General features: G+C 50.8%; 106 protein-coding genes and 1 tRNA gene (1 of these 107 cut by a window edge). 52 read left to right on the top strand and 55 right to left on the bottom strand.

Annotated elements, in window-relative coordinates; all coding sequences use genetic code 11:
• The 5 genes in view from F454_RS0106275 to F454_RS0106255 are tightly spaced (at most 33 nt apart) and all read right to left on the bottom strand, a layout consistent with a single transcriptional unit that may run on beyond the window.
• A protein-coding gene (locus tag F454_RS0106275; RefSeq protein ID WP_018969786.1) for an amidohydrolase family protein crosses the window boundary here: on the bottom strand, window positions 1-808 show its 5' portion. It extends 44 nt beyond the left edge of the window; the window shows 808 of its 852 coding nt (coding positions 1-808); its start codon is at window positions 806-808; its stop codon lies off the left edge, out of view.
• A gap of 17 nt (window positions 809-825) precedes the next feature.
• A complete protein-coding gene (locus F454_RS0106270; protein ID WP_018969785.1) occupies window positions 826-1,986 on the bottom strand; it encodes a CaiB/BaiF CoA transferase family protein in 1,161 nt (386 codons plus the stop codon).
• An 18-nt stretch (window positions 1,987-2,004) separates the two neighbouring features.
• The gene (locus F454_RS0106265) at window positions 2,005-3,144 is read right to left on the bottom strand and encodes an ABC transporter substrate-binding protein (protein ID WP_018969784.1); all 1,140 of its coding nucleotides are present in this window, start codon (window positions 3,142-3,144) and stop codon (window positions 2,005-2,007) included.
• A gap of 33 nt (window positions 3,145-3,177) precedes the next feature.
• Window positions 3,178-4,269 (bottom strand): L-rhamnose/proton symporter RhaT, encoded by a 1,092-nt coding sequence (locus tag F454_RS14405; protein WP_018969783.1) that lies wholly within the window; start codon window positions 4,267-4,269, stop codon window positions 3,178-3,180.
• Window positions 4,270-4,276: 7 nt separating this feature from the next.
• Entirely contained in the window at window positions 4,277-5,365 is a 1,089-nt protein-coding gene (locus F454_RS0106255; RefSeq protein WP_018969782.1) for a Gfo/Idh/MocA family protein, read from the bottom strand.
• Window positions 5,366-5,477: 112 nt separating this feature from the next.
• On the opposite strand from F454_RS0106255, the gene F454_RS0106250 reads away from it, so the two are divergent.
• A complete protein-coding gene (locus F454_RS0106250; RefSeq protein ID WP_169334335.1) occupies window positions 5,478-6,362 on the top strand; it encodes a helix-turn-helix domain-containing protein in 885 nt (294 codons plus the stop codon).
• A gap of 3 nt (window positions 6,363-6,365) precedes the next feature.
• Here F454_RS0106250 and mfd read toward each other — a convergent pair whose 3' ends face one another.
• Entirely contained in the window at window positions 6,366-9,548 is a 3,183-nt protein-coding gene (gene mfd, locus F454_RS0106245; RefSeq protein ID WP_156817164.1) for a transcription-repair coupling factor, read from the bottom strand.
• Between the two features lie 193 nt (window positions 9,549-9,741).
• Between mfd and F454_RS0106240 the strand changes: the two genes are divergently transcribed.
• Window positions 9,742-9,954 carry a DUF1653 domain-containing protein gene (locus F454_RS0106240; RefSeq protein ID WP_018969779.1) on the top strand — a complete coding sequence of 71 codons (213 nt, stop codon included), beginning with the start codon at window positions 9,742-9,744 and terminating at the stop codon, window positions 9,952-9,954.
• Here the strand turns inward: F454_RS0106240 and F454_RS15660 are convergent.
• From F454_RS15660 to queA, 21 genes are all read right to left on the bottom strand, one after another.
• Window positions 9,943-10,638 carry a 4'-phosphopantetheinyl transferase family protein gene (locus F454_RS15660; protein ID WP_018969778.1) on the bottom strand — a complete coding sequence of 232 codons (696 nt, stop codon included), beginning with the start codon at window positions 10,636-10,638 and terminating at the stop codon, window positions 9,943-9,945. The two genes, F454_RS0106240 and F454_RS15660, sit on opposite strands and share 12 nt — an antisense overlap.
• Before the next feature lie 37 nt (window positions 10,639-10,675).
• Window positions 10,676-11,086 carry a nuclear transport factor 2 family protein gene (locus tag F454_RS0106230; RefSeq protein WP_018969777.1) on the bottom strand — a complete coding sequence of 137 codons (411 nt, stop codon included), beginning with the start codon at window positions 11,084-11,086 and terminating at the stop codon, window positions 10,676-10,678.
• 49 nt (window positions 11,087-11,135) lie between these two features.
• On the bottom strand, window positions 11,136-12,152 hold the full coding sequence (locus F454_RS15655; RefSeq protein ID WP_018969776.1) for a hypothetical protein: 1,017 nt from the start codon (window positions 12,150-12,152) through the stop codon (window positions 11,136-11,138).
• 8 nt (window positions 12,153-12,160) lie between these two features.
• Window positions 12,161-15,733 carry a thioester reductase domain-containing protein gene (locus tag F454_RS15360; RefSeq protein WP_018969775.1) on the bottom strand — a complete coding sequence of 1,191 codons (3,573 nt, stop codon included), beginning with the start codon at window positions 15,731-15,733 and terminating at the stop codon, window positions 12,161-12,163.
• Between the two features lie 12 nt (window positions 15,734-15,745).
• Entirely contained in the window at window positions 15,746-18,919 is a 3,174-nt protein-coding gene (locus tag F454_RS15650) for a thioester reductase domain-containing protein (RefSeq protein WP_018969774.1), read from the bottom strand.
• A gap of 42 nt (window positions 18,920-18,961) precedes the next feature.
• Window positions 18,962-20,743, bottom strand: a complete 1,782-nt coding sequence (locus F454_RS0106220; protein WP_018969773.1) for a fatty acyl-AMP ligase — start codon at window positions 20,741-20,743, stop codon at window positions 18,962-18,964.
• A gap of 710 nt (window positions 20,744-21,453) precedes the next feature.
• Complete coding sequence (locus F454_RS0106215; RefSeq protein ID WP_018969772.1) at window positions 21,454-22,491, bottom strand: AraC family transcriptional regulator; 1,038 nt, start codon at window positions 22,489-22,491, stop codon at window positions 21,454-21,456.
• Between the two features lie 460 nt (window positions 22,492-22,951).
• Window positions 22,952-23,968, bottom strand: coding sequence for a glutamine synthetase beta-grasp domain-containing protein (locus F454_RS0106210; protein ID WP_018969771.1), 1,017 nt, complete (start codon window positions 23,966-23,968; stop codon window positions 22,952-22,954).
• Window positions 23,969-24,086: 118 nt separating this feature from the next.
• Entirely contained in the window at window positions 24,087-24,902 is an 816-nt protein-coding gene (locus F454_RS14390) for a PP2C family protein-serine/threonine phosphatase (protein WP_018969770.1), read from the bottom strand.
• 5 nt (window positions 24,903-24,907) lie between these two features.
• Entirely contained in the window at window positions 24,908-25,309 is a 402-nt protein-coding gene (locus F454_RS0106200; RefSeq protein WP_018969769.1) for a protein kinase family protein, read from the bottom strand.
• A 15-nt stretch (window positions 25,310-25,324) separates the two neighbouring features.
• A complete protein-coding gene (crcB, locus tag F454_RS0106195; protein ID WP_018969768.1) occupies window positions 25,325-25,699 on the bottom strand; it encodes a fluoride efflux transporter CrcB in 375 nt (124 codons plus the stop codon).
• Between the two features lie 20 nt (window positions 25,700-25,719).
• Window positions 25,720-26,556 carry a metal ABC transporter permease gene (locus F454_RS0106190; protein ID WP_018969767.1) on the bottom strand — a complete coding sequence of 279 codons (837 nt, stop codon included), beginning with the start codon at window positions 26,554-26,556 and terminating at the stop codon, window positions 25,720-25,722.
• Window positions 26,553-27,365 (bottom strand): metal ABC transporter ATP-binding protein, encoded by an 813-nt coding sequence (locus tag F454_RS0106185; protein WP_018969766.1) that lies wholly within the window; start codon window positions 27,363-27,365, stop codon window positions 26,553-26,555. The genes F454_RS0106190 and F454_RS0106185 overlap by 4 nt, the downstream gene beginning before the upstream one ends.
• Entirely contained in the window at window positions 27,359-27,853 is a 495-nt protein-coding gene (locus F454_RS0106180) for a hypothetical protein (protein ID WP_018969765.1), read from the bottom strand. Before F454_RS0106180 ends, F454_RS0106185 begins: the two co-directional genes overlap by 7 nt.
• A gap of 112 nt (window positions 27,854-27,965) precedes the next feature.
• Window positions 27,966-28,631, bottom strand: coding sequence for a phosphoribosylanthranilate isomerase (locus F454_RS0106175; protein WP_018969764.1), 666 nt, complete (start codon window positions 28,629-28,631; stop codon window positions 27,966-27,968).
• A 17-nt stretch (window positions 28,632-28,648) separates the two neighbouring features.
• On the bottom strand, window positions 28,649-29,704 hold the full coding sequence (locus F454_RS0106170; protein ID WP_018969763.1) for an ABC transporter permease: 1,056 nt from the start codon (window positions 29,702-29,704) through the stop codon (window positions 28,649-28,651).
• A 28-nt stretch (window positions 29,705-29,732) separates the two neighbouring features.
• Window positions 29,733-30,383, bottom strand: coding sequence for an ATP-binding cassette domain-containing protein (locus F454_RS0106165; protein WP_018969762.1), 651 nt, complete (start codon window positions 30,381-30,383; stop codon window positions 29,733-29,735).
• Window positions 30,383-31,423: a hypothetical protein gene (locus tag F454_RS0106160; RefSeq protein WP_018969761.1), complete on the bottom strand. Its 1,041-nt coding sequence runs from the start codon at window positions 31,421-31,423 to the stop codon at window positions 30,383-30,385. The genes F454_RS0106165 and F454_RS0106160 overlap by 1 nt, the downstream gene beginning before the upstream one ends.
• 104 nt (window positions 31,424-31,527) lie before the next feature.
• On the bottom strand, window positions 31,528-32,748 hold the full coding sequence (locus F454_RS0106155; RefSeq protein ID WP_018969760.1) for a hypothetical protein: 1,221 nt from the start codon (window positions 32,746-32,748) through the stop codon (window positions 31,528-31,530).
• 173 nt (window positions 32,749-32,921) lie between these two features.
• A complete protein-coding gene (locus F454_RS0106150; RefSeq protein WP_018969759.1) occupies window positions 32,922-33,995 on the bottom strand; it encodes a hypothetical protein in 1,074 nt (357 codons plus the stop codon).
• A 145-nt stretch (window positions 33,996-34,140) separates the two neighbouring features.
• Window positions 34,141-35,115 carry a tRNA preQ1(34) S-adenosylmethionine ribosyltransferase-isomerase QueA gene (queA, locus tag F454_RS0106145; protein WP_026292747.1) on the bottom strand — a complete coding sequence of 325 codons (975 nt, stop codon included), beginning with the start codon at window positions 35,113-35,115 and terminating at the stop codon, window positions 34,141-34,143.
• Between queA and F454_RS0106140 the strand changes: the two genes are divergently transcribed.
• From F454_RS0106140 to F454_RS0106130, 3 genes are all read left to right on the top strand, one after another.
• Window positions 35,089-35,811, top strand: coding sequence for a trimeric intracellular cation channel family protein (locus F454_RS0106140; RefSeq protein WP_083912908.1), 723 nt, complete (start codon window positions 35,089-35,091; stop codon window positions 35,809-35,811). The genes queA and F454_RS0106140 overlap by 27 nt on opposite strands.
• Before the next feature lie 108 nt (window positions 35,812-35,919).
• Window positions 35,920-36,867, top strand: a complete 948-nt coding sequence (locus tag F454_RS0106135) for a serine hydrolase (RefSeq protein ID WP_205618998.1) — start codon at window positions 35,920-35,922, stop codon at window positions 36,865-36,867.
• Window positions 36,868-37,053: 186 nt separating this feature from the next.
• Window positions 37,054-37,884, top strand: coding sequence for a hypothetical protein (locus F454_RS0106130; protein WP_018969755.1), 831 nt, complete (start codon window positions 37,054-37,056; stop codon window positions 37,882-37,884).
• 45 nt (window positions 37,885-37,929) lie between these two features.
• Here the strand turns inward: F454_RS0106130 and F454_RS0106125 are convergent, their stop codons facing one another.
• Together F454_RS0106125 and F454_RS0106120 are read right to left on the bottom strand one after the other, a co-directional pair.
• On the bottom strand, window positions 37,930-39,150 hold the full coding sequence (locus F454_RS0106125) for a M28 family peptidase (RefSeq protein WP_026292745.1): 1,221 nt from the start codon (window positions 39,148-39,150) through the stop codon (window positions 37,930-37,932).
• Window positions 39,151-39,203: 53 nt separating this feature from the next.
• A complete protein-coding gene (locus F454_RS0106120) occupies window positions 39,204-40,403 on the bottom strand; it encodes a bifunctional 3,4-dihydroxy-2-butanone-4-phosphate synthase/GTP cyclohydrolase II (protein ID WP_018969753.1) in 1,200 nt (399 codons plus the stop codon).
• A 186-nt stretch (window positions 40,404-40,589) separates the two neighbouring features.
• On the opposite strand from F454_RS0106120, the gene F454_RS0106115 reads away from it, so the two are divergent.
• The 5 genes from F454_RS0106115 to F454_RS14385 are packed head-to-tail and all read left to right on the top strand — an operon-like array spanning window position 40,590 to window position 44,787.
• Complete coding sequence (locus F454_RS0106115) at window positions 40,590-41,543, top strand: metal ABC transporter solute-binding protein, Zn/Mn family (RefSeq protein WP_018969752.1); 954 nt, start codon at window positions 40,590-40,592, stop codon at window positions 41,541-41,543.
• Window positions 41,544-41,584: 41 nt separating this feature from the next.
• Window positions 41,585-42,346 carry a metal ABC transporter ATP-binding protein gene (locus tag F454_RS0106110; protein ID WP_018969751.1) on the top strand — a complete coding sequence of 254 codons (762 nt, stop codon included), beginning with the start codon at window positions 41,585-41,587 and terminating at the stop codon, window positions 42,344-42,346.
• A gap of 17 nt (window positions 42,347-42,363) precedes the next feature.
• The gene (locus F454_RS0106105; protein ID WP_156817163.1) at window positions 42,364-43,662 is read left to right on the top strand and encodes a metal ABC transporter permease; all 1,299 of its coding nucleotides are present in this window, start codon (window positions 42,364-42,366) and stop codon (window positions 43,660-43,662) included.
• Window positions 43,663-43,701: 39 nt separating this feature from the next.
• Entirely contained in the window at window positions 43,702-43,857 is a 156-nt protein-coding gene (locus tag F454_RS16295; protein ID WP_018969749.1) for a hypothetical protein, read from the top strand.
• A gap of 3 nt (window positions 43,858-43,860) precedes the next feature.
• Window positions 43,861-44,787 carry a metal ABC transporter permease gene (locus F454_RS14385; protein WP_205618997.1) on the top strand — a complete coding sequence of 309 codons (927 nt, stop codon included), beginning with the start codon at window positions 43,861-43,863 and terminating at the stop codon, window positions 44,785-44,787.
• Here F454_RS14385 and F454_RS14380 read toward each other — a convergent pair whose 3' ends face one another.
• On the bottom strand, window positions 44,788-45,297 hold the full coding sequence (locus F454_RS14380) for a hypothetical protein (protein ID WP_018969747.1): 510 nt from the start codon (window positions 45,295-45,297) through the stop codon (window positions 44,788-44,790).
• 266 nt (window positions 45,298-45,563) lie between these two features.
• Between F454_RS14380 and F454_RS0106085 the strand changes: the two genes are divergently transcribed.
• Both F454_RS0106085 and F454_RS0106080 read left to right on the top strand, forming a co-directional pair.
• Entirely contained in the window at window positions 45,564-46,853 is a 1,290-nt protein-coding gene (locus F454_RS0106085) for a sulfatase family protein (protein ID WP_156817162.1), read from the top strand.
• Window positions 46,854-47,040: 187 nt separating this feature from the next.
• Complete coding sequence (locus F454_RS0106080; protein WP_018969745.1) at window positions 47,041-47,505, top strand: RNA pyrophosphohydrolase; 465 nt, start codon at window positions 47,041-47,043, stop codon at window positions 47,503-47,505.
• A 17-nt stretch (window positions 47,506-47,522) separates the two neighbouring features.
• Here F454_RS0106080 and F454_RS0106075 read toward each other — a convergent pair whose 3' ends face one another.
• The 9 genes from F454_RS0106075 to F454_RS14370 all read right to left on the bottom strand — a co-directional run bounded on the left by F454_RS0106075 (window position 47,523) and on the right by F454_RS14370 (window position 55,579).
• Window positions 47,523-48,851, bottom strand: coding sequence for a hypothetical protein (locus tag F454_RS0106075; RefSeq protein WP_018969744.1), 1,329 nt, complete (start codon window positions 48,849-48,851; stop codon window positions 47,523-47,525).
• Window positions 48,852-48,945: 94 nt separating this feature from the next.
• Complete coding sequence (locus F454_RS0106070; RefSeq protein WP_018969743.1) at window positions 48,946-49,809, bottom strand: sugar phosphate isomerase/epimerase family protein; 864 nt, start codon at window positions 49,807-49,809, stop codon at window positions 48,946-48,948.
• Window positions 49,810-49,904: 95 nt separating this feature from the next.
• Entirely contained in the window at window positions 49,905-50,726 is an 822-nt protein-coding gene (locus F454_RS14375; protein ID WP_018969742.1) for an alpha/beta hydrolase, read from the bottom strand.
• Window positions 50,723-51,649 (bottom strand): sugar phosphate isomerase/epimerase family protein, encoded by a 927-nt coding sequence (locus F454_RS0106060; RefSeq protein ID WP_018969741.1) that lies wholly within the window; start codon window positions 51,647-51,649, stop codon window positions 50,723-50,725. The genes F454_RS14375 and F454_RS0106060 overlap by 4 nt, the downstream gene beginning before the upstream one ends.
• 23 nt (window positions 51,650-51,672) lie before the next feature.
• Window positions 51,673-52,341: a 16S rRNA (cytidine(1402)-2'-O)-methyltransferase gene (gene rsmI / locus F454_RS0106055; RefSeq protein WP_018969740.1), complete on the bottom strand. Its 669-nt coding sequence runs from the start codon at window positions 52,339-52,341 to the stop codon at window positions 51,673-51,675.
• Between the two features lie 2 nt (window positions 52,342-52,343).
• On the bottom strand, window positions 52,344-52,850 hold the full coding sequence (lptE, locus tag F454_RS0106050; protein WP_018969739.1) for an LPS assembly lipoprotein LptE: 507 nt from the start codon (window positions 52,848-52,850) through the stop codon (window positions 52,344-52,346).
• Between the two features lie 34 nt (window positions 52,851-52,884).
• Complete coding sequence (gene bamD, locus F454_RS0106045; RefSeq protein WP_018969738.1) at window positions 52,885-53,835, bottom strand: outer membrane protein assembly factor BamD; 951 nt, start codon at window positions 53,833-53,835, stop codon at window positions 52,885-52,887.
• A gap of 86 nt (window positions 53,836-53,921) precedes the next feature.
• Window positions 53,922-54,344 (bottom strand): molybdenum cofactor biosynthesis protein MoaE, encoded by a 423-nt coding sequence (locus F454_RS0106040; protein WP_018969737.1) that lies wholly within the window; start codon window positions 54,342-54,344, stop codon window positions 53,922-53,924.
• A gap of 17 nt (window positions 54,345-54,361) precedes the next feature.
• On the bottom strand, window positions 54,362-55,579 hold the full coding sequence (locus F454_RS14370; protein WP_018969736.1) for a molybdopterin molybdotransferase MoeA: 1,218 nt from the start codon (window positions 55,577-55,579) through the stop codon (window positions 54,362-54,364).
• A 109-nt stretch (window positions 55,580-55,688) separates the two neighbouring features.
• Between F454_RS14370 and moaA the strand changes: the two genes are divergently transcribed.
• From moaA to F454_RS0106010, 5 genes are all read left to right on the top strand, one after another.
• A complete protein-coding gene (gene moaA, locus F454_RS0106030) occupies window positions 55,689-56,696 on the top strand; it encodes a GTP 3',8-cyclase MoaA (protein WP_083912905.1) in 1,008 nt (335 codons plus the stop codon).
• A gap of 72 nt (window positions 56,697-56,768) precedes the next feature.
• Window positions 56,769-58,352: an NAD(P)/FAD-dependent oxidoreductase gene (locus tag F454_RS0106025; protein WP_018969734.1), complete on the top strand. Its 1,584-nt coding sequence runs from the start codon at window positions 56,769-56,771 to the stop codon at window positions 58,350-58,352.
• Window positions 58,353-58,363: 11 nt separating this feature from the next.
• Entirely contained in the window at window positions 58,364-58,978 is a 615-nt protein-coding gene (locus tag F454_RS0106020; RefSeq protein WP_018969733.1) for a ribonuclease HII, read from the top strand.
• Between the two features lie 81 nt (window positions 58,979-59,059).
• Window positions 59,060-59,899, top strand: coding sequence for a 50S ribosomal protein L11 methyltransferase (locus tag F454_RS0106015; RefSeq protein WP_018969732.1), 840 nt, complete (start codon window positions 59,060-59,062; stop codon window positions 59,897-59,899).
• A 185-nt stretch (window positions 59,900-60,084) separates the two neighbouring features.
• Window positions 60,085-61,251 (top strand): pyridoxal phosphate-dependent aminotransferase, encoded by a 1,167-nt coding sequence (locus F454_RS0106010; RefSeq protein ID WP_018969731.1) that lies wholly within the window; start codon window positions 60,085-60,087, stop codon window positions 61,249-61,251.
• A gap of 242 nt (window positions 61,252-61,493) precedes the next feature.
• On the opposite strand, the gene queG is transcribed toward F454_RS0106010, so the two are convergent.
• Window positions 61,494-62,528, bottom strand: coding sequence for a tRNA epoxyqueuosine(34) reductase QueG (gene queG / locus F454_RS0106005; protein ID WP_018969730.1), 1,035 nt, complete (start codon window positions 62,526-62,528; stop codon window positions 61,494-61,496).
• Between the two features lie 167 nt (window positions 62,529-62,695).
• On the opposite strand from queG, the gene F454_RS0106000 reads away from it, so the two are divergent.
• Window positions 62,696-62,781, top strand: a tRNA-Tyr gene (locus tag F454_RS0106000).
• Window positions 62,782-62,940: 159 nt separating this feature from the next.
• Window positions 62,941-64,098 (top strand): phosphotransferase enzyme family protein, encoded by a 1,158-nt coding sequence (locus tag F454_RS0105995; protein WP_018969729.1) that lies wholly within the window; start codon window positions 62,941-62,943, stop codon window positions 64,096-64,098.
• A gap of 19 nt (window positions 64,099-64,117) precedes the next feature.
• On the opposite strand, the gene F454_RS16770 is transcribed toward F454_RS0105995, so the two are convergent.
• The 4 genes from F454_RS16770 to F454_RS0105975 all read right to left on the bottom strand — a co-directional run bounded on the left by F454_RS16770 (window position 64,118) and on the right by F454_RS0105975 (window position 68,056).
• Window positions 64,118-64,534, bottom strand: a complete 417-nt coding sequence (locus tag F454_RS16770; protein WP_083912904.1) for a type II secretion system protein — start codon at window positions 64,532-64,534, stop codon at window positions 64,118-64,120.
• Between the two features lie 124 nt (window positions 64,535-64,658).
• A complete protein-coding gene (gene galE, locus F454_RS0105985; RefSeq protein ID WP_018969727.1) occupies window positions 64,659-65,672 on the bottom strand; it encodes a UDP-glucose 4-epimerase GalE in 1,014 nt (337 codons plus the stop codon).
• 122 nt (window positions 65,673-65,794) lie between these two features.
• Entirely contained in the window at window positions 65,795-67,084 is a 1,290-nt protein-coding gene (gene thrC / locus F454_RS0105980) for a threonine synthase (protein ID WP_018969726.1), read from the bottom strand.
• Window positions 67,085-67,108: 24 nt separating this feature from the next.
• On the bottom strand, window positions 67,109-68,056 hold the full coding sequence (locus tag F454_RS0105975) for a homoserine kinase (RefSeq protein ID WP_018969725.1): 948 nt from the start codon (window positions 68,054-68,056) through the stop codon (window positions 67,109-67,111).
• 287 nt (window positions 68,057-68,343) lie between these two features.
• On the opposite strand from F454_RS0105975, the gene F454_RS0105970 reads away from it, so the two are divergent.
• From F454_RS0105970 to F454_RS14365, 5 genes are read left to right on the top strand one after another with little or no spacing between them, the layout of a single operon-like run.
• Window positions 68,344-69,453, top strand: coding sequence for an AI-2E family transporter (locus F454_RS0105970; protein ID WP_018969724.1), 1,110 nt, complete (start codon window positions 68,344-68,346; stop codon window positions 69,451-69,453).
• A 28-nt stretch (window positions 69,454-69,481) separates the two neighbouring features.
• Window positions 69,482-71,044, top strand: a complete 1,563-nt coding sequence (locus tag F454_RS0105965; protein WP_018969723.1) for an efflux transporter outer membrane subunit — start codon at window positions 69,482-69,484, stop codon at window positions 71,042-71,044.
• A 5-nt stretch (window positions 71,045-71,049) separates the two neighbouring features.
• The gene (locus tag F454_RS0105960; protein ID WP_018969722.1) at window positions 71,050-72,183 is read left to right on the top strand and encodes an HlyD family secretion protein; all 1,134 of its coding nucleotides are present in this window, start codon (window positions 71,050-71,052) and stop codon (window positions 72,181-72,183) included.
• Between the two features lie 20 nt (window positions 72,184-72,203).
• A complete protein-coding gene (locus F454_RS0105950) occupies window positions 72,204-73,265 on the top strand; it encodes a DUF2955 domain-containing protein (protein WP_083912903.1) in 1,062 nt (353 codons plus the stop codon).
• An 18-nt stretch (window positions 73,266-73,283) separates the two neighbouring features.
• Window positions 73,284-74,081 (top strand): hypothetical protein, encoded by a 798-nt coding sequence (locus tag F454_RS14365; RefSeq protein ID WP_018969719.1) that lies wholly within the window; start codon window positions 73,284-73,286, stop codon window positions 74,079-74,081.
• Window positions 74,082-74,152: 71 nt separating this feature from the next.
• Here the strand turns inward: F454_RS14365 and serS are convergent, their stop codons facing one another.
• The 3 genes from serS to tsaE form a co-directional block, all read right to left on the bottom strand.
• Window positions 74,153-75,427, bottom strand: coding sequence for a serine--tRNA ligase (gene serS, locus F454_RS0105940; protein ID WP_018969718.1), 1,275 nt, complete (start codon window positions 75,425-75,427; stop codon window positions 74,153-74,155).
• A gap of 191 nt (window positions 75,428-75,618) precedes the next feature.
• Window positions 75,619-75,846 (bottom strand): hypothetical protein, encoded by a 228-nt coding sequence (locus tag F454_RS0105935; RefSeq protein ID WP_018969717.1) that lies wholly within the window; start codon window positions 75,844-75,846, stop codon window positions 75,619-75,621.
• A 113-nt stretch (window positions 75,847-75,959) separates the two neighbouring features.
• Entirely contained in the window at window positions 75,960-76,385 is a 426-nt protein-coding gene (gene tsaE / locus F454_RS0105930) for a tRNA (adenosine(37)-N6)-threonylcarbamoyltransferase complex ATPase subunit type 1 TsaE (RefSeq protein WP_018969716.1), read from the bottom strand.
• Between the two features lie 136 nt (window positions 76,386-76,521).
• On the opposite strand from tsaE, the gene rplU reads away from it, so the two are divergent.
• The 6 genes from rplU to def all read left to right on the top strand — a co-directional run bounded on the left by rplU (window position 76,522) and on the right by def (window position 80,213).
• Window positions 76,522-76,833 carry a 50S ribosomal protein L21 gene (rplU, locus tag F454_RS0105925; RefSeq protein WP_018969715.1) on the top strand — a complete coding sequence of 104 codons (312 nt, stop codon included), beginning with the start codon at window positions 76,522-76,524 and terminating at the stop codon, window positions 76,831-76,833.
• 26 nt (window positions 76,834-76,859) lie between these two features.
• Entirely contained in the window at window positions 76,860-77,111 is a 252-nt protein-coding gene (gene rpmA, locus F454_RS0105920) for a 50S ribosomal protein L27 (RefSeq protein WP_018969714.1), read from the top strand.
• Window positions 77,112-77,286: 175 nt separating this feature from the next.
• Window positions 77,287-78,474: a hypothetical protein gene (locus F454_RS0105915; protein WP_018969713.1), complete on the top strand. Its 1,188-nt coding sequence runs from the start codon at window positions 77,287-77,289 to the stop codon at window positions 78,472-78,474.
• 29 nt (window positions 78,475-78,503) lie between these two features.
• A complete protein-coding gene (locus F454_RS0105910) occupies window positions 78,504-79,178 on the top strand; it encodes a MotA/TolQ/ExbB proton channel family protein (RefSeq protein WP_018969712.1) in 675 nt (224 codons plus the stop codon).
• Between the two features lie 21 nt (window positions 79,179-79,199).
• Window positions 79,200-79,616: an ExbD/TolR family protein gene (locus tag F454_RS0105905; RefSeq protein ID WP_018969711.1), complete on the top strand. Its 417-nt coding sequence runs from the start codon at window positions 79,200-79,202 to the stop codon at window positions 79,614-79,616.
• A 21-nt stretch (window positions 79,617-79,637) separates the two neighbouring features.
• On the top strand, window positions 79,638-80,213 hold the full coding sequence (def, locus tag F454_RS0105900) for a peptide deformylase (protein WP_033367509.1): 576 nt from the start codon (window positions 79,638-79,640) through the stop codon (window positions 80,211-80,213).
• Window positions 80,214-80,272: 59 nt separating this feature from the next.
• On the opposite strand, the gene F454_RS14360 is transcribed toward def, so the two are convergent.
• Window positions 80,273-80,443 (bottom strand): XapX domain-containing protein, encoded by a 171-nt coding sequence (locus F454_RS14360; RefSeq protein ID WP_018969709.1) that lies wholly within the window; start codon window positions 80,441-80,443, stop codon window positions 80,273-80,275.
• Between the two features lie 49 nt (window positions 80,444-80,492).
• On the opposite strand from F454_RS14360, the gene F454_RS14355 reads away from it, so the two are divergent.
• The gene (locus F454_RS14355; protein ID WP_156817161.1) at window positions 80,493-81,008 is read left to right on the top strand and encodes a DUF1802 family protein; all 516 of its coding nucleotides are present in this window, start codon (window positions 80,493-80,495) and stop codon (window positions 81,006-81,008) included.
• Here the strand turns inward: F454_RS14355 and F454_RS0105885 are convergent.
• Window positions 80,998-81,897: a TraB/GumN family protein gene (locus F454_RS0105885; protein ID WP_205618996.1), complete on the bottom strand. Its 900-nt coding sequence runs from the start codon at window positions 81,895-81,897 to the stop codon at window positions 80,998-81,000. The genes F454_RS14355 and F454_RS0105885 overlap by 11 nt on opposite strands.
• 151 nt (window positions 81,898-82,048) lie before the next feature.
• Here F454_RS0105885 and F454_RS0105880 point away from each other — a divergent pair, with 151 nt between their 5' ends.
• From F454_RS0105880 to F454_RS0105865, 3 genes are all read left to right on the top strand, one after another.
• Entirely contained in the window at window positions 82,049-84,601 is a 2,553-nt protein-coding gene (locus F454_RS0105880) for a DNA translocase FtsK (RefSeq protein ID WP_018969706.1), read from the top strand.
• 590 nt (window positions 84,602-85,191) lie between these two features.
• The gene (locus tag F454_RS0105870; RefSeq protein ID WP_018969704.1) at window positions 85,192-85,968 is read left to right on the top strand and encodes a PEP-CTERM sorting domain-containing protein; all 777 of its coding nucleotides are present in this window, start codon (window positions 85,192-85,194) and stop codon (window positions 85,966-85,968) included.
• 453 nt (window positions 85,969-86,421) lie between these two features.
• The gene (locus tag F454_RS0105865; RefSeq protein WP_018969703.1) at window positions 86,422-88,149 is read left to right on the top strand and encodes a DEAD/DEAH box helicase; all 1,728 of its coding nucleotides are present in this window, start codon (window positions 86,422-86,424) and stop codon (window positions 88,147-88,149) included.
• A 9-nt stretch (window positions 88,150-88,158) separates the two neighbouring features.
• On the opposite strand, the gene F454_RS0105860 is transcribed toward F454_RS0105865, so the two are convergent.
• The gene (locus F454_RS0105860) at window positions 88,159-88,905 is read right to left on the bottom strand and encodes a hypothetical protein (protein WP_018969702.1); all 747 of its coding nucleotides are present in this window, start codon (window positions 88,903-88,905) and stop codon (window positions 88,159-88,161) included.
• 192 nt (window positions 88,906-89,097) lie between these two features.
• Between F454_RS0105860 and F454_RS0105855 the strand changes: the two genes are divergently transcribed.
• Window positions 89,098-89,520 carry a DUF1842 domain-containing protein gene (locus F454_RS0105855; RefSeq protein WP_018969701.1) on the top strand — a complete coding sequence of 141 codons (423 nt, stop codon included), beginning with the start codon at window positions 89,098-89,100 and terminating at the stop codon, window positions 89,518-89,520.
• Window positions 89,521-89,700: 180 nt separating this feature from the next.
• On the opposite strand, the gene F454_RS14350 is transcribed toward F454_RS0105855, so the two are convergent.
• The 4 genes from F454_RS14350 to tig all read right to left on the bottom strand — a co-directional run bounded on the left by F454_RS14350 (window position 89,701) and on the right by tig (window position 96,346).
• Window positions 89,701-92,382, bottom strand: a complete 2,682-nt coding sequence (locus tag F454_RS14350; protein ID WP_169334331.1) for a DUF6797 domain-containing protein — start codon at window positions 92,380-92,382, stop codon at window positions 89,701-89,703.
• Window positions 92,383-92,947: 565 nt separating this feature from the next.
• Complete coding sequence (clpX, locus tag F454_RS0105845) at window positions 92,948-94,240, bottom strand: ATP-dependent Clp protease ATP-binding subunit ClpX (protein ID WP_018969699.1); 1,293 nt, start codon at window positions 94,238-94,240, stop codon at window positions 92,948-92,950.
• A 128-nt stretch (window positions 94,241-94,368) separates the two neighbouring features.
• Window positions 94,369-94,989 carry an ATP-dependent Clp protease proteolytic subunit gene (locus F454_RS0105840; protein ID WP_026292738.1) on the bottom strand — a complete coding sequence of 207 codons (621 nt, stop codon included), beginning with the start codon at window positions 94,987-94,989 and terminating at the stop codon, window positions 94,369-94,371.
• 19 nt (window positions 94,990-95,008) lie between these two features.
• Complete coding sequence (gene tig / locus F454_RS0105835) at window positions 95,009-96,346, bottom strand: trigger factor (RefSeq protein WP_018969697.1); 1,338 nt, start codon at window positions 96,344-96,346, stop codon at window positions 95,009-95,011.
• Window positions 96,347-96,599: 253 nt separating this feature from the next.
• Between tig and F454_RS14345 the strand changes: the two genes are divergently transcribed.
• Genes F454_RS14345 through F454_RS0105815 form a run of 3 tightly spaced genes read left to right on the top strand, consistent with a single transcriptional unit; the run spans window position 96,600 to window position 100,026 of the window.
• Window positions 96,600-97,988 (top strand): ATP-binding cassette domain-containing protein, encoded by a 1,389-nt coding sequence (locus F454_RS14345; protein WP_205618995.1) that lies wholly within the window; start codon window positions 96,600-96,602, stop codon window positions 97,986-97,988.
• A 52-nt stretch (window positions 97,989-98,040) separates the two neighbouring features.
• Window positions 98,041-98,823 (top strand): L-fucose dehydrogenase, encoded by a 783-nt coding sequence (locus F454_RS0105820; RefSeq protein ID WP_018969694.1) that lies wholly within the window; start codon window positions 98,041-98,043, stop codon window positions 98,821-98,823.
• Between the two features lie 51 nt (window positions 98,824-98,874).
• On the top strand, window positions 98,875-100,026 hold the full coding sequence (locus tag F454_RS0105815; protein ID WP_018969693.1) for an alpha-hydroxy acid oxidase: 1,152 nt from the start codon (window positions 98,875-98,877) through the stop codon (window positions 100,024-100,026).
• 74 nt (window positions 100,027-100,100) lie between these two features.
• Here the strand turns inward: F454_RS0105815 and F454_RS0105810 are convergent, their stop codons facing one another.
• Window positions 100,101-100,826 carry a FadR/GntR family transcriptional regulator gene (locus F454_RS0105810; protein ID WP_018969692.1) on the bottom strand — a complete coding sequence of 242 codons (726 nt, stop codon included), beginning with the start codon at window positions 100,824-100,826 and terminating at the stop codon, window positions 100,101-100,103.
• Between the two features lie 186 nt (window positions 100,827-101,012).
• Between F454_RS0105810 and F454_RS16290 the strand changes: the two genes are divergently transcribed.
• From F454_RS16290 to F454_RS16700, 14 genes are all read left to right on the top strand, one after another.
• Window positions 101,013-101,840: an amidohydrolase family protein gene (locus tag F454_RS16290; protein ID WP_018969691.1), complete on the top strand. Its 828-nt coding sequence runs from the start codon at window positions 101,013-101,015 to the stop codon at window positions 101,838-101,840.
• Between the two features lie 12 nt (window positions 101,841-101,852).
• Window positions 101,853-102,602: an SDR family NAD(P)-dependent oxidoreductase gene (locus tag F454_RS16285; protein WP_018969690.1), complete on the top strand. Its 750-nt coding sequence runs from the start codon at window positions 101,853-101,855 to the stop codon at window positions 102,600-102,602.
• A gap of 43 nt (window positions 102,603-102,645) precedes the next feature.
• Complete coding sequence (locus F454_RS0105795; protein WP_018969689.1) at window positions 102,646-103,497, top strand: fumarylacetoacetate hydrolase family protein; 852 nt, start codon at window positions 102,646-102,648, stop codon at window positions 103,495-103,497.
• A gap of 75 nt (window positions 103,498-103,572) precedes the next feature.
• Complete coding sequence (locus F454_RS0105790) at window positions 103,573-105,219, top strand: UxaA family hydrolase (RefSeq protein ID WP_018969688.1); 1,647 nt, start codon at window positions 103,573-103,575, stop codon at window positions 105,217-105,219.
• 83 nt (window positions 105,220-105,302) lie between these two features.
• Entirely contained in the window at window positions 105,303-106,592 is a 1,290-nt protein-coding gene (gene fucP / locus F454_RS0105785) for an L-fucose:H+ symporter permease (RefSeq protein ID WP_018969687.1), read from the top strand.
• Window positions 106,593-106,625: 33 nt separating this feature from the next.
• Window positions 106,626-107,036: a hypothetical protein gene (locus tag F454_RS0105780; protein ID WP_156817159.1), complete on the top strand. Its 411-nt coding sequence runs from the start codon at window positions 106,626-106,628 to the stop codon at window positions 107,034-107,036.
• A 120-nt stretch (window positions 107,037-107,156) separates the two neighbouring features.
• Entirely contained in the window at window positions 107,157-107,567 is a 411-nt protein-coding gene (locus F454_RS0105775) for a hypothetical protein (protein WP_018969685.1), read from the top strand.
• 84 nt (window positions 107,568-107,651) lie between these two features.
• Window positions 107,652-108,062: a hypothetical protein gene (locus F454_RS0105770; protein ID WP_018969684.1), complete on the top strand. Its 411-nt coding sequence runs from the start codon at window positions 107,652-107,654 to the stop codon at window positions 108,060-108,062.
• A 92-nt stretch (window positions 108,063-108,154) separates the two neighbouring features.
• Window positions 108,155-108,568: a hypothetical protein gene (locus F454_RS0105765; protein ID WP_018969683.1), complete on the top strand. Its 414-nt coding sequence runs from the start codon at window positions 108,155-108,157 to the stop codon at window positions 108,566-108,568.
• Between the two features lie 30 nt (window positions 108,569-108,598).
• Window positions 108,599-109,006 carry a hypothetical protein gene (locus tag F454_RS0105760; RefSeq protein ID WP_026292736.1) on the top strand — a complete coding sequence of 136 codons (408 nt, stop codon included), beginning with the start codon at window positions 108,599-108,601 and terminating at the stop codon, window positions 109,004-109,006.
• 172 nt (window positions 109,007-109,178) lie between these two features.
• On the top strand, window positions 109,179-110,384 hold the full coding sequence (locus tag F454_RS0105750; protein WP_018969680.1) for a glycosyltransferase: 1,206 nt from the start codon (window positions 109,179-109,181) through the stop codon (window positions 110,382-110,384).
• Between the two features lie 93 nt (window positions 110,385-110,477).
• On the top strand, window positions 110,478-110,711 hold the full coding sequence (locus tag F454_RS0105745) for a hypothetical protein (protein WP_240471542.1): 234 nt from the start codon (window positions 110,478-110,480) through the stop codon (window positions 110,709-110,711).
• Window positions 110,711-111,679, top strand: coding sequence for a PQQ-binding-like beta-propeller repeat protein (locus F454_RS0105740; protein ID WP_018969678.1), 969 nt, complete (start codon window positions 110,711-110,713; stop codon window positions 111,677-111,679). The genes F454_RS0105745 and F454_RS0105740 overlap by 1 nt, the downstream gene beginning before the upstream one ends.
• Window positions 111,680-111,859: 180 nt before the next feature.
• Window positions 111,860-112,618 carry a PoNe immunity protein domain-containing protein gene (locus F454_RS16700; protein WP_018969676.1) on the top strand — a complete coding sequence of 253 codons (759 nt, stop codon included), beginning with the start codon at window positions 111,860-111,862 and terminating at the stop codon, window positions 112,616-112,618.
• The last annotated feature ends 432 nt before the right edge of the window (window positions 112,619-113,050 follow it).

Raw genomic sequence — 113,050 nt, 5'->3', positions numbered from 1 at the left:
AGATGGCGTGTTGTTCAGCCTCACTGTAGTCTGAGAAGTAGCTTCGTAGCATGTTGATCCAATGCGGGAGGTTTTGGGTGAGGTTGCATACTGGCCAATCCGATCCGAGGACGATTCGGTCGGTGCCGAAGGCTTCTACTGTGGACTCAATCCATGGATGAAGTGTTTCTAGGGTGGCGAGTTCCGGGGTCGCGCAGTAGGCGATAATGCCTGAGATCTTTGCTTGAACATTTGGGAGTTGAGCCATTTTTTGAAGCTCGGCTTGCCATTGGGGGAAGTCCTCTTCGGTGAGAGTGGGTACTCCACAGTGGTCGAGTATGAATTGATTGTCTGGGCAGGCTTTGATGAGTTCGTATGCGATTGGTAGCTGGCGCTGAAGAACACAAACGTCAAAGCTGAGCTTCCGCGCTGCTAAAGAGCGCACATTTTCCCGGAAATGAGTGCTTTGAGATAGCGCGTCGGGCATGGTGTGTAAGACACGCCTTAGCCCACGCACGGCTGGGCTCAATGTTGCTTCCAAGACTTGTTGGAAATCATCGCTCTCGGGGCGGCAGGCGGCCACTACTCCGAGTAATGGATTGTCTGATTGTTTCACCAAGTTGGTGAAGAAGGCTGCTTCTCGGGGGATTTGGCAGGTACGAGCATCGACTTCCATAAAGATGCTACCTGCGACTCCTAGCCCTTCGATGAGTCTTTGATACGTCTCTATCGTGAAGTCGTGGTCGAGCACAGGATGGCCCTCACACCAATCGTATGAAAAGACCTCTTGGTAGAGTAGGTGGAGGTGGGTGTCGATGATGGGAATCATAAATTAGGTGGAGCTCATTAGTGAGGTGTTGGTTCCTGGATAGAGAATTCTTGATTGAGCTGAGTGGTGTGTTGGCCAACGGTGGGTGCTCCTTCAGGGGATTTGTAGATCTCGCCATCGATGCGGATCGGGCAGCGCAGCGTGGGAAGCTCTGTGCCCTTTGGGCAGAGAACGACTTGCTCCATATCCAGAGCTTTGTAGCCTTCACTTTGGCGAAGGGTGGACCAATCGAGGACTTCAGAGCACCAAATGTCAGCGGGCTCTAGAATGTCTAACCAATACTGGGTGCTTTGCTGGGCTATATGCTCGCTGAGAATGGACTTGATGGCATCACGTTGGGAGAACCACGTGCTGCTGTCGCTATAGTCACAGAGTGCAGGGCAGTTCAGTAGGGCTCCAAGTTGAGGCACGTTGCCCATGGCTAGGGATAGATGTCCATCTGCTGTGCGGTAGATGCCATAGGGAGCACCAACGTAGGCGTGAGCATTATTGTTGGAACTGCGGTCTGGATTCTGCCCACCGTCATTGAGATGGGTCGTGATCACTTCAAACTGCAAATCGAGGATCGACTCCATCAGGCTGACTTCGACTCGGCCACCTTTTCCTGTGACCCCGCGGCGTACTAAGCAAGCAAGAATGCCTTGAACGAGATGAGCTCCAGCGGTGAGGTCAGCCACGGCTAGTCCCATGGGTGTGGGGTTTTCTCCCGCGTCCCCAGAGAGCCAGGTGAGGCCTGAAAGCGACTGTGCGAGCAGGTCTTGGCCGGGCTTGGAGGCCCACGGTCCCGTGGCTCCATATCCAGTGACACTGGCATAAACGAGGTGAGGATTCGCGGCGCACACGGTCTCGACTCCGAGTCCCAATCGCTCCATCACGCCTGGGCGGAAGTTTTCGATCAAGACATCCGCCTTGGCAATGAGATCGAGTACTTTGTTCTTATCGTCATCGTTCTTGAGGTTTGCGGCGTAGCTTTGCTTGTTACGATTGATCGAGTGGAAGAGTGTGCTTTCCCCTTCGATTTCGAGGTTGGAAATGTAGAGCTGCCGGCAGATGTCGCCACTGCCTGGTCGTTCAATTTTGATGACGCGGGCTCCTAGATCGGCTAGCCTCATGGCTGCCGACGGTCCTGCGAGAAACTGGCTAAAGTCGAGTACGGTGAGTCCTTCGAGTGGGCGCATGGTGGGATGGATCTGGGTTTATTTGTTGAGTGATTCGCGGAAGATAGCGTTCATTTTTTCTATCGTGGTCGCGACGCTTTGCTTGCCAGTGATTCCGTCATGGATGACTGGGCTGGCATGATCTTGGAAGTGCATGTAGCCATGGTACTGAGGCCTAAGAATTGCGCGGTCGAGCGCGGGCAGCGTGTCTTTGAAAAAGTCATTGGTTTGTTGGTTGATATGATCACTCTCCCACGCTTGACGGTGGCCTGGCTGGCCCCCAGCTTCGAAAAAGACCCCTTGTTGCGTGGCTGGAGATGCCGTGAATGCGGCGTAATCCATACAAGCTTGAGGGTGCTTGGTGCTGGAGGATATTCCGAGCCCAGCACCACCAAGCGCGGAGCAAAGAGGCTGCCCTAGGTAGCTTACGATATCGCCCGCTTTGAGAAGATGATTGGCGTATCCCATTCGTGAATAGTTAGAGTAGCCGTAGCCAAATGGGCAGTAGCTTGTGTCGTCCGAGCGTGACATTTTCTCGGCCACTTGGATTGGATTGAGCGTTTGGAAAATGGGATCGCATAAACTGACGAGCTGTTTGAGGTTCTCAATGGCGTGCTCGAGGGCCTCAGTCTCGGCAAAGGTTTCCTGATTTTGGAACAAGGCACTGCCGTGCGCGTGGCAGAACATGTAGCTGTGCATCAACAGATCAATTGGAATGGCGGCGAATCCCACCTTTCCAGTAGACGCCATACTCAGGAGTTCTTCCCAAGTCTGCGGGACGGTGAGTGCGTGCTTCTGCAGGAGATCTTCTCGCCAAGTCGCAATGGGAGTGGCGGCATCGATCGCTAGAGTCCATTGTTGACCATTGAAGTGATAGCTTGGGTGAGAATGGCCGACACTATGCGCTGCTTGATCGTTCAGGAATTCTGCTGAGACGTACTTGTCATAGGGTAAGAGAAGGGAGTCCTCCGCCGCCAAGGCCACGTGTGGGTGGTCCATGACGAGGAGGTCGTACTCTGCTGACAGTTCTTCTAGAGAGGCGTCAGCAAATGCTTGGAGTGAGCGCTTCTCCCAGGTGACACGGATGTCAGGGTTGAGCTCTTCGAAACGCTGTGCGGTTGCTACAACTGAGGTGAAACCGCGCATGTGGTTCCATGCCATGCCTTTGAGTTCGATCATAGTGGTTGGGTGTTTCCTATAGGTTAGAGTTTGTTAGTGGGAGGGTACTTCGACGGGCTTGCCAGAGGCTTCGGCTGCTTGTTGCGCTACGAGGCCGCCGTAGGTAATGCATGCAAATGAGGTGACTAGGATGCAGAGCCCGACGATGAGTACCGTGATGGTTTTGAGGCTCAGGCCTTTCCATTCTTTGAGGATGAGGCCGATGCCAAAACTAAAGAAGATGAGCATGGCCATGTGGATCCCCCAGCTGATGAATTTGGCATCCCCCATGTGGACGTGACCCATGCCGTAGAAGAAGAACTGCACGTACCATAGGATGCCAGCGAGAATGGCGAGTCCGTAGTAGGGGAGCAGTAGCTTACCGCGCCCGCTGTCGCTGCTTGGGATTTTCTTAAACTCTGACCATGTCTGCTGTCGGGTGTGAGCCACCGACCACCAAATCAGGTTCACTAGGAAGGAGCCTCCCATCGCAAAAATGTAGGTGGCATTGCTACTAAAGCTTCCCGCCCCGTGGTCTGCTGCTACTGCGTCGATAGGTGCGCCGACCGAGAGCGAGATCCCGAATACCGCCGAGAGGACTCCAGCAATGAGTACCAAGCTCAGCCCCTTTTTGAGGTCAAAGTCGGAACCTGAGCCAGAGAGTTCTTTTTCTTTGAGTGCCCCCGCGTATCCGCACAGGCAGATACCTATGATCGAGATGAGGAACCCGGCCACCAGAATGTTGCCGCCTGCTTGGCTGAAGGTCTCCATCAGAGTGCCCGCTAGGAGTGGGGGGATTACTGTGCCGAGGACCGCTGAAATACCAATAGCAATCGAATAAGTTAGAGAGAAACCAATATGACGAATGGCTAGGGCAAATGCCATGCCTCCAAAGCCGTAAATACCACCCAAGAGAGTTGTTTGGGTGAGCACTTTTTGATCTACCTCGGTGATCACTTGCCACAGGTTAGGTACTGTTAGGGCTGCAGTGAGAATAGGAGCGATAAACCATGCTACTGTGAAAATGATCATCCAGGATGTTTGGTAGGACCACTTCGAGGTGAACTTTTGTGGCACAAAGCAGGTGGAGGCTGCAATCCCTCCAATGGCATGCAGGCCGACTCCGAATACGATATTGGATTCCATAGGTTTTTTAGTGTGTAGTGAGTTCCTTGAAAGTCATGCCGCCGGCTTGGGACGAACGCACTGCGGCATCTACGGTGCGCATGCTGTGGATGACATCCTCCACGCTGTGAGGGAGTTCTGCTGAGGGGTTTTCTAGCTTGTGCATGAGGCTGCCCATGGCGCCGATGAAGGCGTGAGGGAACCAAGATCCGCTGACGGGAAGCTTCTGCCATTCGGGATCCTTGCCATCTTCTAATACGCAGATTTCAAACCAATCAGCTTCTCCCTTTGGGTAGTCCATGAGCACGCCGAGCTGTGCTTTTATCGCACCTTGTGTTCCCTCCCATTTGACGTAGCTTTCTTGGTGTTTTTTACCAAACCGGTGTTGGTGATTGGTCTGGATATTGACACGGATGTCTGGGCCGTAGTCTAGAATGTATGAGGAGCGCGTCTTGTCCATGTTCGGAGCGGTATGTGATCCCATGCTCTGGCACTGCACACTCTGAGCGTTTCCTAAGAAGGAGCGGATCATGTCGACGTAGTGGATGCTGTGGTAATAAATTTCTGCAAATTGCGCATGATCGAGGAAGTCCCAGAGGTGCCATGGGGTGTCGACATTGACGCGCACTTCGAAATCGGTGAGTTCGCCAATCAATCCTTGAGCAATGGCATCACGAGCCATCGAGATGACGGGGGCGAAGCGTAGCTGGAAGTTGATTGCCGCAGTGAGGTTTTTTTCCCTACAGACTCTTAGGATCTCCTCTGCTTCATCCCGGTTTTCCCCCATCGGTTTTTGGATTAAGACTGCGGCCCCATCTGGAAGTTTACGCAATGTTTCAGCGAAATAATTAGCGGGTAGAGTGAGGTCATAGACCGCGTCACTAGGAGCCATTTCAACCATCTGCTCTACCGAATCAAAGACGGACTTGATGTTGAATGTTTCAGCGAGCTCTTCCGCTTTGTTCCTGCTCCTGTTGGTGATGCCCTGTACCTCGAAGCCTGCAATTTGATACGCTGGTAGGTGGGCGTCTTTGACGATGCTTCCCGCGCCGATGATGTATATCGGGCGAGGTCTTTTTGGGAGGGGAGGTTGGTCGTGAAGCTGGATCGTAGGCATACTGGGAAGCGTTCTAAGAAGTTCGGTGAATGATGATACTAGGCTCGATTGTTGCTATTGGGTAATAAGTAATTTCGTCTATTTTATGGATTTATCGCATATTGTGTGTGGCGTGATTGATTGGTTTGTGTATGTATGGGGCGTGCAAGTAGACGCCAGTCATATTAGAATTAAAGTATTTGCCTTCGATAGTGTGGCACTTGGTGCGTGGTGGGATTTTCAAAACCACATTAGTCCATTTGCTAGAATTCTCATAGTTGAAGAGGGTTGTCAGAGTGTTTCTTTCCACGGTGAGACGTATCATCAGAAGCCGGGTGAGATGTTGCTGATACCACCATACGCATCGGTGGACTATTCCTGTGAACATTATTGCCGGCAATGCTACTTCATTTTCACTGCGAAGCTTTCCAATGGTAATGACTTATTCGCAGATTATGAGTTCCCGGTTCGTCGAGGTTTTGGTTCGTGGCATCAGGTGATTTGTGAGAATCTGTTGCTCTGTTTGCCTAACTTTGGCTTGAAAAGCCTGGACGCTGATGATGAGTTTTTTAACCAATTAATATTCGAGACGAAGTTGGAGGACCTGAGTCTACAGCAGAAGATTGCAGCCCAAGGGGCGGTGAGTGTTCTGCTGGCAGAGTTTGCCGAAGGAGCGCAATTGAGTTCCGATTTGATTCGTTTCACCAAAGCCTTCCAGCATATCGAGAATCATCTCGATGGGGATCTTAGCCTGTCGGTGTTGAGTGAGATTGAGGGGATGAGTAATGGATACTTCTCGGATGAATTTAATCGCCGGATGGGGATACGACCTTCTGAATATATTGCAAGGAAGCGAGAGACCAAAGCTCGTGAGTTACTCACTGGGTCGTCGGTGTCGATTGCTGAGGTGGCACGTCAGGTTGGCATGAGCGATCTGAGCTACTTCTTCCGCTTTTTCAAGAAGCGTGTGGGGGTGACGCCACGGATCTACCGCATGGAACGTCTGGGTAAGGACTGAAGTTTATATCTTCTTTAGGAGTTCGATCGCCTCTTGGAGTTTCTCATTGGCCGCGATGGATTTGAGTCGTGGGAAGCGGGAACCGTCTAGCTGGATGTAATTGCCGTTTCGGGTGAGCATGAGACGCTGGCCCTGGAGCTCGATGTTGGTGATGTTGGCCTTGGCGGCGTGCATCTTGAGGCGTGTGGCGTTCAGTAAGTTGACGACTGGTTCAGGAAGCATGCCGAATTGGTCGCGCCAGTCGCGTTCGATTTGTTTGATCTCACGTGAGCTATTTGCTTCAGCGAGTTGCTTGTAGGCACGGATGCGCATGGTGGCTTCGGTCATGAAGCGCGCCGGGATAAAGCAGGCGAGGGAGTCGTGGTTGTGGGACTGACCAAATGAGCTTTCATTGAAACTGAGGAAGTCGGCACGCAGTGTGACGTCGATCCTTGAGTGTACAATCTTGCCATTGAGGCGGTCGATCGATTGTCGTAGGAGCTGGCAGTATAGGTCAAAGCCTACAGCGGCGATGTGGCCAGACTGCTTGGTGCCTAGTAGGTTGCCAGCTCCGCGAATTTCGAGGTCGCGCATGGCGATTTTAAATCCAGATCCAAGGGCTGTGTATTGTTTGATCGCGTTGATGCGTTTTCTTGCATCACCGGTGGTGACCATCTCGCGAGGCAGGAGCAGAATCGCGTAGGCTTTCTCTCCGGCGCGTCCGACGCGCCCACGAAGCTGGTAGAGGTCGGATAGGCCGAAGCGGTCGGCTCGGTCGATGAGGATGGTATTGGCATTCGGGATGTCGATACCGGATTCGATGATGGTAGTGGCGAGTAGCACGTCGGACTCGCCATTGACAAAGCCGCGCATGACGAGTTCAAGTTCGTCTTTTTCCATCTGACCATGGCCGATGGCGACCTTGGCCTCTGGGACGAGGTCGAGGATCTTGCGCTGCATCAACTCGATCGTTTGCACGCGATTGTGGAGAAAGAAGACCTGTCCGCCACGCTTGAGCTCGCGCTGGATAGATTCGCGGATGATGCGTTCGTCGTAGCTACAGATGGAGGTTTGCACCGGCACTTTGTTTGGTGGTGGGGTGTCGATGGTGGACATGTCACGCGCTCCCATCAGCGAGAGGTAGAGGGTGCGAGGGATGGGGGTGGCTGAGAGAGTCAGCATGTCGATACCGCGCATGCGTTCTTTGAATTTTTCTTTATGTCGCACGCCGAAGCGTTGTTCTTCATCAACGATGGCGACTCCGAGCTTGTTGAATGTGATGTCGTTGGAGACGAGGCGGTGGGTGCCGATGACGATATCGACCGAACCATCTGCGAGCCCCTGAATGGTCTTTCGGATTTCTGCGGGTTTGCGGAAACGATTGAGCAATTCGATACGGATCGGGTACTCTGACATCCGTTGTTTGAAGGTGCGCCAGTGTTGTTCCGCGAGCACGGTGGTGGGAGCCATGAGGCAGGCTTGCTTGCCTCCTGTAACAGCTTTGAAGGCTGCGCGGATCGCTACCTCGGTTTTCCCAAAGCCAACGTCGCCGCAAATTAAGCGATCCATCGGCTTCTCGGATTCCATGTCAGCCTTGGTGTCTTCAATGGCTTCTAGTTGTCCAGGGGTTTCGGTGAATGGAAAGGAATGTTCGAATTCCCACATCCATTTGCTATCTGGTGGGTGCGCTTGAGATTTCTGGGTGTGTCGCTCGGCTTGAATCTTCAGGAGTTGCGCGGCGTAGTCGAGGATCGACTTTTCAGCGGCTTTGCGGGATTTGGCCCACTTTGCGTCGCCCAGTTTAGAGAGTTGTGGCGTTTTTCCGCCCATGCCAACGTAGCGAGCCAGCAGGTGTGATTGATCGATCGGAACCGATAGGACTGCGCCGTCACGGTAGGCAATGTGGATTTCTTCTTCGCCATCTTCATTGGTTTCGATTCCATCGAAGCGGCCGATCCCGTACTCACTGTGAACCACGAGATCATCCTCGTTGATGTCTTCAATGTTGGTTTGAGCGCGAGCACGGCGTTGGTGGTCGAGCTTATTGGCGCGCTTACTGTGCTGGTTTTGATAGCGACCGAAGAGCTCGGCTGAGGAGAGGATGGCGAGCTTTGCCCCGGGGACGGTGAAGCCTTGCGATAGTCGACCTATCGCTGCCTGTAGCGGGGCCGACTGAGTGTCAGCCATTAGTTCATCGAAACGTTCTTGTTCGCCCTTGTTGCCGAAGACAATGTGTACGGACCACCCCTCTGCGTGCCATTCTTTGACTTGATTGATGCATTGTTGGCGTTTGGATTCCTGCAGCACAAAGTCTCCAGCCTCGAAGCTACCTAGAGGGCTGCCGTACATCGCGGATTCGAAGTTCTGACTGCCGTCGGCGAGCTCTGGAGCCGAGTCGGAGAGGTGGATGTGGGCGCGCTCGTGGGCTACCTCTCCGAGGCTGACTACCAGATCGCCCTCGGCTATAAAGTCAGCGAGGATGGATTCCTTGGCAGCTTCATTGATCGCAAGCTCTACGGAAGGAAGCTTTTTGAGGGAGCTTTGGGTGTCGAGGTCGAAGCTGCGGATCGAATCGACTTCGATGTCGAAGAGTTCGATGCGGATGGGCTCGGGGTTTTGCCAAGTGTAGACATCGAGGATGCCACCTCGCAGCGCGAACTGACCACGGCTGTGGATTTGTGGGACGCGTTCAAAACCCAAGGAATCGAGCTTTTGCATGAAGGGATCGATCTCTAGTTCCTCGCCGAGTCGCACTTCGATTCGTGAGTCGTTGAGGGCCTGCGGAGCTGCGCAGGCGTCGTCGAGTGACTCGGGTGATAGGATGACTAATTCGGCAGCATCAGTTGCCGCCGGATGGCTAAGTTTATGAAGTTGGGCGATCCGTTCAGCCTGAGCTTCTGGGTCGGCGATTTCGCTGTTTGAGTTGGCTTGGGTGATTTGGCTCAGCACCGTGGCCATGGTGGACCAAAGTTTGAGTTCACCGGCGATGCGTTCATTGTGGCGCGGGAGTGAGGACAGCAGCCAAAGACGCGCACCTGGCTGGGATGTGTGATGCTGGCGCAGCAATAAGCTCAGGGCAAATGCGTGTGCTGCTGGGCTTACAGGACCGAGCACAGGACACACTGATCCCTCTGACTTGAGCGGGGTCGGGATCCCGATCGCCAGCGTTTGCTGCATTCCTGGATTGTGTGAGCTTCCTTGTTTCAAGCGAATGAATGGCTTCTTGGGACTGAGCGCATTTCAGCATCGGTCTAAGCAATTGGCTACAAGAATTCGCAGCTAATTGGGATGTTGGATTCAAACTTGAACGTAGCTCAACGAGGAAGTGACAAGTATTTCCTAAGAAATCGCCTTCGAGCAGGCTTGATTCCTGGAGGGCTAGGCTACAGTATCCGTCGTCATGGAAATCCGCAAAGGGAAGTACCGTCATTTCAAGGGTTCAGAGTACGAGCTCATTGATGTGGCGCGTTGTAGTGAGACGGACGAAATTCAGGTTATTTACAAACCTCTGTATGAGGAAGGTGGCTTGTGGGTGCGGCCCGCAGCCATGTTCTTTGAGCAAGTAGAACGCGATGGTAAGGTCTTCGACCGCTTCAAATATCTAGGTGAGTGATGCGGTCCTGAGCATTGGTGCGGCCAAGCTGGTGAGTTTGCGAATAGTGATTGGGAGCTGCGTCTCACCATGATAGCAGATGGCGGAGGCGTATCCCTCTGCTAGATGCAGTGCTTCCATGCATAGTGTTGGGGATTCAAAGCTTTGTCGGCTGGATTGGTGGTCGACCGAAAAGGCTTTGAGGTCGGCAGATAGCCCCATGCCGATGGCTTTAATATACGCTTCCTTGCGACTCCAAATGGCATAGAATGCACGGCTAAATTCTTTTTCTGTAAGGTTGTTCAGGGATTGGCATTCAGCCTCAGAAAAGTACCGAGTAGCGAGCCGGTGGCTTGCGAAGTTTGGGGTCGTTTTTTCGATGTCGATGCCGAGCTCTCGATGCTGTGTGAATGCGTAGACAATGTAGTCCCCAGAGTGACTGACGTTGAATTGCAGCTCGCTTCCTTTGAGGCGGGGCTTGGAATAGCGGTTTTTTTCGAAGTGCAGGCTAGCAGGATCTTGTGCCAAAATATTGCCAAGCAGGATCCTGAGACCACCTCTCGAGAGGATCCAATCTCGCTTGAGGTGGGGGAATGCAAGGCGCTCGTGGCGCTCGAACTCTTGGGGCGTGAGTGTGTGCACCATGGCATCCACATCGCAGCTGATCTGGTCTTTGTGGAAGTAGATGACTTCGATGTGGTCCATGGGCATGAGTCTTACGAGGGTGTCCCGCGAGTGATTTTTATGCGTTGACGGCACGTTCGAGCAAGCCAGTGTCTGAATACTCAGTGTATTTTTTGAGCTTTCCCTGTTTCGTTTCAAAGATGGCAACAAGCTTGTTGACCACGGTTTGGCCAGTGTTGATTACGGTGAATTTTTCCTCCACTTCGGCGATGACGGTTTCGCCATCCACATGGTATCTCAGTGGGGTAAAGTATTCAAAATCAAGGTGCTCTTTGATGATGTTGAGGAAATCCAACATCTCCATGTGAACAAATTCTCCAGCCCATGGTAGGAGTTCTTTGTTGCCGGGAATGATCCAGCTACAGTCCTCCGTCATGATCTCGTCGAAACGAGAGAAGTCTTGGAGTTGGTAGGATTGGTAAATGTATTCTGCCAGTTGTCGTGGTGAAAGTGATTCGTCTGTTAGCATATATATAGATGTATCAAAGCTCGTCACCGAGCTCGAGTAGGAACTATGGTTAGACCGTTTCTTTGATGACAGCGGCGATTTCTGTGAATTCCCTAGTCACGTGAGGGTTGCGCTCAGTCTTGGTGACTTCGAAGGAGGCGGTGTCGGTGGCGATGGCGGTGTCTACCTTGACCCATTCGCCTTCACGCTTTTCGAACACGTGGATGACGAGGTCGGCGTTGTAGGAAATGTGCGTGTAAAGCGAGGAACCATCAGGGAGTGGATGGGTGATGAGTATCATGTCTTCCGCTTTGGCGGTGACCGTCCCTTCGAATTTGATCTCATTTCTTTCCATACGAAACTCCCAGCTATCTAGTGAACTGTTGAGTTGTCGATTGTGGTACATCGCATCAATGAGGTTGGAGTTGTAGCGCTGACCATTCCATTCAATCGTGAGCCAGACGGAGGGCTGCCCCCAATCATTCAGATGGAAGCCAATCCCCTCAAATAAGAAGTCTGGGTTGTTTTGGAACTGAACGGCATTGCACCAGCTCCAGCTGTGCATGTTGTGTACATTCCAATAATGACCATCGCTTGCGGCTACTTGTTCGAGACTGTACTGTTGTTGGTCGAGTGTGACCGAGCCGGTGAGCGCATGCTTGCACGCTGGGGAGTAGAACTTTGGAAATAGAGGGCTATCGTAGACGTCGGCGAGTCGGTCGACGGCGATGCATGTGGAAGCATCCATTTCGAAGTCCCACTGGAGAGTGTTCTCTCCATTACTGACCTCTCCCCAGCAGCGTTCTGGAGTGATCCCAGAGTGCGCGATATTGAGCCCTTCTTCACCTTGATCGAACTGTGCAGCGGCGAGAGGGAAGCTTTGTTTGATGGCAAAGTCTGCCTTGCCTTCAGGGCTGCGGTCTCTGAACCAGGCCCAAACTTGAGCGATTTTCGTTTCCTCGGTGGGACCGTTGAATAGCACGTAGCGTACGATCATTGAGAGTTGCTGCTCTGGGTCGTTCCAAAGTACATAGAATGACTCTGAAAACCCAGTTTGAGTGGCGTCAAATTTTAATGAATTGTCCATGGGTGTTATTATAAGTTAGATGTTGTTAGTGTTTGTGATGGGGCCTCGACAAATCCTTGTTGGATGAAGAATTCGAGGTAGCGACGCATGATTTCTGTTTGCGATGGGACATCGACTCCCGCAGCCTCGACGAGGCGCTTGAAGTTACTACGGTCGGTGGCGGGGAAGCGAACTTGCTCGGTGTCGAGTGCGCGGATGAAGTCGACAAATGGGAATAGAGCATTGTCTCGAAGCTTGGTGGCACCTTGGCTGATGAGCTCGCGCTTCCACACATCCCATGAGAGGGCGCGCACAGGGTATCCGTAGTCTTGGAAGAAACGGACATATTCTTCGACCATCGTGGGTTCAGGGTGCAGGGTGAAGTATGCGTGATTGAGGTTTTTGGGGTCTTTGGTGCCATGCACGATTGCCTTGGTGATGAAATCCACTGGCACTACCTCCCAGGTGGTATTTAGCAGGGGCCAGCTTCCTAACTGCAGACACCCTTTATAGAAGGAGGAGAGGAACTCATCAGTCTTGTGATACTCACCGGTGGTGCTTACGCCACCAACCATGCCAGGGCGGTAGATCGCAGTGGGTATGTTGCGTTCGGTCATGCCGATGTAGGCCATCTTATCCGCCACATGTTTTGCTTGCTCGTATCCATTGAGAAGTCCTTCGATGTGTTCGAGTGGCGCGTCTTCCATCACCACGTCTTCATCGCTGTATCCTGTGGACATGATGACGCCGAGGGTGGAGATGAAGTGGAAAGCAATTGGCTTCCCTTTATCCGATGTGGCGAGGCGCATCACGGTTTCCGTGGCGTCAATGTGAGCTGGCTTGAGTTTGTCGTAAGGGTAGACGAAATTCACCCAAGCGCCACTATGGAAAATGGTGTCGATACGCTTTGCTAGAGCGAAAAAAGGCTCCTCTCCTAATCCAAGGAATGGTTCAGTGAGTTCGCCAAGCATGACTTCAACGCGTGCTTCATAGCTTTCTTCCCACAGGTGGTATTTGGCCATGTTGCGCTTGATTCTTTCTTTGCCTTCCTCGGCGGTGGCTCCACGCACCAAACAGATTACTTGAGCATCTGTTTGTACCATGATTTCCGCAATGAGGAAGGCGCCTACATAGCCTGTGCCACCGGTGAGGAAGACCTGATCCATGGGGGTGTCATAGCTGTGAATATCGAAGTCTTCGTTGCGAATGTCTTCAGCTACTTGGGCTTCCTCAGCGAGGGAGAAGACATCGGAGATGAGGGTGGGCTCACGACCGGCTTTCACATCTTCAATTGCCTGACAGAGCATGGCCACGGTTGGTTCAGGGATGTTGATGAGTGAGATGGAATCTGGGACTCCGAGCTCCCACATACGAGAGAATGCTTCGGCTGCGCGGATCGAGTCGCCACCGAGGTCAAAGAAGCTATCGTAGATGCCGACGCGGTCGACGCCAAGGATATCGGACCAGATGGAAGCAATTTTCTTCTGCCATGAGGTGCGTGGGGCGATGAATTCTGTCTTCATTTTACCACGCTTCATTTTCTGGCCAGCGCGGATTTCGGTGATGAATCGATCGATGTCGCCTTGTAGCTTGGCTAGCTCGGTATGCGCGTGGTGCGCTGCCAAAGAGCTGCTCTGGGTGTTTGTAGGTTTTCCGGATGCCGGAGTCGCAGTGTCAGCTTCGGTAACGCGTTGTTTGGTGGAGCGTTTGATCGCAGCCGGGATGTCGTTGATTGGGATGTTTAAAGCCAAGAGGTCGCCATCTAGTTCTTGGTAGATGTGATCGAGGCTATCAAAGTAGATTTTGATTGGTTGGTTGCGCTCGCTGGCTTTGAAGCGTAGTGACACAGAGTGAAGGTCATGCTCTTCTGCAAGTGTTTGAGTATGGGATAGCATGTCTTGTTCGACTTGTTTCGCCAGAACGCGGCAGCTCATCATGAAGCCATCGACGACCAGAGTCTTGTCCTCCACCTTGCAGAGCAGCATGCCCACGAAGCCGTAGTCGCCGAAGCGATCGCTGACTTTGACAGTGTGGATCCACTGCCCATCCGTTTTGGTGTACTCGCGGATTTCATTTTCAGACATGCGGAGGGTGGTGGAGTTGAATTGGTTGGTGCGCATGGTGAGTTGGGCCGCACGAACGATGTCTGCGTCATTGAGGGGTGAGATCTCAGTGTGCACTGCGAGCTCAGCAAGGAAGGTTTCATAGCTTTTTGAAGCACCTTGAGCTTGGCTGCGCTGTTGGTTTTCGCGATACATTTGCGTGCGCTTGCTATCCTCTTGAGTGATTGCGGCTTGATCGAAACTCCAATGGTTAGAAAAGAAGCTTTGAGCGTTTTTTTCGTCATTTGGGAAGAGGATGCAGCGGACATTGGGTAGGGCGGAGCTTACCTCTTCACACTCGGCGGGGTTGTCATCGATAAAGATGAAGCTGTCCACGCCCAGCTGCAGCTCATCGGCAAGTTCTAGGATGTTTTGAGATTTACGATTCCAGTTGATCTTGCTTGCTACGATGTGTTCGCGAGTGAGTAACATCTCCGAGTTCTGATCAAATACTGACCAGACATCGGCTTCATTATTTTTACTCGCGAGGCAGATTAGCTTTCCTTGTTGTTGCTGCCTGATGAGAAATTCTTGGAACGCTTTGAAGCCTTGCCTTAGGGAAATTCCATTGGGGCCGTCTTCGCCAACGACTCCTCCCCAGAGAGTGTTGTCGCAGTCGACTACGAGCACCTTGGGGGTGGTCTGTATCAAGGTGTTCATGGTTCTGCAGAGGTCCAAGCCCGCTGCGGTGTAGAATTCTGGTGAGAAGGGAATATGGCCAATCTGGTCGCGCGCGCTGTCGTAGACCTTGCGGAGCTCGTAGCGGGTGTCTAGATTTCGAAGGTCGAGTGCTTGCACATTGGGGAGGATGGCTAGAGAGTCTAAGATCTCTTGATCCCATTTACCTAGGAAGTCTGCTAGGCCGAGGTGGCGGACACGGTCGGCGGTGTGTGGACAAAGTGCTAAGATGAGTTTTCCTGATACTTGTTGGGCAAAGTAAGAGAGTGCTTGGATGAATTCCTGGACTGTTGCTTCAGCTTTGTTCGGAGCAACGGCTTCAGCCTCGAAGCGGAACCAATCTTCGATGCGGATCATCAGCACTGCGATGTCGTCTCTAGATTTCGCGAGGGTGCTCTGTGGGTTGAGTAATTCTTGGAAGACCTGATTGTAGGGTGAGAAGGTGAGCTGTGGGCTAAATCCAAGTTTGCTGAGTGCGTATTTGACCGATTCCTCTACGGGCTCAGCGGTGAAGCTGGCGCAGATGGTGCAGTGTAGCGGAGTTCCTTTCTCTTGGTTTCGAGAAAGCTGACCAGCATGCATGATTTCGAGCTGTTCGCACAGTGTATCGAGGCTGTCATATTCGTACATCAATGATGCTTCTACCTCGACGCCGCCGAGGAGTTCTTCGAGTTCTCCAGCCATGCGCACCACGCTCATCGAGTCGAGAGCTAGATCATCGAGTGATTGAGAAAGGTGGATGTCTTCGGGTTCTTCGAGGAGGGTTTCAGCAATGTAGTTGGTGACCCAGTTGCGGATTTCGTTGAGTGATAATTTGTTCATAATAGTTAGGGTTTAGGCTTTTGATTTTTGATTTGGGTTTGAGATGAAGTTGATGTCTTGGAAGTACTCGAAATAGCGGTTGAGCAGTTGGTGGTCTACAGGTGGGCATGAGGTGCCGTGTGGAGCATTGGCTTTGCGTTTCCTGCTATCGAGGTTGAGGCCGCGCTTGGTGAAAAACGGCAAGATAGTCTCACTGTGTTCTTCAGAGCAGGGGATTTGCTCCAACAGAAATGGGTAGACTGGATAGAGCGCATTCCAGGTAGGCAATTCTGAGCTAAGCTTTTGGTGCCATTGATCGGAATCCATCAATTCTAATGAGTGACCTTGCCGGGTCAGCCAATCCACCAAGTCGGGTAAGGTGATTGGATTGTCGTTGAGAATGTGGAATTGTTGTCCGATGGATCGTCTGTCGAGCGACAGGTCAATAATTTGTTGGGAGACGTAATCTACAGGGGTCATATCGATGTGTAAATCGAGCTTCGGAAAGTGTCCGAGATCGATACATCCTTTGATGAAGCGGCAAAGGAAGTCATCAGTGTGGCAGAATCCGGTTTGAGAGTCTCCCATGACGAGAGCAGGGCGGTAGACCGCTACTTGCATGCCGAGCGACTCTGCGTGTTGGTAGATCTTTTCGCTTACCCATTTGGTTTTGGCATAGCCGCTAAAGATCCTGTCAGGCGAGGGGAGGAAGTCCTCTTCCCGAATAGTCGGAAATTGGTCGCGGTCTGGGGAGTTGAACACCGCGACAGTGGAGACATAGTGGATTGGTATATTTCCCGCCGCTAACGCGAGCTCGATGATGGTGTGGTTCGAGGCCACATTGACCTGATAGAGTTGGCTATAGGGGGCCACGAAATTGACGTTTGCTCCGTTATGATAGATAGAGCTTATTTGTTCTGTTAGTGAGCTGAATGTTTCAGCGTTCAAGCCAAAGTATGGAGCATCGAGTGAGCCACAAAGAACCTGGATGCGGTCGGACCAATGGTGTTTTTGAGTTTCCCATTCAGTAATTTGTGAGAGGCTTTGTATGATCCGTTGCATGCCTGCAGTGGGGTCGGATGCTCTCACTAAGCAGTAAATTTGCTGTTCGGTGTTCTGAAGTAAATCACGCAAGAGGTAGGAGCCTAGAAAGCCGGTGGCGCCCGTGATAAAGATTCCCTTGCCGAACTTGGCTAGTTCGGCTTTCTGGTAGCTCGCGCAGAGTCTGCTTAGTTTGGCAAGTTCCTCGGTGTACTCTAACTTGTGTGCTCCATTTGAGGGAGGGCAGTCTAGAAGTGTTGCTAGATCTTCAATTGAAATGTCTTGATAGAAAATCGAGAGGTCTATAGCGGATTGATGCTCTAGTGATTGGCTAAGTTTGCTGGCAAGCTGGACCAATTGTACGGAATCAAGACCGAGGGAGTTAATGGCATGGTGGTCTCCAAGGACTTCAGCTGGGAGTGCCAGTAGCTCAGCGATGTGTTGCTTCAGAGTCTCCAAAGTATCCTGATGGGGGGCTAAGTTGGTCAAGGCCTCGGGAGCTGCGGCGTCATGTCTATCGATCAGGCTGAGATCGTCCTGGTGGTTCTTGGCGCAAGCTGCGCGCTTGATTTTGCCCGAGCTAGTGCGCGGCATTTGCGAGTATTGCCAAATCTTGACCAAAGGGCGGATGCCGAATGCAGAACTGATCAGTTGCACGATCCCTTGCTCGATTTGTTGTGAAGTTGCCAACTCAGATTGCTCATCAATTTGGACTGAAATGCCCAGAGCTGCTCGTCCGTTGTCATCGACTTCGTATGCGGCAAGGGCGGCTATGGCGTGCTCCATGTATTCTGAAAGCAGGCTTTGCTCGATGTCTTGAGGGTAGTAATTCTTTCCTCGGACGATGATGAGCTCCTTGAGCCTGCCGGTGATGAAAAGCTCGCCATCCATCATGAAACCGAGGTCTCCAGTGCGGAAGTAACCATCTGAGGTCTGGGTGTCTGAGTGACTGAGGTTCCAGTAGCCAGATGTGATGCTGTCTCCTTGAAGCGTGATTTCGCCGATGTGTCCGTCGAGGGTTGGTTCTTCTGTGTTCGGATTGACGATCTGTAGTTTGGTTCCTCCAAGAAGTTTGCCATTACTGAGGAAGGCGATGCTGTCTTCAGAAACCTCTTCATGGAGCTCGACGATATTTTCTAGGAGTTTTTCTCTGGAGAGCTGAGCAAGCTTTGGTGGGTGTTCTGAGTCTTGCACACTGGTGCATAGTGTCTCCGTCATGCCATAATATGGAGTAAAGCAATGCTGAGGTAGTTTGAGCTTTTCAAGCGCGCTGAGGAATCTTGCCACAGTGTTCGACGAGATCACTTCTCCCCCAGAGATGGCCATACGCCAGGAACTTAGATCAAGCTCTTCGCTGATTGAACTTGCTGCAATGAGTTCATATGCAAAGTTTGGAGCTGCTGATAGAGTGGCCTTGTGGTCACTAATAAGCTGGAGCCAAGTGAGGGGCTTCATGATGAAATCCGCGGCTTGGTAGACAATGGTTTCTCCTCCGACTAGTGAGAGAATGCTGCGCATGTAGAACCCTGCGATGTGACAGTTTGGCAACCACACAACAGTCTTATCCTTTTGTGTGATATTTTGTTGGATGATAAACTGACTGTAATTGCTCACTAACATCTCATGGGTGATGGGCACGCCTTTTGGGGAACCAGTGGAGCCTGAGGTATAGAGTAGCAGGGCTGGACTAGGTGAAGTCGCGGCGGTCGCACTGAAGTTGTTTGTGGCGATTGGGGAGAGTGCTAATTGCTCGTAGCTAAGACAGGTGGAGCCGCCAGTGATGGGCTGGAGCTGGGTCAGGGTCTCTGCTGGTCCTAGGATGATGGATGGGGACGCTGATTGGATGATGTGTGCCAGCCGTTTGAGCTCAGTTCGGTCGCTCTCATTTTTGGGAGGATAACTAGGGACGGGGGTGAGATCTAGCATCCAACAGGCAATGACTGAGGGCATGAATGCCTCATGTGTGGGGCTAGGTATCAGTACTCGGTCGCCAGCTTTGGCAATCTGTGAGAGTTTGTTAGCAAAGCGCTTCGATTGATCGATTAGCTCAACATAAGTGAGTATGATTTCCTCTTTGAGGTGCTGAGAAAAGTAGCGGAATGCTACGTTATTTGGTGTCTGCTTGGCGTGGTGTAGGTACGCATCTACAAGGCTATTAAACTGCATTTTAATAGATTCTGTTTGAGGTTATTAAGTGGCGACGTTGCTTTAGGAGACTAATTCTGACGCTTGAGTATTCTTGAACATAGGGTTTCGGAAGCTAGTGACGACTGTGTACTCCTGATTGAGATACATGTGCTTACTGCGCTGCCTCTGGATTTTGCCACTCGTTGTTTTTGGGCATTCACCACGTTTCACGATAACGATCTCGAAGATGGGAATTTGGTGTTCGCGAGCCAGGTGTTTCATAACCTGCTTGGCGAGTGTTTCCGGGTTGGTGTCGCGGGTGCATTCTCGTTTAATTTCAGCGATCACCACAACGAGCTCGGCATCATTTGCTTGAATCGAGAAGCACGAGACTTGGCGTGGACGAATGGCGAAGAATTTTTCTTCGGTAGTGAGTTCGATATCCTGCGGGGAATGGTTTTTCCCATTGATGATGATGAGGTCTTTGGTGCGGCCCGTGATAAAGAGTTCGCCAGTTTCATCGATGAAGGCTAGGTCACCAGTTCTAAAGTAAGGCCCATTGCCGTTTGTTGTATTTAGTTGGAATGCTTCATGAGTCGCCGTGTCATTGTTCCAATAACCTTGCGTGATGATTGGGCCTTGAAGGAGAAGCTCTCCGACATGATTGGGAGGCAGTTCTGTCAGGGAATTGGGTTCTGCAATGCAGAGTTTCACCTCACCAGCTGGGGTGCCACATCCCACGATGTTGAGCGATTTGCGTTTAGGGTCCAGCTGATCGGTCGCGATACCATTAGCAAATGATTCGGCGTCTACTGATTTGTAAGCATAGAGTTCAGAGCGGCGTGTGCTGGTCACAGCGAGGGTAGACTCCGCCATGCCGTACGCGCTGCCTAGGGCTTCTTTCCTGAATCCTACTCGAGCAAAGGTCTCGGCAAATGCCTCGTAGGAGTTGAGTCTGATTGGCTCAGCTGCGTTATGGATACAGGTGAGGTTTGACAGGTCTAGGTCAGGCCAATCTTTGTCCTTCACACTCTCTACGCAGAGGTCAAAAGCGAAGTTGGGCGCTATCGTGACAGAAATTCGATACTTAGAGATCGCCTTTAGCCAATTCAACGGCCTTTTTAAGAAGGCTGTGGGCGTCATGATGTAGCTAGGGTAGCCGCTGTAGAGTGGCTGCAATACGCCGTGAATCAAACCCATGTCGTGAGACTGGGGGAGCCATGTGATGCCAATGTCTTCAGAGTGCATGCCAAAGACTTCTTCGTGATACGCCCCAATGTCCTTCAGGTTTTGGTGGGTCACAATGACCCCTTTGGGGGAGGAGGTGGATCCAGAAGTGTATTGTAAGAATGCTGGATCATTCCAAGTTGTGTCTGGACGTTCCCATTGACTTCTATCTCCCAGAGCTAGCTCTTCATAGCTGATGAGTGTGATGTCTTGAAGCGTTGGGTGTGCGGCAAAGAGGTCTGCGAGCTTTTCCCGGTCGGAGTCGCGTAGGATGGCGAACTTAGGCAATGCGTTGGAAGCTACTGAGCTGAGTCTTCTGACTTGTTCAGCGGTGCTTGGGACGATGGTGGTTACCGCTGTGGCTCCTGATAGCATGCAAGTCAGGAATGCGATGCTATAATCAAGGTCACTACGCATGATCAGGAGTACGCGTTCACCAGAGCAGTCGTATTCTTGCAGTCTACTCGCGCCGCGTTGGCATTGCTCCGAGAGTTCGCGGTAGTTGAGTGATTGGGTGGCAGTCGTACCGTTTTCTAGGTATGAGTAGGCTGGACGTTCAGGGGTTTGTTTGGCTCGCTCCAAGACTATGTCAGCGTAGTTGGAGCAATTTGCTGTGATGATAGGTAGGTTTTTCATGTGATGTATCTTGTTTGTTAGACTATTGGGTGGGTTGTTAGGATGTGTCTATAAATATGTTAGATGTGGTGTTCTGGTTTTGGTTAGTGGTGTTTTGTAAGTGATTTAGGTATATCATCTTGCTTTGTTGTTTTTTTAGTTGGTTTGTCTCAAATAGTTAGCAGATTGTAACTGTTTTCTGTTAGTTATTAGTGTGGGCGGTGTTATTGTAACTCGTTGTTTAACAATGGATATGGCTTTGTTGTGGGTTTTAATGTTGTTTATTTTGAACCGTAATATCCTACTATATATAAATATGTTAGATTGTGTTGTTTATGCGATTTTCTCATGTTAATGGTGGTTAGTGATATATTGTATTTTGGTTTGTTTCTGGTTGTTTGAGTATTGCTTTTTTATTTTTTGTTTGAGATGTATTTTGTTGGGTGTTTGTTATTGGTTGAAGTTTGAAGTGTGGATCTTGAATTGAGTCTTCGTTGATACAGTAATCACCAAGTGTCGAATTAGTGTAACATGCTAACTGTTAGTTTTTAGCGTGATATGAAGATGTGATAATTAAGTTTTCTGTACTAGTGCGACATAGCGTCAAAAACGTGAAACTAGCGATTCGGTGAATCGCCATAGAGTCTACAAAATGACTCATTGAAGAGGGGCTTCAGTAGCGGCTGCTCTGAAGTTTAGGTCGGACATTGACCTAAGGTGGGGAGGCTCTGTTAAAGAGAGAGTGATTTCACCCAGGATTCGTAACTGCGGTCTGGGCCGTTGATGCCAGACTCGTTAGCAGCTTTGAGCGCGAGGTGTGGGGCGCTACGGGCATCTCGTGGGCTAAAGTTGTAGAACTTTTTGAAGTTGCGAGAAAAAGAATTGGGGCAGCTAAAGCCACATTGATAGCCGATTTCGGCAATACTGAGGTGGTGGTGCTGAGCTGACTGGATGAGCTGCAGTGCGTGGCGCATGCGTTGCTCGCGTATGTGTGAGGACAGCCCCCCTAGCGGCTCGGTGACTCTGTAGAGTTGGGCGCGTGAAAGGTGGAAGGCGCTGGCGATGGTGGAGGGGTAGAGGTCGAATTTATGTAGATTCTTGCGAATGAACTGTTTGATTTCGATGAGTAACGCGGTTGGGAGGGTTTCGGCGTGTTTGGGGAGTATGTCGGCCGAGTGTTGGAGTGCTGAGCTTGCGAGGTCGAGTAGTGTGCGTTGGGTGCAGACGCTGGTTTCGATGGTGAGTTCTCCACCTAATTTGTGGAGCGAAATCATATGTTGCTTTAGGAGTTTGGTGAGAGGGCGATTGCGAGGGAGAACTTGGCCATGCCACCGGCTCACAGTGGGGAGGTAAGATTCGATGAGTTCGCGTGGAAAGAGGATTGAGAGGTTGTTGAAGTTTGTGTTGTTATTGGCTACGGGTTTGGCTAGATCGTAGACGATAATGTCTCCTTGGAGTACTTCTGAGTATATCTGCGGGCTATCAAAGTCTGTGGCTCCCGACAGGTAGAGCTGCACCATGATTGAATCGATACCGTCAGCGGAGAGCGCTTTTCTGGAGCGTTTGTAGATTGCTCCAGTGGATCTGGTGTTGGCCAGCATGGTTTGGCCAATCATGGCGGCGTCGAGGTGGGCGTAGAAATTTGCTTCTGTTTTTTTCTCTTGGAGTTCCAGGTCGAAGAGCACTGAAATGCTATCTCGAAAAACTTCATAGCGATTGCCTGAGGCGATCGAGTCTGTGCTGAAGGTTGTTCGAGGGATGAGGTTCATTTCAACATGCTTTGTCCTATTTGTGAGCTCATTAGTCAAACCATATTGATTATTCTGTGAGATGGATTGGTGTTTTTTTGAGACAGATCGTCTGACCCGGGATTGTTAAATTGTGTATACTTGTGTAGTCGGGCATCCAGCACTGATGATAGAATTCCTCCCCTCTGCATGAGTCATGCGTTGTTCCATCGATGTCGCCTCCTTTGGGTGCCCGGCGCTCTCATGGTATCTCCTCTTTGGCTAGAGCTGGTTTTTTCCGGTATATAGATCTTGCTGGTTTTTGTTAGATTTTGTAGTGTTAGTTTCGGCTTCGACTATTTCCTAGCGCGAGTTAGGGCGTCTCAAACCCCAGCATTTAGAGGGGCGTAAGTTGAAGTCTATTTATATTAGGCAATAGAAAAGCCGCTAGAGCGTTGCTCTAGCGGCTTATTTTAGAAATCCTTACTAAGGATCAGAATGCTTAGGCAGTAGGTACAGACTGGATAGTCTTGATTACGCGGGAAGCAATCTGGTATGGGTCGCCTTGTGAGTTAGGACGGCGGTCTTCAAGGTAGCCTTTGTAAGCGTCGTTCTTAACGAAGCCGTGTGGAACACGGATGGATGCGCCACGGTCAGCGATGCCCCAGGAGAACTTATCGATGGACTGAGTCTCGTGGAGGCCGGTGAGGCGTTGGTCGTTGTCTGGGCCGTAAACAGCGATATGCTCTTCACAGTTTTCTTCGAATGCGTCCATGAGCTTGAGGAAGTAGTCCTTGCCGCCTGTTTCACGCATGTACTCTGTAGAAAAGTTGCAGTGCATGCCGGAGCCGTTCCAGTCACCTTTAACAGGCTTACAGTGGTACTCTACGTCTACTTCGTACTCTTCACAGAGTCTCTGAAGGAGGAAGCGAGCTACCCAAATTTGGTCAGCAGCAGTTTTTGAGCCCTTGCCGAATACCTGGAATTCCCACTGGCCGGAAGCTACTTCAGCATTGATGCCTTCGTGGTTGATGCCAGCTTCGAGGCAGAGGTCGAGGTGTGTGTCAGCGATTTCACGGCCGATAGAACCTACGTTCTTGAAGCCAACACCGCAGTAGTATTCACCTTGTGGTTCTGGGTAACCGTTTGCAGGGAAGCCGAGTGGGCGTCCGTCTTGCATGAGGAAGTATTCCTGTTCGAAGCTGAACCAAGTGCCTTCATCGTCAACGATTGTTGCGCGAGCGTTGGATGGGTGTGCAGCGCCGTCAGGAAGCATCACTTCGCACATGACGAGTACGCCGTTGATGCGTGTTGGATCTGGATATACTGCAACTGGCTTGAGTACGCAGTCGGAGTCGCCGCCTTCAGCTTGCTGTGTGGAGGAACCGTCGAAGCCCCACTCAGGAAGGTCTTCTACAGTTGGGAATTCGTCGAATTCGCGAAGCATGCACTTCGTACGAAGGTTAGGAACTGGTGTGTAACCGTCGAGCCAGATGTAATCGAGTCTGTATTTAGCCATAATTATGATTTGTATATTCTGCTTATGTGCCATGGGGGTCGAATCCCAGAGCAGCTTATGCTGAGGTAGCGTAAGCAATTTGCGTGCCAAGGATGAATGAAATTAATTCATCTCTGACTCATCGAATATCCAGAACGATGAGCGTTGTGTCATCTGATCCCGCATTTTCAATAGCGCGGTTCATAAGAACCTTTGCGGGGTGGCTTGTCGAGTCTGCGTTTTGGCTAAGTGCTTGATGGACGTGTTTTTCCCAACAACCGTCAATGATTCCATCAGAGCAAATCATGATGCGATCGCCTATTTGATAGGGGATAGCGGCAATTTGTGGGCGGACTTTACGGTGGCCACCACCGATCACTTCACAGAGGACAGAGCGCTTTGGATCGTTGCGGTACTGTCGTTCGTTGGTGTCGCCTCGCTGTAGCTTGCGCCAGGAAAAGGAATGGTCGTCTGTGACCTGTTGGGTCTTGCCGTTGCGGTGGAGGTAGATACGGGAATCCCCCACGTGAGCAAGGTACATATTCTCTGGGGTGAACCATGCGAGACTGAGGGTCGCGCCCATGCCTTTGAACTCTTCTGAGCTTGCGGCTTTATCGTTGATTGATTGGTGAATCTCTCCGACCTGTTGCTCGAGCAGCTCGAGGTAGTCGGGGTGGAATCCTTGGGCGGCGGAGGCGAAGGTTTTTGGGATGAGGAATGCGAATGTTTGAAGGATTAGAGAAGAGGCTAAGTAGCCTGCATTGCCACCACCCATGCCATCTGAGACGGCAAACACCATATCTTCTTTATCTAGCACATCGTCACCGATGGAGGGGAGTTCTGTGGCGCCTTCTACGCCAGCTCTGAAAACGAGAAATGAGTCATCGTTTTCTTTCTTGCGTGTGCCAGAGATCGATTCGGCATGCCAACGAAAGTTCGGTGGGGTGAAGCTCATGGTTGCTACGAGGCGTCTTGTTCGCGTGGGTCAGGCAGCAAGGTAGCGAGTTCAAAATCGATCACGCAGAACTGCCCTTCTTTTGGGTCGTAGGTGACATTGCGTGGTTCTGGATCGTCGTGTTGGACTCCGTATTCGTCTTCGAGCTTCTTGAAGAGTGAGTCGGATTTTTTACGGGAAATATTGGGAGCTGGGCTACCGCAGTTGGTGGTGCAGAGGTAGTTTTCTTCGAGATTGTAGTCGATGAGAGCAGGGACGTAGTTGCAGCCTCGGTCTTGGAGGGCTTTGAGTATTTTCACTTCGGTGGCGCAGCGTTTGTCTGCATCGGTGCCGCGGAAGTATTTATGCACGTGACCGTGGTAGTCGATTTTGACGAGTGATCGGATGCCGTCTTTGAGGTTTCGCATAGTAGGGAAGAGTATTTATGATGATGTAAGCGTGTAACCAACATAGCACAGAAGCGTTCCGATGACCAGCGTGCCGAGCGAATAGGTGGCAGCTAATCCAAGGTGTTGGTTTTGGATTAGGTTGTGCGTGTCGAGGGCGAAGCTGGAGAAAGTAGTGAAGCCGCCAAATAAGCCCGTCACAAACAAGGGATGAATCCAGCTGGGGTGGTGGGATTTGATCAAGCCTGCGGCGAGGCCGATGAGAAGGCAGCCGATGAGGTTGCATGCGAAGACCCCCCAGGGGAAACCTTGAAAGCGTGCGCTACTGTGGATCCATGAGCTCAGGGCAAAGCGTGAGCAGGCGCCTAAGCCGCCGCCTAGGAAGATGCAGATGAATTGGTGTAAGGTCATCGTGTGTGTGGTGCTACTAGTTATCGCTTGAGTACACCATGCTTCGGGCTTAGCAGGAAGGATGTGAGGAACAGAGCCCCCAGTAAGATGATGATGGCTGGGCCGACTTGGATGTTGAAGAGGTGTGCTGCGTACAGACCAGCAATACTCGTGCCAGCGCCAATGCAAGCACCTCCCCAAAAGATGGCATTGGTGCGATCGGTGAAGAGCAGCATGATGGCCGATGGTGCGACGAGTAGGCCGATAGATAGAATGGTGCCAACAGCCTGTAGGGAAGCAACTAACATGCAGATCAGCAAGCTGAAGCTGAGGTAATGCATGGCGCGTACTGGGACTCCTTGGGCTGCGGCTACGTAGGGTTCAAAGAGGGTGAGGAGGAGCGGGCGCATGAAGAGGTTGCTCAGGACCAGAGTGATGGTGCTTACCCAGAAGACGAGGTGGAGGTCGGCGGGGGAGATGTGAATGATATTGCCAAAAAGCCAATCGTGTAGGCTGGTCGTGACGGGGAGGTGAGGGAGGAGTGCGATGCCTAAGGCAAAAGCGCTGGTGTAGAGAATGGAGAGGGCGGTGTCATTGTGGATGCGGGAATTGCGACTCACCAGAGAGGAACCAAGCCCCACGGCAAGGCAAGCGATGAGAGCGCCTACAAAGGCATTCAGTTGGGTCAATTCACGGGTGATAAGGACCGCGATGGCTATGCCAGGAAGCATGGTGTGGGAGAGAGCCGAGACGGAGAGAGCGTTGCGCCGAAGGTTGACAAAGCCACTGAAAAAACCATTGGCAAATCCGATGAGCGTGCAGCCGATGAGGGCGTGCTGCATGAAAGGATTGGTCGTGATGGACTCGATAAAGCTCATGCTTGATTTTGTGAGAATGTCTCAGCGAGTGAGGATTCGGTGATCAAAGATTGGCAGTCGCCAAATCCGTGAGACTTGCAGTTCACGAGGAGGGCTTGGTTGAATAGGCTGTCTAGCGTGTTGATGTCGTGATGGGATGCAATGACGAGTCGGCCTTCTTGGGCAAGGGTGGCGAGGAGCTGGCCGAGGGTTTCCGAAGAGGGGCGGTCTAGGCCAGTGAATGGTTCATCTAGTAATAAAACGTGGGCGTCTTGGGCGACTGCGCGTGCGATGAAGGCGCGTTGTTGTTGACCTCCTGAAAGTTGGCTAATTTGGCGTTCTTGGAGGTCTTCGAGTCCCAGCGTTTCGATGGCGCCGTCGACAGCATCTTCGTCTTCCTTTCGGAATTTCTTGAACATGCCGAGCTGAGGATAACGCCCCATTTCAACGAGGCCTCGAACGGTGATAGGGAAATCCCAATCGACGGCTTCCCGCTGGGGAAGATAAGCGAACTCACGGGACCACTTCCTAATCTGAGTCCCTCGCCAGCTGATGCTTCCGGTGGACTTAGGGACGAGGCCCGCGATGGCCTTGAGTAGGGTTGATTTGCCGGCTCCATTGGGGCCTATCAGGGCCACTCGATTACCACAGGATGTGTTGAGTGAAATGTGATCGAGTGCCACAATTTGCCGATAGCTGACGCTGAGCTGATCGATAACGAGGTCATGGTGCTCGTGGTGGTGAGCGCAGCAGTCGTGGTGGGCTGAGTCGATAGCTTGGAGCGATTGGAGGTGAAGCTGTGGGGGATCGAGGCTAGGCTCGGTTACCATTCGAATTCAGCGATGTCTGAAATATTTTCGTCGCTGCGCAAGGTAAATTCTTTTCCAGCGTGCGCCTCAGGGTTGAGGACGATTTGGGCAAAGTTCATGTTCTCTGGCTGCTCCCACTCGATGTCTACCTGGAGTTCGATATGGTGAGCTTCGAGGTTGAGAGTGGCTGAGCCGTTCCATTCCTGAGAATCAAATTCCTCCACATTGAAAAGTTCTTTTCCGGTGCTTGGGATGGAGATGCTCATACGCTTGGGCATGGATGAGAAGTAGATTTCGAATTCGCTTTCTACGGCAGTGTCGTTGTGTCCGTGAGCATCGCCATGATCGTGTCCGTGGTCTCCGTGATCATGTCCTCCGTGGTCATGTCCATGACCGCTATTGGCAACGGGCTGAACTCCTTCTGGTAGGATGAGGGCGCGCATACCGAGGTAAAGTCCGAGCAGGATGACGATCGTGAGAGCTGTAGCGATGATTGGTGAACCTTTCATAAATGAATGAGCAATGATGTTGTTGGTATTATGTGTGAAGAAATCGATGTTTTGCCAACCTAAAAGCGAGCTCTTGGAGTTAGCATATTATTTTTAGTGCTTCGTTGGTAGCTCAGCTCTGGGATTGAGCGCGGTCGATTCCTCGCTGAATTGCTAGAATTTTATCGAAGTCCTTGACTCCGGGAGCGGACTCGGAACCAGATGCTAGATCCAAGGCTGCTGGGCGCACTTGACGGGTTGCTAGTTCTGCGTTTTCTGCCGTGATGCCGCCAGCCAGGAGGATGGGGAGTTGCGGGTTGCTGTCGATAAGCTTTCTGGCAAGAGTCCAATCAAATGCCTCACCGGTGCCGCCGTAGACCCCGGGCGCATGCGCGTCTAGTAAGATCGCGTCAGCTCCAAACTCTGAAATATTTGTGAGGGAATCGGAGTTCTTGACGCCAATCGCTCGAATGAATGGATAACCATGTGATTTGAATGCTTGGCAATATTCGATCGACTCGTCGCCATGAAATTGTGCGACGTCGATCGTGTTATTGTTGAGTAGGTCGAGCACCTCGCTGGGGTCGGCGTTGACGAAGACACCAACGCGCAGGATTTGGTCAGCTAATGGCTTGAGAATGGAATGGGCTTTTGTGGGGCTGATATAGCGCTTGGATTGAGGCCAGAAATTCACCCCTAGCGCTTCGACTCCATGTTCGACAAGTCCACGTGCATCTTCTTCGCGTGTGATACCGCAGACTTTTAACGAGGTGTTGGATGGGGCAAAGAATGAGCTCATGTGGGCAGCGATAGCACTTATTGAAGGATGAGTCCAGCGGGCTTACGTAGTCCAACGGCTACGGGGATCATGGCAAGTAGGACCCCCACTGCCGAAGCTGCGATGATGATGGCCATGTCAAGCTGTGGTAGCGTGAGGAATTCAGCAGCACGGAGCTGGAGGCCATTGACTGAGCCAATCAAAATGTTGTAGATCAATGGCCAGGACTTGAAGGCGATAAAAATACCAAGCCCGGTGAGGACTGCGTTCTCGCAGAGGCCGTGGATCAAAAGAATGAAACGTGGGGTGCCGAAGCTTCGGAGAAGAGCAAGTAGGTATGATTCTTGGCGGAATTCAAGCCAAGCTATGGCTCCGATAATGAGTGCGGAAATCAGACCGCAGGTCAGAACGATGCCAATACGGATTTGGGTTTGTAGTTGGTTCAGCTTTTCCACCTCCGCAATGATGCCGAGGGAGTTGAACTTGCGCGGGCTCCGGCGCTCGGCTGCGTAGTAGGCTGAGGTGGCTGCCTCGAAGCGCGTGGCAGTGTCAATGTCTCCGAAGGAGGCAATGATGTGGGTGTAAAATCCAGCCGTGAAGAAGGGGATAGCCATTTCTTCGGGTATAGCGATCGCCGACGAAGTGCCTAGAGCCAGTTGCATGTCGTCGTCCATGGCAATCGGTTTTGCATAGAGCGTGGTGCGATCGCTGGTGATTTCCTCGATCGGTGAGCAATGTTGTGGGGAGGTGCTAAGTAACCAAATATTGGGAGCTTCACCTGCGTCATGTATGCTTAGGCTTGGGTATTTGGATGAATATGCGATGACGGGCACCGCACGGTTGTCTTTCCATTGCACAAATTGGAAGGTCTGCCTGAAGTAGCTGAGACGGGCGGTAGGGAATTCTCTGTGCCACATTTCTTCTTCACTGCGGCTCTTAATGAGTTGAGTGGTAGCTTCGGATGGTAAGATTCTATCTGCTAGATAAATACGCAGTGAGTTTGTCTCAGAAAGTTTTTTCTGAAGCTGGTACTTAGACTCAGCAAAGAAGACCAAAACCAATAGAGCGAGTAGGCTCAATATGGAGGTGACCAAGATTTTACTTAGTGGCGACGTCGGGTTCTCAAACCATCTCCTGAAGGTGTTCTTCCACAGGTAAGAAGGAATTAAAATCAAGGATTTCATCAGCGATTGGGTCGAGGCGGTTGTCGTGAGTGGCGATCAGGCAAACAGTGGATTTTGGTAACTTGTTGGTCAGTGCTTGAGTGATGATTTGTGTGTTGAGGTGGTCCAGGCCAGAGGTAGGTTCATCGAGGAGTAAGATAGAGGGTTGTTTGGCTAAGGCTCTGGCAATGGCGGCACGTTGTTGCTGGCCGCCAGAGAGTTTGGTCGGTTTCTTATGCTGCAGCTTCTCAAGGCCAAGTGCCTGAATCCATTCGTCAGCGAGCGCGCTGGGTTTATTTGCTAGCTCTAGAGCCAGTAATATATTTCTGCGAACGCTTGCTAGAGGGAGCAGGTTGAGCTGTTGAAATACAAAGCCGACCTCCTCACGCAGGAAGGTGGAGGAACCAAAGCCGTGCGGCGATGTCGTCACTACCGTACCTTTTGGTACTGGGATGAGAGAAGCGATGATTCTCAAAAGCGTGCTTTTGCCGCACCCTGAAAACCCCTTAATTAAGGTGATGCCTGCATCAGCATTAAAATCGAAGCCGTCGAATACTGGAGCCGCTGCGTGAGGGTATCTGTAGCTTAGGTTGTTTACAGAAACTTGCATCAGTTGTTTGCCTTGAGAGCGATTGCTTGTGGTCCAATCATAACAACCTGCGCATCAGGCCAGATTTTCTTGATGACGCCTCGCCATCCGTCCTTTTTGAGGGTTTCTGGATGAAGTGTCGCAATTTCATTCTTCAGAATGATGTGAGCTGGCTCGTCGAGCTCCACGAAGATGTTGGCTACAGATTGTGTGCCTATGGCATTTTTTGCATAGGTGAGTTCATTTTGGTCGACCGCGAAGCACCAAGTTCTTTTTCCCTGGGATCTAGCAGTCGCTAGTTTTTCGTGGGAGTAATTGGCTGTTAGTAATCTCCCTACTGAGCCTAGGTGGATCAATAGGGAGAGCTTTTCTTTGTCGTAAGCAAATAGCGATGAGTTGTTGATGATTAAATCTGCGTGGATCGATTCTGTGTCACGAAGTTTCGCAAATAATTGATTATCTGGTAGCCAGATGGATTCCCCCTTTTTGAGCTTTTCGATTTTATCAGGGGCTAAAAAAAAGGTCAGCTCTCCGGCATGTTGTGCAATGAGTTTTGACTGATGCTCTTTACTTTCGTGGGAGCGAATGGCTTGGGCTAATTTCAGTTCAATTTCTTTCTTCTTAAGCTTGTTTTTCAGAAGGTACTGTTCGGTGTCTACCTTATTTCGGAGTCTTTCTTGTTGTTGTTGGAGTTCACCAATAGCCTTTCGAATCCGATCTTTAGTCTTCTTGTTTAGGTCTTCAGTGAGCAATGCCAATTCGAGTTCGGAGATTTTTGAAATCAGCAGGTTGAGACCTTTCTCAATCTTCAGTAGCTCTTCGATGTTGTCGTCCTGAAGGTTGTCGATTTCGAGAGCTGACTTTTCTCGCAGCAAGGATAAGTTTCTCGCTTGATTATCAAGCACGGTGGGGTTGTAGGTGGCCCAATGCTGATGTTTGACGAGGCTTTCGCTAAATCCCTTATTAATTTGCAATCTAGCCGCAGAAGGAGAGCGGTAAATGGTCTCGTTATTTGCTTCGATCGTGACTCTCTCAGCAGCGACCCATAGCTTGGGAGCCATGCCCAATTGGGTATAATCAGCAGGTAAGGGGGGGCTCGCAAGGCAAGGTAAAGCCAATAACATGCAGAGCAACGAGATTGTGAATGATTTATGCATTGTTTAGGCTAGTACTTTTTCCAGTAGGCTTCATCCCAAACCCAGAGTTGGAGATCGAATTGGGTTTGTTGGAGTGAGTTGTTTTTTAGACTCTGCTTTAAATCGGATTGTTGTTTGAGGTAAGTATTTACTAAGTTCGCTGAAGAGGTTTTGTGTAAATTACGTTCGAGGTTTTGATATTTTGCTCTCAGAATTTTTTCCTCCTCGATCAAGTATTTATACCTTTTCTTGATAAGGTATAACCGGGAGGCGTCTGTCTCAGCTTTTAGCATAAGTTCTTTGCGAATATATGCTGCACGGACCTCTGCTTTTTTTAATCTCTCGGTGGAAAGTGGATCGTTGAGTTTGATGCCATGAGTAGCACCAGAAAAAAGTTTTGTTTGTTGGGGGTCAAAGCTTTCATCAAGACCACTACTTGAATTAACCAGAGGAGGGTTGGATAGGCCTATGCTTAATTGCGGCCAACGACTGACTTTTACATTCCATAAAGCTAGAACATTGCTTTCGATTTGTAAGGTCTGGAGCATCATTCCCAATTTCCCGTAGCCAGTATTTAAAGATAGATTGTGAACTTTACGAGCATAAGAGATATTTGGGGTGGGGCCTACTAATTTCCAGTTTCCGCCGGGCGTAGTAAAGAGGTTGTTTAATCTAACTCTAAATTGTTCTTTTCGTGTAGTAAGTTCTAGTTGCTTCCTTTTAAGTTGATTAGATCTATCTGAAAAGTTGTCGTGGACGCTTTGGTTGACTTGTTTGAGTAGTCTATTGAATTCCTTTTCATCGGTATTCAGCTTTTGCTGTTCTATATATAAACTATAGAGCCTGACATGAAAATCTCTTCGAGTGACCTCTTGTCCCCATTCCGCAGCGATCATGCTCAATTTATCTGCATATAGTTGTGCGTAAAATTGGAATGGGTTTGGGATCGTGATGTTGCCAACTATGGAAAAAGAAATATCATCGGTGGTTAAGTCTGATATTTCTGTCAAAGATTTAGAGATGTTTACAAATGTAAATATCTCTGGCGCTAGTGTCCACCATGTACGGTTTTGAGATTTGAGGGTGTGTTCAACTTGGTCCTTAGACTTTAAGTACTCTAGGTTGTGACTTTCGATTCTATTAATGGCGTCATTCCATTTAATTTTTTGGATAGGAGCATTTGTAATCGATTTGGTGAGGTTCGAAATTACTAAACTTTGCTGGATTTGATGATCGTCGATGCTACGCATTACTCGTTGGTTCACTCCACATTGACACAGCAACAGCGAGAATGAGTAAATAGCCAACGAAGTACTGAGCGCTCTCTTATTCAATGGTCCCAGAGATTTATTCTAAAATCAAAATACACGCACTATCACCATGATCGTGCGTGTATTGAGCTAAATAGGGTTGGTATTGCTTATTATATCTGCGAAGGAGCAGTAAATGTCCCGGAATTACCATTAGCTGTGGTGTACGTACCTGATATATTTTGGTCGACGGTGTCAGCACTTTGGAATTCTACCACAATGGTGCCATCTTGCTCGGTACCACCTGAGATGACAATTTGTGCACTGTCGGAGCCGCCAATTCGAGTGTATGTGTAGTTCGCTGAGCCAACGGTGATTGTGGAGGTGTCATCCTTGAACACAGCAGTGCCGATTTCATCAAAGCTGCCTGGTAGACCTGCGCTTTTCGTGAAGTCTAAACTAAAGTTGTCGGTGGGGTCTGAACCGTCTTCGAAATTGAAGGTATAGCCATTGAGTGACGATGGAGACACTTTACTTACGCGGTTGACGAAATCTGGATCTAAATCATATCCAGCAGTGGGGATGTTGCCTGAGTCAGTTCTAGTTTCCATATTTGCTATGATGGTTCTTGATACTGCGCTGGCATCAGATGGATCGTAGTCTAGGTTCGTACTGGCAACAAATATACCACCTGAAAAGAATCCGTATGGTGCGAAGTCTGATGTGAAATTGGATGAGGAGTTTTGCAGTGTAGTGCTGCCATTGCCAAAGTTTACGGTATGAGATCTGGTGAATGAACGGCCATTAGGTGTATTTCCTGAAGTATCTACAAGTCCCAAACCGGAATACTCTGCCCCCGTGAAGGTGATCTGAATTTGTCCAGATGTATCATTAATGGCTTGATATGTATAAGTGGCTCCATTGATTGAGGTTGGATATGAGACATCAAGGTCAATGTTTGATGCTGTTTGGTGTGTTTGTTCCGCTGCAATTCTTGTGTAGAGCACTGAGCCCGTTTCAATATCGCCGTCATTGTACGCCTTTCCAGAAGCAGAGCTGCGAATGAACTCATAAGTGACAATGTTGTCATAGGTGATCACTAATTGTTCAAGTGTTCGAGGGCGAACGATTGTGTTGTCAGTGGCAGCTCCGCCACCACCACAGTTGGTGAGTGAGGTTACTGCTAGGGTTGTGGCTGTTACTGCGGCTAGTTTGCCAAGTGGTTTGAGTTTTGCGTAGGTATTCATGAGAGTGAGATTGGTATGTGTAGAATGAACGGCTTTATGAAGGCTTATGTAGTTAAGGTTTCGAGTTATTTCATGTCAATGTGAAATTCCCGTTAGTTAAAGGCTTGGTTCATGTTTTTGTTAGGAGGGGGAGGAACTTGAAGGGTCATAAGATGAGCATGCAATCGCCATAGCTGTAGAAGCGGTATTTTTCTCTGACGGCCTCTTCGTAGGCTTGGAGTGTGAGCTCTTTGCCTGCGAAGGCTGAGACGAGCATGATGAGAGTGCTTTTTGGGAGATGGAAATTGGTGAGGAGGCGATCGACTCGGTTGAACTGGAACCCGGGGTAGATGAAGATGTCGGTTGCTCCATGGGTTTGTGTGAGTTCTTTGGTTTCGCGGGTGAGGCTTTCAAGGACGCGGGTGCAGGTGGTGCCAACAGCCGTGACGCGTTTGGCGGAATTGATGATATTGGCGGATTCTTTTGAGAGAGCGTACTGCTCGGAGTGCATGTCGTGGTCTTCGATATTCTCGGCCTTGACGGGGCGGAAGGTGCCAATCCCCACGTGTAGTGTGAGGAAGGTATGGGGGAGGCATTTTAGGATTTCTGGCGTGAAGTGCAGGCCGGCAGTGGGCGCTGCAATGGCACCTTCTTCTTGGGCAAAGACAGTTTGGTAACGATCGAGGTCAGCAGAGTCGCTATCTCGGTTCATGTAGTGAGGAAGAGCGAGCGAACCGTGCTCGTGGATGTCGATTTCGCGGTCCCAGCGGATGAGGCGGTTGCCATTTTCTAGGATGCTCGTGACGGTGCCGGTTGCTTCACCGACGTTGACCGTGCGGCCCACTTTCATTTTTTTACCAGGTCTGACCAAGCAGTCCCAGAGGGTGGGTTCGGGGCGATTGGTGACGACTAGTTCGATTGCGCCATCGTTTGAGAATACGCGTGCTGGAATGACTTTGGTGTCATTGAGGACGAGCAGGTCGTCATCCTCAAAGTACTCTTGAATGTCAGAGAACATTCGGTGGTGGATGCTGCTTGTGGCGCGGTTGATGACCAGCATGCGCGAGCCACTTCGGTGCTCGAGTGGGCGGTCTGCGATCAGTTCTTCAGGTAAGTGAAAGTCGAAGTCATCGGTGCGCATGGGCATGTGGTACACTGTTCATTAGTCATTGGTCAATGGCAATGGGGGCGAGAAGGTGAGAGTCCAGTGGCAAGTTTTGTGATGTGTGCTAGACTGCGCGCAGAGATGTTTTATTGGTGGGACATATTAGGGACATTTATTTTTTGTGTGTCAGGCGCCTTGGCGGGTCGTCAGTTAAAAATGGACTATCTAGGTTTGTTTGTGATGGCTTTGGTGACAGGGACGGGGGGCGGAGTTTTGCGCTCGGTGCTTTTGGGTGATGTGCCTCCGGTGATATTCACCACGCCTGATTATGTGATTGTGGCGGTATTATCGGTGCCTACAGCGGTATTGTTTGATCGATGGTGGCATCGCTACCATCGATTGGTGAGTGTGGTGGACGCCCTGGGGATTGGTCTCTTTGCCTGTGTGGGGGCTCGAGCTGCTAGTGAGCATGGATTGGCGTGGTGGGCATGCATGGGTATGGGCATGATGACAGCCACCTTTGGGGGGGTGATACGCGACATTATTCGCAATGAGGTGCCGTTGATCTTTCGTAAGGAGATTTACGCTACGGCTGCGCTACTGGGAGCTGGCTTGATGCTGTATCTCGACTCCTTAGGGGTGGGGTCTAGTGTTTCCGTGGTGATTTCGGCATTAGTGGCAGCGGCTGTGCGATTGCTCGCTATCCGTTATGCGCTGAATGCGAGAGAGTGATCTTCGCGTGGAGATAGGATTCGGTGTTGATTTTTGAAAGCTCGCAACTAGAGTTTCGTAGTCTATTGATAGATGGTCAATGTTGGCCACAAAGTAGTGACAGATGTGATGCGAGGTGTTCTAGGATTAATCTACAGTGTTTTAATGGTCATTGGTGCTTCGTCTCTGATGGCGCAGCAAAGTTATATTGTGCTAGAAAAGCATTCGAAGAAGGTGCTGTTAGCCTCCGGGAGTGAATACAAACGACCGGTTGGGGGGATGGTGCAAATGGCAACGGCGAAGGTGGCCTTAGACTGGAGAAAGGTTTCGAATGTTAGTTCTACATCGATGATTCCTGTGCCAGCCGCCGCGGTGATGCAGGGAGGGAGCAATCCGCTTAAGTTGGCGGCGGGAGACCGTTTGAAGCTTCGCGATCTATTGTATGCATGTATTTTGAGTGACGATGCAGTGGCGAGCCGCACACTGGCCTACCACGTTGGGTCGGATTTATTGCGACGTCGTGGTCAGGCCGGCGATCCCTTGGGCGCCTTTGTGTTTGAGATGAATCAACTGGCCAAAGCTCTGGGAATGAGTCGCACGAAATTTGTCTCCCCAGACGACCGGATGCTGGGGAAATCCTCAAATATGGCAAGCGCATCTGATATGGCTAGGCTATCGATTAAGCTGGTGGATGACACAGGGTACAGGTTCTACGCGAAGCAAAAGTCACGCACGGTCACGGTGCATAAGGCATCTGGGGTAAACCAGAGCTACATCGTCACCAATGCTAACGTGATGCTAGGCGGGGCTCAGAAGATCATCGGATTGCGCATGTCATATGGCGGCGGCCAGCATGCAGCGATTGTTTCAGACCGTTTGCCTTATCGTATCAAATCTGCGTCTGGTACTGAGGAGGTGACGCCGGTGCAATTGATCAGTGTGGTTTTGGGTTCTCCAAGCTCGATGGGGTCAAGTAAGCAGCTGATCTCGCAAGGGTGGAGTGCTTATGAAAGGTGGCGCCAAGCAGGTTACTTAGCCTATCCAGATAGGCGAGGCTTCATAAAGGTACCACGCTAGTGAGGCTATACTTCAATCCTCCACAAGCAGAGGATTCTGATCTACTGGCATTCGGAGAGGCTGACGTGCTAGTCTTGCTTTGTGACTCGATTGATCATACTAGTGTGCTTGTCCATCGGTAGTTGGACGAGTGTGTTCGCACAGGAATATTGTTTTGATAAGACTTTGGATAAATTAGCTGGGGAAATGGTACGATCTTACCCAGATCTGCAGGGCTTGAAGCGAAGCTCTGAGATCCGAGCTGAGCTAGTGAAGGAATTTAGGAGGCTGGGGGTGGAGGACGTGCCTCGCAGTTGGATGAGGGACAAGCGTCGTCGGAAGATCGATTATGAAGAGATCGGTTGGCAGCAATTGGTGCAAGAGTTTGAACAAGCGCAGATCAAGATTCCTCAAGCGGAGTATTTGTTGCGCATCGCGAAGGAGCAGAAGCTGCGATTTGATGAGCATCATGTTGTGGAAAAGCTGATGTATTTCTATCTCAAGAAGTACTTGAACCAGCGAGAGGAGGAATCACGGGAGCGATTAGCAGAGCTTGGAAAGCAATTTACTTATTTTGTGAGAGCTCATGGGCGCGACCCAAAGGATCTGGCTGAGTTTGTGAAGTTAGGTGATGTGAGAATGTGCGTGGACCCTCAGACAGGAGAGGAAGCGCCATGGGTTTATGTGGGAGCAGGTCCTTCGGAGATCCGAGGGAGTAGTCGATTTCGAGTGGTGGCATATTCTCCATTCAACAGTGGGAGTAGAAGCAGGTTCCGCTGGATTGTCTATCGAGGTGGGCGGGTTACAGAATGGCGTAGTGAAACGATTTTATCGGCACACAAGAGGATGATAGAGAGCAATACTAAGCTGGCTCAGAAGGAGGAAGAAGCACAGGCGCGTGAGCTTGCTGAAAATCAGGAACAAATTGTCCAGGCCCAGCAAGCCATGACCGCAGCTTTGGTGGGGAGTTTTAGGCCTGAACCTGAGGTGAAACCCAAGAAAAAAGCCCTTCGAATTACGATTCGAGAGCTTTGGTGAGCGCGTCTAGGGCCTTGGCCCCGGTTCGTCTGTATGACGCTTGGTCTAGGTAGCTTGGTCTAACCTTGGGTGTTGATTCTTGAGGTCTTCGCGGCTGATACCTTTACCACCATTCATGGAATCCATGGCTTGGAAGGTGGCAATCATCCCGTGAATAGCTGCCAGTACATCGGCGGTGTGGCCAGTCTCCGAGATGGTATGCATATTGCGAATTGGGAATCCGATGGAGGTGGCGGCGGAGTCAAAGCCAGCAAGTGCGGCGGCCATGGCGTCTGTGCCTGTGTCGCGACCTGAGAAATCCATTTGGTATGGAATCTTAGCTTTGATGCATGCTTCTTCGATCAGGCTATTGAGGTACTCGCTGGTGATGGACCCCTTGGTGATGGTGAAGCCTTTACTCATAGCCAGTGGGTTCATGCGTTTGGCGGCGATTCCAGGAGCGGCGTCGTAGTCGTGGTTTACATCAGAGCCGATGAGTAGGTCGGGTTTGAATTCGCCAGCAATGGCTGTGGCGCCGAAGCGGCCGATTTCTTCATGCGTGGCAATGGTGTAAAGCACACGCAAGTTTTTGAGTGGTTTTTTTGCTAAAATTCGGGCAATTTCGGTGACGACAAAGCAACCTAGGCCGTTGTCAAGGTAGGCACCGTAGTAGGAGTCTTCAGAGAAGCCGCGCTTGATAGGGCGGTTCAGAATGATCGGGTCACCTGGGCGAATGCCCAATTTTTCAATTCGTTCTTTACGATCCTCGCCGTGCATTTGGAGTTCGAGGTAGATCATTTCTGGTTTGAGTCCCTTATCGCCACTTCGCTGTGCGGCTTCAGAAAAGTGAATGGCACCGAGGGCTTCGAGTGTGCCACCTTCGATGCGTTTGTATGCGTGAGGGTTTTCGGGGTTCTGGCAGAATAATGTCACTTCATGACCGACCAAGGTGCAGGGTAGGAAGGAATCAGTGTTTACCCAGATTTTCCCATCGCTATCAATTTTTCGGACTTGGAGGCGGATTTTGTCAGCATGACCGATGATCATGACTGATGGCAGATCATCTCGTCCGGGGTGGGTGTCCACCACGATGCCGGCATTTCCTTTGAATTGGTGCACGGCCCATGATTTGGGCATGAATTTTTCAAATTCTGGCTTGAGAACCCCGTAGCTCATGGCGGCTTCGATGCCGATGGGGCTCGGAGCTGCTAGCACTTCGCGCATGAACTTGAATTGGCTCTCAGGCATTGGCTTTTGCCACGGTTGTTTGGTGGTTTTTCTGGGCATTGGGTCGTGTCTTGTCGTTGGGTGATCGAAGCTGAATGGTGAAGTGCTTACTATTAGAGCAGGTGATCCATACGGTCCTTCTTGGTTTGGAGGTACTTTTCGTTGTGTGGGTTTGGCTCTTGAATGATGGGAAGTTGTTCTACGACTTCGAGACCGTAGCCTTTGAGGCTGATCATCTTTTTAGGGTTGTTGGTGAGCAACCTGATCTGACGTATTCCGAGGTCGTGGAGGATTTGGGCTCCTACGCCGTAGTCGCGCAAGTCAGCGCCGTACCCCAGCTTTTCGTTGGCTTCCACCGTATCGTATCCTTGTTCCTGAAGTTTGTAGGCGTGAAGTTTTGCTGGGAGGCCAATGCCGCGGCCTTCTTGGCGGAGATAGAGCAGGACACCACCTTCTTTGGAGATGCGCTGCATGGCATCATGAAGCTGAGGTCCACAGTCGCAACGGCGTGACATGAATACATCGCCCGTGAGGCATTCGGAGTGGACGCGTACGGTGACTGGCTTGCTAGAGTCAATCTCACCTCGAACGAGGGCAAGGTGGTGGGAGTCGTCAGTTTCCACTTCGTAGAGGTGGCAGTCGAAGTCGCCCCAGTCGGTGGGAAGTTGGATCACCTCGGTGCAGTGGACAAGTTTTTCGGACTTGCGGCGGAATTCAATGAGTTGCGCGATAGTGCAGGCCTTCAAGCCATGCTCTTTTTGGTATTCACCCAGATCGCCAACGCGAGCCATTTCTCCGTCTGCATTCATGATTTCGCAGATCATGCCCGCGGGCTCGAGGCCTGCGAGACGCGCAAAATCGACAGCAGCTTCCGTGTGGCCGGCACGTCTGAGCACGCCGCCTTCTACTGCTTGGAGGGGAAAGATGTGACCAGGCTTTACGAGCTTGTCTGGTGTGCTATTCGGGTCGGCCAGGATGGACATGGCCATGGAGCGGTCCGCGGCTGAGATGCCAGTGGTGATGCCGTGGGCTGCATCTACGGACACTGTGAAAGCTGTTTTCAGAGCCTCAGTATTGCGTCGGCTCATTTGCGGGAGCTCAAGTTTTTCGGCCTGATCTTCTGTGATAGGGGCGCAGATCAAGCCCCGGCCATGAGTTGCCATGAAAGCGACATTCTCTTTAGTGGCGAAGCTCGCCGCGCAAACGAGGTCTGCTTCATTTTCTCGTGATGGATCGTCGGCACAAATGATTATTTTGCCAGCCGCGATGTCATCTACGATCTCTTGTATCGGACTAAAGGTGAGTGCGCTCATAGTTTGTCCCGTACTTTCGGTTATGTTTCCTTAAAAAGAAAGTGATTTTCTTCGAGAAGCGAGGATCGGTCGAGCACAAGAGGGAATTGGCATGGATCAAAGCTTTACTATGACTCGGTGAAAAAAATTAGCCTAGGCTAAAAGATGGGGTTGACCAATTGTTGTAAGCCGCTAAGGAGTGGGACTATGAAACAAGTAAAGCGATTCGCCATACCTCTTGCGGCGCTCAGCGCTGCCATTTTATCAAGCTGTGGGAAGCCGGTCTCCATCTGGCAAGATGAAGAAAAAATCAATGTATTAGCCACTTCTACGATGGTTACCGACATGGTGAAAGTGGTAGGTGGCGACTATGTCGAGGTGATGGGGATGATGAAGTCGGGAGTGGATCCGCATAGTTACGAACAAACAGCACAGGATGTGGCTGCGATGAATTCTGCGGATGTGATATTCTACTCAGGCTTGAATCTCGAAGGACAAGTGCAGGTGGGCTTGGAAGCGAGAGCGAGCAGGGGGGATGATGTGTATGCTGTAACAGCGAGCATCGATCCGTCTGAGTTGATCCAGCCGGAACCAGGGTCAGGCGAATATGCGGATCCGCATGTTTGGGGTGATCCAGCTCTTTGGGCTAAGACAATTGATGTCGTGGTGGAGGGATTGAGCAAGGAGGCGCCAGCTCTTGCTAAGGAATTTAAAAGCCGTGGCGATGACTACCGCCAGCAATTGATTGATCTAAAGGCGTGGTCGATGCAGCGTATCGAAGAGGTGCCAGTAGAGCAGCGTGTCTTGGTTACTAGTCATGATGCTTTCTTTTATTTTGCGAAGGCATACCAATTTGAGGTTAAGGGACTGCAAGGGATCTCGACGGAGAATGTGTCCGGAGTGAAGGATGTAGAAGATTTGATTGCGTTTATCGAAGCGCGCAAGCTGAAGATGATTTTCCCTGAATCTAGCGTCAACCGCAAGGGAATCGAGACGGTGGCTGAGCAGGCAGGTGTTGCTCTGAGCGATGAAGAATTATTTTCCGATGCAATGGGTGAAACTGGAGATGTGGTAGACCATGGTGGAGAGCGCTATGACCGAGGTACCTACCTTGGGATGCAGAAGCACAACATCAACACAGTGGTGGATGGGCTCAAGTGATTGCGGATGGATCTTTAACGCTGATTTGCTAGAATAGAGATATGTCGACTCCAGCACTAGAGACGCACGACCTCACGGTCACGTACCACAAGCGCCCGGTATTGTATGGGGTGGATTTGGCTATTCCCGAGGGAAACCTCGTTGGGATTATCGGGCCGAATGGCGCGGGGAAGTCAACGTTCATCAAGGCGGTGATGGGAGTGGTGCCTGGTTCTAGTGGCTGGGTCAAAGTATTTGGCAAGCCCCTCAAGGACATGCGTCACCGTGTCGGCTATGTGCCTCAAAGAGAATCGGTGGATTGGGACTTTCCTGTGACGGTGATGGATGTCGCGCTGATGGGTACTTATGGCGAGTTGGGTCTTTTTAGGCGCGTGGGCAAGCGTGAACGCATGATCGCGTCTGAGTCCCTTGATAAAGTGGGGATGTTGCCGTATGCGAATCGTCAGATTGGTAACTTGAGTGGTGGGCAGCAACAGCGAGTCTTTTTGGCTAGAGCTCTGGCGCAGGATAGTGATTTGTACTTCATGGATGAGCCGTTTGTGGGGGTGGATGCTGCGACTGAGCGCGCGATCATCGAGTTACTCCAGGAAATGCGGGCCCAAGGAAAAACTGTCATTGTGGTGCATCACGACCTCCAGTCGGCCCAGCAATATTTTGATATGTTGATGTTGCTGAACATGCGCTTGGTCGCGTGTGGGAAGACCAAGGATATTTTCACTACTGAGCTTCTCCAGAAGACCTATGGCGGCAAACTCACGATTCTCTCTGAGATGGCCGATAAGGCTGCGAAGAGCTCGTTTTAATCAAATGTAACTTTGCGATGATGAACCTGGAATTACTCGCTACGTTGAGTGTGACCCAGTCGGCTATTTTGGCAGCGATTCTGGTGGGTCTCTCATGTGGCTTGCTCGGGTGCTATGTGGTGGTGCGTCGCGTTGCATTGGTGGGCGATACCTTATCGCATGCGGTGTTTCCGGGTGTGGTGGCTGGCTTTATGTGGAGTGAGGAGCGCAACATTTATTTGATTTTTCTTTGTGCGATGCTTGCTGGGTTGTTGGGGGTGATGATGGTGCGTGCTGTTCAGGCTACGACTCGGCTGAAGTCGGATGCCGCTTTGGGTGTGGTGCTTGCTTCGTTTTTTGGGATCGGCATTTTGTGGAATTCTACGAACCAGCAGAGTGGAGTTAAAGACTTCTTGTTTGGTGACCTTGCGATCATCAGTGCGCTGGATTTGCAGTTGATGGGCTGGATGACTGCTCTGGTGATTTTTGTGGTACTTTTGCTGATGCGGCCATTGCAGGTGATCAGCTTTGATGAGGGGTTTGCCGTAGGCCTTGGCTACCCGGTGAAGGTGTTGAATTTTATTTTTTTCGCCCTATTGACTTTCACGGTGGTGGTGGCACTGCAGGCGGTAGGGGTGGTGTTGGTTTCGGCGATGTTGATCACACCGGCCGCGACAGCCTACTTGCTGACTGATCGGATGCATCGCATGATGGTGTATTCCGCGGCGCTTGGCATCTTTGCTTGTGTGGTCGGGGCTTTACTTTCGAGTATGGTAAGCGCAATGCCTCCGGGCCCCGTGATTGCGCTTACGGCCACTGCGGGATTCTCGGTCGTGTACTTTATGGCTCCACGCCATGGGGTGGTGTCCAAGTGGATGCGCTCTAGACAACAAACAAAAAAGGTGAGCCGAGAGAATATTCTGAAGGCAATCTATAAAGAGCTCGAAACTGATGGCTTCCAAGCGCACAACGTGAGCATCGAAACGCTGGCTGTGATTCGCAAGGTCACCATGGAGGACGCGTTGCAGCAGGCCAAGTCACTGGTGCAGGCTGGCCAGGCACGATGGGAGCGCGATAAAGCTGCGATCTACCTGACTCCGTCTGGCTGGCGTGTGGCTGCAATGATCGTGAGAAATCACCGCCTCTGGGAGCTCTACCTCACTGACTTGATGAACTACGAGAGTGATCACGTTCACGATGATGCTGAAAAGATAGAGCACATTTTAGGAGAAGACGCTGTGCGCAGGCTCGAGCGTGACCTGGACTTTCCGGAGTTCGATCCACATGGTATGCCAATTCCCTCTTTGAAGGATTTTGAAAATTCGAGGCTTGGCTAATTTCGTAAAAACTGATAGAAGCTAATCAATTAGATTCTCATGGAAGATAAAGCAAAGATCAGAACCGTACGAGTACGAATCAACGTGGATGCCAAGAAGCCGCCACGCCAGAGTACAGGGGCAATGATCGATAATTTGTTGGCTATGACAAAGAAGATGATGCACTTGGCTGGCGACAAGAAATCGTCAAAATAGTTAATGAATCTTATAGAACTGCCATGGGCTTATTTCGGGATAGGCGCTGTTTGGTTGACCTTGATGGCGTTTTTGGTTGCGCTTCCCTGTTCTCAGTTAGGGGCTTATCTCGTTCTGCGGAGGATGTCGCTTGTCGGGGATGCGATTAGTCACAGCGTTCTGCCTGGTATCGTCATCGCTTTTTTGTTTGTGGGGGATTTGGCTTCGCCATGGCTAATGCTCGGTGCTGCGAGCACGGGCTTGTTGGTGACTTTATTGATTGAACAAATTCATCACCGCACACGCATCAAGCAGGATTCTGCGATTGGGATTGCCTTCACTTCTTTATTTGCTCTGGGTGTTGTGATGATATCACTCAAGCTTCGGGGGGTGCATTTAGATGCAGAGTGTGTGCTGGAAGGTTCGTTGGGGGATATTTTGAACTACAACACAGTGGCTGTGATGGGGCTAGATGTCCCCACACCAATAGTAACCATGGCGGCGGTATGTGCGATCACTCTATTGTTGATTGTGGTGTTCTATCGAGTGTTGACGCTGAGCTCCTTTGACCCTGGCTTGGCAAGTTCCTATGGATATCGTCCAGTTTGGGTACACTATGCTCTGATGGCATTCTTGTCGGTGGTGGTGGTTTCAGCCTTCCAAGCAGTCGGCGCTATTTTGGTGATTGCGCTTCTTGTGATTCCAGCATCGACGGCCTACCTATGCACGCATCGCTTGAAGTGGATGTTGGTGCTTTCAGGGGTGCACGCCTTGTTGTCATCTGTGGCGGGTATGTACCTGCACGTCTGGATCAATGGGAATCAAGCCGCTGCAACAGTAGTGTCGGGGCTGGTGCTGTTTTTGCTGGCATGGTTTTTTGGCCCAGCGGACGGCATGGCGACGAAGTTCGTCAACCGCCGTAACAAAGAGTTCACTGAGCCGTTCGTCTAATTATTTGATGGTGAACTTACGGCCTCGGCCATTTTTCCAAGCTTTAGAGAGCGAATCGTAGAGTGCTTCAAGGTCTTGGAGGTCACCGAGCTTGTACTCAATCGTTCGCGCATGCGTGGTGATCGGATATTCCTTGTGTACCGCAGTGCTCGTGTCGACCCCGGTTTTACCACCTGCTTGGTCGGCAATTTCTCGTGCTCGATTGGTGATGGCTGCGATGCCATTAGGGCCATCGGATTCCCCCACGAGCTCAATCACGTAGAAGCGAGCAAGTGCTGCGCCCATGGTTTCCACATCGACCTCGTGGATCACCATTCCTTGCATATGGTATTTGTGTAAGCTGATCGACGAGATGCGTGAAAGCGAGACTAGGTACTTGCCTCCAGGGAGGTTGGCCTCCCAAAAGTGCGCCTGATTTACTTGGTCTTTACTTGAGTCATTATCATTCTGAGCGAGTGAGAGTGGGGCCGCGAGCAAGGAGAGGGCAATGGTAGATGATAGAAGTTTCATTCGGTATAAATTAGACGATTCGATATTCATAGCTGAGCAGCTTAGGTTGAAACAGCTAAAAGTGAGAGAAGTCGTATAGAAATTCTATCAAATTGAATCTGTACTAGATCGTTAATAATGGGGAATAGAAACAGGTGATCACTGTGAAAGTATTTTCTTTGAGGAATGTATTCTATAGGTACCCGTTGGTTTTAATTGGTCATATGCTGTGTAAAAAATGGTGTTAGGTCGGTTTGATTCCTGCGAAAAAACTAGAAAAATCAATAATGAAAAAAACAATAACTACGCTAGTTGCTGGCTTGCTTACCACTCTGATGAGTGTGGGTGAGGAAAAACCACCCAATATTGTGGTCATCATCAGTGATGATCAAGCCTACCACGACTATAGCTTCATGGGGCATGAAGTGATAGAAACGCCACACATTGACAAGCTAGCCGAGGAGAGCCTGCTTTATGAACGCGGCTATGTCACGACGGCATTGTGTTGCCCATCCTTGGCCACAATGCTTACAGGGATGTACCCGCACCAACATGGTTATACAGGAAATGACCCCCAGCCCTATCCGGGTGAAAGACACCCCAGTTCGCAGCTGCGCAATAAGTGGGCGGATCATTTTAAGACAATGCCTCAGTTTCCAGCGCTCCTGCAGAAGGCTGACTACCTATCCCTGCACACAGGAAAGTACTGGCAAGGTCATCCGAGCGTCTCAGGTTTCACCCACAATATGGGTGCGACAATGCGCAATGGTTCTAAAAAGTCTCTGAACATAGGACGCGAAGGACTGCAGCCGATTTATGATTTCATTGAGGAAGCGCAGGGGCAAGAGAAGCCATTTATGGTTTGGTATGCGGCATTTATGCCACACACGCCACATACGCCACCGGAGAGGCTCTATGAAAAGTACATCAAGAAAGGCTGTGACGACCGCGAAGCGAAGTACTTTGCCATGGTGGATTGGTTCGATGAAACCTGTGGAGAACTTCTCGCGCATCTCGACGAAAAGCAGCTTACTGAAGATACCGTCATTTTCTATATCTGTGATAATGGCTGGCCAACAGGCGCGAAAGGCTATCGAGGTCATAAGCTGACTCCATACGAGCAGGGGGTGCGAACACCAATCATGATCAAGTGGCCTGGCAAAGTGCAAGCAAAGCGCGACACGGTGTCCTTAGCCTCCAATCTCGACCTCGTTCCCACACTCCTCAATGTGGCTGGTGTGGATGCCCCTGAGGTGTTGGAGGGGATTGACCTTCTTGACCGCAAAGCTGTAGCTCAACGCAAAGCAATCTTCCTTGAAGACTTCACCCACGATATGGTTGCTCCGGATAACGATGAAGGCACTATCGAGGCTCGAGGGATTGTTAAGGGATTCTGGAAGTATTTGGAAACTTATGACCGAGACCCAAAGACGCTAGAGATTAAACGCAGAAGAAACTTCCTATTCGATCTGGAGAAGGATCCTATGGAGAAAAAAGATCTGCTAAAAGACAATCCAGAATTGGTGAAAAAGCTTAAGAAAGAAATGGACGATTGGTATGACCCAATCATCCGTTGATTGAACCATTCCAACTGAGGCGTTCTTCAGTGATTGAGGGGAATGACTTCATGGGCTCAAGCCCCATACTAGTGAGCTAGTATGGGGCATTTTTCTCTCGGAGATTTATTGATATTCAAGTATTGTTAAAAACATCGCTCGAAATCGGGATTTACAAGGAACAAACTTTTCACCAATATTCGCGCCCATGGCCAAGTATCGAAAGAATGTTGCAGCAATCATTATGAACGACAATAATGAGATGTTGATCTGTGAACGCAGTGGCAACAAGAATGCTTGGCAGTTTCCGCAAGGCGGTGTGGATAAAGGGGAGACGGTCCTTGATAGTTTGTACCGTGAAGTGGAGGAGGAAGTTGGGCTATCCAGAGAGCATTATGAAGTGCTGGATGAAAAATCTGGATACAAGTACCTGTATCCAGCCAAAGTCAGTCAGCGAAAAAAGCATGACGGCCAGCAGCAAACCTACTATTTGTGTAAACTGAAGCCTGGTGCACCTGAAGTGAATATCACTCAGGAGAATCAAGAGTTTCAAGACTACGACTGGGTGCTTCCTGAAGAATTTGACATCATGTGGGTGCCAAAATTTAAGCGGGAAGTCTATAGCAAGGTGCTGAGTGACTTTTTTGGTATCGAGTTCTCCAGTGTCGCTTAATCGAGCATTGAGAGCGATTAATCCGCGGATGCCTGAGTAAGCTCTTTGTGTTTACCTCCTCGAGGAATGATGGTGAGGTAAAGGTCGCCATCGAGGGTGCTGAACTTGGTATAAAAGTTATCAAAGCCGACTGTTTTTAAGTGGGCTGGCTCTTTGAACGCGGCGTCATTTCTTGAGTCGAATAGCTTGAATCGGCCAGCTCGCCCTTCGAAATAGCTACCATCGACATTGACTGTGGCGCCAGAGAGGTTGATGAAGGAATTGGCACTGTCTACCGTACTGACCCCGGTGGCATTGAAGATGAAATTCCACTTGCTGGTTAATTTTCCTGGCAGGCTACTGATGCCATCCATGCGGATGCTTGCTTCATCGCCATGGATGTTGATGGTGGGCTCGAATGTGAATATCTGACCTTTGGTCAGTGAGACTTCACCCCCTGAGATATTCAAGATGCTATCTTTGAGGCAAATCGCGTCATTGGGGCCATCGGCTCCGTGAGCAACGATGTAGCCGAGTTTGAGGTTTACTGTGCCCCCCCGCGCAAGCATGACACCATTTTCTTGATGTACATGGGCTGAAAGTGTTCCTCCGTCGATGTTGATGACGGCATTGGTGCCGAGGTCGAAGGCGATTGGAGTGTTCGGGTTCGCATTGATTTCTCCTCCGTAGAGGTTGATTTCACCGCCGGCACCATTTTCAGCAGAGAGGCTCACGGTCTGTTTGGGTGACCATGTGCCGCCCTTCATGTTGACGATGCCAGCGTGGGTCGCTTCAGGGCTGGATAAGAAGACTTGGTTACGAGAGATCCATTCCCCGCCATGGATGTTGACGGTGCCGTGGTGAGAAATGTGTAACTGATCAGCTGCACCGAGAAGTACGATGCCCTGAGTTTCAATCATCCCTCCAGTGAGGTTGAGAATGCCCCCACGGGTTTGCTCGTAGCCAGTCGCTGGCGCGGCGAGCTTGGTCAGTCCAGCAACGGTGAGTGACCCACCGTTCTCAATATTCAAAGTTCCAGCCTCGATGTGGCTGCCAGCAAGGCTGAGGTGGTTGACCTTTTTTCCTGGTGTGTTGAGGACGGCGGTACGTTTTGCCCCGATGGTGGCGATGTCAGCAATGGTCGGTTCTCCGTAGGATATATCGAATTCCATGTTGGCATCGAATAGGTCGACCCAGATATTTGGGCTGATATTTGTGTCCCAGTTGGCTGAGTCGCCAGCAGGTGGATTAAAGATCCAATCCTTTTGCGCTGGTGTAGTGGGACCTTCACCGAAACAAAGCTGACTCGTAAGGATCATCGAAGAGATCCCCATGCAAAGCTTGATCGTGGTATTCGCGCGCGTCATAAAAACTTATTTGGGAAATGGAATCCCGAGAGGGTGCGAAATGCCATTTTTTGATATGTACTATAGTCTATTAGTTGGCGTGGTGTGCCTATCCCTAATTTTTAGGGGCTTGGGTGGCTTTGTGTTCACCCTTCAGAATGCGAGCTGGTTCACCTTGAGTACTTTGTGGCTGCAGTTGAAGCCATGCTAGCATTGAGCCCTTGAGGTGTTTGTGTGGTGGTTCTTTGATGCCATAGCATTGCAAGCCTACCGGACCAGTGAATCCAATAGCGCGGAGTTTATCAAAGAGCCGCTGTTGCGGGAAGCTACCTCGGTTGAGTGGTTGGATCAAGCTGTCCCAGTCAGACCCGGAGCTGTCAGCTCCATTGGTGCTGACAGCCATGAGATGTGGGGCGCAACGATCTAGGGTTTCTTCAAGCTTTTCGAGGTCTTCGCTTTTGAGATAGTGGCATAGGTTGAACATGAGACCGAGGTTGGGGTGTTGGACATCATTGATGAGTTTGAGTGCCTCATCGATGGTTTGGACGGCAAGACCGACGTGAGGGTAGAGAGCTACCTTAATTTCATGCTCTGAAGCGGTCTGCGCGGTCTTACGAATCGATTGGATGACTGCAGGGTTGAGCTTTGGAACAGTGAGTTCGATGATCCCCCCTTGAGCCAGAGGGGACATGAATTCAGCACTGACAGGCGCTTCATCCGCATTGATGTAGATGCTGAGGACTTTGAGACCTTGAGCTTGGTAAGTCTCGATCCAGGGAGTGAGGGCGTCACCTCCTACGAACACTTGGCTGACGCCGTCGTATCCGAGTGACTTCAGGAGAGGTGCTTGTTTCTCAATTGGGACGCCTTGCATCCCATTCGCAAATGCATAGAAGGCTAGGGTGGATTGACCAAAGCACCATGGACCGATGATTGTTAGGATGCCCAAGGTGAGCTGTCGCAGCGTTTTAATGATCATTGTCGGCTAGAATAGGAAGTGCTAGCTCGTTGTGTAAGAGTAATATTGTGCATCCTTGAGATAAAATTTAGGATGCAGGGAGCACTTTGGATGGATCAGTGGGTGAACTGAAGAATTCTGGCTATGAAGTCCATTCGTTCGTCATCTGTGCTACCTGTGATGTCATTGTGCCCCCGTGTTGCGAACTCATGAAAGTGGGTCTTGCCAAGATGTGCATTGGCGAGTTGCTTTGCGTGATGGATTGGAATCATCTCGTCCAAAGCTCCATGCATGATCAGGGTGTCTAGCTGGATAGATTGAATGCGATGGAGGTTGTCGAAGCGGTCGTTGGGGAAGACTGGGGCTCCAAATGCCACACGGTAGATGCTAGTGAAAGGTGAAATAAGAACGAGGCTACGAGTGTTAGGGTGCTTCTCAGCCAGGTAGCAAGAAGGTCCAGAACCAATGGATTGCCCGACGATCACAATATCCTGCGCCGGAATGTTAGCTTCTTGTGTGAGGTGTTGGTAGGCTCGATCGATTGCTAGATAGCAACCAGACTCACTGGGTTTCCCGGAGCTGAGTCCATACCCTGGGTAGTCATAGACCAGGCTTCCGTATCCAAGCCTATGAAAGCGCCGCATGAGTGGGTGTATCATACCGATGTCCTCACCATTGCCATGAGACCATAGCAAGGTGGGCTGGCCATCGGTAGCCGCGAGGTGACGGAAGGCGATTTGTGTTCTCTCAGTGTCATTCAAAGTCAGGAACTTTAGATTCTCAGCTTGAGAGGTGTAGCTCGAGCTGGGAGCTGGGAAGATGAGGTGATCTCCAGCAAAGACTGCGAAAATCATTAGCATGAGATAGATGCTGAGGGCGGACTTGATGAGTCGTCGCCAGCTCAGCTCGCCAATGAGGTACTTGCGCCAGGGATTCATGTGCGGTCTGGGTAGCGCTCTCTCCATTGCGCGAGGGCTTGGCGGATGTCTGCAGCTTCCCGAGTAGGGCTGAGTTCCCAAGTGTGCGGCATTTCTGGTTTGAAGAATGGAAGCAAGTCGTCAAAATCAATTTCTCCAGTGAGGGGAACCCGGTGGTCCCTGTCTGGCCAGTAGACGTCGTGGACATGTGCGCCGATCAGGTAGGGTTGCATGCTTGCTAGCCAGTCTCGATGCTCGAGGAGGTGGATGTTGTGCTTGAGTTGCACGTGGCCAAAGTCGTGCCAATAGCCCACCATCGGGTTGTCTTTGAAGTGTTCTTGAAGCGCGAGCATTTCAGCTTCGGTGGGCATGTCTTCGTAGCGTGAGCGCGATTCGATTGCGAGTTTCACACCGAATTGAGTCGCCTTTTCGACAATTTCTTCGAGTGCTTCGATTGCTCTGGTGTAGTAGATTTTTCCAAGCTTTGCGCGCTTTTTGATGAACTTTTCTTTGAGGCGAAGGAACTTCTTCTCGTCGTGCTTTTCGTCTCGCACGAGTTCCGTGAGTTTGTTGGTCCAGCGTTTGGGGGGCATTGGCACGGAACCCATGTGCATGACCATGTAGTCTGCCTCAAAGTGTGCCGCCATCTCCAGTGTCTTGAGTGTGAGCTCTAGGGCGCGCTTGCGATCATAAATACGGTGGGATGTATACTCGTATGCATCCGGCGCATCGATCATGACCTCAACCGGTGACGGGAAGTAGTTGTGCACCCCGCAGCAATGGAATTTGCCTTTTTTGTAGGCATCCATCAAGCCGGGGAGCTTGGTGATCATCATGCCATGGCTTAACTCGATATTGCTGAATCCTAGCTCGACAATCTCATCAATGACTTTCTCACCACAATTGTGACGTGAGTTGTTCCAGCATGTCGAGAAGCTGATCATTAAGTGAGGTTCGGGTACTGAGGTTAGTTGTCGTTCGGGGAAATCAATAAGACGATTTCTCCTTTGGCTTTATGGTTGCTGAAATGCTGAAAGAGTTCGGCAGAGCTGCCACGGTGGTAGGTTTCAAACTTCTTGGTGAGTTCTCGCGCTACGCAGACCATTTGATCGGGAGAGTCGCGGTTGAGAATCTCCAGAGTGGATAATAGCCGATGTGGTGACTCAAAGAAGATAGAAGTATGTTCTGATTGGCAGGCTTGTTCCAGCATTTTTGAACGTTTCCCTTTTTTCACTGGGAGGAAACCGCCGAAGAAAAAGGCATGGAGTGGGAAACCTGAACCGACCAGAGCTGTGAGGACTGCTGAAGGGCCTGGGAGTACCGTGTAGTCCAGCTCGTGTTCAATGCAGGCTTGCATCAATCGGTAGCCTGGGTCGGAAATGGCAGGCATTCCGGCATCTGTGATGACGGCGATGTGATCACCTGCCTTAGCGCGTGCTACTAGCTCGGGGGTTTTCTGAGCTTCGTTGTGGTCATGCAATGCCGTGACTGGCTTTGCGACTCCAAGGAACTCGAGCAGCGGTCGCGAGTGTCGCGTGTCCTCACAAGTGATGAGGTCGGCGGAGCTAAGAACCTCGATGGCTCGCTGGGTGATGTCGCCGCGGTTGCCAATGGGCGTGGGTACAAAGCTGACCATGATTAAAACCCGTTAGCGATTCGCTGCGTGATGAGCACGGCTGTAGCTTCAGCTGCTGAGGGGAACGCATTGCTGCGTGAGGTTTGTTGGTTGGATTCGATGGTGAATTGAGTGCGGCCCTCCTCTCGGCCCTTCGAGAGCAGGTTATTTTGGTTGTCGACCACTCGCCAGGAGGCTTTGAGGTACATGAACATTTCCGAGGCTCTGAGCGAGTCGAATGGATCGTATCGCTGCACGACGTATTTGATTTCTGTGATGTCGACGTAGAGTGTTGCGTCAGCATTGCTGTCGTTGCTGATGGTGTAGGTGCCGTCGCGAGTGATCGTATCGATCAGGCTGTTGGTCATCATGCTTGAGAGGCGTTGCTCTTGGGTGTGATTGGTGGCGAGTGGCACGGCGAGGCGCTTGACGGCGGCTAGCTCCGTAGGCTTGGTGTTGCCGACCTGATAGCCGCATGAACTCAGCCCAATGAGAGCTGTGAGGAGCAGGGCGATATTTAAAAGTTTCATGATCTGGCCTTAGAGATGTGGGCGGTTGCTCAAGCTATTGTTTGGGCAGTGCGTCAAGGTGTTCCTGAGCGAGTTTGTGAAGTTCGGAGCCTTTCGTTGTTTCCCTAAGTACTTCACGATAATAGAATGCAGCGGAGGAGTATTGCTTTTTCTTGCTGTAGAACTCGGCAACGCTGAAGCTGCGCTGGATATCAGCTTTCTCGATGAACTTGATTTTCTCTTTAGCGACTTTCGCTTGTTTGGTGTTTGGGTAGAGCAGAGTGAGATCCGTGAAGGTCGTGAGGGCTGTGTCGAGATTACCACGGTTTCTATTGCCTTTCTCAGTTTGATCGAGCAACAGCTGGCCTACTCGGAATAGTGCTTCAGGAGCGTAACTTGACTTTGGGTACTTCACATAGAGGTCTTCGTAGGCTGCGATGGCGTTGCCTAGGTTTTTATCGCGTTGCCACATTTCTGCGATCGCGAATTGAGCCTTTGCTGCTGACTTACCAAAGGGGGCATTGTCGCGGACTTGGTTGAGCATCTTCTCGGCCTTCGAGCGGGGGATGTCAGATTTTAGTCCGATAAAGGAATTTTGAATTTTCCCATCGGCTGCGGCATGGGCGACGATTGCCTGCTGTGCTAGGGCATGCTCATATTTGGCTGTGCCGCGGTATTGTTCGATGAATTTTTGGTATTGCTCGAACGACTTGATGAGGTCGCCGTTGAGTAATAGAGTATCTGCGGCATAGAGGCGTGCTTCAGGGCCTTCGGCAGAGAGCGGGTAGCGGTCTGCGATGCGTGTGCAGATTTTTGCTGCTTTCTTGGTGCGGCCACGAGCCGCTAGACTCTGAGCTTCCTGATAGAGCGCGGTGGCCTCCGGTTGGCTGGATGGGGCAACTTGTCCGGTAGCAACTTGAATTTTTTTGTTGCTGTTGGAGCAGGAAGTGAATCCGCCAACGAGTATCGCTGATGCGGTAAGGGAAAGAGCTACTGCTTTGTGCATGAGTGGAATTTAGTGAGCTGTGGGTTCCTTGCCAACCCTCAAATGTGTGAAAATATTGTGCGGCTAGCAGCTGCTAGAAATAGATGCTAGTGGTCTGGCTGTTTGGAATGTGGCCAGTCGATACTGCCATCGCTGTAATGTTCTTTTTTCCAGATGGGGACTCGGGTCTTTGTCTCGTCGATAATATAGCGTGCGGCCTCGAAGGCTGCATCGCGGTGGGCGGATGATACCGCCACGTAGACAGCCATATCGCCTATGCGGAGGTGGCCAACACGGTGCGAGCAGTGGGCTGAGACGATAGAGTACTTTTCGAGAGCTTCTTGAATGATCTTGGTTCCCTCTTTTTCGGCGAGCTCGTTGTAGGCGGAATACTCTAGTGAGCTGACGGGCTTGCCTTCGTGGTGGTTGCGAACCCAGCCTTCAAAGCTTACAAAGCCCCCAGATTGTGGGTCGAGAGTTTTGAGGCGGATCTCTTCAGCGTTGATGGTGGTGTCGGTGATGTGAAACATAAGAGGATACGGAGTGTTTACCAAGGGTAGAAGGGGAGCTCGGTGTTGATCGGAGATTGATGCGGGGGGATCTGAACGACCCCGCTGCAGTGGTGGGTCGCGGTGTATTCGCCTGAGTTTTTTGGCGAGGCGGGTAGGAGCCTACCATCAATCATTTGCGCGGCGAGAATTTGTGTGCGTGGGAAAGGGTTCAAATAGACTGCTACTGGGGGCAATTGGGGTGGGGAGAATGCAGTGGCCAGATGCTGCCGTAGGGCTGGAATCACATAGCGAGCGGTGCAGGCCATGACTGATAGTGGGTTCCCAGGAAGAGCGAAGATAGGAATAGGCTTGAGATGAAAGGCGAAGGGTTTGCCTGGGCGCTGAGCCACTCCGTGGAATTCTGGATCACCGCAAAGTTTCTTCAGGATGGGGGCGATGAAGTCAAATTGACCTTTCGAGATTCCGCCAGTGAGGATAAGCATGTCAGCTGTGGCCAGTGAGCTGCAAATGGCGGCTTCTGTGGCTGCGGGGTCATCTGGTAGGTGGTGATGGGTGAGGGTGGCAAGCTTCTTAGACTCGAGGGATGTCCTCAGTGCGATCGGGTGGCTTGCACGGATTTGGTGGGTCTCGGGGGATTGATCAATGGGGACCACTTCATCACCGCTTGTGAGTAAGTGGATGTGCGGTATTTTTGATACCTGCACATGGGTGTAGCCACAACTGGCGGCCGTGGCTAGCTCCGGAGCAGCTAAGGTGGTGCCAGTGGGGAGAAGTTCAGCTCCTCGCGCGGCATCTGCCCCCATGGAGTGGATGAAGCTTCCAGCCTGGATATTGTCCCAGTCGAGCACGCGTGCCGTTCGCGAGGATCCATCGTCTGAGATTTCAATGTTCTCCACAGGAATCACGCAGTCGACACCGATTGGTGCGGTGGCGCCGGTCATTACCTCGAGGCAATGAAGCGGGGATTGGAGTTCTAGCGCGGGGCTACCTGCGGCCTGGACTCCTTGAATTTGAAATTTGAGTGAGTCATCGAGCTTTTTGGGGAATTGGATGCCGATGCCATCCATCATCACGCGATGGAATGGCGGTATAGCGCGGTCGCTGAGGATGGGCTCGCGTAGCACTCGGTGGTAGGCATCGTGGATGGAGATGCTTTCTACCGAAGCGACTGGGAAGTGACTAAGGATCGCCTCTTCGGCCTGTTGTGGAGTGATCAATGGCATGGCTTGTTGCGGCGGATCTTGTCCTTGCATGAGGCAATGATCAAGTCGCAGTTTTGAGAGAGTGGTAAATTGCTTGGATTTGGTGATTCCATGTCTTTTTGGGTTTGTCTCTTCGCTAGCGTGGTTTACGCTGGCTGGGATGAAGGTACAGGATATGCTGAAGCGACCGATGCGCGATCTACGGATTTCCGTGACAGATCGATGCAATTTTCGCTGTCGTTACTGTATGCCGATCGAGATTTTCGATAGCACCTATGAATACCTTCCCCGGGAGGGTATTTTGAATTTTGATGAAATTGAGCGATTTGCTGAGGTTTTTGCCGGGCAAGGGGGGCAGAAACTGCGGATCACTGGAGGGGAGCCCTTGTTGCGTCGAGATCTTCCGATACTGATCGAGAAACTTTCAAGTATTGACGGTATCCAAGATATCGCGATGACCACAAATGCTTCATTGTTGGCAAAGCATGCCGAGCCACTGAGAGCGGCCGGTTTGGATAGAGTCACGGTTTCTCTAGATGCGCTCGATGAAGAGGTGTTTGGTGCGATGAATGGCGTGGGGGCTAAGCCTCAACGGGTGATAGATGGTATTGATGCTGCCATTGATGCAGGCCTAGGAGTGAAAATCAATTCTGTGGTGCAGAAGGGTACCAATGAAGGTGAACTCATTGGCTTGGCGCACTTTGCTAGAGAGCGTCGCGTGCCGATCCGCTACATTGAATACATGGATACAGGGAATACCAACGGTTGGAAGCTTGACCATGTGGTACCGAGCGCAGAAGTGCATGCGCAGCTTGCACAACACTTCACGTTGGAGTCGGTAGGGAATCCTAAGCTAGGTGAAACCGCTCAGCGATTTGCAGATCCCTCAGCTCCGGGTTTTGAAGTAGGGTTTATTAGCTCCGTTACCAAGCCGTTTTGTCGTGATTGTAATCGCATGCGACTCTCAGCAGACGGCCATTTGTACACCTGCTTGTTTGCTTCTGAAGGTTATGACATGAAGTCGCCGATGCGTGCTGGTGAATCAAATGCAGAGCTTGCAGATCGCCTCGTTTCTTTATGGGGGGGGCGTCACGATCGCTACTCAGAGCTGCGCAGTGAAGGGAAAGCTGGGGAGCCTAAAAAAGAGATGTCTTATCTGGGTGGCTAGTCTCCGGGTGAATTTATAAAGTCGCATGAGGCACGCCTTGACACAGCGACTGGCCTCGCGCATGAGTGGGGGATGGCAAGCTACGAACTCGTGGACATTATTCTTCCTCTAGAAGTTTCTGAGGATGAGGAGGCTAGGAAGAAGGCGGTGTGTAAAAAGTTGCGCATCAAGCCCGAGCGCGTCCATGAGCTTCGCATGCAGAAACACTCGATTGATGCCCGTAAGGCGCAGATCAAGATCCAGTTGCGCATGGAGGTGGGTGTTGATGGCCCGCTCCCAGTCTATGAAAAGCCAAGTCCAAGCTACGCCAAGTTAGGATCGACCGCCGAACCTGTGATTATCGTGGGTTGTGGGCCAGCTGGTATCTTTGCTGCGCTACGCTGTATCGAGTTGGGGGTGAAGCCCATCATCGTTGAGCGCGGTAAGGATGCGTCGGCTCGCCGTTTTGATTTGGGGCCAATCATGCGTGAAGGGCGGGTAATTGAAGATTCGAACTATTGCTTCGGTGAGGGGGGGGCAGGCACCTATTCAGATGGTAAATTGTATACTCGGGCTACGAAGCGCGGGCCAGTGAGGGATGTTTATGAAACATTGGTGGCGCATGGAGCTCCAGAAAAAATCCTGACCGACGCCCACCCACACGTGGGCTCGAACCTCCTACCCAATGTGGTGAAGGCGATGCGCCAGTCGATTCTTGAGGCTGGTGGGGAAGTGCATTTTGAATCGAAGGTGGTGGATTTTCTGCTCAGTGCGGATCGTCAAAAAATGACCGGGGTGGTTCTGGCCGACGGGCGTGAGTTGCTCGGCTCAGCCGTAGTCTTGGCTACTGGGCATAGCGCGCGTGATATATACAAGCTTTTGGCTGAGAAAAAGATCTTGATGGAGCAAAAGCCATTTGCGGTAGGGATGCGTATTGAGCATCCTCAGCCATTGATCGATAGCATCCAATATAGCTATGATCGAGACACCGAGAGGCCGCGCATTTTGCCCGCTGCTCGCTACCGTCTGGCCACCAAAATTGATGGGCGTGGTGTCCACTCATTTTGCATGTGTCCGGGGGGCTTCATTGTGCCAGCTGCCACCGAAAACGATGAAGTGGTGGTGAATGGGATGAGCTTGGCGCGACGGGACTCACCCTTTGCCAATTCAGGCATGGTGGTCACGGTGGAGCCGGAAGATACCAGAAAATTTCAACAAGAGCACAGGATTCTATCCGGGATTGCCTATCAGAAGGATCTTGAAATCAAAGCGTCTCTGGCTGGTGGTGGAAAGCAAAAGGCACCGGCCCAGCGAGTCAAAGACTTCATTGCTGGTAAGGAGTCTTCGACCATTCCCAAATCGAGTTACTTCGCTGGTCTCACATCGGCCCGACTCGACGAGATTCTACCACGCGATGTTTCTTATCGCATGACACTTGGTTTGAAGAAGTTTGGCCGACAAATGAATGGCTATGTGGGAGAAGAGGCGAACCTCTTGGGGTTTGAAACGCGGACGTCTAGTCCGCTCAGAATTCCGCGGCGTGACGACACACTAGAGCATCCTGAGATCGCGCACTTCATCCCCTGCGGTGAGGGGGCAGGCTATGCTGGTGGGATTGTCTCCGCCGCACTCGATGGGATCAAGTGCGCTGAAGCTGCTGTCCGTGTTCGTAACTAACTGAATATATCATGCCAGATTATTCATTTGAAGAGAGTGCGTGGCAGCGAGGTCACGACCTTGTGATTGGTATTGATGAAGCGGGGAGGGGCCCGCTAGCTGGGCCCGTATCCGCTGCTGCTGTGTTATTGCCGGATGGATTTTCTCACCCTTTGTTAGATGATTCAAAGAAACTGAGCGAGAAGAAGCGAGAGCAGATTTACGCTGATTTAATGGCTGATGATGGAATCCGTTGGGGGCACGCGTACGTGGAAGCTGAAGAGATCGACTCCATCAATATTCTCAAAGCTACTCATCTAGCGATGGCAAGGGCGGTTGAGGGAATCGGCCTGGATCTGTCTCCGTATTGCTTGATTGATGGCTTAGCGGTTCCCCAGTTCCCATACGAGTCTGAGGGGATTGTGAAGGGGGATTCGAAGTCAATGTCGATCGCAGCGGCGAGTATCATTGCCAAGGTCAAGAGAGATCGCGCCATGGTGAAGTATGCTGAACAATACCCTGGGTATGGTTTTGAGAGGCACAAGGGTTACGGGACGAAGGTGCATTTAGAAGCACTTCGTTCATTGGGGCCTTGTCCGATTCATCGCCTAAGCTTTGCCCCCGTTGCTCAATTAGAATTGTTATAATACTTGGGTAAAAGAACTTAAATTACCTATTAAGCAAGCTATCGGCTTGATCTGAATCACTTACTCATCTACTTCGTTATTATGTGGCATTGGTCCAAACTATCATCCATCAAGTGGCTTGACGCTTGGGAAGAGCGCTTTTACGGCAACCCGAATAGCGTGATTAACGAAATCAAGGGCGGGAAGTCGATTCGTGTCGCTCTCTACTGTGAGACTGAAGAAGAGGCACGCGCCATTGAAGATCAGTTTGGAGGAAGTGTGCGCAAGGTGAAGGATCAAAACTGGGCGGCGCTGAGCGAAGTGGAGAAGCCTCCTTTGAAAATTAGAAACGCGATCCTTGTTACTGGCAGCCGGAACGAGCAAATCGTGGAAAAGCTTCGCGAGGATAATCCTGAGCGCAAGGTGCTACGTATGCCCGCAGATATGGCATTCGGAACGGGTGATCATGCAACGACATCAACCTGCTTGAGATTGTTAGTCGATGTGGCCAGAGAGCGCTCTAACTCTGAATGGGAGATGCTAGATGCAGGGTGCGGGACCGCAATCTTAGCAATAGCAGCTAGGCAGCTAGGTGCTAAACAATGTGAGGCTCAGGACTTTGACCCTCAGGCTGTACGCGTCTCAGAGCAAAACCTCGAGCTCAACCAAGTGGATCAGATTCAAGTTGTTCAACAGGACGTGCTGGCATGGCAGCCCCCTCAAGAGTGGGACGTGGTCGTGGCGAATTTATTCTCCACGATTCTTCAGCAGGCATTTCCAACCTTGAAGAAGGCAATGAAATCAGATGCCGACCTCATTATTTCAGGAATCCTAAAAGAGCAATGGGAGGATACGCGAGCGGCTGCAGAAGAGTGTGGCTTGGTATTCAGCCGAGTGATCACCAAAGGAAAGTGGGTCACTGCGCAGGGGCGAGTTTCCTGACTTTGACTGGCTGGCCCGCGGCTGCGGCATGGGGGGTGGGATGAAATCTCTGTTTCTCATGCATTTCTCTTGCATGCTGGCGATGATGCTTTAATAAGTGCTGTGGCTCTGAGGCGAGCCTATTTTGATCTACAGACTATGGTATCGCCTCTTGAGCGCGAACACATTTTCTAACTATTGGTACTATGGAAAGTATATCATCACGCGTGACTGGTGTGACTCCGTCACTCACATTGAGCATCACAAATCAGGCCAAGGCTATGAAGGCCAAAGGCGAAGAAGTTTACGGTCTTGCAGGCGGTGAACCAGATCTCGACACTCCAGACTTCATTAAAGAAGCTGCGATTAAAGCAATCCAGGAAGGCAAGACTAAGTACACGCCTGCAGCTGGTATTCCAGAGCTTCGAGAAGCAATTTCTAAGAAGCTCAAAGACGAGAACGGTCTCGACTATGAAGCTCGTCAGGTTGTGGTGAACAGCGGAGCCAAGCATTCTTGCATGAATGCGATCATGGCGGTTGTGGAAGAGGGTGACGAAGTCATCATTCCATCACCGTATTGGGTATCATATCCAGAAATGGTCCGTCTTGCAGGTGGCGTTCCAGTGATTGTGGAGACCAAAGAGGAGAATGGTTGGAAGCTTACTGCTGAAGAATTTGAAGAGAATATGACTGGTCTCACTAAGATGGTCATCATCAACTCACCCGGTAACCCAACAGGGGCTGTCTACACTGCCGAAGAGCTTAAGGCAATTGGTGAAGTTGCGCTCCTAGAAGACATCGTGATTCTTTCGGATGAAATTTACGAGCACCTCATCTATGATGGTGAAAAGCACGTAAGCATTGCATCTGTTAGTAAGGAAATCTACGACCTAACGATCACAGTGGGAGGCTTTTCTAAGGCATACTCAATGACTGGGTGGCGTCTAGGTTGGATTGCTGCTCCTCAGCCACTTGCTGATGCGATTAGTAAGCTTCAAGGTCACACGACCTCCAATGCGTGTTCGTTCGCCCAGTATGGTGGCCTTGCTGCGCTTGAGCAAGAAAGCTCCTTTGTGAAGGACCTGCGCGATGAGTACGACGTGCGTCGTCAGTTCATGCTTCAGCGTCTCAAAGCAATTCCAAACATCACCATCGTGGAGCCTAAGGGAGCCTTTTACTTCTTCGTGAATTGTGAAAAGCTGGGTATGAAGTCTGTCAACCTCTGCGACAAGTTGTTGAATCGCTATCGTGTGGCAGCTGTACCTGGTGTGGCATTTGGTAATGACCACTGTATTCGCATTAGCTACTGCACCACTCTTGATGTGCTCAATGAAGGCCTCACGCGTTTTGAGGAATTCTGTCGCGCGCACTAATTCCCAGTCATTAGCAAACAAATTTCAAAGCACCCTAGGTTTCAAAACCTAGGGTGTTTTTTGTACAGTCTGACCTCCTTGTGAGCTCTGGATGATGGTGTTCCATCCGGTTTAGAGTCAGGTGAATCATGAGAAATAGAATGCTTAGCAAAGATGGGGTGACGCAGGGAGTGGTGAAGCAAGGCTTCATCGAGTTCTTGGCGTCGTTGCGGATAAGGTATAGTGGTTCCTACTCTATTTCTTTACTGGCTCACTCTAGTCTCAATCTCCTCGACCGCCCACTGAGCGTGTTCGGCTATCAGTGGGTCGTCGCTTTGGCTGAGTATTTTGAGTTGAGGGAGCTCTTTTGAACTGCCCACATTGCCGGCAACCACGCAGGCGTTGCGTAGGAATCTAGGGTGCTTGATTCGCTTGATTGGAGACTGGGCGAAGGTTTGATTGAAAGACTCAGGGCTCAGCTTGAGGAAGTCGTTGAGTGATTTCTCAAAGATAGCTCCTTTAGCGTGGAGCTTGGTGTCATGGCTGAGCTTGGCGAAGCGATTCCATGGGCAGACTTCTAGGCAAACATCGCAGCCGTAGATACGATCGCCGATTGCCTTGCGGAATTCTAGCGGGATGGCCCCTGGGTTTTCGATGGTGAGGTAGGAAATGCAGCGCCTCGCATCCATTTCTCGTGGGCCAGTGATGGCGTCGGTGGGGCAATGGTCGATGCATTTGGTACACTTTCCGCAGTGGTCGCGCAGTGGCGAGTCAGCTTCCAAATTTAGGGTGCTGATGAGCTCGCAGAGGAAGAACCAATTGCCTATTTTGGGGTGGATCTGGACGGTGGACTTGCCATTCCATCCAAGTCCAGCATCGGTGGCGAAGTCTCGCTCCAGCACTGGGCCTGTATCCACATAGTACCGTTGGGTGCCACCCATTTCACTGAGTGCGAGGTCGAGGTCTTTGAGTTTCTCTTCGATGATGTTGTGGTAGTCCACATTCCAGGCGTAGCGCGCGATCTTGTAGCCGTGCCCAGGATGATCATTTCCTGGGAAGTAGTTGTAGGCGAGACTGATTACCGATTTGGCACCATCCACGATTTCACCTGGATGCACTCGGCGCTCTTTATTTCGCTCCAGCCATTTCATTTCTCCAGCGCACCCTTGCTCGACCCAATCGAGGTAGCGATCGGCGTGGGTTGCGCGCTTTACTGTAGATATCCGGCACTCAAAAAAACCTAATTGCTTGGCAATGAATAGGATGTTGTTTTTCGTTGTTTCCGAGGAATGAAGCATAGTGCGAAACCAGTATTTACAGGGATTGCGGCGCTGGCAATGAAGGATCAAAAAAAATCAGAAAAAGTACTCTTTTTGTCTTGCACGCGATCGTGAATGACCCTAGAACTCCCCCGCCTCGCAAGAGGTGCTAACCGCGGGTCGCAAGATCCGAAATTTTCTACGATGGGTAGATGGCCGAGTGGTTAAAGGCGGCAGACTGTAAATCTGCTCACGTAAGTGTACGCTGGTTCGAATCCAGCTCTGCCCACCATTTTCTAAGAAGTTACATTGGGAGGTGTAACTTTTTTATGAGGGAAAAAGTGCAGCACAAGCAATTGTGCTGCACTTTTATTTTGTCTGGAAATCATAGTTGCTAGATGCCCACTGATTTCTTAGTCTTCCCAAGTGGTGCTTGGATACTGAACTTACTATGGATTTGAAGGCGATTGAGAAGAATGGTGAGACCGAGCATGCCGCGAGCAAAGGTTCAGTGGTGGAGAGTATTGCTGCGGCATTTGCGATCGCTGGAGATCTTGTGGGTTATGGTGAGATTGACTCAGGCCACATCAATACTACCTATCTAGTGACTTTCCGCGATGGTGCTAGAGAGAGCCGTTATATTCTTCAGCGGATCAATGAGCAGGTATTCAAGGAGCCATTGATGGTCGTAGAAAATGTTTGCTACGTGACCAAGCACATTAACCACAAAGTACTGCTTCATACTGATGATATGGGTGGGCAAACGCTGAATATGTATCCGTCACGCGATGGAAAATTCTATGTGGAAGGTGAGGGGGGGGGGGTGTGGAGGTGTTACAACTTTATCGAAGGGTGCAAGACGTACGACATCGTTGAGAGCACGCGACAGGCCTATCAAGCAGCTCACGCATTTGGCGCTTTTCAAGATCTGGTTGCAGATCTTGATGCAGGGCAACTCACAGAAACGATTCCACACTTTCATAATACTCAAAAGCGTTTTGAGGCATTAGAGCGCGCTGCTGAGAGGGATGCTCATGGCCGCTTGTCTGAGATTCAGGCTGAGTACTTGTTTGTACTTGAGAGGAAGGATTGCTGTGGAGAGTTACTGCGCCTTCAGCAAGAGGGAGTCTTGCCGACTCGAGTAACCCATAATGACACCAAGCTCAATAATGTGATGATGGATGAGGCGACGGATCAAGCAGTGTGTGTGATCGACCTCGATACGGTGATGCCTGGGCTCTCGGTGTATGACTTTGGTGACCTTGTTCGTACGGCAACCAGCCCAGCTGCTGAAGATGAACGTGATCTCAGTATGGTGGACATGCGCATGCCATACTTTGAGGCGCTTGCTGAAGGGTATATCGATGGCTGTGCAGCGCTGACCCAGGTGGAGATGGACTATATGGTGACTGGCGCAAAAATCATCACCCTAGAAACAGGGATTCGATTCCTCACTGATTATCTTGAAGGAGATCAGTATTTTAAAATTGAGCGTGCCGGGCAGAATCTAGATCGAGCGCGCACTCAACTTAAGTTAGTCGAGAAGATTGAAGCTCAAGAAGAAGTGATGCGGAATGTCGTTCAAAAGCTAGCTAGCGCCAGGAGTTAGGATTTCAATTTAGCATGGACTATAGTCCAAAAAACTGGGATGAAGTGTGATCTTGTGATACGTCCAAAGTCCCATTCGAGTTGTCATACTCAGAGCATTCAGCATAAATCACACCAGGAGCAGGAACGATGCCCTGCATTATGATGGCTGTCCCTGATTTTGGGCAACGTGGGGTGTTAGGAATAGCTTTGCCAGCCCCAATCAAATCTCCTGATGTGATGGCGTCACCAGAGCTCAATCCATTCATGTTTTGATGGCTTCTCATTGCCTTTTGTATCGAGGCAAGTTGGCTAATGCAGGCAGCGCGGTCTGAGGAGTTTTTGTAGTACTCGGCACTCACAAATAACATAGAAGTTAAGCCGGTAATTATCGATATAGTGATTGATAATTCAATGAGTGTGAGCCCACGCTGGCGGGAGGATTTGTGGACGTTCATGGGGGATTGTTAGCTTGTATTTAAACGCTAGTATACATCCTACTGCGATTAAAGGTTTAATTTATCAAAACACGCTCTAACAGAGTGAGTTTTCTACTCAGTGTATGCGTGAGCGCGCAAGCTACTACACCTTGTACCCTTGTGGGTTAGCGGATTGCCATTTCCAGGCTGAATCTACCATTTCTTTGAGGCCAAGTTCGGCCTTCCATCCAAGTTCCCTGAGTGACTTTCGTGGGTCGCCCGTGACTTCGGCGATGTCACCGCTTCGTCTTGGGCCTACTTCGTATCGGATACTATGGCCACAAGCATCTTCGAATGCTTTGATCATTTCTAACACGGAATAGCCCCGGCCGGTGCCGATATTGTAAATATGGACTCCTTTGGATTGATTAAGCTTTTCGACAGATTGCACGTGTGCCTTGGCGAGGTCGACGACGTGAATGTAGTCGCGCACCCCTGTGCCATCTGGGGTGCTCCAGTCATCACCAAATACGACAACCTTTTCGCGGATGCCGGCAGCTACCTGGCTGACGAATGGAAGTAGGTTGTTTGGATAGCTTGGGTCTTCGCCGATGCGTCCTGAATCGTGGGCTCCCACTGGATTGAAATAGCGCAGAATTGCTACGTCCCAATGATTCGCGTGGGCTGAATCAATAAGGATTTGCTCCATCATCGACTTGGTGTGGCCGTATGGGTTTGTGGCATGGATTGGAGCCGATTCATCAACTGGGATGGTCTCGGGATCTCCATACACTGTGGCAGATGAGCTAAAGACGATCTTAGAGACACCATGCTTGAGCATGGCTCGATAGAGGTTGAGTGATCCAGTGATGTTGTTTGTGTAGTAGTCGAGTGGTTTTTCCACGGATTCACCAACAGCCTTGAGAGCTGCAAAGTGAATGACTTGTTGGATATCTGGGTGTTCTGAGAAGACGGTATCGAGAGCAGCCTCGTTCAAGAGGTCAGCTTCATAGAACGTGATCTTGCGGTTGGAGAGTTCTTCTACGCGCTTGACTGCTTCCTCGCAGGAATTGATGTAATTATCAATCAAGACAAGTTCGTATTCTCCTTTGAGGAGTTCGACATTGGTGTGGGAGGCGATGTAGCCAGCTCCACCGGTGATTAGGATCTTCTGCATAGAAATTTGGGTAATATGGGAGGCACTTTGCACGAATCCAGTGCGCGTGAGGCTATCATGCCAAAATCACGCGTCCTGTGCAAAAAAAAACCAAGCACGCATTGTGCTTGGTTTTTTCAAAATTAAAGGAACTTGAGGATTTCTTTGGGATCGTTATTGATCGAGTGCGCCACTTTTTCAAGGTCGGCAAGCTCGGCCAGGCGTTCTGGCACATCGACGGACCCTTTCCCTAATACCTCTTCCATGGTTGGGAGGAACTTCGATGGATGCGCTGTTTCGAGAATGATCGTCTCGGATTCTGGTGAAGCTTGGAGCCAGGCTTCAGCAGCCAGAACGCCAACGGCGCCATGCGGGTCGATGGTGTACCCAGTTTCTTCTTTCACACGCTTGATGGCCTCACGTGTTTCGTCATCATCGAAGGCGACACCGGAGATGTTCTCGCGCATGGCTTCCCAGTTGTCTTCGAATAAGTCTTTCATGCGAGCGAAGTTGGAAGGTGCGCCCACGTCCATGGCATTGCTGATGGTTGGCGTGGATGGTTGTGGGTCGTAGTTGCCGTCCGAAAGGTAGCGAGGGACTGTGTCATTGATGTTGGTGGCGGCCACCCAATGGCGAACTGGGAGACCCAGCGATTGAGCGAGGAGGCCTGCGGTCAAGTTACCAAAGTTCCCACTAGGTATTACAAAGACTGGCTCTACACCATCTGGAAGCTGGCGCGCCGCATTGAAGTAGTAGAAAGCCTGAGGGATCAATCGGGAAATGTTGATGGAGTTCGCACTCGTAAGGTTGTGCTTGAGCATCAAGTCACGGTCGAGGAAGTTAGCCTTCACCATAGCCTGGCAGTCATCAAAGCTGCCGTCGACTTCGAGAGCTGTGATGTTGTGACCGAGTGTGGTGAGTTGCTTCTCCTGAAGTGCTGATACGCCGCCCTTTGGATAGAGGATGATGACGCGAGTGCCTTCCACTTTGTGGAACGCTGATGCGACGGCGCCACCGGTATCGCCAGAAGTGGCCACAAGAACGGTGAGCATGCTGTCATCATCTTGAGTGAGGTGTGCCATGGTGCGTGCCATGAAGCGGGCTCCGAAGTCTTTGAAGGCGAGGGTCGGGCCGTGGAAAAGCTCGAGTACGTGGGTGTGCTCTGCAATTTTGACTACTGGCGCATCGAAGTTGATTGCCTCATTGACGATGCTTCGGAGGACTTCATCCTCTAAGCTATCACCTAGAATTTGTTTGGCCACGTGGAAGCCGAGCTCAGGGAGGCTCATGTCACGCCAGCTCTCCCAGAAAGATTGAGGGAGAGGGGTGATGGACTCAGGCATGTAGAGCCCGTTGTCTGCAGGGAGTGAGCGGATTACGGCTTCCTTAAGGTCGACTCGGAGCTCTGGATTGTTGGTGGAGTAAAATTGCATGATGAGAGTGGGTGAGTGGATGAATTAGGAAATGACGCGCGCGCCTTCTTGGTTGATTAGGGAGACGTGCTGTTGGTTGCTGATCGCGTTTTTGGTGAAGACGTCAGAGATGCATTGCGCTACTTTTTTGGCGTTTTCTTCACCTTCGCATAAGGCGAAGACCGATGGTCCCGCTCCGGAGATGGAGAAGCCGAGAGCTCCGTGAGAAAGTGCCTCTTGCTTGGCTGTGTAGAACTCTGGAATGAGTTTTTGGCGGTGTGGCTCTGCGATGAGGTCGTGGAGAGAACGCCCGATCAGGCCGAGGTCATTGTTGTAGAGGCCGCAGATGAATCCACCAAGGTTCCCCATTTGGCCAGTAGCAGTACTTACAGGAATCTCTGTGGGGAGGATGTCGCGAGCAATTTTCGTGAGAATTTCGATGTCTGGGTGCACTACGGCAGCCCAGAGGTTTTCAGGCACAGGGAGCTGGGTGATGTCTAGCTCTTCATTGGATCTGATGAATGTGATGCCACCGAGGAGGGATGGGCCCACGTTGTCGGCGTGGTAGGCACCGTCTGCGCTAGCTTCTCCGGTCATGGCAAAGGGAAGAAGTTGCTTTTTGCTGAGTGGCTCACCGAGAAGCATGTTCACCGCGTAGACGCCGGCCACTGCTGACGCTGCTGAGGAACCTAGGCCGGATCCGAAGGGCATTTTTTTATGGATTTCCATTTCGATCCCCTTGTCTGTGAGGCCGAGGTGTTTCAGTAGGTCTTGAGCTGCCACGCCAGCGGTGTTGCCTTCTACAGTCTTAGGGAGCTTGCCATTGTCGCCAGTGATTGCAGTGATGCGCAGACCCGGAATATCGGAAAATCTTGCCACTACTTCATCACCTGGGGCGTCAATTGCGAAGCCTAGTACATCGTAACCGCATGCCACATTGGCGACGGTGGCGGGTGCGAATACTCGGACTTCTTTATGCTCTTCATTTGCCATAGTGCCTATGCCCATAGCAGGGAATACCTCACTTGGGTAGTGCGATTTTCGTGAAATTTCGAACTCCTGACCCGGGTGAGTAAGGGTGGGTGGCTGTGCGAGAGTGGGGTGATTATGGGTAGGCTATCTCGGTGACAATGAGAAATGTGGTGCTAGTTCGTCATTGGCTAATCTAATTTGTGTTGTTCCATTGTTAGTATTGTCTTGTCTGGTCGGTATTCAGCGACTAATACTTGGCACTGATTGGGGTATTTGTTTCCCTAATTTTCTATAAAACCACCAAACACATGAAGACTGAAAACAATTTTGTAAGTCTAGCGATTGATGCCGCCATCAAATTATTCCTCTTAGGGTTGATGGTGACATTGTCCTACCAGATTCTGAAACCATTTGTGATGCCTGTGTTGTGGGCGATCATTATCGCGGTAGCATTCTCACCCATGATCACAAAGTTATCCGGTATATTTGGAGGGAAGAGGAAGCTCGTGTGTATCTTGTTCGGGGTGATTGCGGCCGCTATCTTGATTGTGCCAGTCATACTTCTGGCGTCCACTTCTCTTGAGGCGATGCAGGTATTGATTGAGGACCTTAAGGACAATAAGATTAGTTTCATTCCCCCAGCGCCTGAGCGCCTTGCTGATATTCCATTGGTTGGCCAGAAGCTCACGGATCTATGGAACCTTGCTGCTACCGATATCCCAGCAGCGCTCTCAGCGACGAAGCCATTTGCTGAGAACTTAGCAGCCCAACTCACCGCTAGTGTCGGCGGCTTGCTGGGCACAGTCGTGCAGTTTGTGATTTCCTTTGCGATTGCTGCTGTGTTGATGATCAGCCCTGAGAAGGGGTTTGCAGTGACTAGAAAGATCTCTCTTAGTTTTGATCCTGTCCGAGGTGAGGAGTTTACCAAATTGACGATTGCGACGATCCGCGGCGTGATGACAGGTGTGGTGGGTGTGGCTGTGATCCAGTCAGTATTGGCGACGATTGGCATGGTGGCCATGGGGATGTCGACTGCGGTCTTAATTGGTGTGCTTGTACTCATCTGTGCTGTGGTCCAGTTGCCGCCTATTTTGGTACTTGGTCCAGTGGCGGCGTTCACCTACAGCACGCACAGCCCGACGGCTGCGACGATTTTCCTTATTTGGTCTTTCCTCGTCAGTGCTAGTGACGGTGTGCTCAAGCCCGTGTTGATGGCACGCGGTGTTGATACTCCGATGTTGGTCATTCTCCTAGGAGCGATTGGAGGGATGATGCTCTCCGGAATTATTGGCCTTTTTGTGGGTGCTGTAATCGTCTCGATCTCTTACGCGGTCTTTATGGCTTGGGTGAACGAAAAACAATCGGATGATGAAGTCGAACAAGAATCCAGCAATGACGCGGTGCCGTCTGAAGAATAAGTAACCTTACAAGAGCTACACGAATACCATGCAATTACCTCAGTCTCTTAAGCAAGCTATCACACCATGCTCAGCCGCTGCAGGCTTGGCGGTGTCTTTTTTATCGAGCTGTTCGCTTGGCCCTGACTACGAAGCGCCAGATCTTCGAGTGAGTGCGAATTGGCAAAGTGAAGGTTCATCGATTTTAGCCCGAAACCGCTCAAAGGTGGATTCAAAGTGGTGGCGCCAGTTTAAGGATCCTGTGATGAATGGATTGGTAGAAGATGCGTACGATGAGAACCTCAATCTGCGCGTCGCGGCTCTTCGCATTCTAGAATCTCGTACGCTATTGGGAATTGCCCAAGGCAACCTCTTGCCTCAGAGCCAGGCCGCGAGTGGAAATGTTCTTGGTGTGCGTGATACTGGTGGTGGTTCACCAGATATTTTATCTGCATCAGTTGGGTTTGATGCCTCTTGGGAACTCGATTTTTGGGGGAAGTTTAGGAAGTCTATTGAAGTGGCCGATGCAAATTTGATGGCTGACGTGGCGAGTTTTGATGATGTTTTGATCTCTCTGACTGCTGAAGTGGCGACCACCTATGTGAATATTCGAACTCTTGAAGAGCGGATCAATCTGGCTCAGCAGAATGCGAAGTTGCAGAAGGAGTCACTTGATATCGTGGATCTCCAATTCCAAGCCGGAACCGTTACCGAATTGGATGTGCTCCAAGCGAAGACACTCCTCACGAGCACGCAATCTCAGATTCCTCGTTTCCAGTCCAGTCTCTATCAGCTGCAAAACGCTCTTGGCGTCTTGCTAGCGGAAGATGTGAAGGTGATTCGTAAAAAGCTCACCCGCACCAAAGGGATACCAATTGCACCCACGAATATTGCTGTTGGTGTTCCAGCGGAGCTCTTACGCCGTCGTCCTGATATCCGCCGTGCGGAGTTGCTCGCCATGGCTCAGAGTGAACGTGTCGGCATTGCTCGAGCTGATCTTTACCCAAGCTTTAGCCTCACAGGGTTCTTGGGGTCTAGTTCGACAGACTTTGGGACTGCCAATCTCGAGAACGTTTTCAACAGCTCGAATGTGGGCTACACATTTGGTCCAACGTTCCGATGGAATATTTTAAACTACGGGCGCATAAGAAATGCGGTACGTGCTGAGGATGCTCGTTTAGAGATTGCTCTTACTGACTACCAAAACACGGTGCTCAATGCTGCGCGTGAAGTGGAGGACGGAATGACAAGTTTCATTCACACCCAGCGAGAGGCTGAATTCTTACGTCAAGGCGTTGAGAGTTCGAAGAAATCTTCTGAGATTTCAATGATTCAGTACAAGGATGGTCTCACCGATTACCAGAGGGTGCTCGATTCGATCCGCTCCCAGACACAGCGTGAAGATGAGTACGCGAATGCACGTGGCACCATCGCTACAGACTTTATTGCCATGTACAAGGCACTCGGTGGTGGATGGGAGATGCGAGATCGCGAGAATGCTATCCCTGGCCACATCCGCGATAAGATGATGCAGCGCACGAATTGGGGGAGTTTTCTTCAATCGTCGTCTGAAACAGCGCCGCTCGACAGCAAAGGAGGATCCAACAGCTAAGTTCTATGCCTGAAAATCATAAATCCCCAAGTGATGACAAAAAAGCAGCGGCTGACGCTCCTGCTGAAGAGCCCAAGAAAAAAGATGTAGTAAAGACTTGGACGCGTGTTGCCGCAGCGGTCTTGGTAGCTCTATTTTTAGGCCATGTGCTGAGTGATAAGTACGTGCCGTACACTGCGAATGCTCGCATAGAAGCATTTATCGTACCATTGGCCTCGCAGGTCGCAGGCCGTGTTGAGGCCGTGGATGTTTCCAACAACTCACTGGTTGCAGACGGTGAAACTCTTGTCCAGATTGAGCCGAATAGCTACGAGATAGCCGTGGCTCAGGCTGAGCTCGAACTCCAACAGGCAAGTCAAGCTTCAGAATCTGATGCAGCTAGTGTCTCTACCGCTCAGTCGAAAGTGGTCGAAGCTCGCGCTAACCTGGAGAATGCCAAAGTCAAAGGTGAGCGGATCATTCGCTTGAGTGAGCAAGGAGCCGCATCAGTGAGTCGTGCTGATGATGCGCGATCTCGCGTCAAGGCGAATGAGGCTAAGCTGGCGAGTGCAATTTCTGAATTGGAGAAAGCCAAGAGCAACTTAGGCGTGGAGGGTGTGGATAATACTAAGGTTCAGCTAGCTTTAGCAAAGTTAGAAGCTGCTAGGCTTGATCTTCAGCGGACAAAGCTTGTGGCTCCGTCAGACGGTGTGGTGACCAATCTATTGATTGATAATGGTCACTATGCGAATCCAGGAGCTCCAGTGATGACCTTTATTTCACTCAGAGATGTGTGGATTCAGGCAGACATGCGTGAAAATAGCCTGACCCATATGAAGGCGGGTGATGAAGTTGAAGTTGTTTTGGATGCTGCGCCAGGTCGAGTGTTCAAAGGCCGTGTGCGCAGTGTGGGTGTGGGTGTGGCTGATAGTGCCAATAACCAGATCGGCTCACTAGCTACCGTCAAGACAAGCCAGGGATGGCTCCGTGAAGCACAGCATTTTCCAGTGGTGATCGACTTTGATCAGGAGGCGACCAAAGGCTTCAAGCGTGCCGGTGGCCAGGCCAATGTGATCGTCTACACCGAGAAAAGTACCTTGTTGAAGTGGGTGGGGATGATCTGGATCCGCATGGTGAGCTTTTTCTCACATGTCTACTAAACTGCTCTAGCGTGTAAGCCATGACCTTACCTCAGTTGATAGCGATCCGTTTGAGTGTGGGTGTCACACTCTCGGTCGCTTTGTCGTATGGCATGGCGTGGCCACTCTCATACATGGCGCCTATTTTTGTGGCGATGTTTTTGATGATGCCGATCCCATGGATTGGATGGAAAAATGCCATGAAATTGATGCGTCGTTTGGCGGTAGGTTTATTGGGTGGATTGCTCATCTCTGAGTATTGCTTGCAGCTGCCACTTTTCTGTGTGCCGCTGTATTATTTGATTTTCTTCTATATTTTCTACAATGACGCTACGGCGCCGCCAATGGCGACATTGTTCATGATGCTAGGAGTGACGATGGTGCCAATTTTGGGTCTGCTAACACCAGTGGCTTCACATTACATTGTGGCTTACCTCTCAGTGAATATGATGATGGGTTTGGTGTTTATGTGGTTGATGCACCGACTATTGCCTAATTCGAAGGCTGTGATGCCGAAGGTAGCGGCGAAGAAACAGGCGGCACCGAAGCCTCCTAGTAAGGAAGTGCGCTTGCGCTTGGTGATGGTTTCCACGATTGTAGCGGGCAGCGCGGTGTTGATTTTCTTCACCTTAAACCTGCAGCAATTTGCTCTAGCGATGCTGTACATATGTATGATGGCTGGCACGCCTCAGACGAATGCGAGCCTGCAGGTCATGAAGGCCAACTCGATTGCATGTATTATTGGGGGTGTTGCTGTGGTCGTCGCATACAATTTGTTAGTGGCTGTACCGACATATCCATTCTTAATTGTTTTGACCTTGTTATTTTGTTTGTTGTTTAGTGCGCGCATCGTGCGTGGGGACAAATGGAGTAAGTCGTGGGGAAGTGGTTTGACGACTTTTTTGGTGTTGTTGGGTAGCTCGACAACTGGGGATAGCTCGGCGAGTAGTAATGTCTACTTGAGAATTTTCCAGGTGTTGTTTGCTGGGCTCTTTACGATTTTTGCCATCGCAGCAGTGGAGTACTTGATCCGGATCGGGGCGGCCTTGGTGAGGCGGTGGCGATTGCGCCTTGAGCGATTGCGCATTGATTTTGCTAAGTAAGCTTGCTAGCTATCGTCAATGCCATTGATTCGCCGAATGATCAGCCCCTTCATTGTTGCTATGATTGTGCTTCAGAGCTCGATTGTGCTGGGGCAGGAATCCCTTGAGCAACAATTGCAGAAGCAACACAGAAAGCATTTGGATGGCCTGAGGGGGCGCTTCCCAGCCCTGCGGAATCCTTACCGAATTGTCCCTAAAGGGATCGTGGTGGATGAGTTCGAAGAGGAGGACCAAGAGATCCGCTTTCAACATGTTTGGAAACGCGATATTCCAGCTACATTGTTCTGGGTGGGGCAGCCGCTTGAGGGTGACACTCAGCGCCTTACCAGTGCATGGGATGATGATTGGATTGGCAGCTTCGGTGGGGTGGATGACCCCGCGCGTCGAGATGGGTTTCATCCATCCGGCTTTGAGGTGCAGATGAATCCTTTTTACGTGGCTTTACCATATAACGATATCATGCCTGGCGGTGGCATGTTCAAGCCTGAGGCATCAGAAATCATCAAGTGGTTTTGGGCGCGAGCGAAGGCCCCAGGTGTCTCAGTATGTAAAAACCGATGGGTGGCAATCCATCTCGGTTACAAGGTTTGCTATGCGCAGTGGCAAGATGTTGGGCCTTTTTATGATGATGATGCAGGCTATGTATTCCAGCATAGCCGCCCGCTTCAGAATCGTGATGGAGCCACTGGTATGAGCTTTAGTCCGGCAGTGCGCGACTTTCTAGAATTTAAGGCTGGGCAGAGAGTTTCATGGAGGTTTGTCGAAACCGAAGATGTGCCGCATGGCCCATGGAGTGGTTGGGTGCTTCCTGAGTGAGGGGGGTAAAAAAAAGCGAGGCCTCCTAGGAAGCTTCGCTTTTATGATGATGTATTTCTTCGCTCAGCTGATTAGCTGATGCTCTCTTTGCCGAAGTATGGCACCAAGGCAGGTGGGATCGTAATGGAGCCGTCGGCGTTTTGGTATTGCTCAATGACTGCGACGTAGAGGCGCGGCAAGGCGGTGCCTGATCCATTAAGAGTGTGGCAGAACTGGTTCTTGCCCTCACTGTTTTTGTAGCGGAGCTTGAGGCGGCGTGCCTGGTAGGCGCCGAAGTTTGAGCAGCTGGAAACTTCAAGGAATTTGTCTTGGCCAGGAGACCAGACTTCGATGTCGTAGGTCTTGGTGGCTGAAAAGCCAAGGTCACCTGTACAGAGTTCGATGGTGCGGTAGTGCAGTCCGAGCTTCTGTAGCGCGGCTTCAGCGTGGCCGGTGAGCTCTTCGAGCACTCTGGTGGATTGTTCTGGGTGCACGACTTGGACAAGCTCCACTTTATCGAACTGGTGCATGCGAATGATGCCGCGGTTGTCGCGACCTGCGCTGCCAGCCTCGCGGCGGAAGCACGGTGTGTGTGCGGTCATCTTGATCGGGAGTTCGCTTTCCTGGAGGAGGGTCTCACGGCAGAGGTTGGTCACAGGAACTTCGGCAGTAGGAGCGAGGAAGATGGCACCATCTTCGAGACCGTACATGTCTTCTTCAAATTTAGGGAGCTGGCCAGTACCTTCCATGCAGTATCGGCGGATGATGTGAGGAACATTCACTTCAGTGTACCCGTGTTCTTCACTTTGGAGGTCGAGTAGGAAGTTGATGAGGGCGCGCTCCAAGCGGGCTCCGGAGCCACGATAAACGGCGAAGCCGGAGCCTGCAATTTTAGTTGCGGCATCAAAGTCGATGAGACCGTGCTTGTCTGCAAGTGCGACGTGATCGAGAGGTTCTGCAATTTCAGGTTTCTCACCCCAAGTACGAATTTCTGGGTTCGCGGATTCGTCCTCGCCTATTGGGCAGGCCTCGTGCGGGAGATTTGGGATGCTCATGAGCAGATTGGTCTGCTGGGCTGTGATTTCATCGCTTTGGTGGTCGAGCTCCTTGGCTTTGTCACTGATGAGTTTTACCTCGGCTTTTGCCGCTTCAGCCTCTTCTGTTTTCCCCTGGGCCATAAGGGCTCCGATGGTCTTGGATGCTGACTTTCGTTGTGCCTGAAGCTGTTGTTTCTCGGTCTCAATCGCACGACGCTTTTCGTCGCATTCGAGAACCTCTTGGATCAAGTGGTGGGCATCACCACCACGCGTGGATAGGCGTTGCTGGATGGCCTCTGCGTTTTCGCGGATATCACGTATGTCGAGCATGCGTGTTGTTTAATTGGATCGCTCAAAAAGGTAAATCTTTAAATGTGAATTCACGCTCCTTATGGCACAAGGATCTGGGCACAAAAATGCTCTAATCCCAGCGTGGAGGAATTAGAGCCAGCGAATTTCTGTGGATGTCGTGCTAGCAGATGCTACGCGAGCTGAGGCATGAGCTTGTGTGAAGCAATGGCCTAGAGATCATCAAGGTCGAAGTCTTCATCTTCTACCTCGACTGGATCGCCGTCTTCTACACTGAGCACAAGGTTGTGGTCCTCTGCCTCAGCAGTGAAGTAAAGCGGAAGCTGCACCTTATTTTCTTCGTTCATGAAGATAGATGATTCTTCGACTTTGATGTCCTTGAGGAAGTCCTCTTTATTTTCGATAGAGGCGAATGTGACGATGATGGTTCCTTGCTTCATGGCTAGTTCAAATATACTCCGAGGCTGGGCAGTGTAAACTTTTATTGTGGATTGTTTCTATCCTTTCTTCAGATGATTCATTGTCTGTGACTTGTGGTGCTTTCGGTGGTGTGTCAAGCACGTTGGTAGGTGATAGAACGGCCACTCTCTAGATGTTCGATGTGCAGACAGTGGCTACCAGCAGGCACCATTTCAGGAAAGCGATCAGGCCATTCTACCACGAGAATGGCGTCGCGTTCAAGGTAGTCTTCCCAGCCGATGGAGAGAAGCTCTTCCGGCGTATCCAGTCGATACCAATCAAAGTGAATCAGCTCTGGGCGGCACTCAGGGTATTCATTGACTAGTGAAAAGGTGGGGCTTGTAATGGAGTCGGTACGTCCTAATCCCTCTGCAATCCCTTGCGTGAGGTGGGTTTTGCCCGCTCCAAGGTCACCAATGAGAGCCACGATGTCGCCAGCTTGTAGGTGCTTGGATACTTTCATGCCCAATGATTTCATGGCGCTCGGACTTTGGACAATGGTAGGAAATAGCTGCTGCATGCGGCTGATTTTGAATTTAATTGCGATAAGTGCAAAAAAAATCTTGTCGAGATCGTGAATTTGTGGTCAATTCCGCGCCCAGCCCAGCACGACCTTGTGTGAGGCCCTGAATTTAACCATTAAACTTGTCAGACCTATGGCATACGCAGTTTTCAAAACAGGCGGTAAGCAGTACCGCGTTCAAGCAGGTGATCAAATTGACGTCGAGAAGCTCGATGCAGTAGTTGATTCTGAAGTTTCTTTCGAAGAAGTTCTCCTCGTTAACGATGGCTCCAACACAACTGTTGGTGCCCCAGTAGTAGAAGGAGCTAAAGTAACCGCTAAGGTTGTTGATCAATTCCGAGGTAAGAAGGGTGTAGCATTCAAGTTCAAGCGTCGCCAAGGTTACCACAAGACTAAGGGCTACCGCCGTCATCTCACCAAGCTTGAGATCGTAAGCGTAGCATAATTACTAACTTATAATTACTCACTACTATGGCTCACAAAAAAGGACAAGGTTCCGTTAAGAACGGCCGCGATTCACGCAGTAAGCGTCTCGGCGTTAAGAAGTTCGGCGGTGAATCAGTAACAGCTGGTAACATCATCATTCGCCAGCGTGGTACCAAGTGGACTCCAGGTAAGAATGTTTACCTTGCGAAAGACCACACACTTCACGCATACGTAGACGGCAACGTTTACTTCGACCAATCTGGTCGTCGTGTGAATGTGGCTCCATTGGAAGCGTAAGCCTCCGACGCTACAGCTAAGAACACAGCTTTTCTATTAGCCACCGCGCCATGTGCACGGTGGCTAATTTTTTTGGTAGATAGGGCAGCTCAGGTGATTGCTAATTTCTTTATCGATCTTAGTATTACGGGTTGTTTTTTTAAGTGAACCATTCAGCGTGTGACTGGAACAAGCGATGAGTGATGCAAAGATCAAGTTGATTGGTGCTGTAGTAGCGGTGGTGTTGCACCTGTTACTCGCAGCCCTGTTCACTCATGATGCCTTTATTAAGTGGTTGAAGCCGGATAAAACGGCTGAGCAAGTGGAGCAGAAACCGGAGAAAGCCCCACAGGTTTCATTCCGGTTCAATGTGCAGCCCAAGCCTGAGCCACCGAAGCCCAAGCCAGTAGCTCCTGAACCGCCGAAACCAGCGGAAAAGCGTTTCAATTCGACATCCTCTGAACAGGCACAAGGTAAGCCAAAAGATGCCACGCATTATGGTGACCGCGATACGGTGGCGCAGAGTGATACTGAAGCTGAGCAAGATGCTCCGAATATCCCGGCGGTGAAGGGGAAGAAAAAAGGTGGGCAAGTACTGGCTTCAAATTATCAGGATGGGAAGCTCGACAATGATCGCGCAGGGGGAGCTCAGCAGACGGCTCAGCCACCAGCACCTGCGGTGACTGAAATTCCTGAACCCCAAGACCAAGCCACTAAGCAGGTGACGGAGCCATCTGATCAACTCACTGGTAGTGATGCTGGGCGTTCTCTTGCAGGGAGTAACAACCCACTTAAGGAATACATGGACGCGGTCAATAAACTGCCGTCCTCAGTGCGCAACAAAAAGACCACAAAGCAGTTGCCCAAGCCAGACAAAGGGGAGGGTGAAGATGAAAAAGAGCAGAAGAAAAAGGTGGTGCAGGAGCGGCCGAAACCGCGCAAAGAGTCGAAACCGAGGACCACACGCATCGATTCATTATTTCCCAACCCGGGCGAAGATCCTGGCTTCCGTGCGCAGACGAATGCTAGCCAGATTTCAGGATCGATTTCACGTAGTGGTGGCGTGGCTTCCTTCGACACTGAGGCCAATGCCTTGGGCCGCTACAAGAAGCAAGTGAGCAATGCTACTGCCAAAGAATGGTATCGCCGCATCGGCAAGAACCCCGACCTCGTGCTGCCTGGATCGCTGCAGGTGCGCTGGTTGGTCTACCCGAATGGCCGCGCGAAATCGGTACGTATTCTCAATTCATTCCAAGGTTCAGAAATTCAAACAGGCATGACCCTACAGTCGATTTCTGGCGCTAAGCTACCTCCCATGCCGAAGGATCTGGTTTCCGAGCTCAAAGGCGACCCGATTGAAATGATCATCACTTTCCAATTCTAAACCATTCAAAAAACAAACAGACCCAAATTATGAATACACATTCAATCCTCGCAGCAGAAGCGACTATGTTTGAAAAACTTGCCGACTTCTACGAGAAGGGTGGGATCATCATGCTGGTGCTTACTGGCTGCTCGATCCTTACCGTCGCAGTGATTATCTACAAGTTGCTCGACTTATCCAAAAGTCGCGTCATGCCTGAGCAATTAGCGAAGGATATCGATGTGGCTACCCTCAACCCATCTGAGCAAGCCATGCTCGATGTCGCCAGTAGTAGTCGCGACGAAAAGTCCGTGTTGGCGCGCCTCACTCAGATTGTGGTGAAGCACAAAGACCGTTCACCAGCCGCTGTGCGCGATGCCGTGCAATCAAGAGCGCGCGAAGAAATCGTGAAGATGCAGAGCGGGATAGGTACCCTGGATGTGGTGATTGTGGTGGCTCCTATGCTGGGGCTCCTAGGCACCGCCAGCGGGATCACCACGGTATTTGATGGGATGAGCTCTCTCGGTGACATCAAGATGAGTATCATGGCTCAAGGGGTGGCGGAGGCGCTGACAACGACGATTGCAGGCTTGGCCGTGGCGGTTCCTGCGGTGATTGGTCATAGTTACTTTAACCGCAAGATTGAAACCTATGCGTCCCGCTTGGAGGTCGTAGTCGGCAATATGGTTCATGTCTTATTGCCGGAAGATGGCGAGAAAGATTAAAACAACTAACGGCTGTTCGCCATGGAATTTTATAAACCAAAGAAAACTATCCCAGCGATTCCGATTGTCTCGCTGGTGGACATTCTGGTCATTTTGCTGATCTTCTTCATTGTAACGATGCAGCCCAAGCAAAAGCGTACGATCTTAGATATCTCGATTCCGGTGGTGGGGGATCTACAGACGGAGCAAGTAGTAGACCCACGCGCAGTTCTAGCAGTCAATGCTGAGGGCGAGATCACTCTCGACTCGGTGAAAGTGCATCCTAACTTATTGGTGGACTACCTCAAGGAGATGAAAAAGCAAGGGCGTGAGCTTGAGCTGGAGATGGACAAGCGCGTCCGGTTGGAGCAAATGATCATGGTCTCTGAGTCATTGACCAAAGCGGGATTCGAATCTAACCTTCCCACACGCGTTCTGACCGGTGGGAAAGGGGAATAGTAATAACCAGGATATAGAAATATGATTTTAAATATTATGCAATTGGGCGAAGCCGTCCTGCGCAAGAAGTGTGAGCCAGTCCAGTCGGTGGACGAAAAGGTTGAAAAATTTGCTGCTGACATGATTGAAACCATGAAGGATGCAGAAGGCGTGGGCCTCGCAGCGCCGCAGGTGGGGGTGGACATCCGCATGGCGGTGGTGGACACCAGCCACGATCCGGAGTGTGTTTCATTCTTCAAGGTGAACGGAGAAGACGCGAAGATGGAAGACCACATGCCCTTGGTATTCATCAACCCAGAGCTCGAGTTTTCTGGTCCTCATGAGACAGACATCGAAGGGTGCCTGAGTATTCAAGAAATACGTGCTAAGGTGAAGCGCAAGGTGAATGTGAAAGCGACTCTTCCTCAGCTCGACGGTTCCGTACTCGTCGTGGAGACAGACGGCTTGTGCTCGCGTGCGATCCAACACGAGGTAGATCACCTCAATGGGATTCTCTTTACTGATCGTGTGAGCTCCACTGCCAAAGCTCGCCTTAAGCGCAAGCTTAAGGATCTCGCGGCTACCAAGTGGGAGTACAATGCGAACGACCCTGAATAGGTCGTCTTTATCTGCTCCATAATTACCAAGGCGACCCAGTTCGGGGCGCCTTTTTTATTTTAGGAAAAGAAGGACTCCAGCACCCATTGGTAGAGTTTATTTCCGAGATAAATTCCTAGAATGCCCATGATGCCGGCGAGTACTGGAGGAGCTGGTATTGGGAGTTTGAGAGCGGTAAAGATGACACCAATGAGGATGCCTACGCCGAGTGAGAGAAGAACTTCTGACATGCTGCTGCGAGGATAGAGAATCCGTTTGGCTTTACTAGCTAGAACTTGCTTGGCTGCAGGAATTGGTCATGATGGCTGCATGAAGGTGGCATTCAAGGAATGGTTCGCAGTGTGTGAAGCGATTGGTAAGGGTGAACAGGATGTGCTGATTCGCAAAGGGGGTATCCACGAAGGGCGGGATGGGTTTCGCTTCAAGCATGAGGAATTTTACCTTTTCCCTACCTTATTTCACAAGCAATCCACGCTCCTGCTTGGTTCTGCCAGAGCTGATTTTCCGGACCCTTCAAAGCGGGTGTGGGAGGTGGGTGATGTGGTGCCGGTAAAATACAAATGCCGCGTCACGGCGGTGGAGGATGTGCGTGATTGGCAGCAGGTGCTCGCTCTCAGCGGTCGGCACATCTACAGCGAAGAGCTTCTTCGGGAGCGATTCCTCTGGAGTGGGAAAGGGATGGATGAAGGTAGTGTGCAGGTAGCGCAAATCTCTGTGGAGTTGCTCGATCCGGCCCTTGAGGTGGCTTATAGTAAGGCGCAAGGCGGCTGCCGCTCCTGGGTGACTATTCCTTAGGTTTTTGCTTCATGTCTGGAATCGTCCAAGCATTGAGCCATTGCTGGGCGCTGCGGTGGTAGCCCATTTCCAAAAGTACCTTCTCCAAGTGTGGGAAGTGTGCGGCGCCGTAAAAGATCGCGATCTTGCTGTGGCCATCTTGGAGTGCTTCCTCCAGCTTTTCGATACAACGATCGTTGCGCTGGGTGATGATCAGGTTTTCTTCATCCAGGCTAGCGAGTTGTTTATCAGCTTCGGCGAGCTGGTCGATTAGCAACAGTTTTAAGCGATTCGGGTTTTTTGAAAGAAGTGCGATGAGAAAGCTAATGGTGCTGGGGGATTTGGCATTGCTGCCCTGCATGGCTTGCTTGAGCATGAAGCTTGAGATTGAATTGCCATCTTGTTGATTGAGAGCGAGGAATTCAGACATCGTCAGGTCGGCATGAATGAAATGGTCAGGCAGGTAATTCACCACCGAGAGCTGAGACTCCAGCTGCAGGCGGTCCTGAAGTGATTTGGTCATCGACCCTAGTACCGCCAGGCTCGGTAGCGGCGAGTCCTGACGTTCTCGATTCTCAATCTGGTGTGCTGCTGCGGCTCGTTCTGATTCGATGACTTCGCCGCCGATGAGTTCGAATAGCACCGCAGAGTAATCATTGAGTATGTCATTGAGTGCTTCGTAGTACGCGCGATCTGCAATGTGCACAGCGCCGACGAGATCGACAGAGCTTTCGCCTTTGCTGTAGCTCGTGATGGCAGTTTGTAGAAGTGTCTCGCCTGAGTCGGGGCGCTGCACCCTTACGAAGTCAGTGCTGAACTTATTCTCAGCAGCTCTTGACTGAGCAATGCTCCCAATCATGGAGCAGGCTGCGATGAGGTGTAGGAGGAAGCTATGCAGAGGTTGAATCATGTGTCCGTGGCTAGGTAAGATCTCTACCATAAGTTAGTAGCAGCTGATAGCTATCAATTCAATCGATACATAGAGTAATTCTAGCTTGCCTTCATTGCTTGCGACTGGGATGTTTGGAAACAGAGCAATTGCGGTGGATACCGCTTAAACTATGGCAGCAAAGCAAAATAGAACGCATCAAGAGATCGCCGACCAGAAGTGGCCGATGTGGTTGCGTGAAGTCGTGGGTGTCGCGTTGTTAGGGTTTGGCATGTTGTTGACTTTGGCGATGATTACCTACACCCACAAGGATATGCCGGTAATGGGGCTATTTGCCTCTGAGAATAATGAGGCGAATGACCCCCGTCAAAACCTGATCGGTCCCGTGGGTGCGATCATGGCGCATTTGGTATTGCTTGTGTTTGGTGCAGCAGGGTACTTGCTTCCGATTGGTATTTTATGGATTGGTGCGGCCTACACCTTCATGAGTGCGCATTTCACGCGTCGCACCTTTTTGGGGCTATTTTTCTTTGTCTTTGCAGGTTCTTGTATTCTAGCGGTCACTGGGTTTTTGGGGGACTGGGCGCTGCGCAATCATATCATCTACCCTGGCGGCTATGTTGGCTATTTTATTGGCACTAGGGTGTTGCAGGCATTGTTGAATGTGACTGGATCGCTGATCTTATTGTTGGTTGTCTACATCATTGGGATGATCATGCTCACGGGAATCAACCCGATCTTTTTCTGCAAGAAATGCTATCAATCGACCAAAGAATGGGTGGAGACCAAGCGCCGTGCCCGTGTGCGTAGTACCGAGCGCAAGATGAAGAAGGTGGCTAAAGATTCTGAGAAGCAAAGTCGTACTGACGAACGCAATAAGGCGAAAGAGGAGGCGAAGCTAGAGCTCGAGCGGAAGCGTGAGAATGAACGTAAGCTGAAGGAGCAAAAGAAAGAAGAGGCGAAGCGCAAGCAAGAGGAGGAGGAGAAGAAAAACCCTCAAGTTGAAATGGAGCTGAAGGAGGTTCCTAAACCGCAAATTATCGATGCTTCCCAGCGCAAAAAAGCTCCGGTGGCAAAGGAAGGCAAGGCCTTCCAGAAGGAGAAGAAGCCAGAAGGTGTCTCGCTTTCCACAGACGCTTATGAAGGCTATGAACTTCCTGGCTTTGATTTATTGTCCTACGACGATTCGGTACCTGAAGATCAGGGTGCTGATCAAGGGGAGCTGCTCTCCGTTCAGAAGACCATAGTCGACACGCTCAAAGCGTTCGGTGTCGATGTGAGCGCTGGTGACATCACTCGTGGTCCTACGATCACGCGCTACGAGGTCTATCCGAGCATGGGCCTTCGCGTCAGCCGTATCACTCAGTTAGAAGCCGATATTGCACGTGCCACCAAGGCCGAGCGCATCAACATTCTAGCACCAATTCCCGGCAAAGACACCGTTGGGATCGAGATTGCCAACGACAACAAAGTCGCTGTGCCATTGCGTGAGCTCCTCCAGGACGAGGCCTTCACATCAGCGAAGAAGAAAATTCCATTGGCACTGGGTAAAGATGTCTACGGCAATACCGTCATTGGCGATCTAGCAGCGATGCCACACTTGTTAGTCGCTGGTGCTACAGGTGCGGGTAAGTCGGTATGTATCAACTCGATCATCACCTCGATCCTCTACAAGTTTACCCCAGACGAGTTGCGCTTCATCATGGTGGACCCGAAAGTGGTGGAGATGCAGGTCTATGGCGAGCTACCACACTTAGTGGTGCCTGTGGTGACCGACCCGAACAAAGTGGTAGCGGCACTGCGTTGGGTGGTGAATGAGATGGAGAAGCGTTACCGACTCTTCGCCAAGTGCGGGGTGCGCAATTTTGATGGATACAACAACCGTCCACGCCCAGAAGCTGAAGAGGCTGCGCCAGAGCCGGAAGTCCCTGAAGAGGAGGCTTCTGAACTCGAAGAGGAAGCAGATCCAGAAGTGATTGAGTCCATCGCCCGTGCTCTCGAAGACGGAGAACTAGGACCAGGGGCTGAAGTCGAAGAAGATGAACACGGTGACGAAGAGGCTGAAATGCCGGATCGCTTCCCTTACATTGTGGTCATCATTGATGAGCTTGCCGATCTCATGCAGACCGCTCCAGCGGATGTCGAGATGAACATTGCGCGCATCGCTCAGAAGGCGCGTGCTGCAGGGATTCATTTGATTATTGCTACTCAGACACCAAGAGCTGACGTGGTCACCGGTATCATTAAGGCCAACATTCCAAGCCGCATCGCCTTCCAAGTTTCCTCGGCACTCGACTCCCGCGTGATTCTCGACACCAAGGGTGCTGATAAGCTGGTGGGCAAAGGAGACATGCTCTATCTCCCACCGGGATCCGCCAAGCTGGAAAGAGCCCAGGGAGCCTTCGTTTCAGATGAAGAAGTCGAGGCGATTGTCGAGCATTGCTCGAAGCAATCAGAGCAAAACTTTGAACCCTCGATCCAGGAATCGATCGAGAGTGGTGGTGGCTCAGATGATGACGGCGGCAATGACGTCTCGGATGCTGACGAAGAATGCCTTCTCAAGTGTATCGAAGTCATTACCACCGAGCAAAAGGCCAGTACTTCGATGCTCCAGCGCCGCCTCAGGCTCGGCTACACACGCGCCGCCCGCATGATGGATATTCTCGAAGAACGCGGTATGATCGGCCCAGCCGATGGTGCCAAAGCTCGCGATATTTATATTTAGGCGCGTCGCGCCGGTGGGCGCTGATCCGCTTGCCTCTGGTAAAGCTCATCTTCTTGGCGTATTGTTTGCGGTTGGCGTATTGCTGGGGTAGCGCTTTTTAGGGACCCGAAACCTTCTTCTACAAATTCCTTGGCTCCAAATATCACACCATCACTGGCAAAGCGAAGACGGCACCTCAGTATTTGACCGATACTCAAGTTCCTACCATCGTTTAGCACTTTCAGGTCGCCAAAGGTTTCATACTTATGCATCAAGTCGACGAAGAACTCTCGTCCCGCATCATCAAATACAAACTCCCGCCACACACTACGTCACACTAGGTGATACACTCCGCCACAGCATTCCTGCTGCGGTGACATCAAGCACCTTACTTCACCGCTGCGCCAAAACTGAGATTCTTCCACCTAGCGAGTCTGCCACCATGTATCATGTGCATCAGTTCCTTCACCCTCAATTTTCATTACCCACAATTTTCTGGTTGTTAAACATATATGTATGATATGCTCACTTTCTGTCGCACACATGAAACTTGAAACTGGTGTCTCAAACCCTCATGTTCTGTGAAAACACGCTACAGATACAATAACACCATGAAACCAACACATAGATTAACTGGTCTGGCCCTTGCAATTGCCGGATTACCAATTGCCTCGACTCAAGCGGCAATTCTTTTACAAGACGACTTTAGCACTCCCAGTACACCTACAGATCAGTTTCGAGCCTATGAGGCTCGTATTGATCTAGGATGGAATGGATCTCGAACTGGCGGCAACCTTTCCGAGTGGGATATTACAGGTGGTCGTCTGGAGAATGCCTACGCTGTCGCTGGCGATTCTGTCGAGGGCGAGTCACCCGCTTGGCAGTGGTGGACCAATACAGCGACCACAAGTACCGACACTATTCTAACGGTCTCTTTTGATTATGGCACAGATGGGAGTGACTCTTTAGAAGTTCACTTTTGGGCGATTCAATCCGGGGCAACTCCGACAACTACTTTTGACTTTCTTTCAAACACCTCGAACTGGCGGAGCGGTAACAGCTCATTGAATGAGGATGTCAGCGCGGGAGGTTATGACACCTTCAACCTATTGGATGGTGACACCACTCCCGATGATGAAGACTCTATCAGTGGATCCTTGTCAGGCACAGGGACGTTTACTTGGCAGGTTGATGTGAGCACCTTGGGGATCGCAGGTGTGTCGACGGTTGGTGATATCGATGGTTTTTTCTTTGGCCTTGGCGCTGATGAAACAGGTGGTGGCACATCTTATATCGACAATCTTTCGATTACGTCTGTTCCTGAGCCATCCAGTACAGCCTTGCTCGGTCTAGGTGCTAGCGTGCTTCTACTTCGCCGTCGCCGCTAAGACTTTAGACTCGATCAGCATCTCTTAAGATTTCATCTCCAGTTGGCATGAGAAGCCAGCTGGAGATTTTTTTTAGGTGAAAATACGAAGTGAAGTTATTGTTTGTCGCTACGTGGACAACCTTCAGTGAGGGTGCAAGCTTGGATGAATACGCCAAGGCGAGTGATCTACGAACACATGTACGTATGCGTTTGGTACATATGGTGACAGGCTCAGAATGAGAAAGACCTTTTGGTACATATGGTGACAGGCTCAGAATGAGAAAGACCTTAGTCTTGGTCTTTTGAGTGTGCGGAAAGGGCATTGTGAGCAATTTACGAATAATGCTTGCTATTTCGTGGTAGCGAGCGCATAGGTCGCGTCCTATCGGGTGGATGATCCACCTTGGCCGCCATTGATTTATGTTGAATAGGTATCGATCAGACGCGGCTTTATAGCACAACCGAACTGATTATGACCGACGTAAAATTTACGGACTTGGGACTCTCCAAGCCCCTTCTTGATGCTGTACTCGACCTTGGATACGAGGCTCCATCACAGATTCAAGCCATTGCCATTCCTAAAATCCTAGAGGGTCACGACATTGTTGGACTTTCTGAAACTGGATCCGGAAAAACCGCTGCCTTTGTACTTCCAGCCTTGGAGATGATTGACACTCAGGTGTCACGCCCACAGGTGCTGATCCTTTCACCTACTCGCGAGCTTTGTGTTCAGATTAGTGAAGAAGTTGGCAAGTTGGGTACAAACCTTAATAGACTTCAATCCACACCGGTTTACGGTGGTGCACCTATTGATCGCCAGATCCGCGGACTCCGTGGTGCGCACATGGTGGTAGGAACTCCAGGCCGATTGATGGATCACCTCCGTCGTGGAACACTTCGCACCGAAGATCTTAAATTGATCATCCTCGATGAAGCCGACAGAATGCTCGACATGGGCTTCCGTGATGACATGGAAGAGATTTTGGGCCAAGTGGACACTGACTATCAGACACTCTTTTTCTCTGCGACAATGAATCGCAATGTTGAGCGTTTGATCTCTAAATTTGGTAAAGACCCACAGAAGGTGGAAGTGGCTAAGAAGGCTCTCACTGTGGATCGTATCGATCAATCGTACTACGAAGTTCGCAACCGCTCAAAGGTGGAAGTGCTTTCCCGTTTGCTCGACATGAATGCTTTCCGATTGGCTGTTGTATTTTGTAACACGAAGCGTGCAGTGGATGAGGCTACTGAAGCACTTCTTGCTCGTGGATTCACTGCGGATCGTTTGCATGGCGACATCACCCAGCAAATGCGTGAGCGCGTGATCAATCGCTTCCGTGATGGCAAAGTAGAGCTACTCATTGCTACCGACGTGGCAGCGCGTGGACTCGACATCGACGAAGTGGATCTCGTGGTGAACTACGATCTTCCGCAAGACCCAGAAGACTACGTGCACCGTATCGGCCGTACTGGCCGTGCTGGACGCACAGGTCGCGCAGCATCCTTTGTGTTCGGCCGTGATGTCTATCGCTTGCAGAATGTGGAGCGCTACATCCGTAGCAAGATTCGCCGCGAAAAAGTACCATCTCAGGAAGATGTGGAAGGCAAGCGCGCGGATGTTCTTTTCGAGAGCGTGAAGCAGAAGTTAGAAGAGCAGGAAAAAGGAGCTCCATTCCTCAACCTCGTGGATCGCTTGCTTGAGCAAGGCTACGCCGCCACTGACATAGCTGGCACGCTCTTCGCAATGATGCGTGAATCGACTGGTCGCGAAGGCGAGGAAATTCAAGAAGATCGCCCAGGCGGTGACCGTGGTGGTGATCGCCGTGATCGTCGTGATCGTGGCGAACGAGGTGGTCGCTTTGAACGTGGTGGTGATCGCGATGATCGTCGAGGTGGACGCGACCGTGGTGAACGTGGTGGCAGCTACGACCGTGAATCACGTCGTAACGAAGTGGCATCTGGGATGAAGCAAATCTTCCTTGGTATTGGTGGTAACCTCGGCGTGGCACCAGGAGAAATCGCAGGTATGATCTACAGCGAGGCGAACCTCAACAGTGGGCAGCTCGGTAAGATTCGAATCTTCCCGAAGCACACACTGGTGCAAGTGAAGGATGGTCAAGAGCGCAAGGTGATCGATGCACTCAAAGGTCAGAAGCTCCGAGGAAAGCCATTTCCATGTCGCCTCGACCGCGACCTATAGTCCAAGGGCTTAACGCCTTTTCTCAGCTTTGCTGTATGCATTGATTCGCCAAGCACCTCGACTGTTCTTCAGTAGGGTGATTCGGTGATCAATGCCCAGTAAATCATCATCGAGGATTCCGGATTCAGTAATCAAGACCTGAACGGTGCTGGGGACTTCAAGGTTGTCGTATTCACACTGCAGCTGCGTCACCTGACCTAGAATGTCAGGGGTGAGCACTGCTAATGCGATACTCGCTGGCGAATTGCCGATGCTAGGGGCAAGCTTACTTTGCCTCTCTAGCAGTTGCGCTTTATTCGTATTCGAGCTCGCTGAAGCAACTGTGTCATCTGGAATGTATGCGGTGGCTGGAGCTGGGTTGGCTAGACGAATTACCAAATCGTATTCGGAGCTGCGCCCTTGAGTAGCAGCTTCTGGGTCTAAATAGACAGTGATGCTGTGATTACCGTCTTCAAAGAGTTGGCCATGATATTCAAGCGCCTGGGTTTGCGCTGTGCTGCTCAAGAGATTCTTTGGCCCCTGTGGGCCCGGAAGGTACAGTTTGAACTCAGTGTATTGGTTATTCGGGCGCAAACTGACGCTCAGGAATTGCTGAGCCTTTGCTTCGATTGTGTAGGTTTGAAATTCCTGACCACTCAGACGACTGGTGATCGTGCTAATGGGTTGATCTGTTGGGAATTCTACGTCGATGGCTTCAGCGTTCAGTAGCTGGATACTCGCGTATAAGACGCTACATGTCATGGGGGAGATCTTCATGCCGCTAGGATCTTATCAGGTCCACACCAGCTCTCAAGCAAGTACTTGCGCCTAGATATTCGCTAAAAATTAAAAATCTAACGGAAATTGCTTTATTTCTGTTAGATGTTAGATAGTTATTTCTATTGAACCTTCTCTGAGGGATCCCCCCTGAGGTGATGGTCATTAAAATAAAACCTTAAAATTAAGACGATGAGTACAACAACAGATCCTTCAGCTTCAGCAAACAAGATTGGCCTTTATAAAGTGGATCTCACAGCGGGCAACAAAGGTATGCCAGGTGCACCTATTTTGAGCCTTTCCCTTCTTGTGAATGCAGCATCTGGAGAAGTAACTGGCCAAGGTGTCATTTCTCAAGCAGTAGAGAGCGGTGATGTTAAAGTGAGTAACATTACAGGAAAGCTGCGTTCAACAGGCTTTGGTGAGTACACCAAAGTACTTGCTCTGCAGGGCGAGGGTTTCGTTTCCTTTCCTCCTCCAGCTATTGGTTCCTACCTTGCTCCATTCGAAGCTCACTTCAGCTTGAAGAATGACTGGAGTGGCCTTGGTGCATGGGAATTGAAAGGTTCTCAGCCGGTTGAAGATGTTCCGTGTGAACTCGCAGACCACGACTAATCCAGAATTTGCTACTTATTCATAAGGAGTAAGATGTATCGATGGCGGACTCCCTGTGGAGTTCGCCATTTTTGTGTTACGTTAGAAGTGTGATGATATTGTTACCATTTCAAGGGGCCAATAAGCTCAAAGGGATCAACCTATAATCGCTGATTTGGGTGATTTCGCACTGTGCGTGGCTTATTGATCAGCCAGTGTGTGGATGGTGTTCTGGATTTCGCAGTGGACATGGTTTCCATCTGGGGATTTCAGAAGTGCCTTGATTGACATTTGCCAACAGGGCTCGATCTCTGGAATCTCGAGGGTGAGGGTGGTGCCGTCCGCGCTGAGGCTTGCATCGGTGACTGCGAGAGTTTTTTCGTTGTAGCGATCCGAGCCGTATTTTGCTGTGCGCTTGAGCTCCCAGGTTCTGACTTGGAACTGTCTCGCTACATCGTTGATTGATTTTGGGTGGAATGCTGAGCAAAATTGGATACGAACCCCGCCTTTGAAGGCGTTGATTTCGGTGGCGAGGTAGGCTGGCTTGCCGGTAGCTCGAATGCGGTAGAGGCCGCCGGGTTCTTGCATTCTGGCTGTGCCCCATGCTGCCATACCGCAGGTATAGAGGTGGCCGTCGGTAGGGTTGAATCGGCCGCGCATGATGCCGGTGGGTAGGTCCGGGATGGGGAATCTTTGGGCGCCGCCTTGCATTTGACCATCGATGGATTCGTGAGGGATGATCTCTAATCGTCCATGTCCGTAGGAGAGGTGCATGAGCTTGCCATTGAGGGCACCCCAGCTTTCGCTGTCGATCCAGAGTAGCTCGGCTGGTGAGCGATCGAAGTTTTTATCCACCCAGCAGAGTGGTTGTTCCATCATGCTATCTGAAGTGTCTTCAGGTGCCCCATAGCCCCACATGTTGCCATAGAATCGGTCGCCGGCTTGTACCCAGTTGATGCGGTTCATGGGGTTCCAGTTGCCTTCTTGATCGGTGACAAAGAAGCTACCGTCGGGGTTGCGGCAGACGCCATTGGCAGCGCGGAAGCCGTGTGCGAGGATTTCAGTTGTCGTGCCATCGGCGCTTACTTTGAGCAGGGTGCCGTGTTGGGGGACCAGAGCTTGTGCCGCGTGGCGGGCGCTTTTCGCGTAGTAGAGGTTTCCATCATCATCCACTTGTAGGCCCATGGCGAATTCGTGATAGTGTTCGGTGACTTGGTGGTCGCTGTTAAAATTCTGGTAGAAGTCGGTCTCGCCATCTTGGTTCATGTCGACTAGGCGGACGATTTGATCACGGCAGTTTACCAAGATCTCGCCATCACGGATTTTGATGCCGAGTGGTTGGAATAGGCCTGAGGCGATTCGGGTCCACTGGATGGTGTTGGCGTCCGCTTTGTTTAGCCCGTCAACACGCCAAACATCTCCATCCCAGCAACAAACGAAGGCGGAAGCGCCATCGGCGCTGAAGTCGACACCGGTGGTGCGCAGGCGGCTATTCCATGGATTGTCTTTGGGGATGGTGAGTGCATCCCACTGGAAGGCTCCGTCTTGTGTACCTTTTTCAACTTTCGTGGTGATTGGGCTTGGCCATTGAGCTGGTCCGGGTGCTGTGAATGGCTTAAGGTCGCGAGCTGTTGTGTTGGAGGCTGCTTGGGCGGACCCAATGGTGATGGCGAGCTTTAAAGGAGTGGCTGCCGCAGGGATGCTGACGACTTTATAGCCAGCTTCATCACTTAGAGTGGCTTGCTTGTCACTGCTTGTAGCTACCTGAGTGCCGGTGTCGGCAATTCGAAGTTTGAGAGCCTTGCTAGATTTTGCGATATTGAGCTGCCTCACGAGGTGGCCATTGCTATCAACTTCATGAGATTCTAAGACCTTGGCATCTCCAATGCTGTAGCTAAGTGTGACTTTTCGGCCTTGTTTGTAGGTGCCGTGGAAGCTTGCCCATGACTTTGGAAGCGGGCCGAAGTGGCGGCCGTCGGCACCGACGGTACGTAGGTCGTCAAAGGTACCAGTTTCAGGGTTCGCCCAACCTGGTCCGTCCTTGGTTTGAAATTGAGGTGTGCCGATGGTGCGTGGGGAGGCCGCATGACGGCCATTGAAATTGATGCCTTGCCAATCAATGAAGCCATTGCCAGTCCATGAACCAGCAAGGCGCATGGTGTCGTGTTCAAATGCGACCCAATGATTGCCTTTACTGACCCCTCCATCACCTGCATTGAGGCGGATGGCGATGCCCTTGTAGGCGATGTTTGATGTCTTTGGGTCTTTGGTGCCGGGTTTGAATTGGGCACGTTCCTCGGCTGTGCTGAGTTCGAAGCTTCCGTTCAGAAAGACGCCGTAGTCCATTTCCGACCATGGGCTGGAGGCGATAGGCATGGGGCCCATGTCACGGCCTTCTGGAAGTGACTTGATGTAGGCATCGTCTACGCGGGTGAATTGGCTTGGGTTCTTTTCTCTGAGGAATGCGGTGCGGATGTAATGGATGACTGCGTATTTTTCGATCGGTGTGAGTTGCATTTGCGGCACCATGCCTCGCCACCCACGAGTGATGGTATTGTACATGGCATGTGGGTCGGCGCCGTTTTGGAATTCACCTTCCCAAAATTTGAGGGCGTTGGGGATGGAGCCCTCTTCGGTGGGGCTGCCATGGCAGTTGTGGCACACTTGTTGGTAGATCTTGGCTCCCTGATGGATGACTGGAGCTCCTTTGTGGCGTATCAAGCGTGCGTGATCGATTTTTGCTTCGTATTCAGGGAGAGCTTCTAGGGGGAGAATGAATGGCCCTTGGTTCTGCTCTTGAGTTGAGGCAGTGGGACTAGAGATCAGTGCGATCGCCCCGGCGATGAGCAGGGAAAAGGTAGAGGTTTTGGTGCATTTATCCATGGCAACAGTATCCATATACTACAGCGACAGAGGCCAAAGTGTTGCAGCTAGATATTACTTTCTCGATCAAACATTTTGCAGGACCACGTTTGCGCGAGCTTTGTGTGAAACTTTGCTTGATGAAGGAGCCTCCATCTCGAGATCGGGGGGGTAGTTGGCTAGCTGGGGGGATTGAGGTTGAAGACGCGATGATAGATTAAGAATGTCGATAAATTCACAGAATATTTTGAAAAATGACAGGTTTCTTGTTCTTCTTTAAGATTCTGTGGTTCAGCTAGTTGGGTGTGAGTTTGTGAATTTTATTAGATCTTTATCCCTTATATAGGGGATAGACGGGGTTCGTGTGACTAAGTATAGAAGGAGCAGTATCTGACGCAGTCCTCGTGTCTGCGTTTGGTATAACTCGAATTTGTAGTGTAGGTGGCAACCGGGTGGTGCCACTTTAGAGTGTGCTCCAAGTGACTTTGTTGCTTGGAGCATTTCTGTTTATAGCAAGGCACAAAAAAGCTCAGGGTGTGAGGCCCTGAGCTCTGTGGTATGAAGTGGTGGTGCTTATTCAGCGGTATTAGGCCGCATTGTCGTTGCTGCGCTTCTTCTTGAGCATTGGCGGTTTTTCACCTTCAACCACAGGACGGTTGATGGTGACGCTTTCGATGTCAGTTCTGCTTGGCACATCATACATGACATCGAGCATGAGGTTCTCGACAATCGAGCGCAGTGCTCTGGCCCCAGTGCCGCGGCGTACGGCTTCTTCAGCAAGTGCTGTGAGTCCGTCTTTGGTGATCTTGAGTTTCACGTCGTTCATCCCAAGCAGCTTCTGGTATTGTTTGACCATCGCATTTTTGGGTTCGGTGAGGATACGTACCAATTCTTCCTCATTGAGCTTGCGGAGTGAGGAGAAGACTGGAAGACGCCCGATGAATTCTGGGATCAAGCCGAAGTGCAGGAGGTCCTCAGGCTGCACTTTGGTGAGAAGTTCGCGGTCTTCGGTCTGCAAGCTATCTTCTTGTGAAACTTGGAAGCCCAGACTGCGCTTGCCGAGGCGGTCGCGCACGAGGTCTTCCATGCCGACAAAGGCACCACCAACGATGAAGAGAATTTTCTCGGTATTCACTTGGATATACTCTTGTTGTGGGTGCTTGCGGCCTCCCTGTGGTGGTACGTTGCAGACCGTGCCTTCTAGAATCTTGAGTAATGCCTGCTGCACTCCTTCACCGGAAACGTCACGGGTGATGGAGACGTTCTCTGTCTTGCGGCCGATTTTGTCGATTTCATCGACGTAGATGATACCGCGTTCTGCACGTTCGATATCGCCATCGGCAGCTTGGAGTAGTCGAAGAATGATGTTTTCCACGTCTTCCCCGACATAACCAGCTTCGGTGAGCGTGGTGGCGTCTACAATGGAGAATGGGACATCGAGCACGCGAGCGAGTGTGCGAGCGAGGAGGGTCTTGCCGGAACCGGTTGGACCCAGCATGAGGATGTTTGACTTCTCGATCTCGACACCATCGAGCTCGGGGTCGTGGCTGTGATTACTCTGGCGGAGTCTTTGGTAGTGGTTGTAGACCGCTACGGAGAGGGTTTTCTTGGCGTGTTCTTGGCCAATGATGTATTCATCCAATCGTGCACAAATTTCTGCAGGAGTGAGGAGTGAATCATCGGATTGCAGATCGGTGCCCAGCGTGCCATCGGTACTGCTGAGCTCACCGAGCTCTTTGATTTCTTTTTGGAGGATACTGGAGCAGACATCGATGCATTCATTGCAAATGTAGACCCCCGGGCCTGCGATGAGTTTCTTTACCTCGGAGTGGCTTTTGCCACAAAAAGAACAAAGGGTGAGATTTTTAGAACGTGCCATAAAAGTTGGATGGTTTGGGTGGGGCGGTGATGCGGGGTGATGGGGAGAGGCGGGATCTAGATACAAGTGAGCGGGTGTGGCATAGCATCATGCTAGCGTCACACCCGCTCGAAATGGTTGGGTGCTTGCTACTTAGAGTCAGCTGCCTGAGGATTTATTTCGAGGACTTTGTCCACGAGTCCGTAGGCGACTGCTTCTTCAGCAGACATGTAGTTGTCACGGTCGGCGTCTTTTTCAACCTGCTTGGCAGTTTTGCCAGTGTGCTTGGCAAGGATGTTGTTGAGGCGTCCTTTGAGACTATACATGAATTCAACCGTGCGCTCAACGTCGGAAGCCGTGCCTTGTGCACCACCAGAGACCTGGTGGATCATGACATGCGAGTTCGGCAAGCAGAAGCGCTTGCCTTTGGTGCCGGCGGTGAGCAATACAGATCCCATGGAGGCGCAAATGCCGATGCAGTAGGTGTTCACATCACAAGTGAGGAACTGCATGGTGTCGTACATCGCGAGGCCCGCGGTGACTGAGCCACCGGGGGAGTTGATGTAGACGTGGATGTCTTTCTTCGGGTCTTGCATCTGCAAGAAGAGCAATTGCGCGATGACAGCGTTGGCTACGTTGTCATCGATGGCAGTGCCGATGAAGATGATGCGGTCTTTAAGCAGGCGGGAGTATATATCGTAACCGCGCTCGCCACGGCCATCTTGTTCGATGACGGTAGGGATCGGGTAGTAATTGGCCTGCGGAGCCATGGGATTTGAGTTGTCGGTATTAAGCATCTGCGTTTTCTTCGGTAACATTTTCAGTTGTACCACTAACCTTTGCGTTCTCTACCAAAAAGTCAATAGTCTTACCGATAAGTACCGAATTTCTCACATTCTGGATGGCGTTCGCCTTCTGAAGTTCTTTGATGTACTTCTTAGGAGCTTTGTTCTCCTGCTGAGCCATCTGGTAAATGCGTTGAAGTACGTCTTGGTCTTCCGCTTTAATTTCTTCTTTGAAAGCGATTTCCTGGAGGAGGAAGTTTGTCTTGAGGTTGGTCTTGGCTTGCTGAGCCGCGGACTCTTCAAGTTCTTCCTTTTGTGACTCAAGGACATCAGGAGTCATGCCTTGCTGCATCGCGCGTTGTGCCATGCTCTGGATGTTGCCCTGAGTTTCAGCAGCAACGAGTTCTTCAGGAAGGTCGAAGTCAACCGCTTGGTTGAGTTGTTCGACGATCTGGTTTACCTTGGCGTCTTCAGCAGCGCGCTGCTTCTCTTGTTGGAGTTGCTCACGGATGACTTCCTTGAGTTCTTCGATGCCTTTTTCTGGTAGAAGCTTGCCTGCGAACTCGTCGTCGAGCTCTGGAAGTTCCTGGAGTTTGATTTCCTTTACTGTGACAGCGAAGCTCACGTCTTTGCCGCGGACTTCGGAAAGTGGGAAGTCTTCACCGATTGTGACGGTGACTTCTTTTTCGTCGCCAACCTTGAGGTCTTTGAGTTGTGGGCCGAAGTTTGGAAGGAATGAATCTTCTTCAATCTTTACCCAGTGGCCTTCACGGCCGTCGAGGAATCCAGCTGGCTTGCCGATCGCTTCAGCGACTGGCTTGCCGTCGATGCTTGCGGTGAAGTCAACGACTGCGAAGTCTTCGTCTTCGAGGCCGCGGTCTTCCACGTCCTTGAAGTCAGCAAAGCGTTGCTGCAACTCAGTGAGTGAGTTGTCGACGTCCTCGTCAGTGACCTCGGAAGAAGGAACTTCGATTTCGAGTCCCATGTATTCAGGGAGTTCGAACTCTGGAGCTAGGATTGCTGAAGTGTTGAAAGTGAATGTGCCGTCATCATTGAGTTCAGCTGCTTCAGGAGCATTGATGTTGAGGACTTTGAGCTCTTCTTGCTTGATTGCTTCTTGGCAACCTTCTTGTACAAGACGGTTCGTGAGCTCTTCTTTGATTTCGTTTTCAAAGCGCTTTTCGATCACCTTCACAGGAGCTTTACCTTTACGGAAGCCTGGGATGTTGGCTTGACCTACGTATGACTTAACGATGTTTTGGCGCTCAGAAGCTACCTTGTCGGCTGGAACTTCTACGTTGAGGGTAGCTGCGCAGCTTGATTTTTCTACTGTGATATTCATGACAGAATGGATGAAATAGTTGGCTGGTGTCGGTGCAATATTATGCGCACCAGCGCGGGGTGGGGGAAGGTAGGCAAGAAATTTCAGAAGGTCAAAGCCGAAAAAATTGGATTTTTCTTATTTTGAGTTCCTTATGAGGTGGATGTCATCGAATTATTTGCTGTGGGTGCACGATTGGCCTTGTAGAATCGGTAGATCCCTTTGAGTTTCGGGTTGTTATTTCATGAGTATTGAGTGGTCATTTAATGAATTGATGGCATCTGAAGCCCACTGGGCCTTGGTGGGTGGCAATGGCTCTGGGAAGTCGGTGTTTGCCAAGCGGCTGAAAGAGGAGCACGAGGATCTCAATGTGCAGATTGTCTCATTCGAGGAAGAGCAGGCCTTGCTGGAACGTGAGATTTATGAGGATGATAGCGAGTGGATCGATCAGATGGATCCTGGGCGTACCATGCGCGAGCTGATCGAAGAGCATTTAGCCGAGGGAGTGGCAGTGGAGGAGTTCATTGAGTCGCTGGGTTTGCAGGATTGCATTGATACTGGGTTTCGTTTGCTTTCCACGGGCGAGCGTCGGCGTTTGATGCTGGCGCGTGCGCTGGGTCAGAAGCCAGATGTCTTGATTTTGGATGAGCCCTATGATGGCGTGGATCGCGGATCCATTCGGCAGCTTCAAGAGTGCATCGATCGCGCAGCCGAGCAGACACCTACCTTGTTGATCACTCATCGGCTTTCACAGATTTCTGAACGCATCACCCACGTTCTGTGTATTGAAGCTTGGAAGCTTGTATTCATGGGTAGAAAAAGCGAAGCGCTTAGCGACCCTGCGGTGGAGCAATTGTTTGCGGGGGGGGCAACTTCTGCCGCGCTGCCCAAGGCCTTGCCGATGGAGCACCCATACCAAGCTGAGGAGGGCAAGGCGATGGTCGACCTGCGTGCGGTGACGGTGGGTTACCATCAGAAGCCGATTCTCAAGCATCTTGATTGGGAGATCTTCCCGGGCGAGCAGTGGCGCGTTTCGGGCCCTAATGGTTGTGGGAAGTCCACCTTGGTTAGCGTTATTTCTGGTGATCACCCGCAATGTTATTCGAATGAATTGTATTTGTTTGGTCGCCGCCGAGGCACGGGGGAGTCGATCTGGGAGGTTAAGCATCACATTGGAATCATGTCGACAGCGCTCCACCAGCAGTACCGGGTGACGGTGACCGCTGAAACCGTGGTTCTCTCTGGTTTCTTTGATACGATTGGGGTCTATCGCCCAGTGAGTGCCGAGCAGCGAGAAATCACACAACAATGGTTGGAGTTTTTGAAGCTCGACCATCTGCGGATGAAAAATTTCCACCAGCTTTCGTTTGGGCAGCAACGGATGCTTTTGATTGCGCGTGCGTTGATCAAGCGGCCGCAGTTGCTCATTTTAGACGAGCCGTGTCAGGGGCTCGATCCTGTGAACCGTGCGATTGTGATTCAATTGATGCGTACCATCGTCCAACGCGGTATCGCTCAGGTGATCTATATCTCTCATGAGGACGAGGATCAGGTCGATTTTCTGACACACGAACTTCGTTTTGAGGTGCGGAATGGTGAACGATCTGAAGGTGATCCAGCGTATGTGGTGAACAAAGGAAATTACCCAAGCTCAGCGCTTTGAATCTGGATAATTTGCTTGCTTTTACTCACTCAATAACAAACCTGTATTACAAATGAATCTCAATCTGAACGACAAAGTGGTGATCGTGACTGGCGGTTCCAAGGGAATTGGAGCTGGCTGCGTGGAAGCCTTTGCAGCGGAAGGGGCGATCCCGGTCATTGTTGGGCGCTCGCCAGCTGTTGGTGAAGAGCTGATCAAGCAATGTGGGAGAGGCGCGGTGATTGAGGCCGAACTTTCCTCTGAGGAAGCGTGCAAGCAAGCGATCGAGCAGACATTGGCGCAGTTTGGTCGCATTGATGGAATCGTACACAATGCGGGCGTGAACGATGGGGTGTCACTTGGTCATAGTCCTAGCGACTTCATGGGCTCGCTGCAGAAGAACATCTTTCATGTGTTTGCGCTGACGCATTACGCCTTGGAGGCGTTGAAGGCATCGAAGGGTTTCATTATTAATGTTTCATCGAAGGTGGCAGATACGGGGCAGGGTGATACATCTGGCTACGCAGCATCAAAGGGTGCAATGAATGCCTTGACTCGTGAGTGGGCGCTATCTCTTGCCAAGGACGGCATTCGTGTGAACACCGTCGTTCCAGCCGAGGTCATGACGCCGCTATACCAAAACTGGCTCAATACCTTGGAGGATCCAGAGGGCACACTGCAGCAGATCGAGGCGCGCGTGCCATTTGGTCAGCGCATGACGAGTGCGAGTGAAATTGCCAACATGGTGGTCTTTTTAGCATCTGAGCGATCCAGCCACACCACCGGACAAATCATGTATCCGGATGGTGGTTACGTGCACTTCGATCGGTCCTACGGGGCGGTCGAGAAGGAATAGTGCTGCAGATGGTTCAACGTATTTTTAATCACACGACACAACAATTCACTCATGAATGATTATTTTGATTCTCGCTTTCCATCCGTGGAGGCGTTGCGCGCGCAGGCAAAGAAGCGTATGCCTGGGTTCGCATTTGATTACCTAGATGGTGGTTGCTTCTCTGAAGTAAACCTAGACCGCAACACGCGCGAGGTGCGTGAGGTGCAGCTTAAGCCTTATTACCTCAGAGATTACAACGGGGCGAGTCAGGAGACCGAGCTCTTTGGCGAAACTTACGATTCGCCATTCGGCATGGCACCAGTGGGGTTGCAGGGGCTGATGTGGCCACATTGCTGTGAGATTCTTGCGCAGGCATGTAAAGATCACAACCTGCCATTCGTGCTCTCAACGGTGGGAACGGCAAGCATTGAGAAAATCTCTGAAATTACTGAAGGTAAATTCTGGTTCCAGCTATACCATCCAGCTGAACCAGAACTCCGCGATAAGTTACTTGATCGCGCATGGGCTGCGGGCTGCCGCACTCTCGTGATCTTGGCGGATACGCCAACCTTTGCCTACCGCCCAAAGGAGATTAAGAATGGTCTCTCGATCCCACCGCGCATGACCTTGCGAAACGTCTACCAGATGTGCACGCATCCTACTTGGTCATTCAGTCAGCTTGCGGCGGGGGCTCCTGAGTTTCAGACGATGAAACCGTACATTCCGAAGGGATTGAACATGAAGCACCTCGGGCTTTTCATGAATAAGACGTTCTCAGGTCGCCTCAATGAGGCAAGGATTCAACCGATCCGTGACCGCTGGAAAGGCAATATTGTGATCAAAGGGATCGTGAACCCTGAGGACGCTGAAGCTGCGATTGCGCAGGGTCTCGATGGACTCTGGGTATCCAACCATGGTGGCCGCCAGCTCGACTCAGGCCAGTCTACAATCAAGCCGTTGCACGATCTTTCAAAGGAATTCAAAGGCAAGATTAAGCTGATGATGGATTCCGGTCTGCGCTCTGGTCCGGATGTCGCTAATGCCTTGGCCTCAGGTGCTGACTTCACATTCCTTGGGCGCACGCCAATGTATGGCGTGGGAGCACTTGGTAAGAAAGGTGGTCACCACACCTTCACCATGCTCAAGCGTCAGTTGCAGCAGGTCATGGAGCAGGTAGCATGCGAGAAGGTGTCTGATTTCCCTCAGCACTTGATCGAGCAGTAAATCAAGCGCTAGCCAAATTTTATTAGCCCAAGCTTCCTCGGAGGCTTCGGGCTTTTTTGTTCTATGAGGTTGGCTCAGTCGAGTCCCATGATTTCGGAGCGCTCGGCTGCAGCAGTGAGGTGATTCTCAAGGGCTGTCTGAGCAGCCTTTCCATCACTATTGATGAGGGCGGTGATGATCGCTTCGTGCTCTTCGATGGTGTCGACGCGCATTCCCTCGGTGGCTGCCATGTGGGCCAAGCCGATATGCTTTTGGTAATGTGAGTAGAGTGCTTTGCCAATCATGCTGATGAAGGCATTGTTGCAGGACTCGAGGATTTGAATGTGAAACTGTGAGTCCAACTCACCAAATTCTAGATCGTTGGATGTGATGCGCATTTTGCCGATCAACTCGTTAAGTCTTTCGATACGCGTCGCTTTGTTGCGCTTGCTGTGAGCTAGTCTGTTGAGAGCGGCTCCCTCGATGAGGATGCGGAATTCGATCAAGTCGTTGGAGGCTTTTTCATCGGATACCAAACTTGAGTATGCTGCGACAGCCTTGGAGACCATTTCGAGGTTGCCGCTGGCCACATAGCTACCACTGCCATTGATGGTCTCGATGAGTCCGCGGCCACGTAACTCACGCAGAGCTTCGCGCAGGGCGGTGCGGCTGACGCCGAACTCATCGCAAAGCTTCCCTTCTGAGGGGAGTTTCTGGCCTTCTTCAAGCTCACCCGAGAGGATCTTTCGCTCCAAAGCGGATTCCACCCCTTCGCTTTGTGGAGACTGGCTTGTGATCGATGGTCTTCCTGCTTTGCTCATAGATACCTTTCAATACCCTATACTGAATGTCTGTACAAGCAGCGCTTGTGACTCTGACGGGAAATGCATGGCTTTTGCTATTCTGGTGACCAGTATGCTCGGCTAACAGCCTAAGCCTAGGGGGGCAGGAATTTTCAGAAATTGGATTGACCAAGGTCATTCTGTAATACAGCTTTGGGCGCTACCATGATAGATAGTCACCACCATCTCTGGAATTACACCGAAGAAGAATTTTCCTGGATTGAAGCTGAGCATGTGCGTCGAAGCTTTCTAGCTCCTGAATTGGACACGTTATTGGAGGAGAATCAAGTCGATGGAGCGGTGGCCGTGCAGGCGCGCTGTTGTCTTGAAGAGAATGATTTTCTTTTGCAGCAGGCGGATCAGAGCAGCAAAATCAAGGGTGTGGTTGGTTGGGCCGATCTGAAGGCGGCTGATGTGTCAGAGCAGCTCGCTGCTTATGCAGGTGATCCCCGCTTTGTGGGGGTGCGCGAGATCACTCAAGGCGCCGCTGATGAAGAATATTTAAGCAATCCAGACTTTGACCGTGGAGTGCGTGCTCTTGGTGAGAAGGGTTTGGTCTACGATGTCTTGATTTTCCAGAATCAATTGGACGTGGCAACGGCATTCATTGATCGGCATCCAGAGCAGCAATTTGTCCTCGATCATGGCGCAAAGCCTGAAATTCGTGCGGCATCCTTTCCCGACGCTTGGGAAGCGGGGATCCGCGACCTGGCGAAGCGCGAGCATCTTGTTTGTAAAATTTCTGGCCTCGTGACAGAGGTGCGTGATGCGAGTTGGGACGAGACGCTGATGCGCCGATACCTGGAGGTCTTGCTCGAGTCCTTTGGTCCGCAGCGCCTGATGTTTGGGTCCGACTGGCCAGTGAGCTTGATGGCGAGCTCCTACAAAAAGTGGAAAGATTGTGTGACGGAGTTTAGTTCCTCACTCAGTATAGATGAACAAGAGGCAATTCACACTGAGACTGCCACAAAGATTTACCGATTAACTCAATAAATACGCATTGATATGAAAACTGCTGTAGTAACTGGCGCTGGTTCCGGAATTGGCCAGGCCATCGCCTTGAAACTTGCCGAAGAGGGCAATCACCTAGCGATTCTTGACTTCAACACCGAAGCTGGTGAACAAACTGCCGAGATGATTCGTAAGGCTGGAGGCACTGCTGAGGTGATCCAGTGTGACGTGTCATCTACGGATTCTGTAGAGGCTGCTTTCGAACAACTTGAGCGCGTCGATATCTTGGTGAACAATGCTGGCATTGCCGCCGTGGGCAACGTGGAGGTTTGTGGTCCTGAGGAGCTCGATAAAGTATACGGTGTCAATGTGAAGGGTGTTTACCATTGCTGTCACTTCGCTGTACCCAAAATGCTGCAACAGGGTGGCGGTGCGATCCTCAACCTGGCCTCCATCGCGAGCAAGATCGGCATTCTCGATCGCTTTGCCTACTCGATGTCCAAAGGTGCCGCTTATTCAATGACCATGTCAGTGGCGCGCGACTATGTTGACAAAGGCATCCGCTGCAACTGCATCTGCCCAGCCCGTGTTCTCACGCCTTTTGTAGAGGGCTTCCTCGAGAAGAATTACTCCGAAGAAGAGCGTCCACAGGTGAAGCAAACACTCAGCGAGTACCAACCCATTGGCCGCATGGGCACACCTGATGAGGTGGCCGAGCTAGCCGCCTTCTTGTGTTCCGACAAAGCATCCTTTATCACTGGATCCGCCTACGACATCGACGGTGGAGTCACGCTGTTGCGCTAAGCTGCCAATTCTTACTTTTAACTTCTTACTGATTACTTACTAAATGAAACTCACACGATTCATCCAAAACGACAAAGTCACCCCTGGGGTCTTTGCAGACGACAACACGATCCTTGATTGCTCCAGCTTCGGCGAAGATTGGAATGAAGGGTTCTTCGAAAATGACGGTCTCGAGCGCCTCAAGGCATTCGTCGCTAGCAATGAACTTCCGTCAGTGGAGGCGTCATCAGTGACACTTGCTCCTGCGATTGCTCGCCCTTCAAAGATCGTATGCATTGGGCTCAACTACGCGCTGCACGCCAAGGAATCTGGCATGGAGCCACCAAGTGAGCCCGTGGTCTTCTTTAAGTCCACGTCCGCGTGGTCTGGCCCGAACGACACCATCGTGATCCCACGCAAGTCGGAGAAGACTGACTGGGAGGTAGAGCTTGCTGTCGTGATCGGTAAGAAAGCGAAGTATGTTTCCGAGGAAGATGCCTTGGACTACGTGGCTGGCTACGCTGTACATAACGATTATTCTGAGCGTGCATGGCAGATCGAGATGGGTGGCCAATGGGTGAAGGGGAAGTCTGCAGACACCTACGCACCATTTGGTCCTTACGTGGCGACGACTGACGAAGTGCCAGATCCAAACGAGCTCAAGCTTTGGTTGAGTGTCAATGGTGAGAAGCTTCAAGACAGCACCACGGCGGACTTTATCTTCAATGTTCAGCACGTGATTTCCTACCTTTCAGAGTTCATGACCTTGCTTCCAGGCGATGTTATTTCTACGGGAACTCCAGCCGGTGTTGGACTCGGCTTTGACCCACCACGCTACCTCAAGGAAGGTGATGTGGTTGAGCTTGGCATCGATAAGCTCGGTACTCAGAAGCAAGTAGCGTCAAAGGAGCGCTAATCGCTCACCGCGGGCTCAGCGCCCAATCATGATCAACAACACCAAATCGGGGGCGCATTGCTCCCCTCATTTCCTATGACTACTCTCCAACTCGACCCAAGGGACAATGTGCTCGTGGCGCTCACTGACCTCGCAGCCGGCGATACTGTACAGCACGGTGGCCAAAGCATCGCGCTCCGTACGGAGGTCAATGCAAAGCACAAATTTCCGATCCAGGATCTGAAGGCGGGTGACAAAGTCACTATGTACGGTGTGCTTGTGGGCACTGTATCAGAAGACGTGCCTGCGGGGACCTTGCTGCACACGCACAATCTACACCATGCCGCTGACCCATTCGGGATCGACCTCTACGAAGAGGGGAGTTTTGAATGGAGCACCAAGCCAGATGTGAGCGCCTTTGAAGGACGCACCTTCCAGGGCTTTCACCGTGAGGACGGATCGGTTGGTACTGCCAACTATTGGTTGGTGATCCCGATGGTTTTTTGTGAGAACCGCAACCTTCGCATGCTCCAGAATGCTTTGCTGAAGCCACTGGGCTACGGCAAGTCTGAGAAGTATGAAGATTTTGCTGAGCGCTTGGCTGCTGCTGAAGCAGCGGGGCAAGCACTGGCTGAAGTGAGCTTTGAGTCAGAGGAATCTGTACTTGCGCAGCGACTTTTCCCGAATGTCGATGGCATCAAGTTTCTCGCGCATTCCATGGGCTGTGGTTCGGATCGTGGCGATTCCGACTCACTCTGCCGCTTGCTAGCCGGCTACGCCACGCACCCGAATGTGGCTGGAGTCACGGTGCTTTCTCTTGGTTGTCAGCACGCTCAGGTATCCATTCTCAAAGAGGAAATGCAGAAGCGTTGTCCATCATTCAATCGTCCGCTTCAGGTGTTCGAGCAACAAGCGTACCCATCGGAGGAGGTGCTGCTCGAGGATGCCATGCGCCAGATCTTTGCGGGACTCACCCAGGTGAATCGACAAACGCGTGAAGAGGCTCCGATCACCAAGCTTTCCGTGGGCATGGAATGTGGCGGCTCCGATGGCTTTTCTGGAATTTCAGCGAATCCAGCGATTGGCCATGTCACTGACGTGCTCAGCATGCTGAATGGCCGCGCTGTTCTCTCAGAGTTCCCAGAGCTCTGTGGTGTTGAGGCTGACTTGATTCGTCGTTGTCAGACGCAGGTGGAGGCCAAGCGTTTTATCCAGATCATGGAAGACTACAACGCCCGAGCAGAAGCGATCGGCTCAGGGTTCTCGATGAACCCGAGCCCAGGTAACATTACTGACGGCTTGATTACTGATGCGATTAAATCCGCTGGGGCGGCGAAGAAGGGCGGCACTGCTCCTGTCGTGGATGTGCTCGACTACACCGAACCATTGCGCCGCGATGGCCTCAGCCTCGTGTGCACTCCAGGCAATGATGTGGAATCTACCACGGCCATGACTGGCTCAGGCTGCAATGTGATCCTCTTTTCTACCGGGCTGGGGACCCCTACGGGCAACCCGATTTGTCCCGTGATCAAGGTGGCATCCAATACCACCACCGCTGAGCGCCACCCAGACCTGATCGATTACAATGCTGGTACTGTGATCGAAGGGAAAGAAAGTATCCAAGAGGCTGGTAACAGACTCTTAGAGATGATCCTCGAAGTGGCCAGTGGCAATCACACCACCAAGGCTGTCGGACTCGGGCAAGACGACTTCATCCCGTGGCGACGTGGCGTTTCCCTCTAAATCCCACGATTTGAAAATCGAAATTGCCAAGCTCCTCACACTTGGTTATCTAACATTCACCTACCTAAAACCAAACCATACTTATGACTAAAAAGCCCGTTGTACCTAAAGAGTACTTGATCCCCTTCATCCTTGTCACCACGCTCTTCGCGCTGTGGGGCTTTGCGAACGACATCACGAACCCGATGGTGAAGGTCTTTTCTAAGATTCTCGACATGAGCGCCTTTGAAGGATCGCTGGTGCAAGCAGCCTTCTATGGTGGGTATTGTTTCATGGCTTTGCCAGCAGCGATTTTCATCACCCGTTTTTCCTACAGAGCGGGCATACTTACTGGCCTTACTTTATACGCTGTTGGGTGCTTGTTGTTCATCCCGGCGAGTATCACTCTGAGCTTCGCGCCATTCCTTGCGTGTTTCTTCATCATGACTTGCGGACTATCCTTCCTCGAGACATCTGCGAACCCATACATTATGTCCATGGGCGAAGACGAGACCGCCACTCGCCGTCTCAACTTAGCACAGGCATTCAACCCAATGGGGGCGCTCACCGGCATGTTCGTGGCAAAGACCTTCATCATGAGCAAAATTGACAGCCGTACCCAAGAAGAGCGTGCTGCCCTTCCTGAAGCTGAGATTGAAGCGATCGTGCAGTCGGATCTTGCGATCCTTCGAGCACCGTATGTGACTCTCGGTATTGTGGTGCTAGTGGTGCTCGTCGTCTTCGCTATTGTGAAGCTGCCTGTTCACCAACGCGATAAGTCTGGTGGTTTGCAATTGGGAGCTACCTTTGGGCGCTTGTTCAAGAATATGCGTTGGATAGGCGGCGTGGTTGCTCAGGCCTTCTATGTGGGTGCGCAGATCATGTGTTGGACCTTCATCATCCACTATGGCACAGAGGTGTTCATGGCTGAGGGCATGGCTGAGCAAGAAGCAGAGTCGCTTTCTCAGAACTTCAACATTGCTGCGATGTGTCTTTTCCTCACATCACGCTTTGTGTGTACCTTCCTTCTCAAATTCTTCACCCCTGGCAAGCTGCTCACCGTGCTTGCGCTCGGCGGCATGGCGACCATTCTAGGAACCATCTACCTCGAAGGACGCGCTGGCATCTATTGCTTGGTGGCTACATCTGGCTGCATGGCGTTGATGTTCCCCACAATCTACGGTATCGCGCTGGAAGGTCTGAAAGAAGATGCGAAGCTTGGCTCCGCCGGCTTGATCATGGCAATTGGTGGTGGCTGTCTCATGCCGCCGCTACAAGGCGCGATTATTGATTCAAGCGGGGTAAACGTTTCCTTCTACCTACCGTTTATTTGCTTTGTGGTGATTGCCATTTATGGCTTCCTCTGCCGCAAGCCTAGGCTACAGGCTAGCTAGATCTCAGGCCCTAAAAACTACACAGATATACAAATGAATCGTATATTAAGAATGATCGTGGTGGCTCTAGGGCTTCTGTTCACATCAGGCATGGCATCTGCTTCTCTGAAGCCAGGTGAGATTCTCCTGCGTGGCAAGCTTGTCGAGTTCGACAAAAAGAAGAAGGAAATTGTGTTTCACACTGCCAAGCACGGCAAAGATCTCGTCTTCAAATTTGAGGGTCGCAAGGGGCCGCTTATTCTTTTCAATGAGAAAAAAATAAGCATCCGTCGCTACCAGTCAAAACAAGATGAGATGTACCACGAGGCCGTGCTTGTCTACCAACCACTCAATGAGTACGACAAAACCAATGTGGACATGGTCGGCTATGTGGTGCGTATGATTGGCGCATGCGATGAAGAATTTCACGCGTACAAGACACAAACTGATAAATCGGAACGCTAGCGTGCGTTAACCATTAGGTAGACCTTTCGTATTCTAAGGGATACTTGTGCTTGCGCGTTACGAAAATATCCTACAATCTGCAGCATTATTCACCTATTCAACCCAAACTATCCAAAACCAATGAACCAATTATTCAAAGTATTGATGATCTCGCTAGGTCTTCTCTTGAGCACTGGCGTTGCCTCAGCCTCACTCAAACCAGGTGAAATCCTCCTCAAAGGAAAGCTTGTCGACTATGACCGCAAAGCCAAAGAACTGACCTTCTATGTCGAGAAGCTCGACAGGGAGCTCACCTTTGCCTTCGAGACCCGCAAGGGGCCACACATCACCTACAACATCAAAGAGTATAGCATCAAGCGTTACCAGTCGAAGCAGGACAAGATGCTTTTCGAAGCGATTGTCGTCTACCAGCCGCTCAGCGAGTACGACAAAACCAACGTCGACATGAAAGGCTATGTGGTTCGAACCCTTGGTGGTCGAGACAAAGAGTTTCACGATAAACTCACCAAGCCAGAGAAGTCGAAGCGCTAATTGGATCTCTACACACTCTCTGAAGTGCCTCACTGATGATGTGGGTGTTTCAGTCACTGCCCAACCCAAGCCACTCTAATAACCATGCAACATTTATTCAAAGCCATGCTGGTAGCTCTGAGCTGCCTTTTCCTCTGCGGCACCGCCTCCGCGTCACTCAAGCCGGGGGAAATTCGCCTGATTGGAAAACTTGTCGATTTCGATAAGAAAAAGAAGGAGGTTACCTTCTACTGCAACAAGCGTAAAGCTGAAGTCACGATTGCATTTGAGACCCGCAAAGGTCCAATCATTCTCTTCAACCACAAAAAGGCTAGTATTCGTAAGTATGAATCGAAGGAAGACGAGCTCTACCGTCAGGCCTTGGTCGTCTACCAGCCTCTCAAGGACTACGATAAAAAGAATGTAGAAATGAAAGGTTATGTCGCTCGCTTACTCTCAGGAATGGATAAAGAATTCCATGACGAGCTAACGCAGCGAGAGCCATCCAAGCGTTAAAGATCATCTGCCCAGAAGCTTTTGAGAATTTCAGCTTGTTGGGAGTACTTTCTATTGGCTATGATCTAGGCTCATTGATTCACCCCTCGATTATGCAAAATAAGATTATTCCAACGATTGCCGGTATCGCGTTCGTCATGAGCGCGTCAGTTTCTGAAGCATCCCGCCAGCCAGGCGAAGTCGTGCTTCAAGGAAAGTTAGTAAGCTATGACGCTGATGCCAAAGAGTTGAGCTTCTACTCCAACAAAGTTAAAAAAGAACTCACCTTCAAATTTGATAAGCCAACGGGCCCGACGCTACGCTTCAACGAAGAAACCCTCAGTTCGGAGGACTATCTCGCAAAACGCGACACCATGCTGCATCAGATTGTTTTGATCTACCAACCGATCAGTGAATTTGATGAAGAGAATACTGACTATAGTGGCTATGTGGTGCGCTATGTAGGCGCCGTCGACAAAGCGTTTCACCTCAAACGCCTCGAAAATCAACAAAGCTCTAAAAAATAAGACTCTTACCTATTCATTACGCCCCATACCATGATGAACCGATACTTCAGCATTCTCGTCGCCGTATTCACAATGATTGGCGGCAGCCAATTCGCCTCAGCTTCACTCAAGCCGGGCGAAGTCTCCGTCAACGGCAAGATCAAAGAAATTGACCGCCGCAAACAGCAGGTGGTGATGGTCGTCAATAAAACCGGTAAAGAGGTCACCGTGCCTTTCGAAAAGAAGAAGGTCACGATTCACTACAATGAGAAGAAGATCAGCCGCACCCGCTACCTCTCCAAAGGCGACGACATGCACATCCAGTTCATGATCGTCTACCAGCCGCTCAGCGAGTTTACCAAAGGCAACGATAGCTTCGAAGGCTACGTCGTCCGTTACATTGGTGGCTTCGATAAGGAATACCTCGACTCCAAAAAGGGAGAAAAGTCTGAGCGCTAATCCCCTGATGCATCAACAATCACTCGAAAGCCTCCGCTGTATTCACAGCTGAGGCTTTTTGGCTTAGGTGAGCTACCAATCCTGGTAGAGGGGCTGGAGTGTATGATTTTTTCTGGAACTTTCGCGAGCATGCTGTCATGATTGTTAGGCTTGGCTAAGGCTGTTTCTATTTATGAGAATTGCAATTGATGTGCGCAGAGAACCCAACTCAGGGGTGGGGCGAGTAGCAGAGACTCTCGCAAAGAGGCTGGCGCCTAGACTTGCGGGCGAGCATCAAGTGGAGCTACTGGTGTCGAAGGAGACTGAGGCCCGCTCCAGCAATCCGAAGCTCACGGTGCTGCATGAGATGTCTCACAGCCGTGAGGGTAGCACGCGCCTCAGCCACTTTTTCCACGAAAACCAGATCGATCTTTTCATCAATCCCAACACCTCGTGGATCCCCAAGGGCAACACACCCACCATCAATATGGTGCACGATAGCTGGATGCTCCTGAACCCGCATTGGATGCCCAGTCTCGATGAGTTTTCCGAGCGTTTTAAGGTCCGGAGTAAAGACATCAAAGGTGCCATCGAGCAGATGTTTCAGTCGATCCACATTGATCGTGTTTTCACCGAGTTTGGGGCCGATTTGTATCATTCCTCGGAGAGTCAGAGCCACCAAGTCGCCTTGATGCAGTACGCGCTGATCATGCGTTTTTCAGCTGGAATCGTCTGCGTCTCCGATGCGGTACAGCGTGATATCTTGAGTATCTATCAGCCACCGCAGAGCATCACCACCATCCACAACATGGTGGAACATTACGCTCCATCGACGGACCGAGAGCCCCGGATGTTTCTATGTCTTTCTAAACTGGAAAAACGCAAGAACCTCGACCTCTTGCTCGATGGCTACGCCGTGTACTGCCAACTCGCTGATCAGGCGCTGCCTCTCGTGATTGCCGGGACGCAAGGATACGCTTCCTACCGCCAAAAAATCCTCACAAAAATCGCTGAAATGACGCGCGCTGGGCTGGATGTGAACTACATTGGCCCGGTCGAGTCGCAGCACATCCCCGGCGTCTTTGGAAAGTCTTGCGCCGTGGTAGTCACCTCAGCGGCAGAAGGCTTTGGTTTGCCAGCTCTAGAGGCGATGATGGCGGAAGTTCCGGTGCTCTCGACACCGGTGGGACTCATTGAGCCATACAGCGACCATCACATCAGCTTAGACTCACACTGCCCCAGCGCGCTTGGAGCTTCAATGCTCGGGGTCCAACAATCACAACCTAGTCAGGCATCGCTCAAGCAAGCGAAGCGCCAGCTAGCCGATGGTTTCTCAGCTGAGGCAATCTGCCAACAATGGCTAGATTATATCAATCGCTTCCCCGCGGCTGCGTGGTAGTCCCACCAGGAATCGAACCTGGATCCTCGGCTCCGGAAACCGATGTATGCATATGGTGACAGGCTCGAATGCCAGAATTTTCAGGCACAGTTTATGAAAGACTTGGATCAGGTAAATAGTCTTGACCAGATCAAGTGGATTTTCGAGCCTGCCAAAAATCCTACTGGGAAAGCTGGAACTTCATTCAAGGATGCAATGATGCAACAAATCGATGAGTTACCGGTGACCGATGATATGGCCGAGAAGTTCCTAAAGAAATCAGATGTATCTGCCGCTGACTTGAAGATGGTTTTGGAAGTGAAATTTGATGATATATTTAAAAGATAATGAAAGTAATCGATGAAGTGAGCAGCTGCTCTGGACTCAAATCGCTGGAAAACGCTCTGGTGAAGCGTATCGAAGATATAGTTTATGTTGACGATTTTCAAGTGCGGGAGGTAACTGGGGTGAGTCGCATTTACCCTTTCAAAAATAATCTTTATTTCAGTTTGAAGTCTACACTTTATGAAATTGAGAGCGGTTCTTCTGAGATTCATCCAGTATTTCGATCTGACGGATACGATAACTTATATCGATTAACTGATTTTACATATTTGTGCTTTAAGCGTGTCTCTAGGGATGTTCTTAAGTATGTGATAATAGATCAAAATCACAATGTACTGTGGGGAGTTGAAGGGGATCGTTTTGCTCAAGTGTATTCAGACAGAGTTCTTCTCTCACCTAGATTCATAGACACAGAATTCTGGCTTCACGACCAGCATGGGAAAGAGTTGTTCCATCACCAGTTGCCTAAGGGATTCTCTTTTGCTGATATTAAGGTGATGGACGATGTACTCTTCATTAGGTCCAATAAGGGCGTTAATGAAGTTCAAAATCTAAAAGGCTTAGACGCTAACACTGGTGAATTGATATGGGAAAAGGAGTATAGACTTTCCGAATTCAGCGTTGCCTACAACCTACATCAAGGAATGTACTACGGTCTTAATGATAGGGATTTTCAAATTCTGAATCCAGTCACGGGTGAGTTTGTCGCTAATACCTCTGTGGACGGAATGTTCCCCAAAGGTGTCTCACCAGAGGTTCCTCTTCAGTCGATTCACGAGGGTAAGCTATGGTTTGTGAGTGGTCGTGGTTCAGATGCCTGCTTTGGCTGCTTTGATATTGAGACCCAGAGCTTAGATTTTATACAACAGCAGCCTCTGGAAGGTGATGACATTTTCGATGCCCCAGTATTCCACCAGGGGAAGTTGTACCTTAGAAGTAAGTTTGAAAATTTACTCTATATTTTAGAATAGTATTCATATTTCAATAATACATATGGTGAAGAATACATATGTCAATGCATATGGTGACAGGCTCGAATGCCACACCCGAATGCCATGTACAGATGGATCAACGAAGTACAATAAAGTGCGGGCTGATGGTTACAAAATCACTGGCGAAGATGGTAAATTCAACTATAGAATAGCGCAACGATGAGAACTAAAGAGAAGGATCTAGAGCATTTTAAAAAATTTATTACCGAGTGTGATTGGTTTATTGAGACATTCAAAGAGAGTTTGATAAAGCCTGATGCAGAACAAGGTGAAGTTAATAATGCCTCCAGAGCATTACTGAAGTACTCATTCATGAAAATGAATGCTCAGTACTCCAGTGGAGCAGACTTGGAGCCGTTTAAAGAGGACTTGGTGGTGATGCTGGATCTGATGGAGCAGTACTTTGCTGGTGGGCACAATAAATTTGGTCGAGGCAAAGAACCTGACATTCATACCTACAATATTGACATATTCGATCAGCTCTTGTGGACGCTTTCGATCGCATTCATGCTAGGACTTCCAGAAGCTGAATTCCAAAAGTTCGCCAAGGTCTTGGAAATTGATCAGGTGGAAGATAAGCTCTTCAATTTCATCCTAGCTGCCGCCATCGAAGACCGCGGCTACGATCCTGAAATGCAGGAGAGTCACATCACTAAAATCCGCCAAACATTGAAAACTGCTTTCACCGCAGAGCCAGAGGAAGCACAAAAAATCGTCAAACAATACATCAGCCCTGTATGGATGCGCGAGCACCGCAGCGCTGGTTGGTATGGCACCCACAAAGGGCCAGGCTATTCCGGCTATTGGTGCTACGAAGCCGCCGCTGTCACCTGCATTCTTGGCCTAGATGATTCCTTCTACCGAGATCACAAGTATTACCCCAAGGATCTCGTGGATTACTACCGCGCCAATCACTAGTTGGTTTATGTGCACATGGGGACAGGCTTCATGCACATAGTGCTAGGCTCGGTAGTACTCAGATGAGCTTATTCAAACAATATATGGCTGGTATTTCTATCAGCCTAGTAATGAGGGTAGATCCACACTAAAAGCTATAGTTAGCCTGAAACCCAAGTAGAAGCTCATTTTCTCGCATCGACTCCGCTCTACTGAGTGGCTTGTATGCATATGGTGACAGGCTCGAATGCCACACCCGAATGCCATGTACAGATGGATCAACGAAGTACAATCAAGTGGGGGCTAATGGTTACAAAATCACTGGCGAAGATGGTAAATTTCAACTATAGACAACCTAGAAGATGAGAACACAAGAAAAAGATCGAGAGCATTTCAGGGCTTTGATAGCTCAAAACGACAAATCTCTTGAGAGGTTTAGAGCGTGGATGATAG

Origin of the sequence: Rubritalea marina DSM 17716 (genome assembly GCF_000378105.1) — a bacterium.
Classification (GTDB): Bacteria; Verrucomicrobiota; Verrucomicrobiia; order Verrucomicrobiales; family Akkermansiaceae; genus Rubritalea; species Rubritalea marina.
The sequence above is the reverse complement of the archived record's forward strand: the minus strand, read 5'-3'. Positions and strand labels throughout refer to the sequence as shown.

What these genes read in the sequence shown, in the direction of transcription:
- F454_RS0106105 (WP_156817163.1), top strand. Translation starts at nt 42,364, where the DNA reads ATGATGAACCTGGAATTACTCGCTACGTTGAGTGTGACCCAGTCGGCT.
- F454_RS0105970 (WP_018969724.1), top strand. Translation starts at nt 68,344, where the DNA reads ATGAAGACTGAAAACAATTTTGTAAGTCTAGCGATTGATGCCGCCATC.
- def (WP_033367509.1), top strand. Translation starts at nt 79,638, where the DNA reads ATGATTTTAAATATTATGCAATTGGGCGAAGCCGTCCTGCGCAAGAAG.
- F454_RS14370 (WP_018969736.1), bottom strand. Translation starts at nt 55,579, where the DNA reads ATGCAAGGACAAGATCCGCCGCAACAAGCCATGCCATTGATCACTCCA.
- F454_RS0105905 (WP_018969711.1), top strand. Translation starts at nt 79,200, where the DNA reads ATGGAATTTTATAAACCAAAGAAAACTATCCCAGCGATTCCGATTGTC.
- F454_RS0105760 (WP_026292736.1), top strand. Translation starts at nt 108,599, where the DNA reads ATGATGAACCGATACTTCAGCATTCTCGTCGCCGTATTCACAATGATT.
- F454_RS16290 (WP_018969691.1), top strand. Translation starts at nt 101,013, where the DNA reads ATGATAGATAGTCACCACCATCTCTGGAATTACACCGAAGAAGAATTT.
- F454_RS16770 (WP_083912904.1), bottom strand. Translation starts at nt 64,534, where the DNA reads ATGAACGTCCACAAATCCTCCCGCCAGCGTGGGCTCACACTCATTGAA.
- F454_RS0105865 (WP_018969703.1), top strand. Translation starts at nt 86,422, where the DNA reads ATGACCGACGTAAAATTTACGGACTTGGGACTCTCCAAGCCCCTTCTT.
- F454_RS0106085 (WP_156817162.1), top strand. Translation starts at nt 45,564, where the DNA reads ATGAAAAAAACAATAACTACGCTAGTTGCTGGCTTGCTTACCACTCTG.
- F454_RS14380 (WP_018969747.1), bottom strand. Translation starts at nt 45,297, where the DNA reads ATGAAACTTCTATCATCTACCATTGCCCTCTCCTTGCTCGCGGCCCCA.
- lptE (WP_018969739.1), bottom strand. Translation starts at nt 52,850, where the DNA reads ATGAAACTTTTAAATATCGCCCTGCTCCTCACAGCTCTCATTGGGCTG.
- F454_RS14365 (WP_018969719.1), top strand. Translation starts at nt 73,284, where the DNA reads ATGCCATTGATTCGCCGAATGATCAGCCCCTTCATTGTTGCTATGATT.
- F454_RS0106025 (WP_018969734.1), top strand. Translation starts at nt 56,769, where the DNA reads ATGGCAAGCTACGAACTCGTGGACATTATTCTTCCTCTAGAAGTTTCT.
- fucP (WP_018969687.1), top strand. Translation starts at nt 105,303, where the DNA reads ATGACTAAAAAGCCCGTTGTACCTAAAGAGTACTTGATCCCCTTCATC.
- F454_RS0106165 (WP_018969762.1), bottom strand. Translation starts at nt 30,383, where the DNA reads ATGCAAGTTTCTGTAAACAACCTAAGCTACAGATACCCTCACGCAGCG.
- F454_RS0105960 (WP_018969722.1), top strand. Translation starts at nt 71,050, where the DNA reads ATGCCTGAAAATCATAAATCCCCAAGTGATGACAAAAAAGCAGCGGCT.
- F454_RS0106200 (WP_018969769.1), bottom strand. Translation starts at nt 25,309, where the DNA reads ATGCGAAACCTCAAAGACGGCATCCGATCACTCGTCAAAATCGACTAC.
- F454_RS0105870 (WP_018969704.1), top strand. Translation starts at nt 85,192, where the DNA reads ATGAAACCAACACATAGATTAACTGGTCTGGCCCTTGCAATTGCCGGA.
- F454_RS0106230 (WP_018969777.1), bottom strand. Translation starts at nt 11,086, where the DNA reads ATGCTAACAGACGAATCACTTTCACCACGACAACTGGCAGAATACATT.
- F454_RS14390 (WP_018969770.1), bottom strand. Translation starts at nt 24,902, where the DNA reads ATGAGCTTCACCCCACCGAACTTTCGTTGGCATGCCGAATCGATCTCT.
- F454_RS0106215 (WP_018969772.1), bottom strand. Translation starts at nt 22,491, where the DNA reads ATGAACCTCATCCCTCGAACAACCTTCAGCACAGACTCGATCGCCTCA.
- F454_RS0106270 (WP_018969785.1), bottom strand. Translation starts at nt 1,986, where the DNA reads ATGCGCCCACTCGAAGGACTCACCGTACTCGACTTTAGCCAGTTTCTC.
- clpX (WP_018969699.1), bottom strand. Translation starts at nt 94,240, where the DNA reads ATGGCACGTTCTAAAAATCTCACCCTTTGTTCTTTTTGTGGCAAAAGC.
- F454_RS0106210 (WP_018969771.1), bottom strand. Translation starts at nt 23,968, where the DNA reads ATGGCTAAATACAGACTCGATTACATCTGGCTCGACGGTTACACACCA.
- F454_RS0106155 (WP_018969760.1), bottom strand. Translation starts at nt 32,748, where the DNA reads ATGCGTAGCATCGACGATCATCAAATCCAGCAAAGTTTAGTAATTTCG.
- F454_RS0106265 (WP_018969784.1), bottom strand. Translation starts at nt 3,144, where the DNA reads ATGATCGAACTCAAAGGCATGGCATGGAACCACATGCGCGGTTTCACC.
- F454_RS0106175 (WP_018969764.1), bottom strand. Translation starts at nt 28,631, where the DNA reads ATGAGCTCATTCTTTGCCCCATCCAACACCTCGTTAAAAGTCTGCGGT.
- F454_RS14345 (WP_205618995.1), top strand. Translation starts at nt 96,600, where the DNA reads ATGGCATCTGAAGCCCACTGGGCCTTGGTGGGTGGCAATGGCTCTGGG.
- F454_RS0106115 (WP_018969752.1), top strand. Translation starts at nt 40,590, where the DNA reads ATGAAACAAGTAAAGCGATTCGCCATACCTCTTGCGGCGCTCAGCGCT.
- F454_RS15650 (WP_018969774.1), bottom strand. Translation starts at nt 18,919, where the DNA reads ATGCAGTTTAATAGCCTTGTAGATGCGTACCTACACCACGCCAAGCAG.
- galE (WP_018969727.1), bottom strand. Translation starts at nt 65,672, where the DNA reads ATGCAGAAGATCCTAATCACCGGTGGAGCTGGCTACATCGCCTCCCAC.
- F454_RS0105910 (WP_018969712.1), top strand. Translation starts at nt 78,504, where the DNA reads ATGAATACACATTCAATCCTCGCAGCAGAAGCGACTATGTTTGAAAAA.
- F454_RS0106150 (WP_018969759.1), bottom strand. Translation starts at nt 33,995, where the DNA reads ATGAATACCTACGCAAAACTCAAACCACTTGGCAAACTAGCCGCAGTA.
- F454_RS14405 (WP_018969783.1), bottom strand. Translation starts at nt 4,269, where the DNA reads ATGGAATCCAATATCGTATTCGGAGTCGGCCTGCATGCCATTGGAGGG.
- F454_RS0106070 (WP_018969743.1), bottom strand. Translation starts at nt 49,809, where the DNA reads ATGATCATTAAAACGCTGCGACAGCTCACCTTGGGCATCCTAACAATC.
- F454_RS14375 (WP_018969742.1), bottom strand. Translation starts at nt 50,726, where the DNA reads ATGAATCCCTGGCGCAAGTACCTCATTGGCGAGCTGAGCTGGCGACGA.
- F454_RS0105795 (WP_018969689.1), top strand. Translation starts at nt 102,646, where the DNA reads ATGAAACTCACACGATTCATCCAAAACGACAAAGTCACCCCTGGGGTC.
- tsaE (WP_018969716.1), bottom strand. Translation starts at nt 76,385, where the DNA reads ATGCAGCAGCTATTTCCTACCATTGTCCAAAGTCCGAGCGCCATGAAA.
- F454_RS0105740 (WP_018969678.1), top strand. Translation starts at nt 110,711, where the DNA reads ATGAAAGTAATCGATGAAGTGAGCAGCTGCTCTGGACTCAAATCGCTG.
- F454_RS0106075 (WP_018969744.1), bottom strand. Translation starts at nt 48,851, where the DNA reads ATGACGCGCGCGAATACCACGATCAAGCTTTGCATGGGGATCTCTTCG.
- F454_RS0106080 (WP_018969745.1), top strand. Translation starts at nt 47,041, where the DNA reads ATGGCCAAGTATCGAAAGAATGTTGCAGCAATCATTATGAACGACAAT.
- F454_RS0106220 (WP_018969773.1), bottom strand. Translation starts at nt 20,743, where the DNA reads ATGAAAAACCTACCTATCATCACAGCAAATTGCTCCAACTACGCTGAC.
- F454_RS0105745 (WP_240471542.1), top strand. Translation starts at nt 110,478, where the DNA reads ATGAAAGACTTGGATCAGGTAAATAGTCTTGACCAGATCAAGTGGATT.
- F454_RS0105935 (WP_018969717.1), bottom strand. Translation starts at nt 75,846, where the DNA reads ATGAAGCAAGGAACCATCATCGTCACATTCGCCTCTATCGAAAATAAA.
- crcB (WP_018969768.1), bottom strand. Translation starts at nt 25,699, where the DNA reads ATGACCTTACACCAATTCATCTGCATCTTCCTAGGCGGCGGCTTAGGC.
- F454_RS0106015 (WP_018969732.1), top strand. Translation starts at nt 59,060, where the DNA reads ATGTGGCATTGGTCCAAACTATCATCCATCAAGTGGCTTGACGCTTGG.
- F454_RS0106130 (WP_018969755.1), top strand. Translation starts at nt 37,054, where the DNA reads ATGGTACGATCTTACCCAGATCTGCAGGGCTTGAAGCGAAGCTCTGAG.
- F454_RS16700 (WP_018969676.1), top strand. Translation starts at nt 111,860, where the DNA reads ATGAGAACTAAAGAGAAGGATCTAGAGCATTTTAAAAAATTTATTACC.
- F454_RS0105840 (WP_026292738.1), bottom strand. Translation starts at nt 94,989, where the DNA reads ATGGCTCCGCAGGCCAATTACTACCCGATCCCTACCGTCATCGAACAA.
- F454_RS0105815 (WP_018969693.1), top strand. Translation starts at nt 98,875, where the DNA reads ATGAATGATTATTTTGATTCTCGCTTTCCATCCGTGGAGGCGTTGCGC.
- F454_RS0106240 (WP_018969779.1), top strand. Translation starts at nt 9,742, where the DNA reads ATGGAAATCCGCAAAGGGAAGTACCGTCATTTCAAGGGTTCAGAGTAC.
- F454_RS0106180 (WP_018969765.1), bottom strand. Translation starts at nt 27,853, where the DNA reads ATGAAAGGTTCACCAATCATCGCTACAGCTCTCACGATCGTCATCCTG.
- F454_RS0106020 (WP_018969733.1), top strand. Translation starts at nt 58,364, where the DNA reads ATGCCAGATTATTCATTTGAAGAGAGTGCGTGGCAGCGAGGTCACGAC.
- F454_RS0106120 (WP_018969753.1), bottom strand. Translation starts at nt 40,403, where the DNA reads ATGAGCGCACTCACCTTTAGTCCGATACAAGAGATCGTAGATGACATC.
- F454_RS0106040 (WP_018969737.1), bottom strand. Translation starts at nt 54,344, where the DNA reads ATGTTTCACATCACCGACACCACCATCAACGCTGAAGAGATCCGCCTC.
- queA (WP_026292747.1), bottom strand. Translation starts at nt 35,115, where the DNA reads ATGCGCACCGATGACTTCGACTTTCACTTACCTGAAGAACTGATCGCA.
- queG (WP_018969730.1), bottom strand. Translation starts at nt 62,528, where the DNA reads ATGCTTCATTCCTCGGAAACAACGAAAAACAACATCCTATTCATTGCC.
- F454_RS0105780 (WP_156817159.1), top strand. Translation starts at nt 106,626, where the DNA reads ATGAATCGTATATTAAGAATGATCGTGGTGGCTCTAGGGCTTCTGTTC.
- F454_RS15360 (WP_018969775.1), bottom strand. Translation starts at nt 15,733, where the DNA reads ATGAACAAATTATCACTCAACGAAATCCGCAACTGGGTCACCAACTAC.
- thrC (WP_018969726.1), bottom strand. Translation starts at nt 67,084, where the DNA reads ATGCAATTTTACTCCACCAACAATCCAGAGCTCCGAGTCGACCTTAAG.
- F454_RS0105810 (WP_018969692.1), bottom strand. Translation starts at nt 100,826, where the DNA reads ATGAGCAAAGCAGGAAGACCATCGATCACAAGCCAGTCTCCACAAAGC.
- F454_RS0105855 (WP_018969701.1), top strand. Translation starts at nt 89,098, where the DNA reads ATGAGTACAACAACAGATCCTTCAGCTTCAGCAAACAAGATTGGCCTT.
- bamD (WP_018969738.1), bottom strand. Translation starts at nt 53,835, where the DNA reads ATGCACAAAGCAGTAGCTCTTTCCCTTACCGCATCAGCGATACTCGTT.
- F454_RS14385 (WP_205618997.1), top strand. Translation starts at nt 43,861, where the DNA reads ATGAATCTTATAGAACTGCCATGGGCTTATTTCGGGATAGGCGCTGTT.
- F454_RS15660 (WP_018969778.1), bottom strand. Translation starts at nt 10,638, where the DNA reads ATGGACCACATCGAAGTCATCTACTTCCACAAAGACCAGATCAGCTGC.
- rpmA (WP_018969714.1), top strand. Translation starts at nt 76,860, where the DNA reads ATGGCTCACAAAAAAGGACAAGGTTCCGTTAAGAACGGCCGCGATTCA.
- F454_RS0106110 (WP_018969751.1), top strand. Translation starts at nt 41,585, where the DNA reads ATGTCGACTCCAGCACTAGAGACGCACGACCTCACGGTCACGTACCAC.
- moaA (WP_083912905.1), top strand. Translation starts at nt 55,689, where the DNA reads ATGAAGGTACAGGATATGCTGAAGCGACCGATGCGCGATCTACGGATT.
- F454_RS0105885 (WP_205618996.1), bottom strand. Translation starts at nt 81,897, where the DNA reads ATGATTCAACCTCTGCATAGCTTCCTCCTACACCTCATCGCAGCCTGC.
- F454_RS15655 (WP_018969776.1), bottom strand. Translation starts at nt 12,152, where the DNA reads ATGGACAATTCATTAAAATTTGACGCCACTCAAACTGGGTTTTCAGAG.
- F454_RS0105975 (WP_018969725.1), bottom strand. Translation starts at nt 68,056, where the DNA reads ATGGCAAATGAAGAGCATAAAGAAGTCCGAGTATTCGCACCCGCCACC.
- F454_RS0105820 (WP_018969694.1), top strand. Translation starts at nt 98,041, where the DNA reads ATGAATCTCAATCTGAACGACAAAGTGGTGATCGTGACTGGCGGTTCC.
- F454_RS0105965 (WP_018969723.1), top strand. Translation starts at nt 69,482, where the DNA reads ATGCAATTACCTCAGTCTCTTAAGCAAGCTATCACACCATGCTCAGCC.
- F454_RS0106125 (WP_026292745.1), bottom strand. Translation starts at nt 39,150, where the DNA reads ATGCCCAGAAAAACCACCAAACAACCGTGGCAAAAGCCAATGCCTGAG.
- F454_RS16295 (WP_018969749.1), top strand. Translation starts at nt 43,702, where the DNA reads ATGGAAGATAAAGCAAAGATCAGAACCGTACGAGTACGAATCAACGTG.
- F454_RS0105765 (WP_018969683.1), top strand. Translation starts at nt 108,155, where the DNA reads ATGCAAAATAAGATTATTCCAACGATTGCCGGTATCGCGTTCGTCATG.
- F454_RS0105915 (WP_018969713.1), top strand. Translation starts at nt 77,287, where the DNA reads ATGAGTGATGCAAAGATCAAGTTGATTGGTGCTGTAGTAGCGGTGGTG.
- F454_RS0106255 (WP_018969782.1), bottom strand. Translation starts at nt 5,365, where the DNA reads ATGCCTACGATCCAGCTTCACGACCAACCTCCCCTCCCAAAAAGACCT.
- F454_RS0106010 (WP_018969731.1), top strand. Translation starts at nt 60,085, where the DNA reads ATGGAAAGTATATCATCACGCGTGACTGGTGTGACTCCGTCACTCACA.
- F454_RS0105750 (WP_018969680.1), top strand. Translation starts at nt 109,179, where the DNA reads ATGAGAATTGCAATTGATGTGCGCAGAGAACCCAACTCAGGGGTGGGG.
- rsmI (WP_018969740.1), bottom strand. Translation starts at nt 52,341, where the DNA reads ATGGTCAGCTTTGTACCCACGCCCATTGGCAACCGCGGCGACATCACC.
- F454_RS0106060 (WP_018969741.1), bottom strand. Translation starts at nt 51,649, where the DNA reads ATGATCAGCTTCTCGACATGCTGGAACAACTCACGTCACAATTGTGGT.
- rplU (WP_018969715.1), top strand. Translation starts at nt 76,522, where the DNA reads ATGGCATACGCAGTTTTCAAAACAGGCGGTAAGCAGTACCGCGTTCAA.
- F454_RS0106185 (WP_018969766.1), bottom strand. Translation starts at nt 27,365, where the DNA reads ATGGTAACCGAGCCTAGCCTCGATCCCCCACAGCTTCACCTCCAATCG.
- F454_RS16285 (WP_018969690.1), top strand. Translation starts at nt 101,853, where the DNA reads ATGAAAACTGCTGTAGTAACTGGCGCTGGTTCCGGAATTGGCCAGGCC.
- serS (WP_018969718.1), bottom strand. Translation starts at nt 75,427, where the DNA reads ATGCTCGACATACGTGATATCCGCGAAAACGCAGAGGCCATCCAGCAA.
- F454_RS0105950 (WP_083912903.1), top strand. Translation starts at nt 72,204, where the DNA reads ATGACCTTACCTCAGTTGATAGCGATCCGTTTGAGTGTGGGTGTCACA.
- F454_RS14350 (WP_169334331.1), bottom strand. Translation starts at nt 92,382, where the DNA reads ATGGATAAATGCACCAAAACCTCTACCTTTTCCCTGCTCATCGCCGGG.
- tig (WP_018969697.1), bottom strand. Translation starts at nt 96,346, where the DNA reads ATGAATATCACAGTAGAAAAATCAAGCTGCGCAGCTACCCTCAACGTA.
- F454_RS0105770 (WP_018969684.1), top strand. Translation starts at nt 107,652, where the DNA reads ATGCAACATTTATTCAAAGCCATGCTGGTAGCTCTGAGCTGCCTTTTC.
- F454_RS0105775 (WP_018969685.1), top strand. Translation starts at nt 107,157, where the DNA reads ATGAACCAATTATTCAAAGTATTGATGATCTCGCTAGGTCTTCTCTTG.
- F454_RS0105860 (WP_018969702.1), bottom strand. Translation starts at nt 88,905, where the DNA reads ATGAAGATCTCCCCCATGACATGTAGCGTCTTATACGCGAGTATCCAG.
- F454_RS0106135 (WP_205618998.1), top strand. Translation starts at nt 35,920, where the DNA reads ATGCGAGGTGTTCTAGGATTAATCTACAGTGTTTTAATGGTCATTGGT.
- F454_RS14360 (WP_018969709.1), bottom strand. Translation starts at nt 80,443, where the DNA reads ATGTCAGAAGTTCTTCTCTCACTCGGCGTAGGCATCCTCATTGGTGTC.
- F454_RS0105790 (WP_018969688.1), top strand. Translation starts at nt 103,573, where the DNA reads ATGACTACTCTCCAACTCGACCCAAGGGACAATGTGCTCGTGGCGCTC.
- F454_RS0105880 (WP_018969706.1), top strand. Translation starts at nt 82,049, where the DNA reads ATGGCAGCAAAGCAAAATAGAACGCATCAAGAGATCGCCGACCAGAAG.
- F454_RS0106160 (WP_018969761.1), bottom strand. Translation starts at nt 31,423, where the DNA reads ATGGCTCCCAAGCTATGGGTCGCTGCTGAGAGAGTCACGATCGAAGCA.
- F454_RS0106190 (WP_018969767.1), bottom strand. Translation starts at nt 26,556, where the DNA reads ATGAGCTTTATCGAGTCCATCACGACCAATCCTTTCATGCAGCACGCC.
- F454_RS0105995 (WP_018969729.1), top strand. Translation starts at nt 62,941, where the DNA reads ATGGATTTGAAGGCGATTGAGAAGAATGGTGAGACCGAGCATGCCGCG.